Below are 107,691 nucleotides of genomic sequence, written 5' to 3' on the forward strand. Positions count from 1 at the left end.
GTCGAGGGCGACGACGCGGGTCTCCCCCTCCCCGTAGACCTTGTTCAGGCCGGTGGCGCGGGCGGCCGCCCGGCCGGTGCGGACGGCGGTTGCGGTCGACGAGGTCACGGGGGTGCTCCTTGCTGGTGGCGGGCTGTGGGTGACGCGCCGGGCGTCTGTACGGCGGGCTGCCAGGGGCGTCCGGCCGTAGCACCATGCTCCGCTGCGTGATCATGGTTTCTCGTCGCTCCGCCGGACGGTTGGCCTGACCGCCGCTGGTTGTACGGCCAGGTGACGTCCTCCTCCTGCGGTATGACGCCGACCCTGAGCCCGGGGCGATGGCCGGAACCGGTGCACTTCGTGGCCGAATCGCGGACTGTTCGTCAGATGGCAAGGAAACATGACAACTTCCCTGGCTGGGAACATGCGAAAGAGTGAGGCGGGCGACTAGGCTCAGGGGTGGCCCGCACCGGGGCGGAGCGTTTCTCCTCCGGCCGGTGACGCGGTCAGTCCACAGGACGCCCGGATGGTGGAACGCAGACACGGGCAGCTTAAAACTGCTTGGCCGCGAGGCCGTGCCGGTTCGAGTCCGGCTCCGGGCACCGCTCGACTCGCGGGGGCGCCGACGGCGTCCCCGCCGGGAGTCGTCCAGTGATCCTCCTCGCGGCGTATCCCGATATTTTTGCCAAGCCATTACCCTGGTGGCTGGGCGGTGCAGTGCCGCCACGGAGGGAATGAGCAATGAGAAGCAGCAACCCGGTCTTCTCGCGGGAGGGGTCCTTCACCCGCGAGCCCGGCTACGCGGGGTTCGGCAACAGCGCGCAGGCCGGGGCACCGTACGGCGGCAACCCGTACGCGGGGACCCCTTACGCCCAGCAGCCGCAGGGCCAGGGCCCGCTGACGGACGAGCAGCTCTACCAGATGTACAACGGGCCGTCCGCCGGCCCGGCCGCCACCGGGCGGATGACGCTCGACGACGTGGTCGCGCGCACCGCGATGACGCTGCTGACCCTGGTCGCCGCCGGCGCCGTCGCCTGGTTCGCGCTGCCCTTCGAGAACTTCGGGGTCGCGATCGGCGCCAGCCTGGTGGCCATGGTGGTCGGCCTGGTGGTCTCCTTCAAGCGCAGCGTCAGCCCGCCGCTGATCCTGCTCTACGCGGGCCTGGAGGGCTTCGCGCTCGGCGCGGTCACCCACGCCTTCAACACCATCTGGCCGGGCATCGCGATCCAGGCCGTGCTGGGCACGGCCGCCGTCTTCGCGGCGATGCTGTTCGCCTACAAGAGCGGCCGGATCCGGGTCACCCCGCGGTACACGCGGATCGGCATCGCGGTCGCGATGGGCTTCGTGCTGCTGCTGCTGGTCAACATGATCGCGATGGCGTTCGGTGCCGACATGGGTCTGCGCTCCGGCCCGCTGGGCATCGTGGTCGGCCTGATCGGCATCGGCCTCGGCGCGTTCTTCCTGTCGCTGGACTTCGCGGCGATCGAGGAGGCCATCGCCCAGGGTGCGCCGCAGAAGGAGGCCTGGCGGGCCGCCTTCGGGCTGACCCTCTCGCTGGTCTGGATCTACGTCGAGATGCTGCGCCTGATCGCGATCCTGCGGGGCGACGACTAAGGGTCCCTCCCGTCGCGAACCACTGCCGCCGGGCCCCCGGAGCTGCTGCTCCGGGGGCCCGGCGGCGTCGTGCCCGGGTCCTGACCCCTAGGCTCCTTGCCATGCATGACGTACAGCCCCTGGACGGACAGCCCCTGATCGACGCCGTGGACGCGCTGGCGGACCGCTTCCGCTCGCTGCCGCAGAGCAGGCTGCTGGGTGCCGTGCCCGGCCACGAGTCCCGGGCGGCGGCCGCGCTGGCGCTGGCCCGGCGGCTGGCCGCGCTGGCGCTTGCGGTCGAGGGCGGGGCGCCGCGGGACTTCCCGGACGCCGGGGCGTTCGCGGTGGGGGACCAGCTGGCCGTCGCCGGGCACGACCTGGCGGCCGCGCTCGCGGCGCTGCCGGCGGAGGCCGGGGTGTCGCTGCCGGAGGGCCCGCGGGCCGCCTCCGCGGTGCTGGCGGAGGCGTTGGCCGCGGTGCGCGGGACGACGGAGCTCTGCGCCTAGGAGCCGCCGGAACCGGCCTCGGGGGCGCGCTGCGCGCCCCCGAAGCCGGACAGGCCGAAGGCCGGCCGGGTCGGTAACCCCTTGACCCGGCCGGCCTTCGTCGCTGCTGCTGTCGTGCTGCTGTCGTCCTGCTGCGGTCAGATGCTGGCGACCACCCGGTCGGCGAGCACGTAGACGGCCTCGTCGTCGGTGGAGAAGGTCAGCGAGTACGAGCCGGAGAAGCGCGAGCCGCCGAGCAGTCGGACGTGCTCACCGGCGCGCACCGCGTCGATCAGCCGGTAGGCGGCCTCCCGGTCGCCCGGGGCCACGCAGAGCGTGGTGCCGTCGGCGAAGGCGTAGACGTCGAGGGTGCCCAGCGGGCCGGGTCGGACGTCGACGAGGGCGACGGCCTCCTCGGCGAGGGACGCCAGGCGGGTGTCGGTCCACTCGCGGGACGGCGCCTGGCTGGGGACGAAGTCGGGGTGCGAGGGGTGGCGGCGCGGGTCGGGCGCGGCGGCCGGGGCGTCCTCGACGACCGGGTCGGTGTCCAGCAGCCCGGCCTCCAGGCCGGTGGCCAGCAGGTCGGCCTCGCGGCGGGCGCGGGCCTCCCCGGTCACCTCGGTGGAGCCGGCGCCGGCCGGGTGGCCGGGGCGCAGCGGCGATCCGCCGTCGACGCCGGGCTCGGCGGGGCCGCCCTCGTTGATGAGGTCCTCCAGCGCGGAGCGCAGCGCCTCGCCGAACTCCGGGTCCATGGTGCCGGCGTTGTCGGCGGCGTCCTGCGGCCCGGTGGGGCGGGGGAAGAAGAGGGGCCATTCGTCGGTGCCGGCGAAGACCCCGGTGAACGGCGAGTCGAACAGTGGCGCGTCCTCGGCCGCGCGGGCCTCCTGCTCGGCCCAGAAGGCCCGGGCCTCGGTGATCTCCCGCTCGCGGTCGGCGGCGAGGGCCTCGGTGACGGCCCGGCGTATCGCGGCCTCGTCGACCGGTGCGGGCGCGGCCTCGGCCGCGGCCTGCGCGTCCAGCCGGCGGGAGAGCCCCCGGAGGTGGAACAGCACGGCGGTCGACACGGTGATCAGGATCAGCAGCAGGATGGTGTAGACGGCGCTCACGGAACGTACTCCTAGGGAGGAGCGGAACGGGGTTACGTCTCCACACTGCCGCATGGGGGGCTGTTACCGCAGTGGCGAATGTCTAATTTGTCCGAGACTTTCGCTCTTGTCCCCAAATTGTTAGGTAACACCGTTCTACGCAGTGGAGTTGATCCGCTCCGCAGTGTCGATTTCCGGACCGGAAACGAACGAAAAGAGGGCCGGATCGACCTCGCGGTGTGATCCGGCCCTCAATTACTCTACGTCACTCCAAATGGGTGGTCCAGACCCTTCACGGGGTCCTGCGGGGGTCAGCTGAGGCGCTCGATGACCATCGCCATGCCCTGGCCGCCGCCGACGCACATGGTCTCCAGACCGAACTGCTTGTCGTGCCACTGCAGGGAGTTGATCAGCGTGGTGGTGATCCGGGCGCCGGTCATGCCGAAGGGGTGGCCGACCGCGATGCCGCCGCCGTTGACGTTCAGCTTGTCCAGGTCGATGCCGAGGTCGCGGTAGGACGGGATCACCTGGGCGGCGAACGCCTCGTTGATCTCCACCAGGTCGATGTCGTCGATGGTCAGGCCGGCCCGCCGCAGCGCCTGCTTGGAGGCCTCGACCGGGCCGTAGCCCATGATCTCGGGGGAGAGCGCGCTGACGCCGGTGGACACCACCCGGGCGAGCGGGGTGATGCCCAGCTCGCGGGCCTTGGTGTCGGACATGACGACCAGCGCGGCCGCGCCGTCGTTCAGCGGGCAGCAGTTACCGGCGGTCACGGTGCCGTCGGGGCGGAACACCGGCTTCAGGCCGGAGACGGCCTCCAGCGTGACGCCGGCGCGCGGGCCGTCGTCCTTGCTCACCACGGTGCCGTCGGGCAGCGTGACCGGGGTGATCTCGCGGTCCCAGAAGCCCGAGGCGATGGCGGCCTCGGCGAGGTTCTGCGAGCGGACGCCGAACTCGTCCTGCTCGGCGCGGGTGATCCCCTTGAGCGCGGCCAGGTTCTCGGCGGTCTGGCCCATCGCGATGTAGGCGTCCGGCAGCAGCCCGTCCTCGCGCGGGTCGTGCCACTCGCCGCCACCCTCCTCGGCGCGCTTGGCGGTGCGGGCCTGGGCCTCGTCGAAGAGCGGGTTCATGGTGCCCGGCAGGCCGTCCGAGGTGCCGTTGACGCTGCGCGAGACGGTCTCCACGCCGGCCGAGACGAAGACGTCGCCCTCGCCCGCCTTGATCGCGTGCAGTGCCATCCGCGTGGTCTGCAGCGAGGAGGAGCAATAGCGGGTGATGGTCGCGCCCGGCAGGTAGTCCATGCCCATCTGGACGGCCACGATGCGGGCCAGGTTGTGGCCCTGCTCGCCGCCGGGCAGGCCGCAGCCCAGCATCAGGTCGTCGATCTGCCGCGGGTCGAGCTGCGGGACCTTGGCCAGCGCGGCCTGGATGACGTGGGCGGTCAGGTCGTCGGGGCGGACGTCCTTGAGCGAGCCCTTGAAAGCCCGGCCGATCGGCGAACGGGTGGCGCTGACGATGACGGCTTCGGGCATGGCGGGCTCCTCGCTGAGTGGCGGCGGACGGACGTCCGGGAGGAAAGTTACCGCCTGGTAGATCAGGCGTCACCCGTAGCGGCGTGTGAGCTGGCCGACGTGTTCCCGGCGCCCGCTGCGCCGCCCCCGGCGGTGTCCGCCAGGGGCTCCCCTGCGGCGCCCGCAGCGGGCTGGCCGACCCGCAGCCGGTGGCGCAGCAGGGCCCAGCGGCGCCCGGCGCCCTCCGCCTCGACGGCCGCCACCTCGGTGCCCGAACGCCCGGCCGCGGCCGCCGCGGCCACCGCCACCGGCAGCACCCGCCCGCCCGGCACGGGCGCCGTCGGGCGCTCCTCCTCCGGCCACAGGTCGAGCGCGGCGCAGACCGAGGGCAGCACGGCCATCGCCGCGGTCGCGTAGCCCTGGGCGGACGGGTGGTAGCGGTCGGCGGCGAACATCTCCGGCCGCGCCGCGAACTCCGGGCCCAGCAGCGAGCCCAGCGAGACCGTCCGCCCGCCCGCCTCCACCACCGAGATGGTCTGCGCGGCCGCCAGCTGGCGGCTCAGCCGGCGGGCCACCCAGCGCAGCGGCGGGCGCACCGGCTTGATCGTCCCGAGGTCCGGACAGGTGCCGACCACCACCTCGCAGCCGTTCGCCCGCAGCGCCGCCACCGCCTCGCCGAGGTGGCGGACGGCCAGCTGCGCCGGGCTGTGCCGGGTCACGTCGTTGGCGCCGATCATGATCACGGCGACGTCGGGGTGGTGCGGCAGCGCCTGTTCCAGTTGGCCGGAGAGGTCGGCGGACCGGCCGCCGGACCGCGCCACGTTGACCAGCCGGACCGGGCGTTCGGCCACCGAGGCCAGGCCCGCGGCCAGCAGCGCGCCCGGGGTCTCGCGGGAGCGCAGCACGCCAAGGCCGGCGCCGGTGGAGTCGCCGAGGACGGCGAGGACGAGCGGGGGCTGCGGCACGGCGGTGCTGTCGGCGAAGGCCTCGCCGTAGACGCCGTCGGCCTTGGGAGGGTCGCCCTCCAGGACGCCGATCGCCTGGACGGCGAGCTTGCTCTCGGTCAGCAGCACGCCCACCAGTCCGACGCCCAGCAGGCCGAGCCCGCCGCCGCCGTACGCCGCCGCGGTGGCGATCCGGCGGGCCACCCGGGCCCGCGAGTCCTGTGCCCCTGGCATCCGCTGCCCCCTTCGCGTCCTCGTGCCGCCCCCTCCGGGGCCGCGGCGGTGCCTGCACACCCCTCCTACCCGCCCGGGGGCCGGGGCTACCTGTCGTGCTCGGCCATTGGTGGGACCGGTCAGGCCGTGCCTCGGGGGCGGGGCCGCCGGGCCGGGCGCGGGGCGGCCGGGGCGGAAGGGCGGGCTGGGGCGGTCGCCACGCCCTAGGCTTTGCAGTACCGAATGCACTCGCATGCCCACTACCGGGAGGACCCCCGTGCGGTACCACAACTCCATCATCGACCTGGTCGGCAACACGCCGCTGGTCAAGCTGAACAAGGTCACCGAGGGCATCAGCGCGACCGTGCTGGCGAAGGTCGAGTACTTCAACCCCGGCGGCTCGGTGAAGGACCGCATCGCGATGCGCATGATCGAGGCCGCCGAGGCCTCGGGCGCCCTGAAGCCCGGCGGCACCATCGTCGAGCCGACCTCCGGCAACACCGGTGTCGGCCTGGCGATCGTGGCCCAGCAGAAGGGTTACAAGTGCATCTTCGTCTGTCCTGACAAGGTGTCCACCGACAAGATCAACACCTTGCGCGCCTACGGCGCCGAGGTCGTCGTGTGCCCCACCGCCGTGGCGCCGGAGCACCCGGACTCGTACTACAACGTCTCCGACCGGCTCGTCCGGGAGACCCCGAACGCCTGGAAGCCGGACCAGTACTCCAACCCGGACAACCCGGCCTCGCACTACCACTCCACCGGCCCGGAGCTGTGGGAGCAGACCGACGGGCGGATCACCCACTTCGTGGCGGGCGTCGGCACCGGCGGCACCATCTCCGGCACCGGCAACTACCTGAAGGAGGTCTCCGGCGGCAAGGTCAAGGTGATCGGCGCCGACCCGGAGGGCTCGGTCTACTCGGGCGGCACCGGCCGGCCGTACCTGGTCGAGGGCGTCGGCGAGGACTTCTGGCCGACCGCCTACGACCGCGGCGTCGCCGACGGGATCGTCGCCGTCTCCGACAAGGACTCCTTCCAGATGACCCGCCGCCTGGCCAAGGAGGAGGGCCTGCTGGTCGGCGGCTCCTGCGGCATGGCCGTGGTGGCCGCGCTGGAGGTCGCCAAGGACCTCGGGCCGGACGACGTCGTGGTGGTGCTGCTGCCGGACGGCGGCCGCGGCTACCTGTCGAAGATCTTCAACGACGACTGGATGGCCGACTACGGCTTCCTTCCCTCGGCCACCGACGAGGCGCACATCGGCGAGGTGCTGGGCCGCAAGGAGGCCATCGAGCAGGGCGGCATCCCGCAGTTCGTCCACATGCACCCGAACGAGACCGTCGCCGAGGCGGTCCGGGTGCTGCGCGAGTACGGCGTCTCGCAGATGCCGGTGGTCTCGCCCGGCGCCGGTCACCCGGACATCATGGCCGGCGAGGTGATCGGCTCGGTGGTGGAGAAGCTGCTGCTGGAGGGCGTCTTCGCCAAGGAGATCGAGCTGACCGACACGCTCGACAAGGTGATGTCCAAGCCGCTGCCCGTCGTCGGTTCGGGCGAGACGGTCACCAACCTGATGACCGTGCTGGAGAAGGACGACGCCGCGGTGGTGCTGGTGGAGGGCAAGCCGCAGGGCATCGTCACCCGCCAGGACCTTCTGGGCTTCCTGACCGGCCGCGCCGCGCACTGACCCGCGGTCAACCCGCGCCGCTCCCGGCCGGTTCGCCCACGGGCGAAGTGGTACACCGGCGTCACCTGCCCGCATCACGTGGTTAACAACGGTCCGGCATCGTTGTGGTCAACGGCGAGACGCCGAGCGAGGCGGCGGTGACCGTCCGGGAGCGGCTCCCCGGCGGACGCGGTCGGCTCGGGGCGCGTCGGACGGTCCTGACCCGGTCCGTCGTGCCCGCCCTCCGTCCGGTCCGCCGGGCGAGGGGCCCCTCCGCGGGAGGCGCCGTCGTCCCGCCCCTGCCCGGCTGCGGCCGGTCGACAGGGTGTGGCGACTCCCGCGGTGCACCAGCGCCGCACGGCGCGTCTCCGCGGCTCCCGGGTGGGGGAGCCCAGGCGGAGAACGGCAGGGCCGGCCCTTCTCCGAGGGGCCGGCCCTTCCCGTACGCTCGCACGCATGACCAGCACTGAAACGACCGGCCAGGACGCCCCGCGCTACGTCCGGCTCAAGATCGAGCTCATCGCGGAGATCACCGACGAGGGCGCGCTCAAGGCGGCCGCCCTGAAGCAGGTGACCGAGGACGAGTACCTCGACGACGACGAGCGCGCGCAGTCCGTCGACGCCATCGAGGTGGACCCGTCGGGCTCCCTCGCCCACTTCATCGACCCGGTGGCGCTGCTCGGCGACGTGCCCGGTGTCGAGCTGGCCTCGGCGACCTGGGAGTCGGCGCAGACCGAGTTCGACCCCGAGAGCGAGGAGTGGGACGAGTACGTGGTGGAGGAGTCCGCCGAGTAGCGGCTCGCTCCCTCACGCCCCGCAAAACGCCCGGTCTGCCCCGCAGGCCGGGCGTTTTGTCCCTGTTCGGAGGGAAGTTGGGTCATCTCATACGATCGCTTACCCTTCGGTGATGGAACCGTGAACGGGCGGATTGCGTTTCTGTATCCATAAATGCCCGGGATGATCAGCAGGGAGACGCGACGTGACGGCACGGGACGGCCAGGGACGCACAGGCGGAGGGAACTGGAGCCGGCGCGGTGTGCTCGCGGGCCTGATCGGGGCCCCCGTCCTGCTGTTGGCGGCCTGCAACGACACCAAGGACACCGGCGCGGCGGGGTCCGGCGGTTCCGGTGGCTCCGGCGACGCCAGCCCGGGCGGCACCCCGGGCGGAGGCAGCGCCAGCAGCGCCCCCAGGACCTCCGCCGCGGTGATCACGGTCACGCCCGCGGACGGTTCCACCACCGCCAGCTTCAGCGAGCCGGTCAAGGTCACCGTCGGCAACGGCACCCTGGGCACCGTCAAGGTCACCGACTCCACCGGCAAGGAGCTGGCCGGCCAGCTCGCCGCGGACGGCAGCTCCTGGACCTCGGCCGCCGCCCCCGCCAGCGGGACCAAGTACACCGTGGTCGCCACCGCCCAGGACAAGGACAAGCTGGAGGCGGACGCCAACGCCACCTTCACCACCGCCACCCCGGCCAACACCTTCGTCGGCTACTTCACGCCCGAGGACGGCTCGGTCGTCGGCGTCGGCATGCCCGTGTCGATCAACTTCAGCAAGCCCGTCACCGACCGCAAGGCCGTCCAGCAGGCGATCACCGTCACCGCCGAGCCCGGCGTCGAGATCGTCGGGCACTGGTTCTCCAGCACCCGCCTCGACTTCCGGCCCGAGGACTACTGGGCCAAGGGCACCAAGGTCACCCTCAAGCTCCGGCTCAAGGACGTCGAGGGCGCCAAGGGCGTCTACGGCACCCAGTCCAAGGACGTCCGCTTCACCGTCGGCCGGGCCCAGACCAGCGTCGCCGACCTCGGCGCCAAGACGCTCACCGTCACCACCGACGGCCAGGTCAGCGCGGTGTACAAGATCTCCGGCGGCGCCCCCGAGCACCGCACCTGGGGCGGCAAGATGGTCATATCCGAGCAGTTCCAGCAGACCCGGATGAACTCCCAGACCGTCAACCTGGGCAGCGAGTACGACATCGCGGACGTGCCGCACGCCCAGCGGCTCACCACCTCGGGCACCTTCATCCACGGCAACTACTGGTCCTCGCCGTCGATCTTCGGCGGCCAGAACACCAGCCACGGCTGCGTGGGCCTGCGGGACGCCCAGGGCGCGCAGGACAGCGGCACGGACGGCTACAAGTTCTACAAGAGCTCGATCGTCGGCGACGTCGTCGAGGTCGTGAACTCCGGCGACAAGACCGTCGCCCCCGACAACGGCCTGAACGGCTGGAACCTCGGCTGGGCCGAGTGGAAGGCCGGCAGCGCGGTCTAGCGGTCGATCGGCCGGTCGATCGGCAGACGTCCGGCCGGGCCGCGCGGCCCGGCCGGTGCCCCGGATCAGCGCTTGGCGTAGTCGGCGAAGCCCTGCCAGTCCACGACCACGCAGGCCTCGTCGCCCAGGATCCAGGCGTCGTGCCCGGGCTCGCAGATCATGAAGTCGCCGGGGCCGAAGTCCTCCTGCTGGCCGTCGTCCATGACGATCCGCATCCGGCCGGAGACCACGTACCCCAGGTGGGCCGCCTGGCAGCTGTCGGTGCCCGCGATCGGCTTCACGTGCTTGGACCACTGCCAGCCCGGCCGGAACACGGCCCGGCCCACCGGCCCGGCATCCAGGTTCACCAGACGGAGCTCCCCGGTGCCCTCCTCGAAGGGGCGGACCTCCTCGGGCGAGTCGAAGCTCTTGCGGACGAGACCGGACATGGCGCACTCCTCTCCACGGGAGCGGCCCGGCCACCCACGAGGTGGCCGGGCCGCCCGTGCTGGCCCTTCCAGTCTCCTCCCGGGCCGGGCGGCGGACACCTCGGGTGGCCGCCGCCCCGGGTGGCGTCAGTCCCGGACGCGGGCCACACCGATCGGGCAGGACGCCCCCGTGCCGCCGAGACCGCAGTAGCCGTTCGGGTTCTTGGCGTCGGACAGGTACTGCTGGTGGTACGGCTCGGCCGGGTAGAACGGACCGGCCGGGGCGATCTCGGTGGTGATCGGGCCGTAGCCGAGCGCGGTCAGGGACGGCTGGAAGGCGTCCCGGGTGGCCGCCGCGGCGGCGGCCTGGGCGGGCGAGTGGGTGTAGACGGCGGAGCGGTACTGGGTGCCGACGTCGTTGCCCTGGCGGTTGCCCTGGGTCGGGTCGTGCGCCTCCCAGAAGGTCTTCAGCAGCCGCTCGTAGGAGATCGCCGCGGGGTCGAACACCACCCGGACCGCCTCGGTGTGCCCGGTCAGCCCGCTGCACACCTCCTCGTACGTCGGGTTCGGGGTGTAGCCGCCCTGGTAACCGACCAGCGTCGTCCAGACGCCGGGCAGCCGCCAGAACGTCCGCTCGGCGCCCCAGAAGCAGCCCAGCCCGAAGTCGGCCACCTCCAGACCGTCCGGGTACGGGCCGGTGAGCGGGTGGCCGAGGACGGTGTGCGGCTCGCGCAGCGCGAAGGCCGGCGACTCCCGGCCGGGCAGCGCCTGGTCGGCGGGGACGAGCGAGGTCTTGTGGCGGTTGAACAGCACGGCCTGCTCCTGCGGGGTAGGGAGGGTTGCCCACCGTTCAACGCGCCGGCCCGCCGTCGGATTCCGCCGGCCCGCTCCGCCGTGCGCCGGCGCGGCGGCGGGCCGGCGGCGGGCGCGGACGGGCCCGGTGGGGCGGCCGCCCGACCGTTCCGGGGGGCGAACGCGCGTACGGCCACTAGGCTCGGACCCATGACCGAGCACCAGCTTCCCCAGGGCTTCGAGACCCTCGCCATCCACGCGGGTCAGGAAGCAGACCCCCAGACCGGGGCCGTCGTCACGCCGATCTACCAGGTGTCCACCTACAAGCAGGACGGGGTGGGCGGCCTGCGGGGCGGCTACGAGTACAGCCGCAGCGCCAACCCGACCCGCACCGCGCTGGAGGAGTGCCTCGCGGCGCTGGAGGGCGGCGCCCGCGGCCTCGCCTTCGCCTCCGGCCTGGCCGCCGAGGACACCCTGCTGCGGACCATCCTCAAGCCGGGCGACCACATCGTCATCCCCAACGACGCCTACGGCGGCACCTTCCGGCTGTTCGCCAAGGTGCTGACCCGCTGGGGCGTCGAGTTCTCCGTCGCCAACACCCAGGACCTGGCCACCGTCCGCGCCGCGCTGCGCCCCAACACCCGCGCGGTCTGGGTGGAGACCCCCTCCAACCCGCTGCTGGGCATCACCGACCTGACGGCGCTCGCCGAGATCGCGCACGGCGCCGGCGCGCTGCTCGTGGTCGACAACACCTTCGCCAGCCCGTACCTGCAGCAGCCGATAGCGCTCGGTGCGGACGCCGTCGTGCACTCCACCACCAAGTACATGGGCGGCCACTCGGACGTGGTCGGCGGTGCGCTGGTGCTGGCCGACGCCGGGCTGGGCGAGGAGGTCGCCTACCACCAGAACGCGATGGGTGCCGTCTCCGGCCCGTTCGACGCCTGGCTGGTGCTGCGCGGCATCAAGACCCTGGGCGTCCGGATGGACCGCCACAGCTCCAACGCGGAGAAGGTCGCCGAGCTGCTGGCGAGCCACCCCAAGGTCAGCCAGGTGCTCTACCCCGGCCTGGCCGAGCACCCCGGCCACGACATCGCCGCCAAGCAGATGAAGGCCTTCGGCGGCATGGTCTCCTTCCGGGTCCAGGGCGGCGAGGAGGCGGCGGTCGAGGTCTGCAACCGCGCGCAGCTGTTCACCCTCGGCGAGTCGCTCGGCGGCGTCGAGTCGCTGATCGAGCACCCGGGCCGGATGACCCACGCCTCGGTCGCCGGTTCGGCGCTGGAGGTGCCGGCCGACCTGGTGCGCGTCTCCGTCGGCATCGAGTCGATCGACGACCTGCTCGCCGACCTCAAGCAGGCGCTGGGCTGAGGCCTGGCTGGTCCGGCCCCCGGGGCGCCGCCCGGGGGCCGGGGCGTGTCCGGCCCGGGGGGCAGGGCGTGCCCGGGCCGGAGGTCAGGGGGTGCCCGGGCCGCCCTCCTGCTGGCCCTGCTGGTCCGCGGTGTACGACTCCATCGCGTGGTTGAAGCGGGCCAGCAGGACGCAGAACGCCTGCTGCTCCTCGGGCGGCCAGTCCGCCACCAGGCGGCGGGCCAACTCGGCCCGCCCGTCGCGGACTTCGGCCAGGCGGCCGGAGCCGACCGGGGTCAGCGCGAGACGCACGGCGCGGCGGTCGGCCGGGTCCTGGACCCGGCCGACCAGCCCGCCCGCGACCAGCGGGGCGACCTGCCGGGTCACCGTGGAGGAGTCCACGCCGAGGGCCTCGGCCAGCGCCTTGACGTTGGCCGGCCCGTGCCGCTCCAGGCGGTCGAGCAGCAGGTAGGCCGCGCGGTCCAGGGCGCCGACGCCGCCGGAGGTCCGGACCTGCTCCATGCGGCGGGCGAACACCGCCAGCTGGTACTGGAGCCGGGCGTGCACGGGGTCGGTGCGGTCGGTGGCCTGGGGCGAGGTCGTCGTCATCGCGGCTCACGATCGTCGTGCGGTGAGAGAGGCTCAGAAGCAGCAGCGTACGCGGGCCGGGCGGGCCCGGGAACAGGCCCGACAGCCCGGATTGCGTGCACCGCGGCCGGATCCGGGCCGAGCGGCGGGCCGGGCCCCGGGCCGGGCCTCGGAGCGCGCCCGTCGGACGCGCCCTAGGCTGGCGGCATGCACAACTGGCCGCTCACCCTCGACGACGTCCGCGGGGCCCAGAAGATGCTCGCCGGGGTCGCCCGGGTGACGCCGATGGAGGGCAGCCGGCACCTGTCCGGGCTGGTCGGCGCACCGGTCCACCTGAAGTGCGAGAACCTGCAGCGCACCGGCTCGTTCAAGCTGCGCGGGGCGTACGTGCGGATCGCGGGGCTCTCGCCGGTGCAGCGGGCCGGCGGGGTGGTGGCGGCGAGCGCGGGGAACCACGCGCAGGGGGTGGCGCTGGCGGCCGCGCTGCTGGGCGTGCGCTCGACCGTGTTCATGCCGGTCGCGGCGCCGCTGCCCAAGGTGTCGGCCACCCGTGAGTACGGTGCCGAGGTGCGGCTGCACGGCGCGACGGTGGACGAGGCGCTGCAGGCCGCGCAGCGGTACGCGGACGCGACCGGCGCGGTGTTCATCCACCCCTTCGACCACTGGGACGTGGTCACCGGGCAGGCGACCGTCGGGCTGGAGATCCTCGAGCAGTGCCCCGAGGTGCGCACCATCCTGGTCGGCGTGGGCGGCGGCGGGTTGCTGGCCGGGATCGCGGCGGCGGTCAAGCCGCTGCGGCCGGACGTCCGGGTGGTCGGGGTGCAGGCGGCCGGCGCGGCCGCGTACCCGCCCTCGCTGGCGGCCGGGCGGCCGGTGTCGCTGGAGCACTTCGCCACGATGGCCGACGGGATCATGGTCGGCCGGCCCGGTGACATCCCGTTCGAGGTGGTCAACACCCTGGCGGACGGCGTCCGGACGGTCTCCGAGGACGCGCTGTCGCGGGCCCTGCTGCTCGGCCTGGAGCGCCTGAAGCTGGTGGTCGAGCCGGCCGGGGCGGCCCCGATCGCGGCGCTGCTGGAGCGGCCGGACTCCTTCGAGGGCCCGGTGGTGGCGGTGTTGTCGGGCGGCAACATCGACCCGCAGCTGATGCAGCGGGTGCTGCGGCACGGCCTGGCGGCGGCCGGACGCTACCTGTCGCTGCGGGTGCGGCTGGCCGACAAGCCGGGCTCGCTGGCCGACCTGCTGGCCGTGCTGACCGGGCTGGACGCCAACGTGCTGGACGTCGCGCACGTGCGGATCGACCCGCGGCTGGGGCTGGCCGAGGTCGAGGTGGACCTGCACCTGGAGACCAAGGGGCCGGAGCACTGCGCGGCCGTGGTGGGCGAGTTGCGGGACGCGGGGTTCGTCGTCTCCGACTGAGGGGCCGGGCGGTCGGGCCGCTGCGGCCCGGCGGCCGGGCGGTGGGCCGTGCCCCGGCGCGCGCCGTCGCCGCCCGTTCCGACCGCGGTCGCCGTTCCGACCGCGATCGCCGTTCCGACTGCGCGGGGTGGATGTCAGTGGTCTCTGTCACGATGGCGGAGCTTTCTCCCTTGACGCGATATATCGCGTACTGCCAGACTCGCGATACATCGCGTTCTGTGCCCGATGGGCGAAAACCGAGTCGCCCGGGGACCCGAAAACGGGGCAGAGTGGGACAGATCGCCCATATTCGTCCGAGGAGATGAGGCAGGCCATGGCGCCAGCCATCCAAGCCGAGAACCTGGTGAAGACCTTCGGCGACGTACGAGCCCTGGACGGCGTCAGCCTCGACGTCCCCGAGGGCACGGTGCTCGGGCTGCTCGGCCCGAACGGCGCCGGGAAGACCACCACCGTCCGCGTCCTCACCACCCTGCTCCGGCCCGACTCCGGCCGCGCGGTGGTCGCCGGGGTCGACGTGCTCAAGCAGCCCAACAAGGTCCGGAGCCTGATCGGCCTCTCCGGCCAGTACGCGGCGGTCGACGAGTACCTGACCGGCTTCGAGAACCTCCAGATGGTCGGCGAGCTGTACCAGATGAGCGCTCGCGACGCGAAGGCCCGCGCCCTGGAACTGCTGGAGTGGTTCAACCTCGCCGAGGCCAAGGACCGCACCGCCAAGACCTACTCCGGCGGCATGCGCCGCCGCCTGGACCTCGCCGCCGCGCTGGTCGTCCGCCCGCCGGTGATGTTCCTCGACGAACCGACCACCGGGCTGGACCCGCGCAACCGGCTCGCGCTCTGGGAGGTCATCGAGACCCTCGTCGAGCAGGGCACCACCCTGCTGCTGACCACCCAGTACCTGGAGGAGGCCGACCGGCTCGCCCACGACATCGCCGTGGTCGACCACGGCCGGGTGATCGCCCGCGGCACCGCCGACCAGCTCAAGGCGCAGATCGGCGGGGAGCGCATCGAGGTCGTCGTGCACGAGGCGGGCCTGGTCGGCGACGCGGTCGCGGCCCTGTCCGGCTACGCGCTCGGCGATCCGGCGGTGGAGAAGAACACCCGGCGGATCACCGTGCCGGTCAGCGGCGGCGCCCGGGTGCTCGCCGACGTCATCCGCGAACTCGACGCGCGCGGCATCGAGATCGACGACATAGGCCTGCGCCGCCCGACCCTGGACGACGTCTTCCTCACCCTCACCGGACACGTCGCGGAGTCGGCGGACGAGGAGGGCGGCGACGTCAAGGGCCGCGGCCGGGGCGGCCGGGGCAAGGGCCGGGCGTCCGCCGACGAGGACGGCGCGGACGGCCCGGGGTCGGACGAGCGGGCCGTCACGGCCGGAAAGGAACGCTGAGGATGAGCACCGCCACCGAGCACGCCATCGGCGCGGCCGTCCCCCGGCAGCGCCGGGGCGTCGCCGCCACCATGCACGACTCCTGGGTGGTCGCCAAGCGCAACCTGCGCCGGATGACCCGCATCCCGGAGATCGTCGTCTTCGGGCTCATGCAGCCCGTCATGTTCGTGCTGCTGTTCTCGTACGTCATGGGCGGCGCGATCCAGATCCCCGGGACGAACGCGAGCTCCGACTCGTACATCCAGTTCCTGATGGCCGGCATCTTCGCCCAGACCGTCACCTTCGCCACCGCCGGCGCCTCCGCCGGCATCGCGGAGGACATGACCAAGGGTCTGGTGGACCGCTTCCGCTCGCTGCCGATGGCCCGCTCCGCGGTGCTGGTCGGCCGCACCATGGCGGACCTGGTGCAGACCGCGTTCACGCTCGTCGTGCTGGCGCTGGTCGCGCTGCTGGTCGGCTGGCGGATCCACAATGGGGTGCTCAGCGCGCTCGGCGCCTTCGGCCTGCTGCTCCTGCTCGGCTACGCGTTCTCGTGGATCGGCGCGCTGATCGGCCTGTCGGTGCGCAGCCCCGAGGCGGCCACCTCGGCCGGCCTGATCTGGCTGTTCCCGCTGACCTTCGTCTCCAACGCCTTCGTGCCGATCAGCTCCATGCCGGGCTGGCTGCAGGGCATCGCCTACTGGAACCCGTTCAGCGCCACCGTGCAGGCCTGCCGCGACCTGTTCGGCAACCAGGTCGGCCCGGTGGACTCCGCCTGGCCGATGCAGCACGCGAGCCTGGTCTCGGTGCTGTGGTCGCTGGTCATCACCGCGGTGTTCTCCTGGCTGTCGGTGCGCAAGTACCGCTCGGCCGTCGGCTGAACCCGTCCGCGCCGGGCGCGCCGGACGCGTCCGACACGCCGGAGGGCGGCCGCGGGGTCCCGGACCCCGCGGCCGCCCTCGTCGTGCGGCGGCCGGATCAGCCGGCGTGCGGCACGACCTTGACGATCTTCACCATGGCCGGCTTGCCGTTCGGCAGGTCGTAGGTGGCCTCGTCGCCGATCTTCTTGCCGTCGATCGCGCGGCCCAGCGGCGACTGCGGCGAGTAGACGTCCAGCGTGTCGGAGCCGGCCACCTCACGGGAGGCGAGCAGGAACTCCATGAGGTCGTCCTCGTCGCCGTCGAAGGCGACCGTGACGACCATGCCCGGGGCCACCACGCCCGAGTCGGCCGGGGCCTCGCCGACCTTCGCGCGCTCCAGCAGCTGGGTCAGCTGGCGGATGCGCAGCTCGTACTTGCCCTGCTCCTCCTTGGCCGCGTGGTAGCCGGCGTTCTCCTTGAGGTCGCCCTCCTCGCGCGCCGCCTCGATCTTCTGGGCGATCTCGATGCGCCAGGGCCCGGTCAGGTGATCCAGCTCGGCCTTGAGCTGGTCGTAGCCGGCCTGAGTGAGCCAGGTCACGTTCTCACTGGTCTGGGTCACGGGTGCTCCTCGTAGGTGCTGGGGCTGTGCTGAGGGTGTGAGTCGTCAGCAGGGTTGGTGGTGATAACGGTCGTAACTACAAAGCAACGCCCGCTCCCGTACCATCCGGTGCGGAAGGGGCGAAACCACGAGCCTAACAAGTCCTGCCGACAAGCGGGAGGGTCGTTGGCGCGCCATTGACGTCGGCGTTGCGCCACGGTGTACAGAACGGGGTGCGGGACTTCCTACGGATGCCCGCTCGCCCCGTCGAATATGCGCCGACGGTCCTACTTGGCCGGCGTGCAGCCCAGCAGCTCGGCCGTACTGCCGCGGGCGGTGGTGCGCAGCGTGACCACGGCGTCGTAGCTGGAACCGTCGGCCGGGACGGGGAAGTCCGCGACCCCGACCACCGCGCCGTCCCTGCCCTGCGAGCGGACGGTGCAGCTGCCGGCCGTCCCGTCGCTCTTGCGCACCGCCAGGTGCAGCTGCACCTCGGAGTCGGAGACCGCCTGGAAGGTCGGCACCGAGCCGTTGATCGCGGTCTCGCGCATCAGGTAGGAACCGCCCAGCCAGGCCACCAGGCCCAGGCCCAGCACGCCGCACACCGCGCCGACCGCCTTCAGCCGGCGGTCCGAGTCACGGTCGCCGCTCCGGCCGTAGCGCCCCTCGGGCAGCTGCGGGGTGGTGGTGCTCGCGTTCATCCGACCCGGTCCTCTCCTGGGGGAGGGGCCGCGCGGGTGGTGCGGGGGAATGCGACGCTCCTCCAGTCCGTCACTATAGGAGGGGCACGCCCGCGGCCGGTCCGGCGGGGGCGGGGCTCGGTCGCGCCGGGGTCGCTTCGCGGGCCGGTCCGGCGGCCGCGCGGCCCCGAGGTGAGCGGCCCGCACGGCGGGCGCTCGTACGGTGGGCGGGTCCGGACTTTCGCGGAACGCCCGACGATGTGGAAGGAACGCAAGGCGTTGACTGAGCAGTTGCGACTGATGGCGGTGCACGCCCACCCGGACGACGAGTCCAGCAAGGGCGCGGCCACCATGGCCAGGTACGTCGAACAGGGTGTGGACGTGCTCGTGGTCACCTGCACGGGGGGCGAGCGCGGGTCGGTCCTCAACCCCAAGCTGCAGGGGGACCCGTACATCGAGGAGAACATCCACGAGGTGCGGCGCAAGGAGATGGACGAGGCCAGGGCGATCCTGGGCGTCCGGCAGGACTGGCTGGGCTTCGTCGACTCCGGCCTGCCCGAGGGCGACCCGCTGCCCCCGCTGCCCGAGGGCTGCTTCGGCCTGCAGGACGTCGACGAGGCGGCCGAGCCGCTCGTCCGGCTGATCCGGGAGTTCAAGCCGCAGGTCATCACGACCTACGACGAGAACGGCGGTTACCCGCACCCCGACCACATCATGACCCACAAGATCACCATGCGGGCCTTCGACGCCGCCGGCGACCCGGACGCCTACCCGGAGGCCGGCGAGCCCTGGCAGCCGCTGAAGCTCTACTACAACCACGGCTTCCCGATGGGCCGCATCCGCGCGCTGCACCAGTACCTCACCGAGCACGGCCACGACTCGCCCTATGGCGAGTGGATCGCGGGCTGGGAGAAGAGCGGCCGCAAGGAGCGCGAGATCACCACCCGGGTGCGCTGCGACGACTGGTTCGAGACCCGCGACCGCGCCCTGATCGCCCACGCCACCCAGATCGACCCGGACGGGCCCTGGTTCCGCGTCCCGCTGGAGGTCCAGCGCGAGGTCTGGCCCACCGAGGACTACGAGCTCGCCCGTACCCTGATCGATGTGGACCTGCCGGAGGACGACCTGTTCGCCGGCCTGCGCACCCCCACGCTGGCGGCCGACGTCGCCGACGCGCGCGACTGAACCACCCCCCGATGGCCCGGCTCCCCGTGAGCCGGGCCACCATAGAGATATGAGCGCCCCCGTGAACCTCGTCCACCTCGCCGCCGACCTCGCCGTCGACGACGCCAAGGTCACCCCCGGTCTCCTCGGCTTCGTCGTCTTCGCCGCGCTCGGCGTGGCCACCTGGTTCCTGGCCAAGTCGATGAACCGGCAGTTCAAGAAGGTCGACTTCGTGGAGGAGCCGGAGGCCCCCAAGGAGTAGCGGGCCCCGCCCGCCCGGCGGGCGTGGACACCGCACCCGCCGGCCCGCGCCGGCCCCGCCCCCGTACCGGCCCGACCTGCCGCCTGCCCGGGGCCGGATGCGCGAGGATGGGGGCCATGCCGAACCGTCTCGCGGACGCGACCTCGCCGTACCTGCTGCAGCACGCCGACAACCCGGTCGACTGGTGGCCGTGGGGGGTGGAGGCCTTCGAGGAGGCGCGGCGCCGCGGCGTACCGGTACTGCTGTCGGTCGGGTACGCGGCCTGCCACTGGTGCCACGTGATGGCGCACGAGAGCTTCGAGGACGCCGGGCTCGCCGAGTACCTGAACGAGCGGTTCGTCGCCGTCAAGGTGGACCGGGAGGAGCGGCCCGACGTCGACGCCGTCTACATGGAGGCGGTGCAGGCCGCGACCGGGCAGGGCGGCTGGCCGATGACGGTCTTCCTCACCCCCGACAAGGAGCCGTTCTACTTCGGCACCTACTTCCCGCCGCAGCCCCGGCACGGCATGCCGTCCTTCCGTCAGGTGCTCGAAGGCGTCGACGCGGCCTGGCGCGACCGGCGCCAGGAGGTCGCCGAGGTCGCCGGCCGGATCCGGGCCGACCTCGCCGAGCGGGCCGCCGTCTACTCCGCCGGGGCCCACCACCCGCCCGCCGACGCGGACCTGCACCAGGCCCTGGTCGCACTCACCCGGGAGTTCGACGAGCGGCGCGGCGGCTTCGGCGGCGCGCCCAAGTTCCCGCCGGCCATGGTGATCGAGTTCCTGCTGCGCCACCACGCCCGCACCGGCTCCGAGGCGGCGCTGGAGATGGCCGTCCGCACCGGTGAGGCGATGGCCGGCGGCGGGATCCACGACCAGCTCGGCGGCGGCTTCGCCCGGTACTCGGTCGACGCCGGCTGGGTGGTGCCGCACTTCGAGAAGATGCTGTACGACAACGCCCTGCTGCTGCGCGCCTACCTGCACCTGTGGCGGGCCACCGGATCCGACCGGGCCCGCCGGGTCGCGCTCGCCACCGCAGACTTCCTGCTGCGCGAACTGCGCACCCCCGAAGGGGCGTTCGCCTCCGCCCTGGACGCCGACAGCCTCGACGAGGAGACCGGGAAGTCCGTCGAGGGCGCGTACTACGTCTGGGAGCCCGGCCAGTTGGTCGACCTGCTCGGACCCGCCGACGCGGCCACCGCCGCCCGGCTCTTCGCCGTCACCGCCGAGGGCACCTTCGAACACGGCACATCCGTCCTCCAACTCCTGTCCGAGCCCGAGGACTTCGCCGAGTACGAGGCCCTGCGGGCCCGCCTGTTCGAAGCCCGGGCCCAACGGCCCGCACCCGCCCGCGACGACAAGGTCGTCGCGGCCTGGAACGGCCTGGCGATCGCCGCCCTCGCCGAGACCGGCGCACTGCTCGACCGCCCCGACCTCGTCGAGGCCGCCGAACGCGCCGCCGACCTGCTGCTCGCCGTCCACCTCACCCCCGACGGCCGGCTGCTGCGCACCTCCCGGGACGGCCGGGCCGGCACCAACGCCGGCGTCCTCGAGGACTACGCCGACACCGCCGAGGGCTTCCTCGCGCTGTACGCCGTCACCGGCGAGGCCGAGTGGCTCGAACTGGCCGGCGCGCTCCTCGACACCGTCCTCAAGCACTTCACCGACGAGGCGTCCGGCGCGCTCTACGACACCGCCGACGACGCCGAGGAGCTCATCCGGCGCCCCCAGGACCCGACCGACAACGCCACCCCCTCCGGCTGGACGGCCGCCGCCGGCGCCCTGCTCGGCTACGCCGCCTACACCGGCTCCGACCGGCACCGGACCGCCGCCGAACGGGCCCTCGGCATCGTCGGAGCGCTCGCCGCGCGGGCGCCCCGCTTCATCGGCTGGGGCCTCGCCGTCGCCGAGGCGCTGCTCGACGGGCCGCGCGAGATCGCCGTGGTCGGCGCGGCCGGCGACCCGGCGACGGACGCGCTGCGCCGCGCCGCGCTCCTCGCCACCGCGCCGGGGGCCGTGGTCGCGGTGGGCGCGCCGGGCGACGGGGCGGAGGTCCCGCTGCTCGCGGACCGGCCGCTGGTCGGCGGGGCGCCGGCGGCGTACGTCTGCCGGCACTTCGCCTGCGAGGCGCCCACCACCGATCCGGCGGAGCTCGCGTCGCGGCTCGGCGTGGTCGTGGAGCCGTAGCGGCGGGTGCGCACCGGGTGCGGGCGGCGGACGGCGGGTGCGGGCCAAATCGTTTGAGGGCCAGGGCCCGGTGGGGCGAGAATGCGTCATGGCCTGGACCTTGAGCAGTTCCCTCGACGACTTCCGCGACCAGGCGGGCGGCTTCCTCGCCGCCTACCCGGCCCAGAACACCGTCCTGCTCACGGTCGTGCACCGGCTCGTCGAGCGCGGCCCGGACGTGTTCGGGCCGCAGCCGCCGGTCTTCGGCTGGTGGCGGCCCCGGACCGGCGGACCGGTCGAGGGCGCCTTCCTCCAGACGCCGCCGTTCGAGCCCCGGCTCGCCCTGATGCCGACGGCCGCGGCGGCGTCGCTCGCCGCCGAACTCGCCTCCGCAGGAGCGGCGGTCACCCAGTTCGGGGGCGTCAGCGGTTCGACGACTGCGGTCCGCGCCTTCGCCGCGGCGTGGACCGCCGCCACCGGCGCCGGGCACACCGTCCGCGGCGAGGAACGGCTGTACCGGCTCGTCGAGCCGAGCGGACCGCCCCGACCGCCCGCGGGCCGCTCCCGGCTCGCCGAACCGGCCGACCGCGAGCTGGCGATCCGCTGGTACGACGAGTTCCTGGCCGAGGCCGGCGTGTTGCTGCCCGACGTCCCCCAGGCGGTCGACGACCGGATCGCCGCCGGCGGACTGCACCTGTGGGAGGACGACGGCAGCCCGGTCGCCCTGGCCGGCAGCAGCCCGGTGATCGCCGGGATGTCCCGGATCGGGCCCGTCTACACCCCCGTCGACCGGCGCGGACGCGGCTACGCCAGCGCCGTCACCGCCGCCGCCTCCGCCCACGCCCTCGCCCTGGGCGCCGCCGAGGTGCTGCTGTACACCGACCTGGCCAATCCGACCAGCAACTCCATTTACCAGCAGATCGGTTACCGGGCGGTGGAGGACTGCCTGAGCGTGGACTTCGCGGGTCAGAACACCTAGCTGGGAACGCCCGTCACGCGCCGTCGGTCGGGTGCCCGTCGGCGAGCTTCGTGCCGAAGGGGTCGGCGGCGCCGGTCGCCCCGGGCGCGGGCAGGTGGTCGGAGTCCCGGTAGGCCCGTGCGCAGGTGAGCAGGTTGGCGCCGGCCGCCCGCATGTCGCCGGCGAGGCCGTCCAGCAGGGCCGTCCAGGCGGCGCCGCACCCCTGCAGCGCCGCTCCCGTCCGCCAGCCGGGCAGGCTCCCGGCCGCCCTCGCGCCGGGCTCCGCCAGCTTCGCCGTCTCCTCCGGCACCTTGTCGGCGACGGTCAGCGCGTTGTGCCCGGCCGCGGTCAACTCGCCCGGCCTGACGGTGAATCCCGGGTGTGGTGCCATCGCGTCCCCTTGCCGGCGGTGTCGGTCGCGGGCGCTATGGTAGCCGTGTGTACCCGAGCGGGCACGTAGTGTCGATAAAGGGGATGGGGGATGGACCTCGCGGGCCTGAGGGACGCCGGCCTGGCGGACCTCCACACCGCGGCGGACGCGTACGACGAGCTCTGCAGGGCGTACGCCCGGCACGTCGCCGACTGGAGGGGCGGCACCGCCGATCGGGTCCGCGGGTCCGGGTGGAGCGGCCCGGCGGCCACCGCCGCGGCGACCGTCCTGGACGGTGTCACCGGCAAGCTGGACGCGGCGATGACCGAACTCGGCTGCATCGGCCGGGAACTGCGCGCCTGCGCCGACTCCCTGGCCCTCGCCCAGGGCACGCTCCACCAGGCGCTCGCGGACGCCCGGGCCGAGGGCTTCGCGGTCGACGGCGCGGGCGCGGTGAGCCGGCCCGCGTCGGACAACCCCTTCCGGGCCGTCGGCTGGGAAGCCCGGCAGAAGGCCGCCGCCGAGGACATCGCCCGGCGGATCGGCTCGGCGCTGTCCGCGGCGACCAGGGCCGACGAGGGCCTGGCCGCGGAGCTCGACCGGTTCGCGCGCCAGGCGAACGACGCGTCCGGTCTGGACGGGCGGACGGCCGCCGCGGACGTCCTCCGGGAGGAGCGTGCCGACCCGCTCTGGAGGCGGAACATGCCAGCCGGGGGCGCGACGCCGACGGAGGTCCGCGCCTGGTGGCAGGGCCTCGGCCCGCAGGGGCGGCAGTGGTTCCTCGACCACCACCCGGAGGAGCTCGGCAACCTCGACGGCGTCCCCGCGCAGGTGCGGGACCAGGTGAACCGGGCGCGGCTGGAGGCCCTCCTGAGGGCCGCCCGGGACAGGGCGGCGGCGGGCCTGCCGCCGACCCCCGGCGACCGGGCGGCCCTCGCCCGTTACGGGCCCGTCGCCGACCGGCTCGGAACGGGCCGGGGCGAGCCGCCGCTCTATCTGCTCGGCCTCGGCGAAGCGGGCCGGGGGCGGGCGATCCTCTCCTACGGGAATCCGGACACCGCCACCGACATCGCCGTCTACGTGCCGGGGATCACCACCACCACCGAGAGCCTGGGCACGGCGGGAAACGTGCACGACGGCACCAACGAGGCGGAGAACGCGCTGAGCCTCTACCGCGCCGCCGGCGCCAGGGCCCCGGCGGGGCGCGCGGTCGCCTCGATCGTCTGGCTCGGCTACGACCCGCCGGGAGCCGACTTCGGGGCCGCCTCCACCAGGGCGGGCAAGGACGGCGCCCCGGCGTACGCGAGGTTCCTGAGCGGGCTGCGGGCGAGCAACGAGGGGGTCCGCCCGCCGCACGTGACCGCGGTCGGGCACAGCTACGGCTCGTACCTGGTGGGCCGGGCGGCCGGGCTGGCGGCCAAGCCGGGGTCGCCGGACTCGCCCCCCGACGACGTGGTCCTCCTCGGCAGTCCGGGCGTCGGCGCGGACCGGGCCTCCGACCTGGGGCTGCCCCCGGGCCGGGTCTGGGTCGGTGCGGCCGACAACGACGTGGTGACGCACACCCCGTCCAGGCTGAGCATCGATCCGGACGAACGCTGGTTCGGGCGGGATCCGGCCAGCAGGCACTTCGGCGCGAACCGCTTCACCGTCGACGACTGGAGCCGGGGGAACCCCGTCGACGCCCACACCAAGTACCTGACCGGCCGGGGCGGGCCCTCGCTGGGCAACGTCGCGGCCATCGTCACGGGCAGCGGCGACGTCCGTCTGACGGGCGGGCGCTGACGACCGGGTGCTGACGACCGGGCGGGCGGCGGAGCCGGGGCGGCGGACGCCTGGATGGCGGGCGCCTGGATGGCGGGCGCCCGGGCGCCCCGGGCGCGGCGGCGGCCGTACGGGCCGCACCGGTCGGCGCCGTCACGCCCAGTCCCACCGGATCCCGAGGATGCACGGCCGCAGCGCCGTCGCGACCAGGTGAACGCAGTGGTGTCCGTCGAGGGTGAGTTCCTCGGTCTCGTAGGGCGTTCCTCCGGGGGAGTGCAGGGCGAAGCGGTGGCAGCGGACGGGGAGGGCCGCGGGGTGGAAGGTGACCTGCAGGACGTACTGGCCGGCGCCGGAGTTGAAGCCGCGGACGTACTCGCAGCTGGGGTCGGGGGAGGGGGCGTCGTCGAAGCCGTAGCCGAGGAGGTGGGTGTCGCCGGCGCGCAGCCGGCGGTCGAGGAGGAGTTCGGCGACGAGCAGGTGGTGGGCGCGGTCGTGGCGGATTCGGCCGGGGCGGCAGTTCTCCTCGGCGCGGACGCCGACGCCGGTGATGTCGCAGCCCGGGTCGCCCTGGTAGAGGGCGAGGTAGCGGTCGGTGCCGTCGCGGTGGGCGCGCAGGGCGTGTTGGGAGTCGCGGCGGGTGATCTGGCGGTCGGGGCCGAGGCGGACGCGTTCGATGTGGGTGATGGTGTGCAGGCCGGTGTCGCGGGGGCCGGCGATGGTGGCGAGCAGGTCGTCGACGGCGGTGGCGGGGGAGATGAGGTCGCGGTAGGGGCGGACGGGCGGTCCGGCCGGGGTGGTGTCGGCGGCGCGGCGGGGGCCGAGCAGCCGGGTGAGGGAGCGGTCGGGGAGGTCGAGGACCTCTTCGAGGGCGGCGACGGCGCGGAGCGATTCGGGGCGTTCGGGGCGGCGCCGGCCCTGTTGCCAGTAGCTGAGGCTGGTGAGGCCGACGTGGACGCCGCGCAGGGCGAGGTGGCGGCGGATGCGGTGGAGGGCGAGGCCGCGGGTGGCGATGGCGGTGCGCAGGGCGAGGTGGAAGGGGCCGGTGCGCAGGGCGGCTGCGAGGTCGGCCTGGTCGGTGCGGTGGATGACGGCCTCCTGGTGTGGGGGTGGGCAGACCGTGTTTGACCGTGAATATTCACATCCGGTCGGGGGTTTGTCACCGGTTCCGGCTCGTCGCGCGGGGGTTTCCGGGGTGGCGTTCACACCGGGGACCGCCCGTTCACACCCGAACTCGGGTGGCCTCGGAGGCCGTTGACCGGATCCGGCCACGGCGCGATGCTCATGGCGCGATCCGGACCGCGCCCCCACACAGCACTTCGCTTCGCTCGTGCAAGGAGGCACCTCCCCCATGCCAGTTCCACGCATACGGCTGCGCCGTGCGGTCTCACTGCTCGCCCTCGGCGTGCTGGGCCCGGCGCTGACCGTCGCGGCGACCACCCCCACGGCCGCCGCGACCCCCACCGCCGACCGGGCCGCGGCCCGGGTCCGGCAGGCCGCCGCACCCGGCAGCACGGCCGATCTGGCCGGCACCTACAAGAAGCTCAACATCATCATGCAGCAACAGCAGCAGACCAACTGGTGCTGGGCGGCGAGCGGGAACACCATCGCCACCTGGTTCGGCTACTCCTACAGCCAGAACCAGTTCTGCAACGCCGCGTTCGGCCGCTCGGCCAACTCCGGCTGCCCCAACAGCCAGGCCACCCTGGGCGACGTGCAGAACGGCCTGAGCCGGATCGGCGTCAACCCGGGTTCGTACGTCACCGGGTACCTGCGCTACGGCACGGTGCAGGCCGAGGTGGACGCCGACCGGCCGATCGAGACGCGCATCCAGTGGAGCTCCGGCGGCGGTCACATGCACGTCGTCTACGGCTACGACACCGGCAACAACTGGGTGTACTGGGGCGACCCGTGGCCGTCCAACTACCGCTACAACTGGGCGGACTACTGGTACTACGTGAACAACGACACGTTCTCGTGGACCCACTCCCTGTACCGGATCGGCGCGTGAGGGGCGACCATGACTGACCTCGGAAGGGCCCGTCGGGCCGCCGTCACCGCCCTGCTCGCCGCCGGTCTCGGGCTGGTGCTCGCGCCGGCCGCGCACGCGGGCTCCCCGGCCGGCGCCCCGGCGCCGCTGTCCGCGGCCGACCTGGCCGGGGCCCGCAGCGCGGTCCAGGACCGGGCGGTCCTGGACCGGGTGGGCCACTTCTTCGCCCGCAGGGGCGTCCCGCCGACCGGGCAGCTCACCCTCGGCGCGGCGGAGGAGGCCCGGGCGGCCGGCGCGGCCGCGCCGCGGCTGACCGGCGACACCGTGCCGGTCTACACCCTGGACGCGGCCTTCGTGGCGGGCGCCGCGGGCGTGCCGGTGGCGAAGGCCGAGTTCACCGCGAGCACGGTGGTCGCGGCGGACGGGCAGACGGCCTCGGTGTGGACGGTCCGGCAGGGCGGTGCCTGGAGGGTCGTCAACATCGCGTCCGGCGGTGACGAGGGCGACTACGCGGCGAAGGCGGCGAGCGGTGGCGGCGGCACCGCGTTCCGCGAGCCGCAGGTCAACGCCTGGTACGTGCTGCGCGACGGCCGGGTGCTGCCGCTGGACGACGAGGCGCGGCGCTCGGTGGGCGCGGGCGGGGTGTCGCTGGCCGCGTACCAGCAGCTGGTGCACCAGCGGTACGGGGACAAGCTGCCCGGCTCGGCGTACGACCGGGCGGGTGAGGGCGGCGGCTACCCGCTGGCGGCCGGTCCGGAACGGGCGGCGGGCGGCGGTTCGGCGCTGCCGGCGGTGACGGCGGCCGCGGCCCTGGGCGCCACCGCGCTCGCGGGTGCGGGCGCGGCCCTGCGGCGGCGGAGGGCGGGCGTCCGGGCTTAGCCCCTGGATGCGCCGCACGCGGGACGGGCGGGGTCCGGCCGACACGGCCGGGCCCCGTCGTCGTGTCCGGAGGGTGACGGCGGCCGGGTGACCGGCCGGGTGCGCTCCGTGATGTGTCCTGGAAGTGCAGCTTCCGCACGAGGAATTGACGCAACGTTGATCTGTCGTTCGCCGCCCGGGGGCGGTTCCGGGTGACGGACGGTAGATACGATGTGGCGGTCGGTCAGTGCGGGCCGACGTGTGCCGAGAGCGGGGAAGGGGTGGGGCGGCAGGAGCCGACCACGAGCCCGGCGCCGGGAAAGGGGAGCCGCAGTGGCCGACAGGGATGACAGGCAGTCGAGTGCCCAGGTGTGGGGCGCGGTGGTGGTGGTGGCGTCCGCGCTCGCCGTGGTCGCGGCCTACCTGATCAACGGGGCGGCGCTGGTCCTGGCGGTCGCCGGGGTCGAGGTGCTGCTGGTGATGGTGCACGTCGGTCGCAGGTGGCGTGCGATGCACCGGGAACCCGCCCCGCGCGGACACCGGTCCTCCGCCGCCAGCCCGGACGCCGCGCACTGCGAGCGCTGCCGCCGGGCCCGCGAGGCGCTGGACGCCCGGCAGGCGCGCGGCGGTGCCGCCCGGCCGGTGGTGGCTCCGCGCTCGCAGGCGCAGGCGGGCCCGGCCTCGTGGTCCGGCCCCGCGCCCGTCCCCGGCCCGGACGTCGAGCCGCACCCGGGGGCCGGTCCCGAGGCCGGCCTGGTCGACCGCCCGCCGTACCCGCGCCGCCCGCAGGGCCGGGCGCCGTACGAGCGCCCGTGGACGGCGGAACGGGCGGTCACCCGGTCCGTGGACCGGGCGGCCGCCCGCCGTGGTGCGCCGGGTTCAGCCGGCCGCGCTGTACGCCACCAGTGAGACCCCGACGTACTGCACGATGAACGCGCCCAGGGTGAAGGCGTGGAACACCTCGTGGAAGCCGAACCAGCGGGGTGAGGGGTTGGGCCGCTTGAGCCCGTACACCACGCCGCCGATGCTGTAGAGCACCCCGCCGACGATCATCAGCACCAGGACGGCGACTCCGCCGGCCCGCAGGAAGTCGGGCAGGAAGAAGGCGGCGGCCCAGCCGAGCGCGATGTACACGGGGGTGTACAGCCAGCGCGGCGCGCCGACCCAGAACACCCGGAACGCTATCCCGGCCAGTGCGCCGCCCCAGACCGCCCAGAGCAGCAGCTGCTGGGCGGCGCCCTTGAGCAGCAGCATCGTGAACGGCGTGTAGGTGCCCGCGATGATCAGGAAGATGTTCGCGTGGTCGAGCCGGCGTAGCACGGCGTCGCCGCGCGGCCCCCAGTCGAAGCGGTGGTAGACCGCGCTCACCCCGAACAGCAGCCAGGCGCTGACCGAGTAGACGGTGCAGGCGATCCGGGCCGGCGTGGATTCGGCCAGGCAGATCAGCACGATCCCGGCGGCCACGGTGGCGGGGAACATGCCGGCGTGCAGCCAGCCGCGCCACTTCGGCTTGTGCTCGGTGCTCTCACTCTCCGTGCTCCCGAGGAGCTCAGCAGTCATGCGCTGCATGCTACCCGCTACCTACGGGGCCGTAGGTTACTGGCTCGTAGTGAAGTGGCGATCGTCACTCTTGGACGTTTTGGAGCATTCGGAGAGGGGGTGGAGGCGCCCGGGGCGCGGCGCGGGTGGCTCGTTACTGGCTGGTAATCATACTTACTGTAGTAAAAGATGCGTCAATTTCGCCTTCGTGCCGTGATTCGGCCCCGAGGCCGGAGCTACGCTGCAAGCACCCTCAGACCCCCGCTACGCCATCTCCTCGCCGAGATGGCGTGAAACGGAGCGATCGTGTCGTACGAGATCTCTGCTCTCAGCGCCTCCGCGCCCACCCGTCACCAGCGCCTGCTGGCGTGGGTGAGCGAGATCGCCGAGCTCACCCAGCCGGACCGCGTCGAGTGGTGCGACGGCTCCGACGAGGAGTACCAGCGCCTCGCGGACCTGCTGGTGGCTCAGGGCACCTTCAAGAAGCTCAACGAGGAGAAGCGCCCCAACTCCTACTACGCCGCCTCGGACCCGACGGACGTGGCGCGCGTCGAGGACCGCACCTACATCTGCTCCGAGCAGGAGAAGGACGCCGGCCCGACCAACAACTGGAAGGCCCCCGCCGAGATGCGGGAGGTCTTCCAGGGCGAGAACGGCCTGTTCCGCGGTTCGATGAAGGGCCGCACGATGTACGTCGTGCCCTTCTCGATGGGCCCGGTCGGCTCCCCGCTGGCCGCCTACGGCGTCGAGATCACCGACTCCGCCTACGTCGCCGTGTCGATGCGCGTGATGACCCGCATGGGCAAGGCCGTGCTGGACCAGCTCGGCGAGGACGGCGACTTCGTCAAGGCCGTGCACACCGTCGGCGCCCCGCTGGCCGAGGGCCAGGCGGACGTGCCGTGGCCGTGCAACAGCACCAAGTACATCTCGCACTTCCCGGAGAGCCGCGAGATCTGGTCCTTCGGCTCGGGCTACGGCGGCAACGCCCTGCTCGGCAAGAAGTGCTACGCGCTGCGCATCGCCTCGACCATGGCCCGCGACGAGGGCTGGCTGGCCGAGCACATGCTGATCCTCAAGCTGACCCCGCCGTCGGGCGAGGTCAAGTACGTCGCGGCCGCCTTCCCGTCGGCCTGCGGCAAGACCAACCTGGCGATGCTCCAGCCGACCGTCCCGGGCTGGAAGGTCGAGACGATCGGCGACGACATCGCCTGGATGCGCTTCGGCGCCGACGGCCGGCTCTACGCCATCAACCCCGAGGCCGGCTTCTTCGGCGTCGCCCCCGGCACCGGCGTGGACACCAACGCCAACGCCATCGAAACCCTCTGGGGCAACACGGTCTTCACCAACGTCGCCCTCACCGACGACGGCGACGTGTGGTGGGAGGGCCTGACCGAGGAGCCCCCGGCGCACCTCACCGACTGGCGCGGCAACGACTGGACGCCGGAGTCCGGCACCCCGGCCGCCCACCCGAACGCCCGCTTCGCCGTCCCGGCCGCGCAGTGCCCGACCATCGCCCCCGAGTGGGAGGACCAGGCGGGCGTGCCGATCTCGGCGATCCTGTTCGGCGGCCGCCGCGCCACCGCCGTCCCGCTGGTGACGGAGTCCTTCGACTGGCAGCACGGCGTCTTCCTCGGCGCCAACATCGCCTCCGAGAAGACCGCCGCCGCCGAGGGCACCGTGGGCGAGCTGCGCCGCGACCCGTTCGCGATGCTGCCGTTCTGCGGCTACAACATGGGCGACTACTTCGCCCACTGGCTGAAGGTCGGCGCCCAGGCGGACGCCGCCAAGCTGCCGAAGATCTACTACGTCAACTGGTTCCGCAAGAACGCCGAGGGCTCGTTCGTCTGGCCCGGCTACGGCGAGAACAGCCGCGTGCTGAAGTGGATCGTCGAGCGCCTGGAGGGGACCGGCGACGGCGTCGAGACCCCGATCGGCGTGCTGCCGACCGTCGAGGGCTTCGACCTCGGCGGCCTGGACCTCTCGAAGGAGGACCTCGACCTGCTCTTCACCGTGGACGCCGACATCTGGCGCCAGGAGGCCGCACTCGTGCCGGCCCACCTGGAGCTGTTCGGCGAGCACACCCCGAAGGAGCTGTGGGACGAGTACCGGAGCCTGGTCGCGCGCCTCGGCTGAGCCTGAGCCTCAGCCGAGCGAGAGGCGGGGGCGCGGCACGAACCGCGCACCCGCCGAGCGACAGGACGGCCGGAGTTCCGCCGGACGGTCTTTCCCCGACCAAGGAGACCGTCCGGGCCGGAACTCCGGCCGTAGTGCTTTTCCGGGGCGCCCGAGGGGCGCCCCGCGGGCGGGGTCCTCTCGAGGGGCGTCCTTTCGAGGGGCGTCCTCCGAGGCGGGTCCCTCAGGGCTGGGTGTAGCCGCTCAGGAAGTCGCCGATCCTGGTCACCGCGTCGGTGATCTCCTCCGCCCGCGGCAGGGTGACCAGCCGGAAGTGGTCCGGTTCGGGCCAGTTGAAGCCGGTGCCCTGGACCAGCAGGATGCGCTGGGAGCGCAGCAGGTCCAGCACCATCTGCGCGTCGTCCTTGATCTTGTAGACCTTGGGGTCCAGCCGGGGGAACGCGTACAGCGCGCCCTTGGGCTTGACGCAGCTGACCCCCGGGATCTCGTTGAGCAGCCGGTAGGCCGCGTCCCGCGAGGCCAGCAGCCGCCCGCCGGGCAGCACCAGGTCGCGGATCGACTGCCGGCCGCCGAGCGCGGCGGCCACCGCGTGCTGGGCGGGCATGTTGGCGCACAGCCGCATCGAGGCGAGCACGGTCAGGCCCTCGACGTAGCTGCGGGCCCGCTGCCGGTCGCCGGAGAGCACCATCCAGCCGGAGCGGAAGCCCGCGACCCGGTACGCCTTGGACAGGCCGTTGAAGGTGACGCAGAAGAGGTCGGGCGCGAGGGTGGCCAGCGGGACGTGCTCGGCGTCGTCGTAGAGGATCTTGTCGTAGATCTCGTCGGCGTAGACCACCAGCTGGTGCCGGCGGGCGATCTCGGCGATGCCCTCCAGCACCTCGCGCGGGTAGACCGCGCCGGTCGGGTTGTTCGGGTTGATCACCACGATGGCCCGGGTCCGGTCGGTGACCTTGGCCTCGATGTCGGCGAGGTCCGGGTACCACTCGGACTGCTCGTCGCAGCGGTAGTGCACCGCGGTGCCGCCGGCCAGCGAGACCGACGCCGTCCAGAGCGGGTAGTCCGGGGCCGGGACGAGCACCTCGTCGCCGTCGTCCAGCAGCGCGGTCATGGCGAGCTGGATCAGCTCCGAGACGCCGTTGCCGAGGAAGACGTCCTCGACGCTCAGCCCGTGCAGGCCGCGCTCCTCGTAGTGCATGACCACCGCGCGGCGCGCGGAGAGCAGGCCCTTGGAGTCGCCGTACCCGTGCGCGGACGCGAGGTTGCGCAGGATGTCCTGGAGGATCTCCGGCGGTGCCTCGAAGCCGAAGGTGGCGGGGTTCCCGGTGTTGAGCTTGAGGATGCGGTGGCCCTGTTCCTCCAGCCGCATCGCCTCGTCGAGCACCGGGCCGCGGATGTCGTAGCAGACATTGGCGAGCTTGCTGGACTGGATGACCTGCATGCCTGCCTACTTTAGGGGCACCTGCGGCACCTCGGCGCGCGTCCGGGGACACGCGCCGAGCCCGCTCGAACGGCCCCCTTGGATCGGCAGGCCGGGGTGTCAGCCGACCTTCCAAACCAGGGGCGCGGTGTCCAGGATGTTCCCGTACGTGAGGAAGCTGGGCGGGGTCTCGTTCGGAACGAGATAGACGGCACACAGCTTCACGGACTGCCCGTCGGCGAGTGGGACCAGCGACCGGGTGTCGCACTGCGGGATCGCCTTCTGCAGGGTCGCGGCCGGCAGCGCGCCCGCCGAGTGGTCCCGGGGCTTCACCCAGACCCGCATCATGTAGGCGTCCTCGCCCAGCGGGGCGCCGGTGCGGTTGGTGAAGGTGACGGTGACGTAATAGGGGGTCTTGCCGTCGGTGCTCGCCGCGGGGAGGCGGAACGGGGCGATCTCGGCGGCGGTGCCCTTCACGACCGAGACGGCCGAGGCGTCCACCACCGAGCTCTTGCCGACGTAGCGGCCGGTGGCGCCGAGCGGCAGCGGGCGGTCGTAGCTCACCTGGGTGACGTTGCCGCCGCCGGCGGTCGCGGCCGGCTGCGGGCCGCCCCCGCCGGGCGGGGCGGAGGCCGCGGGTGAGGAGGCCGCCGGCGGGGGAGCGGCCGGGGCCGAGGAGGGGGCGGTGGCGGCGGGCGCGGTGGTCACGGCGACCGGCGCGGTCGGGTCGGCCACCGGGTCGGCGTTGTCCGGCCCGCAGGCCGACACCGCCAGGACGAGTGCCGCCGCCGGCAGGCCGGCCGCGAGCGCGCGGGTGGATCGGGTCTTCTTCACGGTCGTTCCCCCGTTGGATGATGTGGTCCGTGCGTCCCGCCCCGTCGCCGGGCGCCGCACGCCGTGCGGGCGCGATCGAGAGGGGGTGCGCCGGTGATGCTAGCCGCAGCCGGCGCGGTACTGGCCGGTTTTCTGGTGGCTCCGCTGGTGCGCGGCCTGGTCGCCCGGTTCGCCGTTCCCGAAGGTGAACCCTGGTGCGCTGCCTGTCCGTTGTGCGGGCGGGAGGTGCGCCTGCTGCCGCCGGGCGGGCGCTGCCCGGGCTGCCGGGGCCGGCTGGGCGCGGGCCCCTGGTCGGTGGAGCTGGTGGTGGCGGCCGTCGCCGTCGCGGTGGCGCGCGCGGCGGACGGGCCGTCGGCCGCGGTGCTGGGCTGGACGGCGGTGCTGGGCGTGGTGCTGGGGTTCGTCGACGCGCGGGTGCGCCGGCTGCCGTACCCGCTGACCCTGCCGCTGGCCGGCGGGGTGGCGGTGCTGCTGGCGGTGGCGGCGCTGACGGAGGGGCGCCCCGGGGTGCTGCTGCGCTGCCTGCTGGCGGCTTGCACGGTCGGTGCGCTGCTCGAACTGGCCGTCTGGCTGGGCGCCCTGGGCCCGGGTGACTCCCCGTTGGGGTTCGCCCTGGGCGGGTTGCTCGGCTGGTTCGGGTGGCGTGCGGCGGCCGGCGGACTGCTGGCCGCGGTGGTGCTGGCCGGGCTCTGGGCGAGCCTGCGGGCCGCGGTGGAGCTGGCGCGCCGCCGGCCGGTGCGCGGACTCGACGTTCCGGTGGGGCCGTTCCTGCTGCTCGGCGCGCTGCTGGCGGTGCTGGCCGGGTAGCGACGGACACGGCGGGGCCCGCCGTACCGCGTGGGTACGGCGGGCCCCGCCGCCGGCGCGCGGGCTCCACCCTCGAGGAGCGGCGCGCCGCGGGCCTGTCCCCGGTGCCCCGTCCACCGGGTGCCCCCCGGTCCGCCCCGGGCGGACGACGGGGTGGGGCGACAGGCCCCGGGAATTACGGCATCTTGTGGACGAACGGGCCGACCGCGTTGGAGAACGCGTTGCCGTTGTTGGCGTCCCAGTTGGTGGACCAGGTCATCGCGCCGCGGATGGTCGGCCACTTGGCCGGCGGGACGAAGCTTCCGCAGTTGTTGCCGGTGGCCAGGCAGTCCAGCGCGTTGTTCACCACGGTCGGCGAGACGTAGCCGCCGCCGGCCGCCCGGGTGGAGGCGGGGACGCCGATGCCGACCTGGTCGGGCCGCAGGCCGCCCTGGATGTGGGTGCAGACCTGCGAGGTGATGAAGTCGATGGTGCCCTGGTTGTAGACCTTGCCGTCGCAGCCGTTCATGCCGCCCGAGTTGTAGAACTGGGTGTTGACGACGGTGAGGATGTCCTTGGTGTTCAGCGCCAGCTGGAAGTAGGCGCCGGCGGTGCTGTACATCCCGATGGTCTCGGGCGCCATGGTCAGGACGAAGCCGGGGCCGACCTTGGCCTGCAGGGCGTGCAGCGCGTTGCCGAGCGGGCCGGCCTGGACGCCGTTCTCCAGGTCGACGTCGATGCCGTCGAAGCCGTAGTCCTTGATGATCGCGTAGGCGCTGTTGACGAAGTTGTTCCCGGCGGTGGCGTCGCCGACGGTGATCGCCCCGTTCTGGCCGCCGATGGAGAGGATCACCTTCTTGCCGGCCGCCTGCTTGGCCTTGACGTCGGCGCGGAACTGCGCGTCGGTGTAGCCGCCGAGGGCCTTGGACAGGCCCGGGTCCAGGGTGAAGCTGATCGCGCCGGTCTGGGTGGGCACGGCGTCGGCGAAGGAGACCGCGATGATGTCGTAGGCGCTCTGGACGTCGCTCAGGCGCTGCGGGGTCGAGTTGTTGTCGAAGTTCTGCCAGTAGCCGGTGACCGCGTGCGCGGGCAGGCCGGTGACCGGCGGGGTGGTGGCGGTCGCGGTGGCGGTGGGGGTCGGCGTCGCGGTCTGGGTGGGGGTCGCGGTGGCCGTCGGGGTCGGCGTGGCCGTCTTCGTCGGCGTGGCGGTGGCGGTGGCCGTCGGCGACGGGGTGGGGGTGGCGGTCGGGCTCGGCGTGGAGGTGCCGCCCGGGCCGGCCAGTGCGACGTCGTCGGCGAGGTAGGCGCTCTGGCCGTACCAGCCGTGCAGGTAGACGGTGACGCTGGTCGCGCTGGCGCCGGTGGTGAAGGTGGTGGACAGCTGGTTCCAGCTGTTCTGGTTCGACCAGGTCGACGGGTCGGTGCCGCCGGTGCCGCGGGCCCCGAGGTAGACGTACGGGCCCTGGACCCACGCGCTCAGCGTGTAGCTGGTGTTGGGCAGCACGCTGATGGTCTGGGTGCACTCGGCGGTGTCGCCGGCGCCCGGGGTGGCCTGCAGCGCGCCGGTGCCGGAGTGGACCGGGGAGGACACCGTGGTGGCGGCGCCGGCGCAGTTCCAGCCGCCGAGCCCGCCGTCGAAGCCGCCGTTGGTGACCAGGTTGCCGACCGCGGCGTTGGCGCCCCCGGCGAAGAGGGCCAGACCGCCGCCGGCCAGGGCGAGGGCGGTGGCGCCGGCCGCGACGGCCGGGAGGGTGCTGCGCCGGCGCTTGTGCGCGGGCTGGTTCAGCGAACGGGCCATGGGGTGACGCTCCTGGGGGAGGAGCGGCCGCCGCGGTGGGGGGCGCGGCGGCCGCGTGTGGGGGAGGGGAGGTCCGCGATGGGGCTCGGGTGGGACGGGATCCGTGGGGTTCGTTCCGTCCTGGGTCACAAGCTGGACTAGACCATTGCGGGTCGTCAAGCATCGGGCGGTCGGCTTACGGGTCCCTTAAGGATTCGGAGACCGTTCCGTGTCCGCCGACGAACCATCCCCGGCCGAGCCCGGCGCGCCCGCCGGAACAGACTCCGCACAGGACCGTGACCAGACCGCTACCTGCGGCTTTACCGTGCGCCTGCCTGCCGGAGTAGGCTGCGCCGGGGTGGTGACGCACCAGCTGAACGAGTACGGAGGGGTCCGGAAAACATGGGTCTGCGCGATGTCGCCGAACGGACGCCTGGGCTGCGCACCCTGCTGGGCGGGATGTACGGGCTCTACGGCCGCCGGGTCGAGGTCCACCTGGCCCGCACCCCGCACCACATCGGCGTGATCCTCGACGGCAACCGCCGCTGGGCGAAGGCGACCGGCGGCTCCACCGCCTACGGCCACCAGCGCGGCGCCGACAAGATCAGCGAGTTCCTCGGCTGGTGCGACGAGACGCACGTCAAGGTCGTCACCCTGTGGATGCTCTCCACCGACAACCTGGACCGGCCGGCCGACGAGCTCGTGCCGCTGCTCGGGATCATCGAGGACGCCGTCACCGGCCTGGCCTCCGCCCGCCGCTGGAAGGTCCACCCCGTCGGCGCGCTGGACCTGCTCCCGCAGCACACCGCCGACGTGCTCAAGCGCGCCGCCGACGAGACCGCCGACATCGACGGCATCACCGTCAACGTCGCCGTCGGCTACGGCGGCCGGCACGAGATCGCCGACGCCGTCCGCTCGCTGCTCCAGGAGCACGCCGGGCGCGGCACCTCGATCGAGGAGCTGGCGGAGATCCTCGACGTCGAGCACATCGCCGAGCACCTCTACACCCGCAACCAGCCCGACCCCGACCTGATCATCCGCACCTCGGGCGAGCAGCGCCTGTCCGGCTTCCTGCTCTGGCAGAGCGCGCACAGCGAGTTCTACTTCTGCGAGGCGTACTGGCCGGCCTTCCGCAAGGTCGACTTCCTGCGGGCGCTGCGCGCCTACGAGCAGCGGAACCGCCGCCTCGGCCTGTAGCGGCCCGACCAGGGGATCCGGCCTCCGGGGCCCGCGGCCGGGCTCCCCGGGGCGGGTCGGCGCGAAGTGACCGCCGTAGGGCTGGCCTACCCGCGCGCGGCGCGAGGCCAAACGTTCACCGGCAATGATCCGTCAGTTCGCCGGGGACGCGAATGCACCGCCCCTCGCCTGGGAATACTCCACTCAGTCCGGTCCCGAGGCCACCGGGGCAGCGGGGGCCGGCATGCCGCGGATGACGCAGGGTCATCCGCTCTGGAGGCCTAGTGGTCAGTTCCAAGAGCCGCCGGACACCAGACCGGCGCACGTACGTTCTCGACACCAGCGTGCTCCTCGCGGACCCGCTCGCCATGACCCGCTTCGACGAGCACGAGGTCGTCCTGCCGGTGGTCGTCGTCACCGAGCTGGAGGCCAAGCGGCACCATCCGGAGCTGGGCTACTTCGCCCGCCAGGCGCTGCGGCTGCTCGACGACTACCGCATCCGCCACGGCCGGCTCGACGAGCCGATCCCGGTCGGAGAGCTCGGCGGCACCATCAGGGTCGAGCTCAACCACTCCGACCTGTCGATACTGCCGGCCGGCTACCGGTCCGGCGGGGGCGAGGCGGACACCCGGATCCTCGCGGTCGCCCGCAACCTGCAGGCCGAGGGGTACGACGTCACCGTCGTCTCCAAGGACCTGCCGCTGCGGATCAAGGCCAGCTCGGTGGGCCTGCTCGCCGAGGAGTACCGGGCCGAGCTCGCGATCACCTCCGGCTGGACGGGCATGTCCGAGCTGCACGTCCAGGCCGATCAGGTGGACGCGCTGTTCGCGGCCGGCCACGACGCCGCGGTGGACGTCGAGGGGGCCGCCGAACTCCCGGTCCACACCGGGCTGGTGCTCACCTCGGAACGCGGCCGGGCGCTCGGCCGGGTGACGGGCGACGGCAGGGTCCGGCTGGTGCGCGGCGAGCGGGAGGCGTTCGGGCTGCGCGGGCGCAGCGCCGAGCAGCGGGTGGCCTTGGACCTGCTGCTCGACCCGGACGTCGGGATCGTCTCGATGGGCGGCCGGGCGGGCACCGGCAAGTCCGCCCTGGCGCTGTGCGCCGGTCTGGAGGCGGTGCTGGAGCGGGGGCAGCACCGCAAGGTGATGGTCTTCCGGCCGTTGTACGCGGTCGGCGGGCAGGAGCTCGGCTACCTGCCGGGTTCCGAGACGGAGAAGATGAGCCCCTGGGCGCAGGCGGTCTTCGACACCCTCTCCGCCGTCACCACCCCGGACGTGATCGAGGAGGTCATCTCCCGGGGGATGCTGGAGGTGCTGCCGCTGACCCACATCCGGGGGCGCTCGCTGCACGACGCCTTCGTGATCGTGGACGAGGCCCAGTCGCTGGAGCGCAACGTCCTGCTGACGGTGCTGTCCCGGATCGGCCAGGGGTCGCGGGTGGTGCTCACCCACGACGTGGCGCAGCGGGACAACCTCCGGGTCGGCCGCTACGACGGCGTGGTGGCGGTGGTGGAGAAGCTGAAGGGGCATCCACTCTTCGCGCACATCACGCTCACGCGCTCGGAGCGTTCGCCGATCGCGGCGCTGGTCACGGAGATGCTGGAGGACATCAGCCCGTGATTCCGCCCTGATCGGGGCATAGTAGGACAATAAGGTCAACTCATGGCGTGGGGCCCGCTCCTGACGGAGCGGGCCCCCGCCCCTTTCATCACATCGAGTGCTTTCTGTCCGGAGAACTCCCGTGCGGTGAATGTGACATGCGCCACGCGGGCGGGAATTGCGTCGACAGTGCCGGGTACGGCATGGTGAGGGTTCTGTCAGGCCCCGCGTACGGTGCGGCAGGGCTTCCGGACCCCGGAAGTCAGGCCCCGGATGGTCCACCAACTCCGGTCGGTGGACAGACAATTGAACACCGATGAGCCGTACGCCGCCCGATTCCAACGCCCGGTCGCCTCACCTCGGCCGGACGCCGGGCCAGCACCTCCCGTGACCAGAGCACCTGCGGAGGTCAGTGCCAAGGGGCATGTTGCGCCCGCACGGTCACGCGTGGGCGATGCTGGAAGGAATCCATGTGACTCGGATCTCGGTCCGGGGAGTCGCTGTGGCCTCCGCCACCGCCGTCACCGCAGTCGGTGCCGTCGTGGGTGTGGCCTCGGGCAGCGAGGGCAAGACGACGCAGACGGTCGACGTCGCCGGCGCGACCCTGCTTGCCGAAGTCCCCTCTGGCGCCCAGGCGCAGACCATCAGTGACAACATCGGCCAGCAGGCCTCCGCCCAGCAGGCCTCGGCCGACGCTGCGGCCAAGGCCGCCGCCGAGCAGAAGGCCGCCGAGGAGGCCGCGCGCCAGAAGGCCGCCGCGGACGCCCAGGCGAAGGCGGACGCCCAGGCCAAGGCCGACGCGGAGAAGGCGGCCAAGGCCGCCGACGACAAGCGCAAGGCCGACGAGGCCGCCGCGAACCGCTCCAAGGCCCGGTCGGCGATGGCCGCCGTCGACAGCAGCACCCCGCCCGTCTCGGTGAGCCCCGGCTCCGTCCAGGACACCGCGCGGCAGATCGTCGGCGACGACACCCAGTTCCAGTGCTTCAGCCAGATCGTGAAGCGCGAGAGCGGCTGGGACTACACCGCGACCAACAAGAGCTCCGGTGCGTACGGTCTGGTCCAGGCGCTGCCCGGCACCAAGATGGCCTCCGCCGGTGCCGACTGGCGCACCAACCCCGCCACCCAGATCAAGTGGGGTCTGAGCTACATGAACAGCCGCTACGGCAGCCCCTGCGGCGCCTGGTCGTTCTGGCAGGCCCACAACTGGTACTAGGAGCACCGCCGCCACGGCGTGCACTCCCGACGGCCCCCGGCCGTCCGTCCTTCGGGGCGGGCGGCCGGGGGTCGTCGCGTCGTGCGGCCGTCGGAGCCGCCGGGCCCTCGGGGCGGAGTCGGGCCGCGCCGCCCGGGCTGCGCTGACCAGTGCGCCCACGGGCGGTGCGGGCCCGGGTGCGGACGCGGGGCGCGGGAAGGGGTCCTGGTTGCTTCCCGCACCGGCCGGTCCGCCGACGGTTGGCTCGCGGGGGCGACTCCGTGTTCCCCGGGGTCTCGCCCGACTCCTCCCCCGCGCTGCGCATCCGAAACCATCTGAAACCTGGTCTTTTGTCCAGGTTTGCCGGTGAGATTGTTCGGGCCGAACCCACCGGCGGCCGGACTCCCCGGGCCACCGCCGGGTAGCGTCATCCCTGACGGCCGTGGCGGGACCCACGGCGTTCCGCCGGCGGCGGCGGTTCGGCAGGGGAGCGGCGGTAACGGGGATGGCACGGGGCGGAAAGGCCTTCAAGGCCGTGGCCAAGGGCATGGCCGTGGTGGCGAGCGCGGCCGCCGTCATCGAACGGCGCCGGCGCGCCGCGATGGCGGCCGACCCGCACGAGCTCGCCGTCCCCGAACTGGCGGGCGCGCCCGAGCCCGTTCCGGCCCCCCGGATCGAACCCGCCCGGCCCGCGGACCTGCCGCCGGCCCCGGCCCAGGCCCCCGCGTCGGCCGGAGCCGCGCCCACCGTGGCCCCCGTCGCCCCCGTGCCGGTCGCGCACGCCGGGCTCGGGCGGGAGTACCACCCCGGCCGGCCCGCCACCCCCGCCGAGGCGGTGCCGTGGAGCCTTCGGGTGGCCGCCGAGTCGACCTGGCGGCTGCTGCTGCTCGGCGCCGCGCTCTACGCCGTCTTCTACATCGTCGACATGCTGCGGCTGGTCGCCTTCGCGGTGCTGGCCTCCCTGCTGATCTCCGCGCTGCTGGAGCCCTCGGTCTCCTGGCTGCGCCGGCGCGGGGTGCCGCGCTCGCTGGCGGCGGGCGGGGTGTTCCTCAGCGGCCTGGCCGGCATCGGCCTGGTCGGCTGGTTCGTGGTCTGGCAGGTGACGACCAACCTGTCCAAAGTGACCACCCAGGTCAAGGACGGCGTCAACCAGCTGCGCGACTGGATGATCACCGGGCCGCTGCACCTGACCCAGCAGCAGATCACCGACTTCGCGAACCAGATCACCAAGGCCATCACCACCAACACCGACCAGCTGACCTCGGCCTCGATCACCGGTGCCCAGATCGCCGTCGAGGTGCTGACGGCGGTGCTGATGACCTTCTTCACCACCTTCTTCTTCCTCTACGACGGCGGCCGGATCTGGAACTGGGCGCTGCGCGGCCTGCCCAGGCACTCCCGGTTCGCGATGGCGGGGGCCGGGCCCAAGGCCTGGGCGACGCTCACCGCGTACGTCCGCGGCACCGTCTGCGTGGCCTTCATCGACGCGGTCTGCATCGGCGTCGGGATCGACCTGCTCGGCGTGCCGCTGGCGATGCCGCTGGCCGTGATCATCTTCCTGGGCGCCTTCGTCCCGCTGGTCGGCGCCCTGGTCACCGGGACGGTGGCGGTGCTGATCGCCCTGGTCACCCAGGGGCCGTGGACGGCGCTGATGGTGCTGGTCGTGCTGGTCGCGGTGATGCAGATCGAGAGCCACATCCTCCAGCCGCTGATCCTCGGCCGCGCGGTGCGGGTGCACCCGCTGGGCGTGGTGCTCGGCGTCGCGGCGGGCGGCATCATCGGCGGCATCGGCGGAGCGGTGGTCGCCGTCCCGCTGATCGCCGTCACCAACACCGTGGTCACCCACCTGCGCCGCCGCAACGAGGCGGGGCAGGAGGTCTTCACCGCGCTGGAGGCCGCCCGGGAGGCGGCCGGCCGCAGCGCCGCGGCGAACGCGTCGGGCCCGTCGGGTCCGAACGCCTCCGGCGCGGACTCCGCGGCCGGGCACCCGCCCACCGTGCACCCGGAGGCGGCGCCGGTCACCAGCCCCTGAGGACCGGGACGAACGGCACCGCGAGGACGCCCAGCAGGGCGGCCTCGCCGACCAGGGCCACCCGCACCGCGCGGGCCCGGGTGTGGGCGGGGGTGAACGCGGTGAGGGCCCAGCCGAGGAGGGCCCCGCCCAGCGGGCCGGCCACGGGGGCGAGCAGGCCGAGGGCGACGACCGGGCCGTGGCCGAAGTCGGTCCAGATGAACGCGATCGGCAGCCACATCCCGATCGCGACCGCGACCAGGCCCCACGAGATCCAGGCGAAGGTCGGCCAGGCCGAGCCGGGCGGCAGTTCCCTCAGGTCGGACACGGTGTTGTTCTCCCCCCGGAGTCGATCTTCCGTTGCCTACACGCCGGTTCCGGCCGCCCCGGTTCCGGTCGGCCGGCTCCGGTCCGGGACCGCTCGGGCCGCGGCCGGGGGCGGTCCGGGGGCGGTCCGGACCGGGCCCGGGAACCGTCCGGGAACGCCGACGGGCCCCTTCCGGACGCGGTGTCCGGAAGGGGCCCGTCGGGCCGGGTGCACGATCCGTCAGGCGTCGACGGTGGCGAGGGCGGCCTCGGCGTCGAGGACGCCGGCCACGGCCTGCAGCACGGCGGCGATCTTCATCGAGGCCTGGACGACCTCGCGCTCCACGCCGGCCTTGCGCAGCACGGCCTCGTGCGAGTCGAGGCACTGGCCGCAGCCGTTGATGGCCGAGACCGCGAAGCACCAGAGCTCGAAGTCGACCTTCTCGACGCCCGGGGTGCCGATGATGTTCATCCGCAGACCGGCCCGCATCGTGCTGTACTCCTTGTCGGAGAGCAGGTGCAGGGTCCGGTAGTAGACGTTGTTCATCCCCATGATCGCGGCCGCGCCCTTGGCGGCGGTGTACGCCTCCGGGGAGAGGTTGGCCTTCGCCTCGGGCTCCAGCTCGCGCAGCAGGCCGGCGCTACGGGTGGCCATCGCGCAGGACAGCACGGTGCCCCAGAGCTGCTGGGCGGGGAGGTCGGAGTTGCCGATGACCGAGCCCAGGTTGAGCTTGAGGTCCTTGGCGTAGTCCGGGAGGGCGGCCTTGAGGTCGTCGAGGGCCATGGGTCAGCCCGCCAGCAGGGCCTGGGCGTCGAGGGTGTCCTCGCCCTTGGTCCAGTTGCACGGGCACAGCTCGTCGGTCTGCAGGGCGTCGAGCACCCGCAGGACCTCCTTGGGGTTACGGCCGACGGAGCCGGCGGTCACCATGACGAACTGGATCTCGTTGTTCGGGTCGACGATGAACACCGCGCGCTGGGCGGTGCCGTCGGCGGCCTCGACGCCGCAGGCGCGCATCAGGTCGTGCTTGACGTCGGCCAGCATCGGGAAGGGCAGGTCGCGCAGGTCCTTGTGGTCCTTGCGCCAGGCGTGGTGCACGAACTCGGAGTCGCCGGAGACGCCGAGGATCTGGGCGTCGCGGTCGGCGAACTCGTCGTTCAGCTTGCCGAACGCGGCGATCTCGGTCGGGCAGACGAAGGTGAAGTCCATCGGCCAGAAGAAGACGATCTTCCACTTGCCCTCGTAGGACTTGTGGTTGATCTCGGCGAAGGCGTTCGCGGCGTCCAGGTCGACGCAGGCGTTGAGTTCGAACTCGGGGAACTTGTCACCGATCGTGAGCACGTTCGCTTCTCCTGAAGTGAGATGAGGGGCGTTTGTCCGGATTCCGGACACGTCCTACGTTTCCACATCGTGGACTGATCGGGGAAATAGCTAGACTGGATGTGTCTGATCGGAGATGGCTATCAGTACCGAACCTCCCACGTCCAAGCCCCGCAGTCGCCGTCCCGCCGCCGCGAGACCCGAGCGGCCTGTGGCGAGCGCCACAACCCGCAGCCCCCGGACGCCGACCGTCGCCCAGCTCAGGGCCTTCGTCGCGGTCGCCGAGCACCGGCACTTCCGGGAGGCCGCGGCGGCCACCGGGACGAGCCAGCCGGCCCTGTCCGGCGCGGTCGCCGCGCTCGAGGAGGCGCTGGGCGCGCAGCTCGTCGAGCGTACGACGCGCAAGGTGATCGTCACCCCACTAGGGGAGCGGGTACACGCGCACGCACGCCGGGTGCTGGCCTCGCTGCAGGCCCTCACCGAGGAGGTCGAAGCCGCCCGCCGGCCCTTCACCGGCCCCCTGCACCTCGGCGTCATCCCGACCGTCGCGCCCTACCTGCTGCCCACGGTGCTGCGGCTGGTCCGCGACCGCTTCCCGGAGCTGGAGCTGCACGTCCACGAGGAGCGCACCCCCTCGCTGCTGGAGGGGCTGGCCGCCGGACGCCTCGACGTCCTGCTGCTCGCGCTCCCGGCCGGCGGCGCCTCGCCGACCCGGGACATCCCGCTGTTCGACGAGGACTTCGTGCTGGTCACCCCGCCCGGGCACCCGCTCGCCGGGCGGATCGACGTCCCGCGCGACGTCCTGCTCGACCTGGACGTGCTGCTGCTGGAGGAGGGGCACTGCCTGCGTGACCAGGCCCTCGACATCTGCCGGGAGGTCGGCGCCGACCCGTCCGGCTCCACCACCCGTGCGGCGGGGCTGTCCACCCTCGTCCAGCTGGTCGCCGGCGGGCTCGGCGTGACCCTGCTGCCCGCCACCGCGCTGGACGTCGAGGCGGGCCGCACCGACCGGCTGGCCGCCGTCCGCTTCGCCGCGCCGGCGCCCGGCCGCCGGATCGGCCTGGCCACCCGGCCGGGCTCGGCGCGCAGTGCCGAGTACGAGCGCTTCGGTGCCGCGCTGCGCGAGGTGCTGGCCGACCTCCCGGTCCGGATCGCCTCCTGACGCTGCGCCCGGCGCCGGGGCTGTCGGCGCGCGGCCGGCGCCCGGGCTGCTGACGCGGGGCCGGCGCCGGGGCTGTCGACGCGCGCCCGGCGCCGGGCGGGCCCTAGCGGATCGCGGCCGGGGCGCCCAGGCAGAGCCCGACGGTGGTGGCCACCAGAAGGTCGAGGGCGCGCAGGGTGTCCTGGTCGGGCTGCTCGCCGGGAGCGCGCAGGGCCAGGTAGCGGTCGGTCAGGCCGTCGAAGCCGGTGAGGAAGTGGACGGCGATCTCCCGGGCGGGCATCGCCAGGTCGAGGCCGTGCGCCTCGGCGAGTGCGGTGAGCATCTCCGCCGCGGTGCCCTCGATCCCGTGCTGGAGCGCCCGCATGATCTCCTGCAGGTCCGGGTCGCGCATCGCCAGTGCGGCGAACTCGCTCAGCAGCACGCAGCGCCCGTCCTCGCCGGTCGAGCTCTCCCAGAGTGCGTGGACCAGCGTCCCGACCTGCTCGCCGAAGGTGCCGTCGCCCGGGTAGGCGGCGCGGACGTGGCCGATGAACTCCGCGGTCAGCTGCTCGACCACGGCCCGGTAGAGGTCCTTCTTGGTGCCGAAGGTGTAGTGCACCGTGGCCTGGGCCACGCCCAGCTCGGCCGCGATCGCCCGGGTGCTGCCGGCGGCGACGCCCTCCCGGGTCATCAGGTCGAGGGCGGCCTGGACCAGTTGCGGGCGGCGTTCGGAGGCGGGGACGTGAGCCATCCAGCCAGGGTAGCGCCATGGTCGGTCAACCGCGTCGAATGATTCTGTCGATCGATCCTGTCGGTCAACTTGGTCACCCGACAAACTTGCGCGTACGGTGGGACGCGACCGTCCAGGCGCCCGCCTGCCCGACGACCTGACCGAGGGGTCACCCATGGCCACGTACCTGTACCGACTGGGCCGCCACTGCTTCCGGCGGAGACGGGCCGTGCTGGCCGTCTGGATCGCCGTGCTGATCGCGATCGGCGGGGCCGCGGGAGCGTTCGCCGGGAAGACCAGCGACGAGTTCAAGGTGCCGGGCACCGAGGCGCAGACCACCCTGGACCGGATCAAGGACACCTTCCCGGAGCAGGGCCACGGCTCCGCCCAGGTGGTCTTCGCCGCCCCCGCCCCCGGCGGCGCCACCGCACCCGGGGCCGGCCGGGCCGTCAGCGAGGCGGTCGGCCGGATCGCCGCCGTCCCGGGCGTCGCCGCCGTGCCCGACCCGTACGCCACCGGCGCCGTCTCGCCGGACGGCCGGGTCGTGATCGCCCTGGTCTCCTTCGACCACAAGCTCGCCGACGTCACCGACCAGCAGCGCGAGGCCGTCCGGGCCGCCGCCGAACCGGCCCGCTCGGCCGGGCTGGACGTCGCCTTCGGCGGCGACGCCTACAACCGGATGGCCCAGGTCGACGGCGGCGAGGCGGTCGGCCTGGCCGTCGCCGGAGTCGTCCTGGTGGTCACCCTCGGCTCGCTGGTCGCCGCCGGTCTGCCGCTGCTGACCGCGCTGGTCGGGGTCGGCGTCGCGATGGCCGGGATCATGGCGCTGTCCGGCTCCTTCGAGATCATCACCACCGCCCCGGTGCTGGCCCTGATGGTCGGCCTCGCCGTCGGCATCGACTACGCGCTGTTCATCCTCTCCCGCCACCGCCGCCACCTCGACGAAGAGCTGGAGCCCGAGGAGGCCGCCGCCCGGGCCACCGCCACCGCGGGCAGCGCGGTCGTCTTCGCCGGCCTGACCGTGGTCGTCGCGCTCGCCGGACTCGCCGTCGCCGGCGTCCCGTTCCTCACCGTGATGGGCCTGGCCGCCTCCGGCGCCGTCGTGGTGGCCGTCCTGGTCGCGGTCACCCTGCTGCCCGCGCTGCTCGGCTTCGCCGGCCGCGCCATCGACCGGCTCCCGGTGTGGCGGCGGGCGCTGCGCACCGGTGGCCGCACCACCCTGGGCGAGCGCTGGGCCCGCTTCGTGGTCCGTCGCCCGCTGGCCGTGCTGCTCGTCGGTCTGGCGGGCCTGGGCGCCCTCGCGGTGCCCGCCGCGAGCCTCAGCCTGGGACTGCCGGGCGGTGGCTCGATGGCGGCCGGCACCGACGCGCGCAAGGCCTACGACCTGGTCGGCGGCAGTTTCGGGCCGGGCTTCAACGCCCCGCTGGTGGTCGTGGTGGACGCCCACGGCACCCCGCAGCCGCAGCAGGCGGTCCAGGGCGTCGCGGCGAAGCTGCAGACCCTCCCGGGCGTCCAGACGCTGCTGCCCCCGTCCGCGGACGGCACCGGCCGCACCGCGCTGCTGACCGTCATCCCGCGGACCGGCCCGGACCACGCCGACACCAGGGCCCTGGTCAACGAGATCCGCGACCAGCGCGCTCCGCTGCGGGCCGCGACCGGCGCGGACATCGCCGTCACCGGCACGACCGCCGCCAACATCGACGTCTCCACCAAGCTCGGCCAGGCCCTGCCGCCGTTCCTCGCGGTGATCGTCGGGATCGCGGTGGTGCTGCTGGCCCTGGCGTTCCGCTCGGTGCTCGTCCCGCTGAAGGCGGTGGCCGGCTTCCTGCTCAGCGTCACGGCCTCGCTCGGCGCGGTCGTCGCGGTCTACCAGTGGGGCTGGCTGGACGGCCTGATCGACGTGCCGAAGGTCGGGCCGGTGGTGAGCTTCGTGCCGATCCTGCTGATCGGCGTGCTGTTCGGGCTGGCGATGGACTACGAGCTTTTCCTGGTCTCCGGGATGAAGGAGCAGTACGTCCACGGCAAGGCGCCGCGCGAGGCCGTGGTGGCCGGGGTGCGGGGCGGCGCCCGGGTGGTCACGGCCGCCGCGCTGATCATGGTGTCGGTGTTCGGCTCGTTCGTCTTCGGCCACGACCCGATCGTCCAGCCGATCGGCTTCGCCCTCGCGGTGGGCGTGCTGGTGGACGCGTTCGTGGTGCGGATGGCGCTGGTGCCGGCCGCGATGGCGCTGTTCGGCCGGGCCGCCTGGTGGTTCCCGAAGCGGCTGGAGCGGGTCGTGCCGCGGGTCGACATGGAGGGTGAGCAGCTGGTCGCGCAGCTGGAGCGGCGGCCCGCGGAGGAGCCGGTCCGGGTCTGAGCGGGCGCCCGGTCCGGGCTTGCGCGGCGCTGTCGGAGGCCGGGGGCCGGGTCCGAGTCGGCGCCGGGGCGCTCGGGCGGTCGCGGCCGCCCGGGCGCTCAGCCCTGCGGCAACCGCTGCTCGAACCAGACCACCTTGCCGGTGCCCAGCCGGGTGGCCCCCCAGCGGTCCGCGCACCTGGCCACGATCTGCAGCCCGCGGCCGCGCTCGTCGTCCGGCCCGGTCCGGCGCGGCCGCGGCAGCAGCGGGCTGTCGTCGCCGACCTCGCAGCGCAGCCGGGTGGTGCGCACCAGGCTCAGGGTCACCGGCCGGGTCGCGTGCTGGACGGCGTTGGTCACCAGCTCGCTGACCATCAGCTCGGTCGCCTCGCTGAGCGAGCCGAGCCCCCAGCGGCGCAGCGTGTGCGCGGCCAGCCGACGGGCCCGGCCGGGCGTCTCGTTGCGCGGCTGCAGGTACCAGTGGGCGACGTCCCCGGCCGGGATGCCGTCGAAGCAGGCGCCGAGCAGGGCGATGTCGTCGCCGCGGTCGCCCGGCGGGAGGATCCGCAGCGCCTCCTGGCAGAGCTGTTCGGGGGCCTGCCAGCGGGCGGCGGCGATCCGGGCGCGGAGCACCTCCAGGCCGTCGCTGATCGCCCGGGTGCGGGTCTCCACCAGGCCGTCGGTGAACAGCAGCAGGGCCGATCCGGGCGGTGCGGGCAGCTCGACGGAGTTGAAGTCCACGCCGCCGACCCCGATCGGCGCCCCGGAGTCCAGCTCCACCAACTCGGCCGTCCCGTCCGGTCGGACGAGCACCGGCGGGACATGCCCGGCGTTGGCCAGCACCACCCGGTTGGCGATCGGGTCGTACACCGCGTACACGCAGGTCGCCAGGTGCTGCTCGCGGCCGAGCCGCTGGGCCTGCTCGTCCAGGTGGTAGAGCACCTCGTGCGGCGGCAGGTCGAGGGCGGCCAAGGTCTGTGCGCTGGTGCGCAGTTGGCCCATGATGGCGGCCGAGGTGAGTGAGTGGCCCATCACGTCGCCGACGATCAGGGCGACCCGGTTGCCGGGCAGCGGCACGGCGTCGTACCAGTCGCCGCCGACCTGCGCGCCGCGCTCGCCCGGCAGGTAGCGCTGGGCGATCCGGACGCCGTGCGGCTGCGGCAGCCGCAACGGCAGCATGCTGCGCTGGAGTTCGTTGGCTATCTCCCACTCGCGGGCGTACCGCAGTGCGGTGTCCACGGCCAGCCCGGCCTGGGTCGCGAGGTGCGCGGCGGTCGCGGTGTCGGCGGCGTCGAAGCCCGGCCGGCCGGTGCGTTCAGGGGGCCGGCGGATCAGCACCAGCAGGCCGAGGACGGCCTTGCGGCCGCGCAGCGGCAGCGCCAGCACCGAGGTGCCGGGTGCCAGCCGGGCCGGCCCGCGGGTGCCGTACAGCTCGCGCAACAGCGTCGCGGTGCGCTCGGCGCCGGGGCTGCCGAGCACCGCGGGCTCGGCGGGACGCCTGCTGAGCAGGGTGTGCGCGAGCACTCCGCCGCGGGTCACCGGGGTGGCCGGGCCGGTGTCGGCGGTCGAGCGGAAGCCGTAGCGGGACCGGTTCCGCTCGTCGACGCCGCCGGGCCGCCCGCGCCGTCCGATCCGGGTGCCGGTGCTGTGGTGGATCCGCAGTTCGTCCGGGAAGCCCGGTTCGCGCTCGACGTTGGGCAGCGGGTCGCGCAGGTGGATCACGGCGGCGTCGGCCAGCGTGGGGACCAGCACCCGGCCGATGTTGCGCAGCGTCGCGGACAGGTCGAGCGCGCTGTTGATCCGGCGGGTCGCCGAGTCGAGGTAGCCGAGGCGGTCCGCCACGTCGTCGCGGGCCGGCCCGGCGGCGGCCGGTGGGAGGGCGCCGGGCGCGGCCGGCTCGGCGCCCCGCGGGTGCGGGAGGGCAGGCGACTGTCCGGCCTCTGGTTTGAGCTGGTCGCGCACGGCTGCCTGTCCTGGACTCGAGGGGTGCTGTGAGGTGTGGTGCTGGCTGGCTTTCCTGGTCCCGCGGTCGATCAGCCGACGCGTCGACAGCACAGGAACAGCTGTTCCTCCGGCGGCAGCGTGGTACTGGCCGGCGCGTACGGGTGCCCCGAGCACTCCTCGACGGAGAAGCCCGCCGCGACCAGAACCCGCTCCAGATCCTCCCTCAGATACCCACTGATCCGCAGCTCTCTGCCAAGGAACGGAAGCGGAACGTGATCCAGGTCGGCCTCGACCATGCCGAGCGCCAGCAGGCCGCCCGGCCGCAGGAGTTCGCGCAGCCGCCCGAGCACCGTCGGGATCTCGTCCTGGGGCAGCAGGATCAGCGAGAAGAACGCGGTGACGGCGGCGAACCCGCCCCGGCCCGAGGGCCCCAGCCCGGGGGCGCCCCAGACCCGCTCGGCGCGCTCGGTGGCCAGATCGAAGAGGTCGATGCGATGGAACACCGGCGGGTGCTCGCCGGGGTATCGGGCCTCCGCGGCCAGGGTGAGCATCACGTCCGAGAGGTCCACCCCGGTGACCCGCAGGCCGCCGGCGGTGAGCTGGCGGACCGTCGGCTCACCCGTCCCGCAGCCGACGTCCAGGACCGGGGCGCCCGGTTCGAGCTCGGCCAGCAGCCGCTGCCCGCAGGCCAACTGGCCGTCCTTCGCCGGGAAGGCGTCGCCGTACCCGGCTCCGATGGTGTCGAAGGCGACCGCCTGGAGGGCCCGCGCGGCCCGGCGCCGCCGCAGGTCGGGATCGTCGTCACCCGCGTCCTCGTCGACGGGGAACGCGTCGGATATCTGTCCGGTCGTCACGATTGAGAGGCACCCTTCCACCCGTGGCCTCCGGGCGGCTGCACGCGGCCGCACGGGTCCGGGCCGCCGTCCGCCCCGGCGCCCGCCCTGCCTCGCCGGCCCACACGGTGTCGGCAGACACTCGTGTGTGTACTGGCATCCGAGAATATGCGCGATCACCGTGCCATGGGGTCCCTTTCCGGCCAACTCGTCATGCTTGGGCCGGTGTGGACGGGCTTGCGGAAGCACGACGGTGCGGGCCAGGGTGGTGCGGACCGGCGCCGCACGCCGCATGGCGCGCCGTGGTGAGGCCGCTGACCTGCGATGCCGCCGATCCGCAGGCTGACAATCGGACGTTTATCGAACGTCAATCGCCCCGGTGCAGAGTGGAGTCCAGCGCCGGGGAAGCGTTGAGGGCGCTCCCGCAGCCGGGGGGCTGCGGGAGCGCCGACGCGCGGATCGGGGGAGGAACTCCGCTGGGGGGCGGAGGCCTACGGCGCGGGGGGAGGGGAAGGGAGGGGCTCGGTGTGCTGTCGTTCGATGAGGGCCGCCACGGGGGAGGCCTCAGGCACACCGAGCCGCGTGAAGATCGCGTGCGCCTCCTGCAGACACGCCAGCCCGCGCGCGGGCTGCGCGAGCGCCAGCAGCGCCTCGCCGAGCGCGGCGTTCGCCAGGCCCTGGCAGTAGGCGGAATCCATCTCCCGGCCGATCGCGAGTGACTCCTCGGCCGCCTCGGCCGCCTCCGCGTGCTGACGTGCGGAGAGGAGGGCGGAGGAGAGCCGGGCCAGCGTGTACCCCTCCCAGAGGACGTTCTGCTGGGACCGGTACAGCTGGTGGGCCTCGCGCAGGTGCGGTACGGCGTCACCGGCGGTGAGCACCACCCCGAGCTGGTAGAGGGTGTGGGCGAGGCAGGGGCCGTTCTCGGACTTCCGGGCTGCGGCGACGCCGTCGGTCGCGGACTGGATCGCCGTCTCCGTCATGCCCAGCCGGTTCTGCACCCGGGCGATGTTGCTGATCAGTCTGGCCTCGCCGATCGCCGTGCCGACGATCCGGCTGATGGCGAGGGCCTGTTCGAGGAACGGCAGGGCCTCGGCCGTGCGGTTGCCGACGCTGAGGATCCACCCGAGCGTGTTGGCCGTGGCCAGGCGGAGGACGGTCGCGTCGTCCGGGGCCTGGAAGCCGAGGCTCCGGAGGAGGGACTGCTCGGCGCCGTGGAAGTCGCTGGTCACCGACTGCAGCGTGCCGAGCGCGAAGTGCACCCGGGCGAGCGCGGCCGCGTCGTCGCGCAGCTCCGAGTCGCCGCCCGTGATCTCCAGGATCCGCCGGACCCGGGGGCCGTGCGTCGGGTCGGGGCCGAGTCCGTAGAGGAGGATCAGCAGGTCGATCGCCGACCGCTGCAGGGCGACGGGCCCGTTGGCGGCGGCTTCGATGGCGCTGAGCAGCAGGGCGCCCTCCGTACGGAGCCAGTCCTGTGCGGACGCGCCGGTCGGGAGGCTGAGCCCCGGTGAGACGAGGGTGGTGAGCAGTTCCGGCAGCGGGTCGTCCGGCTCGATGGCCTGGGCGGCGTTGTGGACGGTCGGGATCAGCAGGTCGAGGAGCCGGAGGACGGCCTGCTCCTGGTCCCCGGAGTCCCCGATCCGCTCGTTCTGCCGCTGGGCGTAGAGCCGGAGGAGGTCGTGGTACCGGTAGCGGCCGGGCGTGAAGCACTCCAGCATGTTGGCTTCGACCAGTGCTTCGGTGAGGTCCTCGGCGGTGTCCTCGTCCACGCCGAGCAACGCCGCGGCTGCCGCGAGGGGTATGTCGGGCGCGTCGATCAGGGAGAGCAGCCGAAAGGCCCGGGCCTCGGGAACGGAGAGCTGTCCGTACCCGAGCCCGATCGTGGTCTCCACGGCGAGGTTGCCGAGTTGCAGTTCGTCCAGGCGCCTGCGCTGGTCGGCTAACCGCCGAGCCAGGTCGGAAACGCTCCACCGGGGGCGACTGGCCAACCGTGCTGCGGCGATCCGGACCGCGAGCGGAAGGAACCCGCAGGCGGTGACGACCGCCATGGCCGCCTCCGGTTCGGCGGCCACCCGTTGTTCCCCGACGATGGCGGAGAACAGCGACAGCGCCTCTTCAGGAGTCAGCTCCTCGACGTCGAACAGCTGCGCCCCGGGGATCCCGGCCAGCCGGGACCTGCTGGTGGCGAGCACCGCACAGCCGGAGACCCCTGGGATGAGGGGCCGGATCTGCTCGGCGTCCCGCGCGTTGTCCAGCAGGATGAGCATGCGTCGGCCGGCGAGCTGCGACCGGTAGAGGGCGGCTCGTTGTTCGAGTGAGTCGGGGTTCTCGGTGACCCCGAGGGCGTGGAGGAAGTCACCCAGGACGACGACGGGGTCGGCCGGGGAGGCGCCGGCTCCGCGCAGGTCGACGTACAGCTGCCCGTCCGGGAAGTCGGACCTGACGCGGTGGGCGACGTGGACGGCGAGCGTGGTCTTCCCGACTCCGCCGATTCCTGCCAGGGAGGTCACCAGCACCGCCTGGCCGGTGGCGTTCATCAGGACGGTGGAGAGGTCGGACACCAGATCGGTCCGCCCGCTGAAGTCCGAGACATCGGCGGGGAGTTGCGCCGGTGCCGGTGGTCCGGCCGGGCTCTCCTCGCGGGCCGCCCCGTCGGCCGTCGAGACCGGGAGTGCCAGCGCGGGATCGGCGGCGAGGATGCGCGCGTGCATGGCCGACAGGCCGGCGCCGGGTTCCACGCCCAGCTCGTCGATGAGCAGCTTCCGCGTGTCGGTGTAGACGCCCAGGGCCTCGGCCTGCCGCCCGCAGCGGTACAGCGCCAGCATGAGCAGTTCACGGAGTCGCTCGCGCAGGGGGTGTTCGGCGGTCAGGCCGTTGAGCTCGCCGACGATCTCGGCGTGCAGCCCGATGTCGAGGGCGGCGGCGCACAGGTCCTCGGACGCGGCGACCTGACGTTCGGCCAGTCGCAGCCGCTGGCTCTCGGCGTAGGGTCCCGGGATGCCCGTGAGCGGGCGGCCGCTGAACAGGCCGAGGGCCTGGACCAGCAGGCGGTGGGCCTCGGACTTGTTGCCGGCGGCCCGGGCGGACGTCGCCTCGGCGGAGAGCCGTTCGAAGACCGTCAGATCGACTGCTTCGCCGGGGATCCGCAGGGCGTATCCGTCCGCGACCGAGACCAGGAGCTCGGCGGGCGCCCGTACTTCGCGGCGCGGCTCGATGACGGCCCGCAGCCGGGAGACGTAGGTGCGGAGCGCGGCCACGGCCTGTGCCGGCGGGCGGTCGCCCCAGAGCGCGTCGACGAGGTCCTGCGTGGTGACCGGGCGCCCGGCGTGGAGGAGGAGCGTGCTCAGAACGGCTTGTTGTTGCGGGGAGCCGAGGGAGACGGGCTTGTCGTCGAGCCAGGCCTGGACCGGGCCGAGGACCTGGAAGCGCAGCGCAGGTGCCGGCGGCGTCTCCCGAAACTCCATGAAGTCCCCCGATGGCCTGTGGTGTTGATTCCGCGAAGGGCGCTCGGCGGTCCGCCGCGATGGTTCAGCCTAGGCGGACGCCCGACTCTGCCGGATGGCACTGCAAGCCGCACGATGTTTATCGGACATTTAATCAACCCTACGATACTGTCCGCGCGCCCGCGCCAAGCAGGTCGGGCTGAACACATTTGATGACCGAAAGGCGGCCGCCCAATGGCCAACAACCAGAGCGAGACCTCGGAGCCGTCGACGCCCGACAACGCGGCGCGGACCTCGGCCCCGGAGGCTGCTGTGGAGGCGGGCAAGGCTGTCGAGGGCGCGGTGACCGCCTCCTCGAACCCGACCGGATACACCGAGCCCACTCCCGAGCAGAAGGCGGCCCTCGAGGGCGAACTGTTCGGCGACGAGGCCGAGCACGTGGTGGAGCCCGCCGAGCCGACGACGGGCGAGCCGGGCAAGAAGTACGAGCCGGAGAGCATCATCTCCAGCCACCCGTAAGCACCCGCAGAACCGTCTGCCCCGGTATCCTCGGCCAGCCGCAATCCGACTGGGACGGCGCCCCCGCTTTGCTTGCCGCGAAGGTGGGGGCGCCGGTCGTTATGCCGGGGAATGGGGGATTGGGCGCTGCGGTACGGTCGATTCCGGCACCTGGCGCCCGGCCGGTGACCAGCGCCTCCCGTGTCGTGCCGGGGGGTGGGCGGGGCGTTCCGGAATTTCGGATTCACCGGGGATTGCCAGGTCCGAAATGCTTGGTTTGAGCGGATTCCGGAGCAATTCCAGCGAATCGTGATCTCAGGCGCAGGCGCGGAGCCGAGCGCTGTCGGAGAGGTCCGGCGCGCGGCCCGGCGGCCGTCTCGCGGGCTCGGGGTCGGGGTCGTCGGTGGCGGGTGGGCTCGTGGGGGCGGGGGAGAGGTGGCCCGGTTCGGCGGTCCACTCGCAGCCGCCGGTCTCGGGGCGCAGGTAGTGCTCTCCGCCGAGGGTGTCCATGTAGATGCCGGTGCGTCCGGTCCTCCGGTCGAGGACGAGTTCACCCACGTGCGGCCGGTAGGCCGCGGCGTCGCGTTGACGGGTGCTCACCGCACTGCTCCCTTGCTCTGGTGCGGGTGCGGCGCCGGGTGGGGCCGCCCCCTGGTCGCTGTCCGTGCGTGTGTGGTGCTGCTCGGCGACTACCCAGCATCTCTAGAGAAGCTAATATCTCTAGAGATGTCAACGGTCGTATCTCCTTACCGGCGGCCGTGGGCGCGCCTAGGATTTGTCCGAGGGAGAGGGAGCGGCGATGACCGGCAGCAGTGGCGACAAGCAGCCCAAGTACCAGCGGATCGCCGACTCGCTGAAGGCGGCCATCGGCACCGGCCGCTACCGGGCCGGGGACCGGCTCCCGGGGGAGAACGACCTCATGGACGAGTACGGCGTCGCCCGGATGACGGCCCGCCAGGCACTGGGCGTGCTGCAGAGCGAGGGCATCGCCGAGGCGCGCCGGGGTGCCGGGGTCTTCGTGCGGGACTTCCGGCCGCTGCGGCGGCGCGGGATCCAGCGGCTGGCGCAGGGGCAGTGGGGGTCGGGCCGGTCGATATGGTCGGCCGACATCGACAACCGGTCGCTGGTGGTCGACCAGGTGTCGGTCACCGAACTGGGCGCGCCCGAGCACGTGGCGGGGGTGCTGGGGGTGGACCCCGGCGCGCCGATGTGCGTGCGGCACCGCCGCTTCGTCCTGGACGGCAAGCCGGTGCTGCTGTCCACCTCCTACCTGCCGGCCGGGCTGGTCGCCGGCACGGCCATCACCCGCGAGGACACCGGCCCGGGCGGCACCTACGCGCGCCTGGCCGAGATAGGCGCCAAGCCCGTCCACTTCCGGGAGGAGGTCCGCTCCCGGATGCCCAGCGGCGAGGAGGGCGCCCGGCTGGAGCTCTCCGCCGGGACCCCGGTCATCCTGATCTGCCGGACCGCCTTCGCCGACGAGGGCCAGGTCGTCGAGCTCAACGAGATGATCCTCGACGCGGCCTCCTACGTCCTGGAGTACGACTTCGACGCCTGAGCGGCCCCGGCCCGGCCCAACTCGCCGGCCCGCACGCGTCCGACGCCCCGGCCCGCACCGCACCGGCCCGCACCGGCTCGCCCCCCGGAACGCCGCCGCCCCGGGCGCGTGGTGCGGCCGGGGCGGCGGTGGGGCGGGGCGGGGGCTACTCCTTGGAGCGGACCCGCAGGTTGGTGATCAGCGGCCCCTCGGTGGTCTCCCGGAAGAAGTCGTTGCCCTTGTCGTCGACGACGATGAAGGCCGGGAAGTCCTCGACCTCGATGCGCCAGACGGCCTCCATGCCGAGCTCGGCGTACTCCAGGACCTCGACCTTCTTGATGCAGTCCTGGGCGAGGCGGGCGGCCGGGCCGCCGATGGAGCCGAGGTAGAAGCCGCCGTGCTGGGCGCAGGCGTCGGTGACCTGCTTGCTGCGGTTGCCCTTGGCGAGCATCACCATGGAGCCGCCGGCGGCCTGGAACTGGTCGACGTAGGAGTCCATCCGGCCGGCCGTGGTGGGGCCGAAGGAGCCGGAGGCGTAGCCCTCGGGGGTCTTGGCCGGGCCCGCGTAGTAGACCGGGTGGTCCTGGAGGTACTTCGGCATGCCCTCGCCGGCGTCCAGGCGCTCCTTGATCTTGGCGTGCGCGATGTCGCGGGCGACGACCAGGGTGCCGGTGAGCGAGAGCCGGGTCTTGACCGGGTACTTGGACAGCTCGCCGCGGATCGCCGACATCGGCTGGTCGAGGTCGATGCGCACGACGTCGTCGTCGAGGTGCTCGTCGGTGGTGTCCGGCAGGTACTTGGCCGGGTCGGTCTCCAGCTGCTCCAGGAAGACGCCCTCGGCGGTGATCTTGCCGAGTGCCTGGCGGTCGGCGGAGCAGGAGACGGCCATGGCCACCGGCAGCGAGGCGCCGTGGCGCGGCAGGCGGACGACGCGCACGTCGTGGCAGAAGTACTTGCCGCCGAACTGGGCGCCGATGCCGATCTTCTGGGTCAGCTCGGTGACCTTGGCCTCCAGTTCCAGGTCGCGGAAGCCGTGCCCGGTCCTGGCGTCGCCCTCGGTCGGCAGGTTGTCCAGGTAGTGCGCGGAGGCGTACTTGGCGGTCTTGAGCGCGAACTCGGCGCTGGTGCCGCCGATCACGATGGCCAGGTGGTACGGCGGGCAGGCCGCGGTGCCGAGGGAGCGGATCTTCTGCTCCAGGAACGAGAGCATGCTCGCCTCGTTCAGGATGGCCTTGGTCTCCTGGTAGAGGTACGACTTGTTGGCGGAGCCGCCGCCCTTGGCCATGAAGAGGAACTTGTACGCGTCGCCGTCGGTGGCGTACAGCTCGATCTGGGCCGGCAGGTTGTTGCCGGTGTTCTTCTCGTCCCACATGGTCACCGGGGCCATCTGGGAGTAGCGCAGGTTGAGCTTGGTGTACGCGTCGAAGACGCCCCGCGCGATGGCGGACTCGTCGCCGCCCTCGGTGAGCACGTTCTGGCCGCGCTTGCCCATGACGATGGCGGTGCCGGTGTCCTGGCACATCGGGAGGATGCCGCCGGCCGAGATGTTGACGTTCTTCAGCAGGTCGAGCGCGACGAAGCGGTCGTTGGGGCTGGCCTCCGGGTCGTCCAGGATGCGGCGCAGCTGGGCGAGGTGGGCGGGGCGCAGGTAGTGCGAGATGTCGTGCATCGCCTCGGCGGTGAGCAGCCGCAGCGCCTCGGGCTCGACCTGGAGGAAGGTGCGACCGCCGGCCTCGAAGGTGGAGACACCCTCGGAGGTGAGCTTGCGGTACGGGGTCGGGTCAGCGCCCAGGGGGAGCAGGTCGCTGTACTCGAAGTCTGGCGTGGGAGCCATGGGGGCGGTCCTTAGGTTTCCAGTGATCCGGCTGCGTCGGCGAAGCACCATCCAGGGTAGGACCCGGCCTTGCGTCGCATGCGGACAGGGCAGCCTGCGTGACGGGGCTCACTCGGTCAGGAGTGCGAGCGACTAGGCTTGCGCCGTGGACAACTCGCCGCCGCAGGACGATCCGGGGCAGCCGCCGGTGCCGGCGCCCGTGCCGATGACCAAGCCCGAGACCCGACCGGAGCCGCAGCCGGACCGCGCGCCGGCCCCGCGGCCCCAGCCGCAGGCCCAACCCCAGCCGCAATCCCAGCCCCAGGCGCTGCACGCGCCCGTCGCGCAGGCGGACCTGCGGGTGTCCGACGCCGACCGCGAGCGGATCGCGGAGCTCCTGCGGGACGCCTACGCGGAGGGCCGGCTGGACGCGGAGGAGCACGCGGAGCGGATCGGGGCCGCGTACGCCGCCAAGACCTTCGGCGACCTGGTGCCGCTCACCCGGGACCTCCCCGGCCACCGGCCGCTGTCCTTCGAGAAGCCCCCGCTGGAGGCCCCGGCACCGCGCCCGGTGGCCCCCGCGCTGCCGCCCGCGCGCCAGGAGTCGCCGTCGATGGTGGCGGTCTTCGGCGGAGCCTCCCGCAAGGGCCGCTGGCGGGTGGGTTCGCACCTGAGGGCCTTCGCGGCCTTCGGCGGCGTGGAGATCGACCTGACGGACGCGGTGTTCGAGTCGCCCGAGGTGGAGATCGAGGTGACCGCGCTGTTCGGCGGGGTCGAGATCCGGGTCCCGGAGAACGTGAGCCTGCACGGCAGCGGTGTCGGCATCTTCGGCGGGTTCGACGTCCGGGAGCAGACGGCGGCGGATCCGTACGCGCCGGTGGTGCGGGTCAAGGGCGTTGCGATCTTCGGTGGTTGCGAGGCCAAGCCGCGGCGCGGCAAGAAGCTCAAGGAGTGGGTGCGCAAGCAACTCGGCACGGAATAGCCGGGGTTGTCCCACTCGGCGCCCGACCGGAAATCAACTCCCGGTCGGGCGCTCGGCGTTGCTCCGGGTGCGCTGTGTAGTCGATTGCGTGCAGTGTGCATGAATCGCGTCCGGCGGGGTAGTTCCTTCCGCACATCGCTTCTTGTACGGCTGCACACCGGAGGCGGCCCAGCGGCCGGTTCGGGGGTTGGACAGCGGGGGCTCGCAGCCGGGCAGGGGAGCGAGCTTCCCCGTGTCCGAGAGTCTCGTCAGGAGTACGGCCGTGCTGCATCCGATCGAGTCCCGCACCACCTCGCCCGTCGCCGCCGCGCAGCTGCTGGAGCGACCTCCGGTGGCCAGGCGGCAGCCGCAGCCCCCGGGCGGGCCGGGTTCCCAGGGCCTTGCCGCGGGGTCCCCCGGCGGGCCCGGCCCGGCCGGCGGTCCGGGGTCGGGCGAGGACAACCCGTGGCACACCGGGGCGGCCTGCCGGCGGGACGAGGCCGGGCTGTTCTTCGCGCCCTCGAAGGAGCCGACGGCGGCGCGGCTGTCGCGCGAGGAGCAGGCGAAGCAGGTGTGCGCCCGCTGTCCGGTGCTGCTGGAGTGCCGTGAGCACGCGCTCGCCCAGCCGGAGCCGTACGGCGTCTGGGGCGGGCTGACGGCGGCCGAGCGGCGGGTGGTGCTGGCCCGGCGGCGGCGCCGGGACGCCGAACTGCGGGAGGCCTCGCGGGTGGCGGCGGGGCAGCGGCGGATAGCCGGCTGACGGCGCGGGCCGGGCCCCGGGGCGGGCATCGCGGCCGGACGCGCCGCGGCCCCGGCGGAGGGGGATTCCGCCGGGGCCGCGGTCGCGGTCGTCCGGGTCTCAGTTGGCGCGGTCGAAGTCGATCGCGCTGTAGGCCCGCAGCTTCGACAGCTTGTGGACGGAGTTGATCTCGCGGATCGTGCCGCTCTTGGAGCGCATCACCAGCGAGCTGGTGGTGGCGGTCTCCGAGCGGTAGTGCACGCCGCGCAGCAGCTCGCCGTCGGTGATGCCGGTGGCGACGAAGAACACGTTCTCGCCGCTGACCAGGTCGTTGGTGGTGAGCACCCGGTCCAGGTCGTGGCCGGCGTCGAGGGCCTTCTGCCGCTCGGCGTCGTCCTTGGGCCACAGCCGGCCCTGGATCACGCCGCCCATGCACTTCATGGCGCAGGCCGCGATGATGCCCTCGGGGGTGCCGCCGATGCCCATCAGCAGGTCGACGCCGGTGCCCTCGCGGGCGGCCATGATGGCGCCGGCGACGTCGCCGTCGGAGATGAACTTGATCCGGGCGCCCGCCTCGCGGATCTCCCGGACCAGGCCGTCGTGGCGGGGGCGGTCGAGGACGACGACCGTGACGTCCTCGACGGCGCTGCCCTTGGCCTTGGCGACCCGGCGGATGTTGACGGCCGGCGGGGCGGTGATGTCGACGAACTCGGCGGCCTCGGGGCCGGCCACCAGCTTGTCCATGTAGAACACGGCGCTGGGGTCGAACATGGTGCCGCGGTCGGCGACGGCCAGGACGGCGACGGCGTTGTTCATGCCCTTGGCGGTCAGCGTCGTGCCGTCGACCGGGTCGACCGCGACGTCGCACTCGGCGCCGGTGCCGTCGCCGACCCGCTCGCCGTTGTAGAGCATCGGGGCTTCGTCCTTCTCGCCCTCGCCGATGACGACGACGCCGTTCATCGAGACGGTCGAGACCAGGGTGCGCATCGCCTTGACTGCGGCGCCGTCGGCGCCGTTCTTGTCGCCACGGCCGACCCACCGGCCGGCGGCCATCGCGGCCGCCTCGGTGACCCGGACGAGTTCGAGCGCGAGGTTCCGGTCGGGAGCCTCCGGCGCGACCTCAAGGGCGCTGGGAAGGTGGTGCGGGTACTGCGTGGTCATCGTCGTTACCTCTCTGTACGCGACGGCCAGTGAGCGCCCGACTACTGCCTGGTCGAACGCCGTGGTGAGGGTCCTGCGATCGTATCTGCCCACGAGATGACTGTCTGTGGCGCGGGTCGCCCCCCGGGTGCGGAGGGTGGCGGTTCGTCCCGCTTCACCCGTTCGTGGGCACCCCGGGTGGCCGGGGCGGTGTGTGGATGAGTCACCATGTGGGGGTGGCTGGAGAGAGCAAGGGCATGAGGGGCCGGCAGACCGTGCGGGACATGGTCCTGTCGATGCTGGCCGTCGGCGTCGTGGTCTGGGTGGGGTACCTGTTCCTGCCGCACGACGCGGACGGCGACCCGGTGCACGTGGTCGAGTACAAGGTGGCGGCGGCCTCCGCGAAGCGCGGTGCGCCCTACCGACTGCTCTCGCCCGAGGGCCTCCCCGACCAGTGGCGGGCCACCTCGGTCGGCTACCAGCCGGCCGCGAACGGCAAGGGCCAGGGCAATGCCTGGCACCTGGGCTTCGTCACGCCGTCCGGCCAGTACGCGGCGGTCGAGCAGAGCGACGTCCCGCGCGACGCGCTGGTCGGCGAGAAGGCCGCGGGCGCCAAGCCGGACGGCACCTCGGAGGTGGCCGGGCGGACCTGGGAGCGCCTGCAGGGCGAGAAGTCCCGCGCGCTGGTCGTGCAGTCCGACGGCGCGACCACGGTGCTCACCGGCACCGCCTCCTACGAGGAGCTGGCCGAGCTGGCGCAGGCGCTCAAGTAGCCGCGGGGCCCCGCGGCCGGCCCGGAGGGGCCGGGTGCGCCCCGGGGCGCCCTCGCAGGCCCCCGTGCGACCCCCGGCGCCCCCGTGCGCACACGGAAGGGCCCGCACCGGACGAACCGGTGCGGGCCCTCGTGCGTGCGGCGGATCAGACCGTGGTGACGACCTGGTCGTACGCGAGGCGCGGCGAACGGGCGAACCAGGCGTCGTCGCCCGGCTTGCCGATGTTGACCACGGCCAGCACCGAGTGCTCGCCGTCGCCGAAGAACTCCTTGTTGATGCCCTCGGCGTCGAAGCCGGTCATCGGGCCCGCGGCCAGGCCGGCGGCGCGCACGCCGATGATGAAGTAGGCGGCCTGCAGGGCGCCGTTCAGGGTGGCGGACTGCTCGCGGACGCTGCGCTCCGAGAAGAACACGTCCTTGGCCTGCGGGAAGTGCGGGAGCTGGGTCGGCAGCTCCTCGTGGAACTCGTTGTCCACGGCCAGGATGGCGACCAGCGGGGCGGCGGCGGTCTTGGCCTTGTTGCCGTCCGCGAGGTGCTGGACGAGGCGCTCGCGGCCCTCGGCCGAGCGGACCAGGACCACGCGCAGCGGCTGCTGGTTGAAGGCGGTCGGGCCGAACTTGACCAGGTCGTAGATGGCCTGGACCTGCTCCTCGGAGACCGGCTCGTCGGTGAAGGTGTTCGCGGTGCGGGCCTCGCGGAACAGCAGGTCCTGAGCGGCGGCGTCGAGTACCAGGGCTTCGGTGGTCATGCTTGTCTGCACCTCATGCGGGAGGGGTTCGTCGGAGTGTCCGGCCGGAGCCGGTCACATCATCCCAACATGGGTGAACGTTCAACGATTCCCCGGGGCGGTGTGAGCCGCGTCACTCCCCGGCCGCGGGCCCGCCCTCCTCGGCGGCCAGCGCGGCGTCCAGCCTGGCCCGGGCGCCGTCCAGCCAGCGCTGGCAGACCTTCGCCAGCTGCTCGCCGCGCTCCCACAGGGCCAGCGACTCCTCCAGCGACGTCCCGCCGTTCTCCAGCTGCCGGACGACGTCCAGCAGCGCGTCCCGGGCGTGCTCGTAGCCCAGCGCGTCGTCCGGGGTCGGCGCCGCCGCGGCCTGCTGCTCCTGCTGATCTGCCATGCGTGCCAGCGTAGGGGCTGGCGCCGACAGAACGGCCGCCACCGGACGAACCGGAGGCCGCGGGCCGGGCCGACCGGCTCAGTCCTCGTCGGCGGGCGCCTCCACGCGAACCCCGAAGGAGCCGGCCGCCACCCGGGCGTGCAGCCCCTCGCCGGCCGCGACCTGCCCCGGGTCGGTCACCACCGTGCCGTCCGCCCGCTGCAGCACCGCGTAGCCGCGCTCCAGGGTGGCCGCCGGGGAGAGCGCCACCACCCGGGCGAGGGTGTGCCCGAGGTCGCTCTGCGCGTGGTCCAGCCGGTGGCGCAGGGTGCGCCGAGCCCGTTCCAGCAGTGCCTCGACCTCCTGGCCGCGCCCGTCCAGCATCCGCTGCGGGGCGGCCAGCGCCGGGCGGCTGCGCAGGCCGTCCAGCCCGTGCTGCTCGCGGTCGACCCGGCCGAGGACGTGTCGGCGGGCCCGGTCCCGCAGCTGGCGGACCTTGGCCAGTTCCTCGCCGACGTCCGGAACCACCCGTTTGGCGGCATCGGTCGGGGTCGAGGCCCGCAGGTCGGCGACGAAGTCCAGCAGCGGCTGGTCCGGCTCGTGCCCGATCGCGCTGACCACCGGCGTCCGGGCGGCCGCGACCAGCCGCACCAGCCCCTCGTCCGAGAACGGCAGCAGGTCCTCGACGCTGCCGCCGCCGCGCGCCACGATGATCACGTCCACGTCGGGGTGCTCGTCCAGCTCCCGGACGGCCGCGCTCACCCGCTCCACCGCGCTGACCCCCTGCACCGGGACGTTGCGCACCTCGAAGCGGACCGCCGGCCAGCGCCGCCGGGCGTTCTCCAGCACGTCCCGCTCGGCCGCGGAGCCGCGCCCGGTCACCAGGCCGACGCACTGCGGCAGGAACGGCAGCGGCCGCTTGCGCCCGGCCTCGAACAGGCCCTCCCCGGCGAGCCTGCGCTTCAGCTGCTCCAGCCGGGCCAGCAGCTCGCCCAGCCCCACCGGCCGGATCTCCGAGGCCCGCAGGGACAGCTGCCCGCGTGCCGCGTACCACTCCGGCTTGGCGTGCACGACGACCCGCGCGCCCTCCTGCACGACCTCCGCGACCTGGTCGAACACCGAACGGAAGCAGGTCACGGTGAGCGAGACGTCCGCCTGCGGGTCGCGCAGGGTCAGGAACACCACGCCCGCCCCTGGCCGGCGGCTCAGCTGGGTGATCTGCCCCTCCACCCACACCGCCCCGAGCCGGTCGATCCAGCCGCCGATCAGCGCGGAGACCTTGCCGACCGGGAGCGGGGCTTCGGGGGAGCTGGTGTTGGCCATGCGTACGAGGCTAGCGGTCCCGTCGGACAGGCCCAGGGCCCGACGGCCGGTGCCGGGGCGGCCGGGCGGGGCGGGCTCAGCGGTGGTCGCCGACCGGCCCGCCCGACCCGGTGGAGCCCTGCACGCCCAGCACCACCAGCCCGGCCGCCAGCCAGATCAGGGCGGCGAGCTGCGCGGTCGCCGAGGCCTCGTAGACCACCGCGCAGATCACCGCGATCCCCAGCCCGGGGGCGACCAGGTGCCGCAGCCGGTCGCGCGAGCCGTGCCGCACCGTGTACCAGCCGATCACCGAGGCGTGCAGCAGCGCGAATGCGGTCAGCGCGCCCACGTTGACCACCGACGTCAGCTGGTCCAGCCCGTCGTCCCGGTTCGCCGCCCAGACCGCCGCGACCATGGTGATCACCGCGGCCGTCAGCAGCGCCCGGCGCGGGACGCCGCTGGCGGGGTCGACCGGGCCGAGGGCGCGCGGCAGCCGGCCGTCCCGGGCCATCGCGTAGACCAGCCGCCCGGCGGCCGCCTGCCCGGCCAGGGCCGCGAAGGCCGCGCCGACGGCCTTGCCGGCCGCCACCAGGACGTGCAGCCAGTGCCCGACGCCGCTCTCCACCGTGTCGTAGAAGGCCGAGCCCTGTGCCGCCGGGTCGGCGGCCAGCTGCTGCGGGGTCGTCGGCTCCAGGAGCGCCGCCAGGTAGGTCTGCGCGGCGAACAGCACTCCGGCCAGGACCAGGCACCAGAGCACCGCCCTGGCGACGGCCGCCGAGGCGCCGACCGCCTCCTCGACGAAGGTCGCGATCGCGTCGAAGCCCAGGTAGGACAGCACTGCGACGGACACCGCGGAGAGCACGGCGGCGAGCGAGAAGCCGCCGACGGCCGTGAACGGGGTGTCCCAGCCCCGCCGGGGGCCGTCCTGGACCAGCGCCACCACGGCCGCGGCGACGAACACGGCCAGCACCGCCAGCTCCATCGCGAGCACCGCGAAGCCGACCACCGCCGCCGTCCGCACCCCGACCAGGTTGAGCGCGGTGGTCACCAGCACCGCGAGCGCCGTCCAGACCCACCGGGAGACCCCGGGCACCAGCGAGTGCAGGGCGATGCCGGAGAACAGGTAGGCGACCGCCGGGATCAGCAGGTAGTCGAGCATCGCCATCCAGCCGGCGATGAACCCCGGCCCCTCGCCCAGCCCGGCCCGCGCGTAGGCGAACACCGAGCCGGTCTGCGGCACCGCGCGCACCATCTGGGCGTACGAGAAGGCGGTCAGGCCCATCGCCACCGTCGCCACCAGGTAGACCGCGGCGACGGCCCCGTGGCTCCTGGCGTCGAGCACGCCGAACACGCCGACCGGGGCCATCGGGGCGATGAACAGCAGGCCGTAGACCACCAGGTCGCGGACGCCGAGGCTGCGCCGCAGGGCGCCCGGCGGCGCCTGATCACTCGTGGAGCTCATAGACACCACATTTGAGCACCGACGACCGGGTCCGTCCGGAAGGCGCCTCACGTCGGCGCGGCTCGCCGCCGCCCGTACGATGGACCCATGTCCAACACCGCGCAGCGCCGTGTCCTGCTCGCCGCCCCCCGGGGCTACTGCGCGGGTGTCGACCGCGCCGTGATCGCCGTTGAGAAGGCCCTGGAGCAGTACGGGGCACCCATCTACGTCCGCAAGCAGATCGTCCACAACAAGTACGTGGTGCAGACCCTGGAGAAGAAGGGCGCCGTCTTCGTCGACGAGACGGAGGAGGTGCCCGAGGGCTCGATCGTCGTCTTCTCCGCGCACGGCGTCGCCCCGTCCGTCCACGACGAGGCGAAGGCCGGCAAGCTCGCCACCATCGACGCCACCTGCCCGCTGGTCACCAAGGTGCACAAGGAGGCCGTGCGCTTCGCCGACGAGGGCTTCGACATCCTGCTGGTCGGCCACGAGGGCCACGAGGAGGTCGTCGGGACGATGGGCGAGGCGCCGGACCGCATCCACCTGGTGGACGGCGCCGAGGACGTCGCCAACGTCCGGGTCCGGGACGAGTCCAAGGTCGTCTGGCTGTCCCAGACCACGCTGTCCGTGGACGAGACCATGGCCACCGTCGGCGAGCTGAAGAAGCGCTTCCCGGCGCTGGTCAGCCCGCCCAGCGACGACATCTGCTACGCCACCCAGAACCGCCAGGTCGCGGTGAAGCAGATGGCGCCCGACACCGACCTGCTGATCGTGGTCGGCTCCAGGAACTCCTCCAACTCCGTCCGCCTCGTCGAGGTCGGCCTGGAGTACGGCGCCCGCGCCGCCCACCTGGTGGACTTCGCCGAGGAGATCCAGGAGGCCTGGCTGGAGGGCGTCACCACGGTCGGTCTGACCAGCGGCGCCTCGGTGCCGGAGATCCTCGTCGAGGGCGTCCTGGAGTGGCTGGCCGCGCGCGGTTACGACACCGTCGAGACGGTCAAGACCGCCGAGGAGCACCTCACCTTCTCGCTGCCCAAGGAGCTGCGCCGCGACCTGCGGTCCGAGGCCGCCGGCAAGCTGTAGTCCGCCTCCGCACGGAGCCCGGCACCCCGAGGGGGGCCGGGCTCCGTCGCGTCCCGGACCCGTCCCTTCGCTGTGCGCGGCCGAACCCGCTCTCGTAACTTTGTGCACAGGCTGTGGACAAGCGGGTCCGCCGCCACGGGTGGAGGGTGGTCGTGATGACGGCGGTATTCGGCGTGGACATCGGCGGTTCGGGCATCAAGGGCGCCCCGGTCGACCTCGGCCGCGGCGCACTGGCCCAGGAGCGGCACAAGGTGCTCACCCCGCAGCCGTCCGCACCCGAGGCCGTGGTCGCCGCCGTCCGCGAGGTGGTCCGCCACTTCGACCACCAGGGCCCGGTCGGGCTGACCTTCCCCGGCGTGGTGGTCGGCGGCCGGACCAGGACCGCCGCCAACGTGGACAAGGGCTGGATCGGCCTGGACGCCGAGGGCCTCTTCCGCGAGGCGCTGGACCTGCCGGCGACGGTGCTCAACGACGCCGACGCGGCCGGTATCGCCGAGACGGCCCACGGCGCCGGCCACGACCAGTCGGGCGTGGTGCTGGTCCTCACCTTCGGCACCGGCATCGGCAGCGCGCTCTTCGTGGACGGCGCGCTGGTGCCCAACACCGAGCTGGGCCACCTGGAACTGCGCGGCAAGGACGCCGAGCGCCGGGCCTCCTCGGCCGCCAAGGAGCGGCACGGACTGAACTGGGAGCAGTGGGCCGGGCGCGTCGACGAGTACCTGGACCTGGTCGAGATGCTGTTCTCGCCGCAGCTGGTCGTGATCGGCGGCGGGGTGAGCCGCAAGCACGAGAAGTTCCTGCCGCTGCTGCGCCACCGGGAGGCCCGGGTGGTGCCCGCCGAGCTGCGCAACGACGCCGGCATCGTCGGCGCCGCCATGGCGGCGGCCCGGGCGGCGGGCTGAGCCCGGCCCGCGGCAGCCGCGGGCCGGGCTCAGCGGGAGCGGTGGATCCGGCGCTGGGCCACGAACCGGGCGAGCACGATCAGCGCGGCCAGCCCGGTGCCGGAGAACAGCCAGCCGGCCCGCAGCGCCAGCCCGGTCGCCAGCGCCACCACCTGGGCGGTGACCCCGGAGGAGCCGACCGGCCCGAACGCCAGCAGCGCCAGGGCGAACGCGATCGGCCCGCTGATCGGCGCGGCCAGCAGGTCGGCGTAGCGCACCCGGACGGCCAGCTGGAAGCAGACCACCAGGTAGCCCAGGCCGAACAGCCAGCCGAGCCCGTCGAACAGCAGCCGGTCCAGGCCGGCCACCGCGAGCGTGGCCAGCACCGCGACCACGCCGGTGCCGACGGCCGTCAGCCGGGTCGGCCGTCCCGTCCGGCGGCGGCCGTACAGCCGGGGCGCGGAGCGCCCGCGCAGGGGCAGGCGCAACCGCGGCCCGGGCGCGGCCGGGCGGCCCGCGGCGGGCGCGCCGGCCACGGGGCGCAGCCGGGAGGCGGGGGCGCCGGGGGGTCCGGAGGTCTCGGGAGCCCGGCCTGGACCGGGGACGGCGGCCCCGGCCGCGCCGTTCGGCGGTCGGCGTCTGGGCCCTGGCGGCTGGGTACGGATGCTCTGCTCCACCCGCCCAACGTACGGTCCGATCATCGCCACACTGTGTAATGGACCGTTCAGGTCTTGTCCCGTGTCCCCGGACCGGGTACTGATGTGACCGTCGATCAGGGCCCCGATCCGTCCGGCCCCGCCCGCGCACCGTGACCACCGGACCCGAGCCCCTCCCGGCGGCGACCGGGGGGTGAGGAGCTGCCCGTAGACTTGGGGGTCGGCCCGTACGGTGCCGACCCAACTCCTCCAAGCCCACGGGACTGCGCTTCATGTCGCTCACGATCGGAATCGTCGGCCTGCCGAACGTCGGCAAGTCGACCCTGTTCAACGCCCTGACCAAGAACGACGTGCTGGCGGCCAACTACCCGTTCGCCACCATCGAGCCGAACGTCGGCGTCGTCGGCGTCCCGGACGCGCGCCTGGCCAAGCTCGCCGAGATCTTCGGCTCCCAGCGCGTCCTCCCGGCGACCGTCGACTTCGTCGACATCGCCGGCATCGTGCGCGGCGCCAGCGAGGGCGAGGGCCTGGGCAACAAGTTCCTCGCCAACATCCGCGAGTCCGACGCGATCTGCCAGGTCGTGCGCGCCTTCACCGACCCGGACGTGGTGCACGTGGACGGCAAGGTGTCGCCCAAGGACGACATCGAGACCATCCACACCGAGCTGATCCTGGCCGACCTCCAGACGATCGAGAAGGTCCTGCCGCGGCTCCAGAAGGAGGCGCGCCTCAAGAAGGACACCGCCCCCGTGCTGGCCGCCGCCGAGGCCGCGCAGGCCGTCCTGGAGACCGGCAAGACCCTCTTCGAGGCCGGCTTCGACACCGCCCCGATCCGCGAGCTGCACCTGCTGACCGCCAAGCCCTTCCTCTACGTCTTCAACGTGGACGAGGAGGAGCTGGCCGACGAGGACTTCAAGAACGCCCAGCGCGCGCTGGTCGCCCCGGCCGAGGCCATCTTCCTGAACGCCAAGATCGAGTCCGAGCTGATCGAGCTGGACGACGCCGAGGCGCTGGAGCTGCTCCAGTCGATGGGTCAGGAGGAGCCCGGCCTGGCCACCCTCGCCCGGGTCGGCTTCGACACCCTCGGCCTGCAGACCTACCTCACCGCCGGTCCCAAGGAGACCCGCGCGTGGACCATCAAGAAGGGCGCCACGGCCCCCGAGGCGGCCGGTGTCATCCACACCGACTTCCAGAAGGGCTTCATCAAGGCCGAGGTCATCTCCTTCGCCGACCTCGTCGAGACCGGCTCCGTCGCCGAGGCCCGTTCCAAGGGCAAAGCCCGCATCGAGGGCAAGGAGTACGTCATGCAGGACGGCGACGTGGTGGAGTTCCGCTTCAACGTCTGAGCGGCCGGCACGGCGGCACGTCGCTGCCGCCGCAGGCAGCACGTGGGAAGGGGTCGGACTCCGTGGAGTCCGGCCCCTTCGGCGTCACCCGCGCCGGACGGGTGCCGGACGTTCCGGTGCGGGACCGGCGGTGATCAGGTCTCGTAGACGGTGGACCGGTGTCCCACGTGGACGACCCAGACCACCAGCTCTCCGTTGTCGATCGTGTAGACGACGCGGTAGTCGCCGACGCGCAGGCGGCGTCGGTCGGGCCGGGACACGAGTGCGGTCGTGTTGAAGCCGAGCGGGTCGGTCTCCAGCTCGGTCAGCTTGGCCAGGATGCGCAGCGCCGTGTCGCGGGGGATCTTCCGGAGCTCGGCCTGCGCCTCGGGGCGGAAGACGGTCCGGTACTCACTCACCGCGTGCCAGCGTCTCCCTCATGATGTCCTCGATCGGGATACCGGGCGCCGGGGTGGCCATGCGCTCGTCGATGATCCGATTGATCTCGCGCTCTTCCCACTCCTGGTACCTGCGCAGCACCTCGATGGAGACGACGGCCGCGACCTGCTTGCCCCGGCGGGTGATGACCGTGGGCACGTCGTCGCGGTCCGCGCGCTCCACGACCTCCGCCAGGTGGGCGCGCACGTCCCGGATGGACTCTATGGGCAGCGGCTGTGTCATGCGCCCAAGAGTACCGAGTGTCCCATGTGTACACAACGGGAATGCGTTCCGCTCCGGATCGGCCGGGACGGCGGGGCTGGGGCCTTCGGTCGTTCGGGATCCGGTGAAGGGCGGTCCGGCGGGCGGGGGTTCCTCTACGCTGAAGCGGACAACCGGGCTGTGGGGGAGAGGTGTTGGGCGTGGAGGTCGCGCTCGCGGTCGAGCCGGCGGGGGACGGGCGGGAGGGCGAGCAGGCCGAGGCCGCGGGCTCGCTGCGCCGGTGGCTGCTGGCGGAGCCCGAACTGCGGGGCAGTGAGGTGCGGGCCGGGGCGGCCGATCCGGCGGAGGGCCGGATGGGGGAGGTGCTGGAGGTCGTCAACGTGGTGCTGGCCAACGGCATCGCGCTGGCCGGCCTGGTCACCGCCGTGGCGACCTGGCGGGACGCGCGCCGGGGGAGGCCGCGGGTGCGGATCGAGTGCGGCGGCGCCACCGTGGTGGTCGAGGGCGGCTCCGCCGAGGAGGTCCGCCGGATCCTGGAGCAGCTGGAGCGGCCCGCTCCGCCCGGGCTCCCGGCCCAGCCGGCACGGCCGGGCGCTGCGGCGCCGGTCCCGGCGACCGGAGACGCCGAGTAGCCGTGGCCGCACTGGCGGACCCGGGCCGGTCGGCGGCCGTGCTCATCGGGGTCCACGACTACCTCCACCTGGACGGGCTGCCGGCCGTGGCGGCGAACCTGGAGGCGTTGCACAGGGTGCTCACCGACCCGGCGGTGTGGGGGCTGCCCGCCGGGGCGTGCACGGTGATCGCCCAGCCGGGCAGCGCGCGGCAGGTGCTGGACACCGTCCGGGAGAAGGCGCGCGAGGCCACCGACACCCTGCTGGTCTACTACGCCGGCCACGGTCTGACGGACGACTACACGGACGAGCTGCACCTGACCCTGCCGGACACCGTCCGCGACTCCGAGTACACCGCGCTGCGGTACGAGTCCCTGCGGCGCGCGGTGCTCGACCCGCAGGCCCGGGCCCGGCGCACGGTGGTGGTGCTGGACTGCTGCTACAGCGGGCGGGCGCTGGCCGGCGCGATGAGCGCGGGTGAGCACATCGCCGACCAGGCCGTGATCAACGGCAGCGTGGTGCTCACCGCGACCTCGGCGACCAGGGCCGCCCTCGCGCCTCCCGGGGAGCGTTACACGGCCTTCAGCGGGGAGCTCATCGGGCTGCTGGAGGCGGGGCTGCCCGGCGGGCCGGACCTGCTCGACATGGAGACCCTCTTCCGGCAGCTGGCGCAGCGGCTCTCGGAGAAGTCCCGGCCGATACCGCAGAAGCGCAGCCGGGACGACGGCAGCCGGATCGCGATCGCCCGCAACCGGGCCGCCGCGGTGCGGCCGGCGCCGAGCGGCGCGCCGGGGCACGGCGAACGGCGCGCGGGCGAGGAGCGGCGCCGGACGGCGGAGGCGGACGCCCGGGAGAAGCTGCGTCAGGCGGCCCGGCTGGTGGCGGTGCTGGCGGCCAAGCCGGATCCGGACTTCGCGCTGTTCTGGCTCGCGGTGCCGGTGGCGCGCGAGCTCTTCGGGGAGGGCTCGCTGGAGCCCGTCGGTGTGGTGGAGCCGGGGACGTGGTACCTGGCCGTCGACGGGCAGGGCGGCGCCCTGCGGGTGCAGCTGGCGGACGGCACGACGGGGTTCCTGCTCGACGTCGACGGGATCCAGAACGGCAACGCCGACCCGCCGGAGGCCGCGGAGCCGGAGGACGCGGAACCGGAGGACGGGGAGCCGGAGTTCGCGCCGTACTGGCTGGCGGTGCCCGCGACCCGTCCGCTGCTTGCGCTGGACGGGTCGTGGAATCCGGTGGGCGAGGTTCGGCCGGGCACCTGGTACCTCGGTGTCGAGGAGCGGGGGGCCGCCCTGGTCGTCCAGCTCCCGGACGGAACGCAGGGACTGTTGCTCGACCTGAGCGGGATCCAGCGGGACGGCACCGACCACGCGGAGGCCGGGGAGGTCGACTTCGTGCCGTTCTGGTTCGTGCTGCCGCTGGAACACCACCCGTTGATGGCGGAGGACGGTTCGGACCGCAGGGTGGGGGTGCTGGAGGCGGGGCGGTGCTACCTGGCCCTGCAGCATCGGGGCCAGGGCCTGCTCGTCCAGGCGTCGGCCACCGCCCGGGGGCTGCTCCGTACGACGCACGGTGCCCGGCGGGGGACCAAGGGCCGCGCCGGGGACGTGCGCCGGCTGTCCAAGCTGATCGATGCCGCTTCGGCGACCGGTCCGAGCCCGGACTTCCAGCCGTTCTGGTTCGCGGTTCCGGAGGTGCGTCCGCTGTTCGGGGCGACGGCCCGGGAGCCGGTCGGAGTCCTGCTGCCGGGAATCTGGTACCTGGCCGTCGAGCAGCGAGGCACCGCCCTGGTCGCCCAGCTGCGCAGCGGCCGCAAGGGCCTGCTGCTCGACGCGGTGGGCATCCAGCGCGGGTGACCGCGCCGGACGGGTGGCCGCGCCGGACGCACCGGTCAGCGGCGGACGGTGACGGTCACGGTGCCGTCCGGGCCGGCGGTGACGGTGACGTCCCGGAGGGTGTCGGCGTGGGCGTCGGGGCGGTGGGCGAGGGCGCGCGGGCCGATGCCGACGACGCGCGCGCCGGCCGCGCGGGCGGCCTCGATGCCGGCGCCGGAGTCCTCGAAGGCGAGGCAGTCGGCGGGGTCGTGGCCGAGGGCGGCGGCGCCCTTGAGGAAGCCTTCCGGGTCGGGCTTGCTGCCGCCGACGGACTCGGCGGTGATCAGGACGGGCGGCAGCGGCAGGCCGGCGGCGGCCATCCGGACGGTGGCGAGTGGCTCGTCGGCGGAGGTGACCAGGGCGTGCGGCAGGTCGGCGAGGGCGGTCAGGAAGGCGGGCGCCCCGGGCACGGGGACGACGCCGTCGGTGTCGGCGCGCTCCTCGGCGAGCATCCGACGGTTCTCGGCGAGGTTGACCTCGACGGGGCGGTCGGGGAGGAGGGCGGCCATGGTCGCGTGGCCCTGGCGGCCGTGGGCGACGGCCAGGACGGCGGCGGGGTCGAGGCCCTGCCGTTCGGCCCAGCGGCCCCAGCACCGCTCCACGACGGCGTCGGAGTTGACCAGGGTGCCGTCCATGTCGAGGAGGAGGGCGTGGGCGGTCAGCTGGATCGGGGCGGCGGGCATGGGGAGGCTCCTCGCGGGCGCGGCGGACGGACGACGCAGGGCTGAGTCGTTTGTTCCTCGATGATACAAAAGATCATCCGAGCAAGTGGGCGTTGACCGCCCGGGCCTCCTCGGCGAGCTCCGGCAGCTCCACCACCTCGACCCCCGCCGCCTCCAGCAGCGCGGCCCCCTGGCAGTCGGTGACGAAGAGGTCCGGCTCGCGCCACGCCACCACCACCCGCGGCACGCCCGCCGCGATGAGCAGCCGGGCACACGGCACCGGCCGCGAGGCCCGTCGGCCGCACGGTTCCAGCGAGCTGTACACGGTCGCGCCGCGCAGCCGCGGGTCGTCGGCCGGGAGCTTGCCGAGGGCCGCCTCCTCGGCGTGGGCGTGCGCGTCGACCTCCCGGCTGTAGCCCTCCGCCAGCACCTCGCCGTCGGCGCCGACGATCACCGCGCCGACCGAGAAGGCGGTCTCGGACGGCGGGCAGCTGCGGGAGAGTTCGACGGCCCGGCGCAGGTGGTCGAGGTCGGTGGTCACGCGGCGGACTCCTTCGGGGCGTACCTGAGCAGGACGACGTCGCCCACCGTACGCGCCTCCAGCAGGCGCATCCGCCGGGCCGGTCCGCCGGGGAAGGCGGCCGGGCGGACGAACCGCGGCGCCCCGGCCTGGCCGACCAGCAGCGGGGCGACGGCCAGCTGCAGTTCGTCGGCAAGCCCCTGCGCGAGGAACTGGGTGTGCACCCCGCCGCCGCCCTCGACCATCAGCCGGCGCACCCCCCGCGCGCCCAGGTCGTCCAGCACCGTGCCGAGGTCCACCGACCCGCCGAGCGCCACCACGTCGGCCAGGCCGTCCAGGCGGGGGCGCAGCACCGCCGCGCCGGCGTCGGTGGTGTAGGCGAGCTTGGCGCCCCCGGTGTGCCAGAAGCGCAGGCCGGCGTCGAGGGCGCCGCTCGCGCTGAGCGTGACCTTCAACGGGTACGCGGGGCGGCCGGCCGCGAGCCGGGCGGCCCGGCGGTCGGGGTCGTTGACCAGCAGGCGCGGGTTGTCGGTGCGCAGCGTGTTGCCGCCGACCAGGACGGCGTCGGCGGCCGCGCGCTCCGCGTCGACCCGGTCGAAGTCGGCCCGGTTGGAGAGCAGCAGGCGTTCGGGGGAGGCGTCGTCGAGGTGTCCGTCGAGCGACACGGCGGCGCTCAGCAGGACGAAGGGGCGCTGGCCGGGCATGGCGGGTGACCGTTCTGTCGGGTGGGCCTCCACGGTACGGCCGGCGTGGGGGCCGGGGCGGTCGAGTGTTCGATGAATGAGACGAATCTTCTCGGAATGTGGATGACCGGCTAGCGTTCGGAGTGTCGCGGAACCGACCACGTCCCAGGGGGGACCCCATGACCGGACAGCAGCCCGTCGTCTACACCCACGGCCACCAGGAGGCCGTGCTGCGCTCGCACCGCTCCCGGACGGCGGCCGACTCCGCCGCCTACCTGCTGCCCGAACTGCGCCCGGGGCAGGTCCTGTTGGACATCGGTTGCGGCCCCGGCACGATCACCGCCGACCTGGCCGAACTGGTCGGCCCGACCGGGCGGGTGGTGGCCGTCGACACCTCCGCCGAGGTGCTGGCGCAGGCCGCCGGGTACGTGGCCGAACGCGGCCTGGTCAACGTCGTCTTCGAGGTCGCCGACGTGCACCGGCTGCCCTTCCGGGACGGCGGGTTCGACGTCGTGCACGCCCACCAGGTGCTGCAGCACGTGGCCGACCCGGTCACCGCGCTGCGGGAGATGCGCCGGGTGTCGGCGCCGGGCGGCGTGGTCGCGGCCCGGGACGTCGACTACGCCTCGATGACCTGGTTCCCCGAGGCGCCGGCGCTGGACCGCTGGCTGGAGCTGTACGAGCGGATCGCCCGGGCCAACGGCGGCGAGCCGGACGCCGGGCGGCGGCTGCTGTCCTGGGCCCGGGCGGCGGGCTTCGCCGAGGTCGCGGCGGGCGCGAGCACCTGGACGTACGCGACGCCCGGGCAGCGGGCCTGGTGGGGCGGGATGTGGGCGGACCGGGTGACGGGCACCGCGATCGGCCGGGCGGCGGTGGAACGGGGGCTGGCGGACCGGGCCGAGCTGGAGTCGATCGCGGCCGGCTGGCGGGAGTGGACCGCCGAGGACGACGGCTGGTTCTCGATGCTGCACGGCGAGATCCTGGCGCGCGGCTGACGACGCGGCTGACTGCGTGGCCGACGGCGCGGCCGGCCGGGCGGGTGCTCTCGCGGCCGGCGGCGTGGCGGCCGTCGGCCGCCCGGTGCGCGACGGACCGGGGAAAACGTTCGCGCGGACGTTCGGAAAGATCGGATAAAGTCGCGCGTCCGCTCGACCCGGACTCCTTCGGGCCGCTCCGGCCCGCTGCCGGGGGCGGGCCGACGAGTCGCACTGTCGAGCTGATGCCCGTACCGGCGGGCCGGGGGAGTCCACGTGTCCAAGCCTGAGTCCGAGCCGCCCGTGTCGGGGCCGGAGCCCGCCGCGGCGGACCTGCGCAAGCCGGCCGACGCGGCACCCGCCCAGCCCGCCCCGCCCGTGCCCACCGCTGCCCCGGAGCCGTCCGCCCCGGAGCCGTCCGCGTCCGCCGACGCGTCCGCCGACCCGTGGGCCGCGCCCGCCGGGCCCCCCGCGCCCGCCGCGCCGTGGCCGGCCCCCCAGCCCGCGCCCGCGCCGCCCACCCGTGGCGGCTGGGCCGCGGTGCCCCCGGCCGCGCAGTCCGGCTTCCAGCCCGGCTTCGCCTACCCCCAGGCCGCCCCCGCCACCAACGGCTTCGCGGCCGCCTCCCTGGTCACCGGCCTGGTCCTGGTGGCGCCGCTGGCCCTGCTGTTCGGCATCATCGGGCTGGTCCAGATCAACCGCCGCGGCGAGCGCGGCTTCGGGATGGCGCTGACCGGCCTGGTGCTCGGCGGGGTCGGGACGGCGCTGATGTCCCTGGCCGTCGTCGGGCTGTCCGTCGACGGCCCGGACGACCGGTCGGGCCGGCCCCCGAAGGCCCCGGCCGGCTCGGTCGCCTGGGCCGCACTCAAGTCCGGGGACTGCTACAACACCCCCGAGAACGGCAGCCGGAGGGATCCCTCGGGCGGCGACGAGACGCTGTTCTGGGTGCGCCGGGTGCCGTGCTCCGCCCCGCACCACGGCGAGGTGGCCGGGACGGCCATGATCCCCTCCCCCCACGGGCCGTCCTACCCGGGCGAGAGCCGGGTCCGCGAGGTGGCCGCCGAGCTGTGCCGCAAGGTGCTCGACGACTACGCGCTCGACCAGTGGGCCGTCCCGGACGGCATGGACGACGTCTACCTCTACCCGACCCAGGGCAACTGGAAGTCCGGCGAGCGCTACGTGACCTGCGCCTTCGAGGACCGCGGAGGGGACCACCTGGGGACGGTCCGCACCGACCGGAGCAAGCTGACCCCCGCCCAGCTGGCCTACCTGGACGCCGTCCGCGGCTTCAACGACGTCTACGGGAAGCAGCCGAAGAAGTCCGTCGCCGACGCGCCGTCCGAGTACCGGGACTGGGCCCGGCTGATGGCCCTGGCCTCGCACGCCGAGGCTACGGCGCTGGGCAAGGACTCGACCGGGTGGCCGGCCGAGGTCAAGCCGACGGTCGACCGGCTGGCCGCCGCCCAGCGGGCGGCCGCCGGCTCGTGGGACGCCGCGGCCGCCGGCGCCGACCTGGAGGGCGACGTCCGCCGGGCCAGGGCGCTGGTGACCAAGACGGTGCCGCTCAGCGTGGAGATCCGGCGCGGGCTCGGCCTGTCCACCGGCGAGCAGGTGCCCGACCTCCAGGTCTGAGCCGCCGCCCGCCCGCGGCGGATTCGGTTACCCGCCGTTAACACCGCCCGTACCCGCCGGTAGCGCGCCGTGCGTAGCCTCGCGGCGGCGGATCCCCGGCCCGACCCCCACGCCGGCCGGGGATACGCTCCCGCCATGGACGCCTTTCGGGTGATGCGCCAGGACGACAACGGCAACCGTTACCTCGTCGCCGGGGGGCTGGAACGGGCCGAGGCGGAACGGCTGGCGGCCGAGTTCGAGGCCCGCGGCCACAAGCAGCTGTACTGGGTCGAGGACGAGGCCGCGGGTGCGCCCGGGGGCGACCGGGGCCCGGGCCGGCCGGGGGCGGACGCGCCCACGCCGTAGGGTCGGGGCCATGGACCAGGCCAGCGGGACCCCCACCGGAACCAGGATCGTCGTCGGCGGCGCGCTCATCCACCGCGGGCGGGTGCTCGCCGCCCGGCGCAGCGCGCCCGCGTCGGTGGCCGGGCGCTGGGAGTTCCCGGGCGGGAAGGCCGAGCCGGGCGAGACCGAGGCGCAGGCGCTGGAGCGGGAGCTCCTGGAGGAGCTGGGCGTCCGGGCCCGGGCGCTGCGGCGGTTGCCGGGCGCCTGGACCGTCCGGCCGGGCCTGGAGCTGCGGTTCTGGGCGGCCGAGCTGCTCGCCGGTGACCCGCGTCCGCTGGAGGACCACGACGAGCTGCGCTGGCTCGGGCCCGCCGAGCTGGAGGGCGTCGACTGGATCGACCACGACCGGGACGTCCTGCCGCACGTCGCCCGGTTGCTGGCCGGCTGACCCGACGGACCGACCGGTGCGCCCGCCCGCGTGTCGGGGTGCGACGCGCTGGGCACGGGGTAGGTCAATCGGACAAGACGACCCGCCGTCCGGGATAGCCTGGGTCCTGCTGGGTATGTCACGTTTCGGGACCATTCGTCACCATCGGTGAGCCGCCCCAGCCGGCGACGCCGATCCCGACCAGAGCCGGAGGCCCCGTCGGTGTCGAGTACCGGGAACGGCGGCGCGGGAGCACGGCGGCCGGGCGCCGCAGGGAGCGCCGCCGCCCGCGCCCGGCTGCGCCGGGGCACCCCGCCCGGCACCCCGCAGCCCCCGGTCGGCCGCCGTCGGCGGGAGACCGGCGAGGGCCCCGACGTCCCGGGCCCCGAGCAGCCGGGCCCCGCCCTGGCCGTGCCCGACCCGGGCGCCCAGCCCGGCCTGCGCAGCCGCCCCGGCCGGCCCTTCCCCGGCGGCCCCTCGGACGCCCCGCGCGGCACCGGCGCACCGACCGAGGGCAGCCTGCTGGACATGCTGAAGGTCGCCATCGCGATCCTGGACACCGCCGGGCGGGTGGTCCTCTGGAGCCCGGCCGCCGAGGAACTCCTCGGCTGGCCGAACGAGCTGCTGGTCGGCCGCCGGATCGAGGAACTGATCCCCGACCAGGAGCAGGTCTCCCGGATCCGTTCCGCGGTCCAGGACACCCTGCGCAACGGCCGCTGGGCGGGCAACGCCGAACTGCGCGACCGGGACGGCGCACCCGTCGCCGTCGAGGCCCGGATCTCCCTCCTGGTGGACGGCGACGGCACCCCGTTCCTGCAGGTCAGCCTGGCCGAGGCGGCCGCCGTCCGGGCCGTCGAGCGGGACCTCGCCGTCCGCGACGCCCTGTTCGAGCAGTCCCCGCTGGGCATCGCCATCCTGGACACCGACCTGCGCTACACCGCCGTCAACCAGACCCTCGCCGAGATGAACGGCGTCGCCACCGACGACCACGTCGGCCGGACCACCGGCGAGACCCTCCCCGAACGGGCCGCCGACGAGATCACCGCCATCCAGCGCCAGGTGCTGGCCACCGGCGAGCCCGTCATCGACGTCACCCTCGCCTCCCCGGTCACCGCCCGCTCGGGCTACCGCTCGATCTCCTACAGCCGGATGACCGACCGTGCCGGCCGGGTGCTCGGCATCTCCGGCACCGTAATGGACGTGACCGAGCGCTACCGGGCCGTCGCCAAGGTCGAGCACGCCCGGCGCCGGCTCTCGCTGCTCAACGAGTTCGGCTCCCGGGTCGGCGACCTGCTCGACGCCTCCCGGATCGCCCAGGAACTCGCCAGCTCCGTCGTCCCCCGCCTCACCGACCACTCCGCGGTGATCCTGCTGCAGGCCGTCGCGCACGGTGACGACCTGCCCCGGCACGGCCACGACCGGCGCACCTCGCTGCTCCAGCTCGGCACCGCCTCCGTCCAGGACGGCCCCGAGGTCGAGGTCATGCTCCGCCGCGGCGCCCGGATCACCTTCGCCGAGGACTCCGCCTGCGGGCGGGTGCTGCGCACCGGCGTCCCCGAGCTGCTCTCCGGAGCCGACCAGCTCGACGACGTCACCTACCCGGGCGATCCGAAGATGCAGGCCGCGCACGACCTGGGCGTGCACTCGATGCTGGTCGTGCCGCTGCGCGCCCGCGGCATCGTGATCGGCCTGCTGCTGGTCAGCCGGGCCGGCTACCGCGAGGGCTTCGACCGGGACGACCTGGCCTTCACCGTCGAGCTGGCCGACCGGGCCGGCAGCTCGCTCGACAACGCCCGCCTCTACGCCCGCGAGCGCACCGCCGCGCTCACCCTCCAGCGCACCCTGCTCCCGCAGCAGGTCCCGCAGCCCACCGGCGTCGAGGTCGCCTACCGGTACGTGCCCGGCAGCAGCGGCACCGAGGTCGGCGGCGACTGGTTCGACGTCATCCCGCTGCCCGGCGACCGCACCGCCCTGGTGGTCGGCGACGTGATGGGCCACGGCCTGCGGGCCGCGGCCACCATGGGCCGGCTGCGCACCGCCGTCCGGGTGCTGGCCGCCCTCGACCTGCCGCCGGACGTCCTGCTGCGGCACGTCCACGAGCTGGCCGACGACCTGGCCCAGGGGCCGGACGAGGCCCTGCTCGCCACCTGCGTCTACGCCGTGTTCGATCCGGGGACGGCCAGGCTCACCGTCGCCAAGGCCGGACACATCCCGCCCGTCCTGGTGGTGCCGGGCGAGGAGGGCGAGGAACCGACCCGGACCGGCGGCCCGCTGCCCGGCGGCACCGGACGGATCCTCGACCTGCCCTCCGGCGCCCCGCTCGGCGTCGGCGGCGTCCCGTTCGAGTCCGTCGAGCTGAAGATCCCCGAGGGCAGCCTGCTCGCCCTCTGCACCGACGGCCTCGTCGAGTCCCGGGACAAGGACCTCGACGTCGGCCTCGGCCGGCTGGTCACCGTGCTCCAGGCCCCGCACGCCTCCATCCAGGCCGCCTGCGAGGCGGTGCTGGACACCATGGAACAGGGCCGCGAGCCCGACGACGTGGCGCTGCTGCTCGCCCGGCTCGGCCACGGACAGGCCGGCACCCCGACCGCGGGCTGGACCCTGCCCGCCGAGCCCACCGCCGTCTCCCGGGCCCGCCGGCTGGTGCGCTCCACCCTCGCGGAGTGGGGCGTCGAGCAGCTCACCGACGTCGCCGAGCTGCTGGTCAGCGAGCTGGTCACGAACGCCGTCCGGTACGCCAGCGCCCCCATCGGGGTGCGCCTGACCCTCGGCGAGACGCTGCTGGTCGAGATCTCCGACCCGCTGCCCGACCCGCCCCGGGAGCGCCACGCGGCCGAGGCCGACGAGGGCGGCCGGGGCCTGGAGCTGGTCCGCCGGCTGGCCCTGCGCTGGGGCGCCCGGGCCGAGGGGATCGGCAAGGTCGTCTGGTTCGAGCAGGCGCTGCCGGGTAATGAGCCCGACGGGTCGTGAGCGGGGCGCGGCGAGCGGACCACCGAGGGTGTGCGCGCCGGGCCGGAGACGAGGAGAACAGTGCGGCACGTGCCAGTAGGCGGCCGGGGGGAGCGCGCGCTCCGGAAGGGGGCGCGGGCGTGGCATTGTGGTTGCGCGGGCGGTAGGACAAAAACCTTCGCCCGATCTGATGTTGTGATGTTGAGGGCGTGTGAACGTACCCCTCGATGATGAATACTCGGTCTTCTCGACATCCGGACGGTCGCGGGTTGGAGGGGTCGGTCCGTTGAACAGCACCCCGGCGCGGAACGCGCCGAGCAGCAGCGGTCATGCCGCCGTGCCCGGGCAGGTCGGCGCACCACAGCTGCCCGTGCGCGCCGCCCAGGCGGGCGGCGACGGCGCGAGCCGCATCCGCACCGGCCGCCCGGCGGTCGACGGCCACCCGTGGGGTGCCGGCGACCCGGGCTCGATCTACGACTACATCCGGGTCGCCACCTTCGCGATCGGCCCCGACGGGCGGATCAGCCAGTGGAGCGAGCGCGCCGCCGAGTTCTTCGGCGTCCCCGCCCCCGACGCCGTCGGCGCCGACCCGATCACCACCTTCGTCCCCCGCGAACTCTGGCAGCGCGGCCGCGCCCGGCTGGAGCGCACCCTGGCCGGCGAGGAGTGGGTCGGCACCACCCCCTACCGGGACGCCGCCGGCGGCGAGGGCCTCGCCGAGCTCTACCTGATGCCCGACAGCGCCCTGCCCACCGCCGGGGCCACCTGCCTCGCCGTCGACCTCGGCCGGCTGCGCCGCATCGAGACCGACCTCGCCGCCTCCGAGGCCGTCTTCGGCCAGACGCCCACCGGCTTCATCCTGTTCGACGACCGGCTGCGCCTGCAGCGGGTCAACGACGCCTTCGCCTCCGGCATGGGCCTGGCCCCCACCGACCTCGAGGGCCTCACCCCGCACGACCTCTTCCCGCCCTCCGAGGCCGACCGGCTCACCGCCGCCCTGCGCAAGGTCCTCGCCACCGGCGAACCCGTCTTCGACCTGCGCTTCCACGGCGCCGTCCCCACCCGCGAGGGCAACCGGCTCTGGGCCGTCTCGCTGTACCGGCTCAACGGCACCGCCGGACAGCCCATCGGCGTCGCCGGGCAGGTCTCCGACGTCACCAGCCGGCACGTCGCCGAGCGCGAGGCCGACGGCGTGCGCCGCAACCTCGCCCTGCTCAACGAGGCCAGCGCGCACATCGGCTCCACCCTCGACCTGGAGACCACCGCCAAGGAACTGCTCGACGTCGTCGTCCCGCCGTTCTGCGACCTCGCCACCGTCGACCTCTACACCGCGCTGCTCTCCGGCGAGACCGTCCCCAGCGCCGGCCGCCTGGGCGACACCGTGCTCACCGACGGCAGCGGCGAACTGCGCCGGGTCGCCGTCTCCAGCGTCGTCGGCGGAGCCTCCTCCGTCCTCGGCTCGGTCACCGGCCTGCCCATCGCCGAAGCCGGCGGGACCCTCTGTTACCCGCGCCGCTCCCCGCACGCCAGGGCGCTGCGCACCGGCCGCAGCGTCATCCCCGAGCCCGGCCCCGACCCACTGCTGCGCTCCACGCTGATCGTCCCGCTGGTCGCCCGCGACCAGGTGCTCGGACTCGTCCAGCTGTCCCGCGCCATCGGCAGCGAGCCCTTCGACGCCCGCGACGTCGCCATCGCCGAGGAACTCGTCGCCCGAGCCGCCGTCTGCATCGACAACGCCCGGCTCTACCGCCGCGAGCACGAGCGCGCCCTGATCCTCCAGCGCAGCCTGCTGCCCCCGGGCAACCCGGCCGCCAGCGGCCTGGAGATCGCCTGCCGCTACCTGCCCAGCAACAACAACACCGAGGTCGGCGGCGACTGGTTCGACGTCATCCCGCTGCCCGGCAACCGCACCGCCCTCGTCATCGGCGACGTCATGGGCCGCGGCCTGCGCGCGGCCGTCGCCATGGGGCAGCTGCGCACCGCCGTCCGCACCCTCGCCATGCTCGACCTCGACCCCGCCGAGGTGCTCGGCGCCCTCGACGAGATCGCCCGCGGCCTCGGCGACGACTCCGCGCCCGCCAGCCCGCCCACCCAGTACGGCCGGCTCACCTCCACGGCCGACGAGGAGGCCCGCGAGGTCTACCTGGCCACCTGCGTCTACGCGGTCTACGACGCCGTCACCCGGCGCTGCGTCTTCGCCAACGCCGGCCACCTGCCGCCCGTCCTGCTCAGCCCCGGCGAACCCGCCCGGATGCTCGACGTACCGCCCGGCCTGCCGCTCGGCGTCGGCGGCGAGCCCTTCGAGGAGGTCGAGCTGACCCTCCCCGACGGCGCCGTCCTCGGCCTCTACACCGACGGCCTGGTGGAGAGCCGCAAGCACCAGCTGGACGAGGGCCTGCGCGCCTTCCGCACCGCGCTCTCCGCCGAGGGCCGGAGCCTGGAGAACCTCTGCGACCACGTCCTCGGCGAGCTCAACCCGCACCACGGCGAGGACGACATCGCCCTGCTGATGGCCAAGGTGCACGCCTTCCCCGAGGACGCCGTCGGCAACTGGTTCCTGCCGCCCGAGCCGACCTCCGTCGCCAAGGCCCGAGAACTGGCCTGCAGCTGGCTGCTCGCCCGCGGCCTGGACGAGCTCGTCGACACCACCGAACTGCTGGTCAGCGAACTCGTCACCAACGCGCTCAAGCACGGCCGGGGCGAGATCCGGCTGCGACTGCTGCGCGAGCGCAGCATGGTCTGCGAGGTCTGGGACGACGGCTACGCCCAGCCCCGGCAGCGGCGCGCCCAGGAGACCGACGAGGGCGGGCGCGGCCTGCAGCTGGTCAGCCTGCTGGCCGAGCGCTGGGGCAGCCGGCGCACGCCCAAGGGCAAGATCGTCTGGTTCGAGCTGGGGCTGTAGCCGGATCGGCCGTCCGGGTGCAGTCGCCCGGCGGCCGCCGTGTCGGCCCCGGGCGGGGCGCCCGGTCGGCGTTCCATGGCCGCCATGCGCGTCCGCCAGCTCACCGCCGCAGCCGCCGCGCTGCTGCTCGCCGCCGTCCTCGGCGGCTGCTCCGAGGACCAGGCCCCGGCCCGCACCCCGGCCCCCGCCCCCGCACCCACCTCGGCCGACCCGACCACCAGCACCGGGGACGTCCGGCCCGCCGACCGCACCGACGTGCGGGACGGCGGCACGCTGCGCTGGGCCGTCGACGGCGTCCCGGCCACCCTCGACGTCTACCAGGACGCCGCGACCGCCGACTCGGCGCTGATCGCCCACGCCCTCTACCCCTCGCTGTTCCGGCCCGACGAGCACGGCCGGCTCGTCCCCGACCCGGACTACCTGGAGGGCGCCGAGTCCACCCCGCCCGGGCGGCTGCCCCAGGTCGTCACCTACCGGCTCAACCGGCACGCCGTCTGGAGCGACGGCACCCCGCTCTCCGCCGCCGACCTCACCGCGCAGCGGGCCGCCCTCTCCGGCCTCGACCCCGCCTACCGGGGCGCCCACCCGGCCGGGTACGACGCCATCGACTCGATCACCGCGGGCGCCGACCCGCACGAGGTCAGGGTCACCTTCCGGCGGCCCTGCGCCGAGTGGCGCGCCCTGTTCGGGCCGCTCTACCCGGCCGCCGAGACCGCCACCGCGGACGCCTTCAACCGGCCGCTGACGGGCGGGCCCCACCCGACCGCCGGTCCGTACGCGGTGTCCCGCTACGACGCCGCCGGCGGGACGGTCACCGTCGTCCGCAACCCGCTGTGGTGGGGCGACCGGCCGAAGAGCGACCGGATCGACTTCCTCGCCACACCGCCCGAGCGGCGCCTCGACGCCCTCGACCAGGACCGGCTGGACATCGCCCCGCTCACCGCGGCGGTCGACCGGGCGGCGCCCGCGCCCGCCACCGCCCCGGCCGGGCTCACCCCCGTACCCGTCCCCGGCGCGGTGCCGCCCGCCCCCGTGCCGCCCGCCGCCGCACCGGAGGCGGCGGCGCGGGCCCTGCGGCGGGCCGAGGCGCTGCCCGGCGTCACCGTCCACCGGGCCGCTGCCGCCTCGCTCACCCAGCTCACCCTCAACGCAGCCCGCGCCCCGCTCACCGACCCGGCCCTGCGCCGCGCCCTCGTCCGCGCCGTCGACCGTCGGCGGATCGCCGAGGCGGCACTCGGCCCGCTCGGCCTGCCCGCCGCCCCGCTCGGCAGCCACCTGCTCGCCGGCGACCAGGACGGCTACCGCGACAACAGCGCGGCCGCCGGCCCCGACGCCGCCGCCCGGCTGCTCGACCGGGCCGGCTGGAAGCGCCCCGGCGCCGGCCGCACCCGGGCCAAGGACGGCCGGGAGCTCGCCCTCACCCTGCTCGTCCCGGCCGGCTCCGCGACCGCCGGGCGCACCGCCGAGGCGCTCACCGCCGACCTCGCCGAGTCCGGCGTGGCGGTGCGGGCGGTCACCGCGCCCGCCGACACCTTCGTCCGGGACCACCTCGCCGCCGGGGACTACGACCTCGCCCTGTTCTCCTGGCCGGCCGGCGCCAGCCCCGCGGGCGAGCAGCGGCCCGCCTACGCCAAGCCCCGGCCCGACGCCGACGGCGCCCTCGACCCCGGCGGCAACTACGGCCGCAGCGGCACCGAGGAGATCGACCGGCTCTTCGACCGCGCCGCCGCCGAACTCGACCCCGCCGCCCGCCTCGACCTCCTCCAGGAGGCGGACGTCCGGATCTGGCAGCTCGGGCACTCGGTGCCCCTCTACCAGCGGCCCGAGCTGGTCGGCGTCCGCGCGGACCTCGCCGGCGCCGGCGCCTGGGGCTTCGCCTGGCCGCGCTTCCAGGACATCGGCCGGAACGCCTAGGACGGGGCCCCGGACGTGATCCAGCTGTGATCTTGATCCCGCCCGACCTGGTCGTTTCTGCTCACCTGGGCGGTTCCCCGTACGATAGGAGGAAGCCGAGGCATGTCCATATGCCCGGCGGGTGGACCGGTAGTAGCAGGCGGAACGGGCGGCGGCGATCAACAGGGATCGCAGGTCGGCGTCTCGCGGCCGGGCGCCGCAACCCACGATTCCGGGAGAATCAGCTAGGCATGCCCACGCGCAACGACATCCGCAACGTCGCCATCGTCGCCCACGTCGACCACGGCAAGACCACCCTGGTCGACGCCATGCTGAAGCAGGCCGGCGCCTTCGCCGCCCACCAGCAGCTGGACGACCGGATGATGGACTCGAACGACCTGGAGCGCGAGAAGGGCATCACCATTCTCGCGAAGAACACCGCCGTCAAGTACCACCCCAAGGACGGTGGCGCGCCGATCACCATCAACATCATCGACACCCCGGGCCACGCCGACTTCGGTGGCGAGGTCGAGCGCGGTCTGTCGATGGTGGACGCGGTCGTCCTGCTGGTCGACGCCTCCGAGGGTCCGCTGCCGCAGACCCGCTTCGTGCTCCGCAAGGCGCTCACCGCGCGCCTGCCCGTCATCCTCTGCATCAACAAGACGGACCGCCCGGACTCCCGGATCGACGAGGTCATCAACGAGACCTACGACCTGTTCCTGGACCTGGACGCGGACGAGGACCAGATCGAGTTCCCGATCGTCTACGCCTGCGCCCGTGACGGCGTCGCCTCGCTGACCAAGCCGGAGAACGGCACCGTCCCGGCCGACAGCACCAGCCTGGAGCCGTTCTTCTCCACCCTGCTGGAGCACGTCCCCGCGCCGACGTACGAGGAGGACGCGCCGCTGCAGGCCCACGTCACCAACCTCGACGCCGACAACTTCCTCGGCCGCATCGCGCTGCTGCGCGTGGAGCAGGGCGAGCTGCGCAAGGGCCAGACCGTGGCCTGGATCAAGCGCGACGGCTCGATCCAGAACGTCCGCATCTCCGAGCTGCTGATGACCGAGGCGCTCACCCGCAAGCCGGCCGAGGTGGCGGGCCCGGGTGACATCTGCGCCGTCGCCGGCATCTCCGAGATCATGATCGGCGAGACCCTCGCCGACACCGAGAACCCGATCGCCCTGCCGCTGATCACGGTGGACGAGCCGGCCATCTCGATGACCATCGGCACCAACACCTCGCCGCTGGTCGGCCGCGGCGGCAGCGGCAAGGGCGCGGACGCCAAGTCCGGCGCCAAGGTGGACCGCAAGGTCACCGCCCGCCAGGTGAAGGATCGCCTGGACCGCGAGCTGATCGGTAACGTGTCGCTGCGCGTGCTGGACACCGAGCGCCCGGACGCCTGGGAGGTGCAGGGCCGCGGTGAGCTGGCGCTGGCCATCCTGATCGAGACCATGCGCCGCGAGGGCTTCGAGCTGACCGTCGGCAAGCCGCAGGTGGTCACCAAGGAGGTCAACGGCAAGACCCACGAGCCGGTCGAGCGACTGACCGTGGACGTGCCGGAGGAGCACATGGGCGCGGTCACGCAGCTCATGGGCGTCCGCAAGGGCCGGATGGACAACATGTCCAACCACGGCTCGGGCTGGGTCCGGATGGAGTTCGTGGTGCCGTCCCGCGGCCTGATCGGCTTCCGCACCGAGTTCCTGACCAGCACCCGAGGCACCGGCATCGCGCACTCGATCCACGAGGGCCACGAGCCGTGGTTCGGCCAGCTGTCCACCCGCAACAACGGCTCGCTGGTCGCCGACCGCGCCGGTGTGGTGACCGCCTTCGCGATGACCAACCTGCAGGAGCGCGGCGTGCTCTTCTGCGAGCCGGGCACCGAGGTGTACGAGGGCATGATCGTCGGTGAGAACTCGCGCTCCGACGACATGGACGTGAACATCACCAAGGAGAAGAAGCTCACCAACATGCGGTCGTCGAACGCCGACGTCGCGGAGTCGATCGTCCCGCCGCGCAAGCTCTCGCTGGAGCAGTCGCTGGAGTTCTGCCGCGAGGACGAGTGCATCGAGGTGACCCCGGAGACGGTTCGCATCCGTAAGGTCGTGCTGGACCAGAAGGACCGCGGGCGCACCGCTTCGCGCGCCAAGAAGGCGTGATCAGGTCGTCCTGAACGGCCTTTGGCCGAAAGTTCGCCCCCCTTTCCGATGGAGAGGGGGGCGAACTTTTTCAACTACCGCAAGTTGTCGACGCGCGTATAAACGGAATATCGCTTACCACAGCCGGGTGTCCGCTGAGCGAACACGACACTCCGTCATGCATGACGACTGTCCGTTTGGTACCTGTCTGGCTATGTCTCTTATGTCCGGTTTTCGAAACTTACCGACCGTTCATGTGACCTAATTGAGATCGGCATTGGTCACTTTCGTGTCCGTGCGTGACGGATAGTGGAGCCAGTCAGGCTCGGGTCAAGGGTTAACGCGCAGGGGTGCGCGCCGAAACCACGAGCGCGGACGGCACAGCGGATCCGGTATCAACCTTCCGCGGTGCTCTCCTCGTTGGATAGTCGATTTCAGGAGGCATCCCCCATGCGCGGTGCAACCACGACCAAGTGGGTTGTCGCGGCTACCGCGATCGCCCTTGCGGCGACCGCTTGCAGCACGAGCTCGAAGAGCAGCGACAAGGCCGCGTCCGGCGGCGGCAGCATCGCCGTCCAGCTCGGTGAGCCGCAGAAGGGTCTGATCCCGCAGAACACCGCCGAGTCCGAGGGCAACCAGGTCCTCTACGCGCTGTTCACCGGTCTGGTCGACTACGACAAGAAGACCAACGCCCCGCGCCTGCAGGTGGCCGAGTCGATCGAGACCACGGACTCCAAGGTCTGGACGATCAAGCTCAAGGACGGCTACACCTTCCACAACGGTGAGAAGGTCACCTCCAAGTCCTTCGTGAAGGCCTGGAACTGGGGCGCCAACCAGGACAACGCCGCCGAGGGCATGCCGTTCTTCGACAAGATCGAGGGCTCCGAGCAGCTGGCCCCGGGCAAGGACAAGAAGCCCACCGCCACCGAGCTGTCGGGCCTGAAGGTCGTCGACGACAAGACCTTCACCGTCACCCTGAAGAACCCGTTCTCCCAGTTCAAGACCATGCTGGGCTACAGCGCGTTCTACCCGCTGCCCGACGCGTTCTTCGCCGACCCGAAGGCCTTCGGCGAGAACCCGATCGGTGACGGCCCGTTCCAGATGGACGGCGCCTGGGAGCACAACAAGCAGATCAAGATCAAGCGATTCGACAACTACGGCGGCACCAAGGCCAAGCTGCAGAACGTCACGTTCAAGATCTACGACAACCTGGACACCGCGTACAACGACCTGCGCGCCGACAACATCCAGGCCACCAACAAGCTCCCGATCTCCGCCATGTCCTCCGTGGCCAGCGAGTTCGGTGACCGCTACATCAACAAGCCGGAGTCGGGCGTCGGTTACATCGGCTTCCCGATCGCCTACAACCCGGCCTACGCCAAGCCCGAGATCCGCAAGGCGATCTCGATGGCGATCGACCGGGACCAGATCACCAAGACGATCTTCGCCGGCACCCGCGTCCCGGCCTCGGACTTCATCAGCCCGCTGATCAACGGCTACCGCAAGGACGCCTGCGGCGACGCCTGCAAGTACGACCCGGCGAAGGCCAAGGACCTCTTCACCCAGGCCGGCGGTCTGCCGAACAACACCCTGGAGCTCGGCTACAACGCCGACGGCGGCCACAAGGAGTGGATCGAGGCCGTCGGCAACCAGCTGAAGAAGAACCTCGGCGTCGAGGTCACCTTCAAGCCGTTCGAGAAGTTCGGCAAGATCCTGGACGCGCTGCAGGCCAAGCAGTACCAGGGCGCCTTCCGCATGGCGTGGCAGATGGACTACCCGTCGATCGAGAACTACCTCCGTCCGATCTTCTCGAAGGTCGCGATCGAGAGCGGCTCGAACTACGGCGGCTACGTCAACGAGGACTTCGAGAACCTGCTGAACCAGGCCGACCAGGCGAAGACCGAGGACGAGGGCATCAAGCTCTACCAGCAGGCCGACGACATCCTCATCAAGGAGATGCCGTACATCCCGGTCTACAGCTACCAGGCCTCGGCGGCGTACACGAAGAAGATCAAGAACTTCGACACCGACGCCCAGTCGCGTTACAACCTGGCCGAAGTCGAGCTGGCCGGCTGATCCGGTAGTCAGACGAATGGGGGCGGGTGGACCGGACCACAGTCCGGCTCTGCCCGCCTCCCTTCCTTGTCCGAAAGTATGGAGGTCTGATGGGCCGCTATGTGATCCGCCGACTGATACAGGCAATCCCTGTCCTGCTCGGCGCGACGCTGCTGATCTACGCGCTCGTCCACTACCTGCCCGGTGACCCGGTGCAGGCCCTGGCGGGCGAGAAGCGTGCCGACCCGATCGTGGCGGAGATGATCCGTCAGAAGTACCACCTGAACGACCCGTTCCTCGTTCAGTACTGGAACTACATCTCGGGCGTCTTCCAGGGCAACCTGGGTGAGAGCCTGACCGGTCGCTCGGTGAGCGAAATGATCGGCGACGCGTTCCCCTACACCATGAACCTCGCCCTGGTGGCATTCATCATCGAGGCGGTCGTCGGTGTGGCGGCGGGCGTCATGGCGGCCCTTCGCAAGGGCAAGTTCCTCGACCAGCTGGTCCTCATCAGCACGCTGCTGGTCATCTCCGTCCCGGTCTTCGTCACGGGCTTCATCCTCCAGCTGGTGCTCGGCGTCCAGCTGAAGAACTCGTACGGCATCGACTTCTTCTCGGTCTCGTTCAACGAGGACGACGGCCTGCGGGCCTACCTGCTGCCGGCCTTCGTGCTCGCCTCGCTCTCGCTGGCGTACGTCGCCCGTCTGACCCGCACCAGCCTGATGGAGACCATGCGCGCGGACTACGTCCGCACCGCGGTCGCCAAGGGCCTGAAGCGCCGTCGGGTGATCGGCCGTCACGCCCTGCGCAACGCGCTGATCCCGATCGTCACGTTCCTCGGCGCCGACCTCGGTGGCCTGATGGGCGGCGCGGTGATCACCGAGAAGATCTTCAACATCCACGGCATCGGCGGTCTGCTCGCCCAGGCCGTGTACCAGAAGCAGGGCACGATCATCGTCGGCGTCGTCACGCTGCTGGTGATGATCTACCTCGTGACCACCCTGCTCGTGGACATGCTGTACGCCGTGCTCGACCCGAGGATTCGCTATGAGTGAGACCATCACCAAGGACGCCTCGGCGCCGGCCGGGGACAACAGCCCGAAGGCCGCGCCGGCGAAGGCGAAGCCGGAGCGCGTCGCCAGCCTCTGGTCGGACGCCGTCCGCGACCTGCGCCGCAACCCGCTGTTCATCATCGGCGGCGTGCTGGTGCTGGCGCTGATCGTCATCTCGATCGTGCCGCAGTGGTTCACCGACGGCAGCCCGTTCTCCAACGGCGCGTGCGACCTGTCGCACTCGCTGGAGCGTCCGAGCGCCGAGCACTGGTTCGGTTACGACGTCCAGGGTTGCGACAACTACACCCGCACCATCTGGGGTGCCCGCAACTCGATCATCGTCGGCATCCTGACCACCACCACGGTCACCCTGGTCGGCTCGCTGCTGGGCCTGCTGGCCGGTTGGAAGGGCGGGGTGATCGACTCGATCCTGTCCCGCTTCACCGAGATCTTCTTCTCGATCCCGACCCTGCTCGGCGGCATGCTGATCATGTCGATGCTCGGCAAGGGCAACGCCTACACCGTCTCGCTGGTGATGGCCGTCCTCGGCTGGCCGCAGATCTTCCGCATCATGCGCGCCTCGGTGCTGGCCAACAAGAACAACGACTACGTGATGGCCGCCCGCGCCCTGGGCGCCGGCGCCGGCCGGATCACCTTCCGGCACATCCTGCCGAACGCCATCGCGCCGGTCATCGTCGTCGCCGCGATCAGCCTGGGCGTCTACATCGGTGCCGAGGCCGCGCTGTCCTACCTGGGCATCGGCGTCCAGTCCCCGGAGATCTCCTGGGGCCTGATGATCAGCGACGCCCAGGTGCGCTTCCTGGCGGCCCCGCACGTGCTGCTCTTCCCCGCTGCGGTCCTGAGCGTCACCGTGCTGGCCTTCATCATGCTCGGCGACGCGGTCCGCGACGCCCTCGACCCGAAGCTCCGCTGAGAGAAGAGGTGACGACCCGATGACCACCGTGATCGAGAAGAACCAGAAGAGCGGCCGGCTCGAAATCGGCACCCCGCTGCTGGAGGTCAAGGACCTCCACGTGGAGTTCCACACCCGGGACGGCGTCGCCAAGGCCGTGAACGGCGTCAACTACTCCGTGGCCGCCGGCGAGACCCTCGCGGTGCTCGGCGAGTCCGGCTCCGGCAAGTCGGTGACCGCCCAGACCATCATGGGCATCCTGGACATGCCGCCCGGCAAGATCAGCCAGGGCCAGATCCTCTACCGCGGCCAGGACATGCTGGCCATGAAGGAGGAGGAGCGCCGGCTCATCCGCGGCCAGAAGATCGCGATGATCTTCCAGGACGCGCTGTCCTCGCTCAACCCCGTCATGACCGTCGGCGCCCAGCTGGGCGAGATGTTCCGGGTGCACCGCGGCGCCTCCAAGAAGGAGGCCCGGGAGAAGGCCGTCGAGCTGATGGAGCGGGTGCGCATCCCCGCCGCCAGGCAGCGCGTCGGCGACTACCCGCACCAGTTCTCCGGCGGCATGCGCCAGCGCATCATGATCGCCATGGCGCTCTCCATGGAGCCCGACCTGATCATCGCGGACGAGCCCACCACCGCCCTGGACGTCACCGTCCAGGCCCAGGTGATGGACCTGCTCGCCGAGCTGCAGGCCGAGTACAACATGGGCCTGATCCTGATCACCCACGACCTCGGCGTGGTCGCCGACGTCGCGGACAAGATCGCCGTGATGTACGCGGGCCGGATCGTCGAGACCGCCCCGGTGCGCGAGCTGTACGCCAACCCGGCGCACCCGTACACCAAGGGCCTGCTCCGCTCGATCCCGCGCCTGGACCAGAAGGGCCAGGAGCTCTACGCGATCAAGGGCCTGCCCCCGAACCTGCTGAAGGTCCCGGCCGGCTGCGCGTTCAACCCCCGCTGTGACGTCGCCACCGACCTGTGCCGCACGGAGATCCCGGCGCTGCACCAGGTGACCGACAAGGACGGCAAGGAGCTCACCGGCCGCCGCAGCGCGTGCCACCTCTGGAAGGAGACCCTCCATGGCTGAGCCCATCCTGGAGGTCAAGGACCTGGTCAAGCACTACCCGCTGACCCAGGGCATCCTCTTCAAGAAGCAGGTCGGCGCGGTCAAGGCGGTCGACGGCATCTCCTTCGACCTGATGCGGGGCGAGACGCTCGGCATCGTCGGCGAGTCCGGCTGTGGCAAGTCCACGCTGGCCAAGGTGCTGATGAACCTGGAGCGGGCCACCTCCGGCCAGGTGCTCTTCAAGGGCGAGGACATCTCCAAGCTCAGCGGTGCCGGCCTCAAGGCCGTCCGCCGCAACATCCAGATGGTGTTCCAGGACCCGTACACCTCGCTGAACCCGCGCATGACGGTCGGCGACATCATCGGGGAGCCCTTCGAGATCCACCCCGAGGTGGCGCCCAAGGGCGACCGCCGCAAGGCCGTCCAGGACCTCCTGGACGTCGTGGGTCTGAACCCGGAGTACATCAACCGGTACCCGCACCAGTTCTCCGGCGGCCAGCGCCAGCGCATCGGCATCGCCCGCGGCCTCGCGCTCAAGCCCGAGATCATCATCTGCGACGAGCCGGTCTCCGCCCTGGACGTCTCCGTCCAGGCGCAGGTGATCAACCTGCTCGAGCAGCTGCAGAGCGACTTCGAGCTCTCCTACATGTTCATCGCGCACGACCTCTCGATCGTCCGGCACATCTCCGACCGCGTCGGCGTGATGTACCTCGGCAAGATGGTCGAGATCGGCAGCGACGAGGAGATCTACGAGAACGCCACCCACCCGTACACCCAGGCGCTGCTGTCCGCCGTGCCGGTGCCGGACCCGACCGCGCGCGAGTCGCGCGACCGGATCATCCTGAGCGGCGACATCCCCTCGCCGGCCAACCCGCCGTCGGGCTGCCGCTTCCGCACCCGCTGCTGGAAGGCCGAGGAGCGCTGCTCCACCGAGGTCCCGCTGCTCGCGGTGCCCTCGGTCCTGGAGGGCCCGGCCGCGCACCAGTCGGCCTGTCACTTCGCCGAGGTCCGGGAGACGGCCGCCGCCTGATCCCCGCTCCTCACGAGGCACCCGGAAGGGCCCGCGGCCACGCGCCGCGGGCCCTTCCGTCGTTCCGTCAACTCGGCGGGCGGGGTCCTGCACCCGTCCGGGGGTACCCGACTCGCGCCGTCGCCGGGGCGCGCTTCTCATGGGGTGTGATGCGACACACACCATGAGGAGGGACCTCCATGCCCGTAGCCGCCCGCGCTCGTTGGGTCCTCGCCGCTGCGACATCCGTGGTCCTGGTGGCCACCGGGTGCAGCAGCGGCGGCGGAGGCAGCAGCTCGTCGGACACCAGCAAGACCTTCAGCTACCAGAGCAGCGAGCCGCAGAACCCGTTGCAGCCCGCCAACGCGAACGAGGTCGGCGGTGGTCGCATCATCCAGAACCTCTTCAAGGGGCTCGTGGACTACGACCCGAGCAACGCGAAGATCCGCATGCAGGTGGCGAAGTCGATCGACACCAGCGACTCGCAGACCTTCACGGTGACCCTGAACGACGGCTGGAAGTTCCACGACGGCACCCCGGTGCACGCCAAGAACTTCGTCGACGCCTGGAACTGGGCGGCGACCGCCAGCAACAACCAGATCAACAGCTCCTGGTTCTCGGACATCGAGGGCTACAAGGACGTCCACCCGGCCAGCGGCCAGCCGACCACCACCAAGATGTCCGGCCTGACCGTCACCGGTGACCTGGGCTTCACCATCAAGCTGGTCAACAAGGTCTCGTACTTCGAGTACAAGCTCGGCTACATCGCCTTCTCGCCGCTGCCGGACGGCTTCTTCAACGACCCGGCCGGGTACGGCCAGAAGCCGGTGGGCAACGGCCCGTACCAGTTCGTCAGCTGGTCGCACAACCAGCAGGTGGTCACCAAGACCTTCCCGGACTACCAGGGCGTGGACAAGCCGAAGAACGGCGGCGTCGTCTTCAAGATGTACAACACGTCCGAGGCCGCCTACGCGGACCTGCAGTCCAACAACCTCGACGTGATGGACCAGGTGCCGCCGTCCGCGCTGGCCACCTACAAGAGCGACCTCGGGGACCGGGCGATCGACTCCCCGCAGGGCGCCATCCAGAACATCGGCTTCCCGCTCTACCAGGCCGACTGGGCCCCGCCGGAGAAGGCCAAGGTGCGCCAGGGCCTGTCGATGGCGATCGACCGCAACACCATCACCAAGACGGTGCTGCAGGGGTCGCGCGCGCCCGCCTCCGCCTGGGTGGCCGACGGCGTCGAGGGCTACAAGGCCGGCACCTGCGGCGACTTCTGCAACTTCGACCCGGCCAAGGCCAAGCAGCTGATCACCGAGGGCGGCGGTGTCCCCGGCAACAAGCTGACCATCACGTACAACGCGGACGGCGGCCACAAGGAGTGGGTCGACGCGGTCTGCAACTCGATCCGGCAGAACACCGGCGTCGAGTGCACCGGGGACCCGAAGCCCGACTTCAAGACGGCCCGGGCGGCGATCACCGGGCACCAGGTCACCGGCGCCTTCCGGACCGGCTGGGTGCAGGACTACCCGCTGAACGCCAACTTCCTGTCCGACGTCTACCGCACCGGCGCCGCGTCCAACGACTTCGGCTACAGCGACCCGCAGTTCGACGCGGACGCCACCAAGGCGGACGAGGCCCCCAACATCTCCGACACGGTGACCGGCTACCAGCAGGCCGAGGGGGTGCTGCCGAGCGGGATGCCCGCCATCCCGCTCTGGTACTACCGCACCAACTCGGGCTACTCCACCAACGTGCAGAACGTCATGTTCGACTCCTTCGGCAACCCGGCCTGGACCCAGGTCGAGGTCAAGGGCTGACCAGGCCCCCCGCGCCGGCCCCGCCCTCCCCGCACGGAGGGCGGGGCCCGGCCCTCCCGGCCGACCGTCCCGGCCGGTCGCGCACCTAGGAAGGAGGCTCGGATGGGCAGTTACGTACTGCGGCGGGTGCTGCAGATGATCCCGGTGTTCTTCGGCGCCACGCTGTTGATCTTCCTGATGGTCTACACGCTGCCGGGCGATCCGGTCTCGGCCCTGTTCGGCCAGAAGGCCGCCGACCCCGCGGTGGTGGCCAGCATCAAACACAAGTACTACCTCGACCAGCCGGTCTGGAAGCAGTACCTGCACTACATGGGCAACCTCTTCCAGGGCGACTTCGGCACCAGCTTCACCGGCCGCCCCGTCACCGACATCATGGCGGACGCCTTCCCGGTGACCATCCGGCTCGCCCTGCTGGCCTTCGGCTTCGAGGTGATCTTCGGCCTGCTCCTCGGCGTCGTCTCCGGCCTGCGGCGCGGGAGCATCCGGGACACCGCGGTGCTGGTCCTCACCCTGCTGGTGATCTCGATCCCGGTCTTCGTGCTGGCCTACATCGCCCAGACGATCTTCGCGACCAACCTGGGCTGGGTCACCCCGACCGTGCAGGACTCCACCGACATCTCCCAGCTGATCCTGCCCGCGATCGTGCTCGGCTCGCTCTCGCTCGCGTTCGTGGCGCGGCTCACCCGCACGTCCATCGGCGAGAACCTGCGGGCCGACTACATGCGCACGGCGGTCGCCAAGGGCCTGCCCCGGCGGACCATCATCACCCGCCACCTGCTGCGCAACTCGCTGATCCCGGTGGTCACCTTCCTCGGCACGGACCTCGGCGCGCTGATGGGCGGCGCCATCGTCACCGAGGGGATCTTCAACGTGCAGGGCATCGGCAACGTCCTGTACCGGGCGATCAACCAGAAGGAAGGCCCGACGGTGGTCGGCATCGTCACCGTCCTGGTGATCGTCTACCTCGTCGCCAGCCTGCTCGTCGACCTGCTCTACGCGGTCCTGGACCCGAGGATCCGCTATGCCTGACATCCACGACGAGGACTCGTACGAGCCGCACCCCAAGCCCGGGGTCTCGCACCTCGACTTCGCCGGCGAGCAGGGCATGGCGGTCGAGCAGGAGACCCTGATCGAGGCCGACCCGGCCAAACGGGAGGAGGCCCGCAGCCTCTGGGGCGACGCCTGGCGCGACCTGCGGCGGCGGCCGGTCTTCCTGATCTCGACCGTCCTGATCCTGCTGCTGATCATCATGTCGATCTTCCCGTGGGCGTTCACCGACGCCGACCCGCGCAAGGCCGACCTGGTGCACGACTACCTCAAGCGCCCGGACTGGACCGACTTCTTCGGGGCCGGCTGGTTCGGCTACGACGCCCAGGGCCGCTCGATCTACGCCCGGGTGGTGTACGGCGCCCGCGCCTCGATCACGGTCGGCATCTTCGTGACCGCCGGCGTCACCCTGCTCGGCGGGCTGACCGGCATGGTCGCCGGCTACTTCGGCGGCGCCGTGGACGCGGTGCTCTCCCGGATCATCGACATCTTCTTCGGCATCCCGCTGCTGCTCGGCGCCCTGGTCCTGCTGAACGGCTTCTCCAGCCGCACGGTGTGGGCCGTGGTCTTCGCCCTGGTCGTCCTCGGCTGGACCCAGATCGCCCGCGTGATGCGGGGCGCCGTGCTGACCGTCAAACAGGCCGACTACGTGGTGGCCGGGCGGGCGCTCGGCGCGGGCACCGGGCGGCTGATGCTCCGGCACATCCTGCCGAACGCCGTGGCGCCGGTCATCGTGGTCGCCACCATCGCGCTCGGCGGGTACATCGCGACCGAGGCCACGCTGAGCTTCCTCGGCATCGGCCTGCAGGACCCGACCATCTCCTGGGGCATCGACATCTCCTCCGCCCAGAAGGTGATCCGCACCGCGCCGTACGTGATGTTCTTCCCGGCCGCGGCGCTCTCCGTCACCGTGCTGGCCTTCATCATGATGGGCGACGCGGTGCGCGACGCCCTCGACCCGAAGCTTCGCTGAGCGAGGGGAACGCATCGTGACTACAGCTGTGGACGCCACCAGGCCCGCGCGCGAGGCGCCGTACGAGGGGCCGCTGCTCGACGTGCGGGACCTGCACGTCGAGTTCGTCACCCGGGACGGCGTCGCCAGGGCGGTGAACGGGGTCAACTACAGCGTCCGGGCCGGGGAGACGCTGGCGGTGCTGGGGGAGTCCGGCTCGGGCAAGTCGGTGACCGCGCAGGCGATCATGGGGATCCTGGACATGCCGCCGGCCCGCATCCCGCGCGGTGAGATCCGCTTCCGCGGCCAGGACATGTTGAAGATGGGCAAGGAGGAGCGGCGGAAGATCCGCGGGCAGAAGATCGCGATGATCTTCCAGGACGCGCTCTCCTCGCTCAACCCGGTGCTGACGGTGGGCTTCCAACTCGGCGAGATGTTCCGCGCCCACCACGGGACGTCCCGCAAGGACGCCAAGGACAAGGCCGTCGAGCTGATGGACCGGGTGCGCATCCCCGCCGCCAAGCAGCGCGTCAACGACTACCCGCACCAGTTCTCCGGCGGCATGCGCCAGCGCATCATGATCGCCATGGCGCTGGCCCTGGAACCGGACCTGATCATCGCGGACGAGCCCACCACCGCCCTGGACGTCACCGTCCAGGCCCAGGTGATGGACCTGCTCGCGGAGCTGCAGGCCGAGTTCCACATGGGGCTGATCCTGATCACCCACGACCTCGGCGTGGTCGCCGACGTCGCGGACAAGATCGCCGTGATGTACGCGGGCCGGATCGTCGAGACCGCCCCGGTGCACGAGCTCTACGCCCGGCCCGCCCACCCGTACACCCGCGGCCTGCTGGACTCCATCCCCCGGCTGGACCAGAAGGGCCAGGAGCTCTACGCGATCAAGGGCCTGCCGCCCAACCTGCTGCGGATCCCCAAGGGCTGCGCGTTCAACCCGCGCTGCCCGCGGGCGCAGGACCGCTGCCGGGCCGAGGTGCCGGAGCTGTTCCCCGTCACCGACGACGACGGCGCCCCGGTGACCGGGCGGGGCAGTGCCTGCTTCTTCTGGAAGGAGACCCTCCATGAGCAGCGCTAACGGAGCCAGCGCACTGGGTGCGGTGCCCGCGGAGGCCGCCTTCGCCCAGGCCGTGCCGCGCGGGGAGCCGATCCTGGAGGTGCGGGAGCTGGTCAAGCACTTCCCGCTGACCAAGGGGATCGTCTTCAAGAAGCAGGTCGGCGCGGTGAAGGCGGTCGACGGGGTCAGCTTCGACCTGATGCAGGGCGAGACGCTGGGCATCGTCGGCGAGTCCGGCTGCGGGAAGTCCACGCTGGCCAAGGTGCTGATGAACCTGGAGCCGGCCACCGGCGGGTCCGTGAAGTACAAGGGCGAGGAGATCTCCCGGCTGTCCGGGGCCGGGCTGAAGGCCGTGCGCCGGAACATCCAGATGGTGTTCCAGGACCCGTACACCTCGCTGAACCCGCGGATGACGGTCGGCGACATCATCGGGGAGCCCTTCGAGATCCACCCCGAGGTGGCGCCCAAGGGCGACCGCCGCAAGGCCGTCCAGGACCTGCTGGACGTGGTCGGGCTGAACCCGGAGTACATCAACCGGTACCCGCACCAGTTCTCCGGCGGCCAGCGCCAGCGCATCGGCATCGCCCGGGGGCTGGCGCTCAAGCCGGAGGTGATCATCTGTGACGAGCCGGTCTCGGCGTTGGACGTCTCCGTCCAGGCGCAGGTGATCAACCTGCTGGAGCAGCTGCAGGGCGACTTCAACCTGTCGTACATGTTCATCGCCCACGACCTCTCGATCGTCCGGCACATCTCCGACCGGGTCGGGGTGATGTACCTCGGCAGGATGGTCGAGATCGGCAGCGACGCGGAGATCTACGACCACGCCACCCACCCGTACACCCAGGCCCTGCTGTCGGCCGTCCCGGTGCCCGACCCGACGGCCAGGGAGTCCCGGGACCGGATCGTGCTCACCGGGGACGTCCCCTCGCCGGCCAACCCGCCCTCGGGCTGCCGCTTCCGCACCCGGTGCTGGAAGGCGCAGGACCGCTGTGCGACCGAGACGCCGCTGCTGACCTCGCCGTCGTGGCTGGAGGGGGCGGCGCGGCACGACTCGGCGTGTCACTTCGCGGCGGAGCGCGAGAACGGGCAGGGCGCGGCGGAGCGCGAGAACGGGCAGGGCGCGGCGGAGCGCGAGAACGGGCAGGGCGCTGCGGAGCGCGGCGAGGGGCCGGGCGGGCAGGGCCCGCAGGACGAGCCGGGCCCGCAGGGCGGGGAGGACGGGCCGGGGAGCGGTCCGCCCGGGTAACGATTCGGTTGACGCCGCCGGCGCGGCGAGGCATCCAGGGCGCGTCCTCGATCGAGGGCGCGCCCTCGCGTTGTGCTGCGGAAATACCGCCGGAAAGATCATTACTCCTCGTAAAAGCGCGAATACCGGCATCCGGTGTTCGCTATTCGGCGCTCGGAGCGGGCGATTCCGTTTTCGATATGCGGGAATTTGGCGAGCATTGTCCGGCCTGGCCTGAGCATGTAATTGAAAAGAGACGTGACGTGGATTCCGCAAGGGGGGTCGGTTGATCGATAGTTGCTCTGCGCGTATCAGCGGTCACCTCGCCAACTGTGTGGATCGGCCCTGATGTCGACCTCCGCCATGCCCGGCACACCGAGTGGCGGGGCGCCGTTCGTTCGTAAGCCCCTAAATCGAGGAGCAGTTGAATGAGGCTCACCAAGACGATGCGTCTGACCGCGCTCGCGGCGTGTGCGGCATTGGCGATCTCCGCGTGCAGCACCGGCAGCGACAAGAAGTCCTCGGAGCAGGCGAGCGGCGGCACGGGGAAGACCGGCGGCTCGATCAGCATCGAGTCGGGTGAGCCGCAGAACGGCCTGATCCCGCAGAACACCGCGGAGTCCGAGGGCGCGCAGGTGGAGTTCGCGCTCTTCGCCGGCCTCGTCGAGTACGACCCCAAGACCACCGCGCCCAAGCTGCGCGTCGCCGAGTCGATCGAGACCCAGGACGCCACCGTCTGGACCATCAAGCTCAAGGACGGCTACACCTTCCACAACGGTGAGAAGGTCACCGCGCAGTCCTTCGTGGACGCCTGGAACTGGGGCGCCAACCAGGACAACGCCGCGCAGGGCCTGCCGTTCTACGACAAGATCCTCGGCTCCGAGGACCTCGCCCCGGGCAAGGACAAGAAGCCGACCGCGACCGAGCTCAAGGGCCTGAAGGTGGTCGACGACAAGACCTTCACCGTCACCCTCAAGGCGCCGTTCTCGCAGTTCAAGACCATGCTCGGGTACAACGCCTTCTACCCGCTGCCGAAGGCGTTCTTCGCGGACCCGAAGGCGTTCGGCGACAAGCCGATCGGAAACGGTCCGTTCCAGATGGACGGCGCCTGGGAGCACAACAAGCAGATCAAGATCAAGCGGTACGACAACTTCCCGTCCTTCGACCGAAAGGCGAAGCTGGATTCGGTCACGTTCAAGATTTACGACAAGCTGGAAACCGCGTACAACGACCTCCGCGCGGACAACATCCAGATCACCAACAAGCTGCCGATCTCGGCGCTCGCGACGGTCTCCCAGGAGTTCGGCGACCGGTACATCTACCGGCCGGAATCCGGTGTCGGCTACCTCGGATTCCCGATCTCGACCAACCCGGCGTTCAAGAGCGCGGACCTGCGCAAGGCGATCTCGATGGCGATCGACCGCGACGCGATCTGCAAGACGATCTTCTCCGGCACCCGCGTGCCGGCCTCGGACTTCATCAGCCCGATCATCCCCGGCTACCGCCAGGGCGCCCTCGGCGACGCCGCCAAGTACAACCCGGCGAAGGCCAAGGAGCTCTACACCCAGTCCGGCGGCCTGCCCGGCAACAAGCTCGAGATCGGGTACAACGCGGACGGCGGCCACAAGGAGTGGATCGAGGCCGTCGGCAACCAGCTGAAGAACAACCTCGGCATCGAGGTCACCTTCAAGCCGTTCGAGAAGTTCGGCAAGATCCTCGACGCCCTGGGCAAGAAGGAGTACTCGGGCGCCTTCCGGATGGCCTGGCAGATGGACTACCCGTCCATCGAGAACTACCTGCGCCCGATCTTCTCCAAGGTCGCCATCGAGAACGGCTCCAACTACGGCGGCTACGTCAACGAGGACTTCGAGGCCCTGCTCGCCAAGGCCGACGGCGCGAAGACCGACGACGAGGGCATCAAGCTCTACCAGCAGGCCGACGACATCCTGATCAAGGACCTCCCGTACATCCCGGTCTACACCTACATGCTCTCCTCGGCCTACACGAAGGCCGTGAAGAACGTGATCGTGGACGCGCAGAACCGGATCGACCTGGCCAGCGTCGAGCTCGCCTGATCCGACGTCACCCTCCCGCCCCCGGCGGGCGGGAGGAGCCCACGACCGGCACCACCGATGGGCGGTGAGGGAAACCCCCGCACCGCCCGTCAGTGGCGTGCCCCCAACCGTGAGGAGGCCGCATGGGCCGCTATGTGGTCCGCCGGGTCATCCAGGCCCTACCCGTGATCCTCGGCGCGACGTTCCTGATCTACGCACTGGTCTTCCTGCTGCCTGGCGACCCCATCCAAGCGCTGGCCGGTGAGAAGCGCGCGGACCCCACCGTGGTGGCGATCCTGCGCGACCGGTACCACCTGGACGACCCGTTCTTCGTCCAGTACTGGCACTACCTGATCGGGCTGTTCAAGGGCGACTTCGGTGAGGACTACCGCGGCAACGCGGTGGTCGACGTGATGACGCGGGCCTTCCCGTACACGATCAACCTGGCGCTGACCGCGCTGGGCGTGGAGATGGTCATCGGCATCGTGGCCGGCGTGGTCGCCGCGCTGCGGCGCGGGCGCTTCATCGACAACCTGGTGCTGATCTCGACCCTGATGGTCATCTCCATCCCGACCTTCGTGATCGGCTTCGTGCTCCAGCTGCTGCTCGGGGTGAAGCTCAACCGCGACTACGGCATCGACTTCTTCCCGGTCTCCTTCAACGAGGACGCCGGGTTCCGCTCGTACCTGGTGCCGGCCTACGTGCTGGCGTCCACCTCGCTCGCGTACATCGCCAGGCTCACCCGGACCAGCCTGATCGAGGTGATGCGGGCCGACTACGTCCGCACCGCGGTGGCCAAGGGCCTGAGTCCGGTGCGGGTGGTGGTGCGGCACGGGCTCCGGAACGCGCTGATCCCGATCATCACCTTCCTCGGCATGGACCTGGGCGGACTGATGGGCGGGGCGGTGATCACCGAGGGCATCTTCAACATCCCCGGGATCGGCCACCAGCTGTTCCAGTCCGTCTACCTGCGCGAACGGACCATCGTGGTGGGCGTGGTGAGCGCCCTGGTGATGGTCTACCTGTTCACCAACCTGGTGGTCGACCTGCTCTACGCCGTTCTTGACCCGAGGATCCGCTATGAGTGAGCCGACGAAGCACGAGGACGTGAAGGTGTCGATCCCCGCGCAGGCCGGCGGGGACGTCGCGGCCCCGGCCGCCCCGGCCGCGGCCGGCAAGGAGCGGGTGGCCAGTCTCTGGACCGACGCCTGGTACGACCTACGGCGCAACCCGCTGTTCATCATCGGCGGCCTGCTGGTGCTGTTCATGGTGGCGCTGGCCGTCGCCCCGCAGCTGTTCACCGACCAGGACCCGAACTCGGCCGGCTTCTGCGAGCTCTCCTCCTCGTTGAAGCGCCCCAGCGCCGACCACTGGTTCGGCTTCGACGTCCAGGGCTGCGACATCTACACCCGGACGGTCTGGGGCGCCCGCAACTCGATCATCGTCGGCCTCCTGACCACCTCGCTGGTGGTCCTGGTCGGCGGGACCCTCGGTCTGCTGGCGGGCTGGCTGGCCGGCTTCTGGGACAGCCTGCTCTCCCGGGTCACCGAGATCTTCTTCGCGATCCCGCTGCTGCTCGGCGGCATGCTCATCATGTCGACCTGGCAGAAGGGCAACGCCTGGACGGTCTCGGCGGTGATGGCGGTGCTCGGCTGGCCGCAGATCTACCGGCTGATGCGCTCGGCGGTGATCTCCAACAAGCACAACGACTACGTCGTCGCGGCCCGCGCGCTGGGGGCCGGCACCCGGCGGATCGTCACCCGGCACATCCTGCCGAACGCGGTGGCCCCGGTGATCGTGGTCTCCACCATCAACCTCGGCGTCTACATCGGCGCCGAGGCGGCGCTGTCCTACCTGGGCATCGGCATCCAGTCCCCGGCGATCTCCTGGGGCCTGATGATCAGCGACGCCCAGTCCCGCTTCCTGAACGCCCCGCACGTGCTGCTCTTCCCGGCGGCCGTGCTGAGCATCACCGTGCTGGCGTTCATCATGCTCGGCGACGCGGTCCGCGACGCCCTCGACCCCAAACTGCGCTGAGGAGGGCCGCGAACCATGGCTGACCTGACGAAGCCGTCCGGGAGCAGGGACGGCGGGCCGCGGATGGACGCGGTCCAGGTGATCGGCGGCGGACGGGAGCACCTGGTGCCCGGCACGCCGCTGCTGGAGGTCGACGACCTGCACATCGAGTTCCACACCCGGGACGGCGTCGCCAAGGCCGTCAACGGGGTGAGCTACTCGGTGTCGGCCGGCGAGACCCTGGCGGTGCTGGGGGAGTCCGGCTCGGGCAAGTCGGTGACCGCGCAGGCGATCATGGGCATCCTCGACATGCCGCCGGGGCGGATCACGGCGGGCCGGATCCTCTTCCGCGGTCAGGACCTGCTGACCATGGGCGCCAAGGCCCGGCGGGCGGTGCGCGGCCGGAAGATCGCGATGATCTTCCAGGACGCGCTCTCCTCGCTCAACCCGGTGCTCAGCGTGGGCTACCAGCTCGGCGAGATGTTCCGGGTGCACCAGGGGGCCACCCGCAAGGAGGCCCGGGAGAAGGCCGTCGAGCTGATGGAGCGGGTGCGCATCCCCGCCGCCAGGCAGCGCGTCGGCGACTTCCCGCACCAGTTCTCCGGCGGCATGCGCCAGCGCATCATGATCGCCATGGCGCTCTCCATGGAGCCCGACCTGATCATCGCGGACGAGCCCACCACCGCCCTGGACGTCACCGTCCAGGCCCAGGTGATGGACCTGCTCGCCGAGCTGCAGAACGAGTTCCACATGGGGCTGATCCTGATCACCCACGACCTCGGCGTGGTCGCCGACGTCGCGGACAAGATCGCCGTGATGTACGCGGGGAGGATCGTCGAGACCGCCCCGGTGCACGAGCTCTACGCCCGGCCCGCGCACCCGTACACCCGCGGCCTGCTCACCTCGATCCCGCGGCTGGACCAGAAGGGCCAGGACCTCTACGCGATCAAGGGCCTGCCGCCGAGCCTGCTGCGGATCCCGCAGGGCTGCGCGTTCAACCCGCGCTGCGACCGGGCGCGGGACCGCTGCCTGACCGAACTCCCGGCGCTGGTCCCGGTGCTGGACGCCGACGGGGCCGACCTGCCGGGCCGCCGCAGCGCCTGCCACTTCTGGAAGGAGACCCTCCATGGCTGAGCCGATCCTGGAGGTCCGGGACCTGGTCAAGCACTACCCGCTGACCCAGGGCATCCTCTTCAAGCGGCAGGTCGGCGCGGTGAAGGCGGTCGACGGGGTCAGCTTCGACCTGGTGAAGGGTGAGACGCTCGGCATCGTCGGCGAGTCCGGCTGCGGGAAGTCCACGCTGGCCAAGGTGCTGATGAACCTGGAGCGGGCCACGGCCGGCCGGGTGCTCTTCAAGGGCGAGGACATCACCCGGCTGTCCGGGGCCGGGCTGAAGGCGGTGCGCCGGAACATCCAGATGGTGTTCCAGGACCCGTACACCTCGCTGAACCCGCGGATGACGGTCGGCGACATCATCGGGGAGCCCTTCGAGATCCACCCCGAGGTGGCACCGAAGGGGGACCGCCGCAAGGCCGTCCAGGACCTGCTGGACGTGGTCGGGCTGAACCCGGAGTACATCAACCGGTACCCGCACCAGTTCTCCGGCGGCCAGCGCCAGCGCATCGGCATCGCCCGCGGCCTCGCGCTCAAACCGGAGCTGATCATCTGCGACGAGCCGGTCTCCGCCCTGGACGTCTCCGTCCAGGCACAGGTGATCAACCTGCTGGAGCAGCTGCAGGGCGACTTCGGGCTCTCCTACATGTTCATCGCGCACGACCTCTCGATCGTCCGGCACATCTCCGACCGGGTCGGGGTGATGTACCTCGGCACGATGGTCGAGATCGGTACGGAGGAGGAGATCTACTCCTACCCGACGCACCCCTACACCCAGGCCCTGCTGTCGGCCGTCCCGGTGCCCGACCCGACCGGGCGGGAACAGCGCGAGCGCATCCTGCTCAGCGGCGACCTGCCCTCGCCGGCCAACCCGCCGTCGGGCTGCCGCTTCCGCACCCGCTGCTGGAAGGCGGAGGAGCGCTGCTCCACCGAGGTCCCGCTGCTCGCGGTGCCCGCGCTGCTGGAGGGCCCGGCCGCGCACCAGGCGGCCTGCCACTTCGCCGAGGTCCGGGACGTGATCGGGACGGGCTGACGCCGGCCCGCGCGAGCGGCCGGGCTCCGGGTGCGAACGGCACCCGGGGCCCGGCCGGTCCGGCGGTGTGCGCGTCGGCCGCCCCGGCCGGGCTCAGCGCTCGAAGCCGACGTTCTCCCAGACGATGTCGGACAGCCCCTGCGCGCCGATGTTGGCGAGGTTGGCGCGGGCGCCGTACAGCTGCGGGCGCTGGTAGAGCGGGAGCACGCCGGCCACCTTCCACAGTTCGCCGTCGGCCTGGTTGATCGCCTCGGACGCGGTGGCGGCGTCCGGTGCCGCGGCGGCCCGGTCGAGGGCGGCGTCCACCGCCTGGCTGCCGGCGCCGACGTGGTTGGTGCCGCCGTTCTGGACGAAGTTGGCGCGGTTGCCGCTGGCGGGGAAGGGCGTGCCGAGCAGCGAGTAGGCGGTGATGTCGAAGTCGTCGCGGTTGACGTACCGGTCGAAGAACTCGTTGGCGGCGGCGGTCACCGTGGTGACCTTGACGCCGACGTCCTTGAGCATCCTGGTGGTGGTGGCGGCCTCGTTCTGGGCCTGGGTGACGCCGGCCGGGATGACCATCCGCAGGTTCAGCTCGCGGCCGTCCTTCTTCCGCACGTCGCCGTCGAGCTTCCAGCCGGCCGCGTCCAGCTTGCGGGCGGCCTCGGCGGGGTCGTAGCGGCTGAGGCCGAGGGAGTTGTCCCGGTACGCGTTCTGGTTGGCGACCAGCAGGTGGTTGTTGAGCGGGACGGCGGGCCAGTCCAGACCGTTGAGGTCGGCGCGGATGACGGCGTCCCGGTTGATCGCCTGGAAGACGGCCTGGCGGACGGTCGCGTCGCTGAGCGCCGGGGTACGGGCGTTCAGCGTGAACTGGCGGAAGTCCGGCCCGCCGGCCCGGCGCACCGCGGCGCCCTTGGTGTTCCTGATCGTCTGGTAACCGGCCACGTCGGGGCCGTTGTTGAAGAGGTCGATCTCGCCCTTGGCGAAGGCGGCGGCCATGGCGTTGGGCAGCATCGCGTGGAACACGATCCGGTCCAGCACCGGCTTGTCGCCCCACCAGCCCGGGTCGGCGACCAGGGTGACGGTCTGCGCGGCGCGGTCCAGCTGCTCCACCTTGAACGGGCCGGCGGTGACCGGGATCGCGTCCAGGTAGGCGGAGTTGAACTGGTCCGGGGTGGCGACCCGGCTCGCCGGCAGCAGCGGCGCGTTGGCGGCGCCGTTGAACATCGACTGCCACTCGGAGAACGGGCGGTCGAAGGTCATCACGGCCTGGAAGTCGTCCTTGCCGCGCTCGACCGAGGAGACCAGCTCGAAGCCGGTGCTGCTGGACGACTTGTAGGCCGGGTCCTTCCCGTTCAGGGCGCGCCAGTTGGCCTCGATGTCGCGCCACGTGATCGGGGTGCCGTCGGACCAGTGGGCCTTCGGGTTGAGCGTCCAGACGACCACCTGCCGGCCGTCCCGCTGCTCCGCGTGGGCGTCCTGCAGGTAGGCCGGGTTGACGGTCTGGGTGCCGGCCGCGTCGGAGCGGAAGAAGGTCGGCAGCAGGGGCTTGGTGACGCTGATCGTCGAGGACTCGCTGCCGTCGGCGTGGATCGGCGACCACTGCCGGGAGAACTGCGCGATCGCCAGGTTGAGGGTGCCGCCCTGACGCAGCTGGGCGCGGTCACGCGGGTTGACGTCGATCGAGGTCAGCTTGGGGGTGCCGGCGGCCGGCAGCCCGTCGGCGGAGCCGCCGCCCTGGCCGGACGCACACGAACAGAGCGCCAGCGAGAGGGAGAGGGCGGTGAGACCGGCGAGTACGGCCGTCCGGTGGTGGAGGCGGCGGCTCATCGGCGTGCTCCCGAGGTGGCTGTGGCGGAAGGTGTGGCGTCACATCTTGCTGACCGGGAGGTGGAGTTGTCGAGGGGCGGGGCGGCCGCCCCCCGCGCGGGGGGGGGCGGCCCGCCCCCGGACGGGGGGCCCCCCGCGGCAGGCGGCGGGGTAATTGAAG

General features: G+C 72.7%; 91 protein-coding genes, 1 tRNA gene and 2 pseudogenes. 59 read left to right on the forward strand and 35 right to left on the reverse strand.

Going from position 1 to position 107,691, the window contains the following annotated elements; translation table 11 throughout:
* Window positions 1-108, reverse strand: a pseudogene (locus ACIA8Q_RS12855) (ABC transporter ATP-binding protein); the annotation flags it as partial.
* Between the two features lie 391 nt (window positions 109-499).
* Here ACIA8Q_RS12855 and ACIA8Q_RS12860 point away from each other — a divergent pair.
* The 3 genes from ACIA8Q_RS12860 (at window position 500) to ACIA8Q_RS12870 (ending at window position 2,078) form a co-directional block, all read left to right on the forward strand.
* Window positions 500-581, forward strand: a tRNA-Leu gene (locus ACIA8Q_RS12860).
* Between the two features lie 139 nt (window positions 582-720).
* Window positions 721-1,593, forward strand: coding sequence for a Bax inhibitor-1/YccA family protein (locus ACIA8Q_RS12865; RefSeq protein WP_360210964.1), 873 nt, complete (start codon window positions 721-723; stop codon window positions 1,591-1,593).
* Between the two features lie 101 nt (window positions 1,594-1,694).
* Window positions 1,695-2,078, forward strand: a complete 384-nt coding sequence (locus ACIA8Q_RS12870; RefSeq protein WP_360210962.1) for a hypothetical protein — start codon at window positions 1,695-1,697, stop codon at window positions 2,076-2,078.
* Window positions 2,079-2,215: 137 nt separating this feature from the next.
* Here ACIA8Q_RS12870 and ACIA8Q_RS12875 read toward each other — a convergent pair whose 3' ends face one another.
* The 3 genes from ACIA8Q_RS12875 to ACIA8Q_RS12885 all read right to left on the reverse strand — a co-directional run bounded on the left by ACIA8Q_RS12875 (window position 2,216) and on the right by ACIA8Q_RS12885 (window position 5,831).
* A complete protein-coding gene (locus tag ACIA8Q_RS12875; RefSeq protein WP_360210960.1) occupies window positions 2,216-3,163 on the reverse strand; it encodes a hypothetical protein in 948 nt (315 codons plus the stop codon).
* 290 nt (window positions 3,164-3,453) lie between these two features.
* Window positions 3,454-4,674: an acetyl-CoA C-acetyltransferase gene (locus tag ACIA8Q_RS12880; protein WP_360210958.1), complete on the reverse strand. Its 1,221-nt coding sequence runs from the start codon at window positions 4,672-4,674 to the stop codon at window positions 3,454-3,456.
* Window positions 4,675-4,736: 62 nt separating this feature from the next.
* Window positions 4,737-5,831, reverse strand: coding sequence for an SGNH/GDSL hydrolase family protein (locus ACIA8Q_RS12885; RefSeq protein WP_360210956.1), 1,095 nt, complete (start codon window positions 5,829-5,831; stop codon window positions 4,737-4,739).
* A gap of 232 nt (window positions 5,832-6,063) precedes the next feature.
* Between ACIA8Q_RS12885 and ACIA8Q_RS12890 the strand changes: the two genes are divergently transcribed.
* The 3 genes from ACIA8Q_RS12890 (at window position 6,064) to ACIA8Q_RS12900 (ending at window position 9,736) form a co-directional block, all read left to right on the forward strand.
* Window positions 6,064-7,488, forward strand: a complete 1,425-nt coding sequence (locus ACIA8Q_RS12890; RefSeq protein WP_396317176.1) for a cystathionine beta-synthase — start codon at window positions 6,064-6,066, stop codon at window positions 7,486-7,488.
* A 435-nt stretch (window positions 7,489-7,923) separates the two neighbouring features.
* Window positions 7,924-8,262 carry a hypothetical protein gene (locus tag ACIA8Q_RS12895; RefSeq protein ID WP_360210952.1) on the forward strand — a complete coding sequence of 113 codons (339 nt, stop codon included), beginning with the start codon at window positions 7,924-7,926 and terminating at the stop codon, window positions 8,260-8,262.
* Between the two features lie 184 nt (window positions 8,263-8,446).
* Window positions 8,447-9,736, forward strand: a complete 1,290-nt coding sequence (locus tag ACIA8Q_RS12900) for an Ig-like domain-containing protein (RefSeq protein ID WP_360210950.1) — start codon at window positions 8,447-8,449, stop codon at window positions 9,734-9,736.
* Between the two features lie 65 nt (window positions 9,737-9,801).
* Here ACIA8Q_RS12900 and ACIA8Q_RS12905 read toward each other — a convergent pair whose 3' ends face one another.
* Both ACIA8Q_RS12905 and msrA read right to left on the reverse strand, forming a co-directional pair.
* Window positions 9,802-10,164 (reverse strand): cupin domain-containing protein, encoded by a 363-nt coding sequence (locus ACIA8Q_RS12905; RefSeq protein ID WP_360210948.1) that lies wholly within the window; start codon window positions 10,162-10,164, stop codon window positions 9,802-9,804.
* Between the two features lie 126 nt (window positions 10,165-10,290).
* Window positions 10,291-10,956, reverse strand: coding sequence for a peptide-methionine (S)-S-oxide reductase MsrA (gene msrA, locus ACIA8Q_RS12910; RefSeq protein ID WP_360210946.1), 666 nt, complete (start codon window positions 10,954-10,956; stop codon window positions 10,291-10,293).
* 189 nt (window positions 10,957-11,145) lie between these two features.
* Here msrA and ACIA8Q_RS12915 point away from each other — a divergent pair, with 189 nt between their 5' ends.
* Complete coding sequence (locus ACIA8Q_RS12915) at window positions 11,146-12,300, forward strand: cystathionine gamma-synthase (protein ID WP_360210944.1); 1,155 nt, start codon at window positions 11,146-11,148, stop codon at window positions 12,298-12,300.
* Between the two features lie 84 nt (window positions 12,301-12,384).
* Here ACIA8Q_RS12915 and ACIA8Q_RS12920 read toward each other — a convergent pair whose 3' ends face one another.
* Window positions 12,385-12,888: a MarR family transcriptional regulator gene (locus ACIA8Q_RS12920; RefSeq protein ID WP_360210942.1), complete on the reverse strand. Its 504-nt coding sequence runs from the start codon at window positions 12,886-12,888 to the stop codon at window positions 12,385-12,387.
* A 186-nt stretch (window positions 12,889-13,074) separates the two neighbouring features.
* Here ACIA8Q_RS12920 and ilvA point away from each other — a divergent pair, with 186 nt between their 5' ends.
* From ilvA to ACIA8Q_RS12935, 3 genes are all read left to right on the forward strand, one after another.
* Window positions 13,075-14,286 (forward strand): threonine ammonia-lyase, encoded by a 1,212-nt coding sequence (ilvA, locus tag ACIA8Q_RS12925; protein ID WP_360210940.1) that lies wholly within the window; start codon window positions 13,075-13,077, stop codon window positions 14,284-14,286.
* A gap of 313 nt (window positions 14,287-14,599) precedes the next feature.
* On the forward strand, window positions 14,600-15,676 hold the full coding sequence (locus ACIA8Q_RS12930) for an ATP-binding cassette domain-containing protein (RefSeq protein ID WP_360210938.1): 1,077 nt from the start codon (window positions 14,600-14,602) through the stop codon (window positions 15,674-15,676).
* A gap of 2 nt (window positions 15,677-15,678) precedes the next feature.
* Window positions 15,679-16,536, forward strand: coding sequence for an ABC transporter permease (locus tag ACIA8Q_RS12935; RefSeq protein WP_360210936.1), 858 nt, complete (start codon window positions 15,679-15,681; stop codon window positions 16,534-16,536).
* Between the two features lie 97 nt (window positions 16,537-16,633).
* Here the strand turns inward: ACIA8Q_RS12935 and greA are convergent, their stop codons facing one another.
* Window positions 16,634-17,134: a transcription elongation factor GreA gene (gene greA / locus ACIA8Q_RS12940; protein WP_360210934.1), complete on the reverse strand. Its 501-nt coding sequence runs from the start codon at window positions 17,132-17,134 to the stop codon at window positions 16,634-16,636.
* 266 nt (window positions 17,135-17,400) lie between these two features.
* Entirely contained in the window at window positions 17,401-17,814 is a 414-nt protein-coding gene (locus ACIA8Q_RS12945; RefSeq protein WP_360210932.1) for a DUF4307 domain-containing protein, read from the reverse strand.
* A gap of 258 nt (window positions 17,815-18,072) precedes the next feature.
* Between ACIA8Q_RS12945 and mca the strand changes: the two genes are divergently transcribed.
* From mca to ACIA8Q_RS12965, 4 genes are all read left to right on the forward strand, one after another.
* The gene (gene mca, locus ACIA8Q_RS12950) at window positions 18,073-18,978 is read left to right on the forward strand and encodes a mycothiol conjugate amidase Mca (RefSeq protein WP_360210930.1); all 906 of its coding nucleotides are present in this window, start codon (window positions 18,073-18,075) and stop codon (window positions 18,976-18,978) included.
* A gap of 49 nt (window positions 18,979-19,027) precedes the next feature.
* Window positions 19,028-19,219, forward strand: a complete 192-nt coding sequence (locus tag ACIA8Q_RS12955) for a hypothetical protein (protein WP_360210928.1) — start codon at window positions 19,028-19,030, stop codon at window positions 19,217-19,219.
* A 116-nt stretch (window positions 19,220-19,335) separates the two neighbouring features.
* Window positions 19,336-21,384 carry a thioredoxin domain-containing protein gene (locus ACIA8Q_RS12960; RefSeq protein WP_387904508.1) on the forward strand — a complete coding sequence of 683 codons (2,049 nt, stop codon included), beginning with the start codon at window positions 19,336-19,338 and terminating at the stop codon, window positions 21,382-21,384.
* A gap of 88 nt (window positions 21,385-21,472) precedes the next feature.
* Window positions 21,473-22,342, forward strand: a complete 870-nt coding sequence (locus tag ACIA8Q_RS12965) for a GNAT family N-acetyltransferase (protein ID WP_396317177.1) — start codon at window positions 21,473-21,475, stop codon at window positions 22,340-22,342.
* Between the two features lie 13 nt (window positions 22,343-22,355).
* Here ACIA8Q_RS12965 and ACIA8Q_RS12970 read toward each other — a convergent pair whose 3' ends face one another.
* Window positions 22,356-22,712 carry a hypothetical protein gene (locus ACIA8Q_RS12970; protein WP_396317178.1) on the reverse strand — a complete coding sequence of 119 codons (357 nt, stop codon included), beginning with the start codon at window positions 22,710-22,712 and terminating at the stop codon, window positions 22,356-22,358.
* Window positions 22,713-22,802: 90 nt separating this feature from the next.
* On the opposite strand from ACIA8Q_RS12970, the gene ACIA8Q_RS12975 reads away from it, so the two are divergent.
* Window positions 22,803-24,473, forward strand: coding sequence for an alpha/beta hydrolase (locus ACIA8Q_RS12975; protein WP_396317179.1), 1,671 nt, complete (start codon window positions 22,803-22,805; stop codon window positions 24,471-24,473).
* Between the two features lie 132 nt (window positions 24,474-24,605).
* Here ACIA8Q_RS12975 and ACIA8Q_RS12980 read toward each other — a convergent pair whose 3' ends face one another.
* Window positions 24,606-25,538 carry a hypothetical protein gene (locus ACIA8Q_RS12980; protein WP_360210974.1) on the reverse strand — a complete coding sequence of 311 codons (933 nt, stop codon included), beginning with the start codon at window positions 25,536-25,538 and terminating at the stop codon, window positions 24,606-24,608.
* 262 nt (window positions 25,539-25,800) lie between these two features.
* On the opposite strand from ACIA8Q_RS12980, the gene ACIA8Q_RS12985 reads away from it, so the two are divergent.
* From ACIA8Q_RS12985 to ACIA8Q_RS12995, 3 genes are all read left to right on the forward strand, one after another.
* Window positions 25,801-26,460, forward strand: coding sequence for a papain-like cysteine protease family protein (locus tag ACIA8Q_RS12985; RefSeq protein WP_396317180.1), 660 nt, complete (start codon window positions 25,801-25,803; stop codon window positions 26,458-26,460).
* A 9-nt stretch (window positions 26,461-26,469) separates the two neighbouring features.
* Window positions 26,470-27,318 (forward strand): hypothetical protein, encoded by an 849-nt coding sequence (locus tag ACIA8Q_RS12990; RefSeq protein ID WP_387904495.1) that lies wholly within the window; start codon window positions 26,470-26,472, stop codon window positions 27,316-27,318.
* A 312-nt stretch (window positions 27,319-27,630) separates the two neighbouring features.
* Entirely contained in the window at window positions 27,631-28,206 is a 576-nt protein-coding gene (locus tag ACIA8Q_RS12995; protein ID WP_360210916.1) for a hypothetical protein, read from the forward strand.
* On the opposite strand, the gene ACIA8Q_RS13000 is transcribed toward ACIA8Q_RS12995, so the two are convergent.
* Entirely contained in the window at window positions 28,177-28,866 is a 690-nt protein-coding gene (locus ACIA8Q_RS13000; protein WP_387904493.1) for a hemolysin III family protein, read from the reverse strand. The genes ACIA8Q_RS12995 and ACIA8Q_RS13000 overlap by 30 nt on opposite strands.
* Window positions 28,867-29,142: 276 nt before the next feature.
* On the opposite strand from ACIA8Q_RS13000, the gene ACIA8Q_RS13005 reads away from it, so the two are divergent.
* Window positions 29,143-30,969, forward strand: a complete 1,827-nt coding sequence (locus ACIA8Q_RS13005; RefSeq protein WP_396317181.1) for a phosphoenolpyruvate carboxykinase (GTP) — start codon at window positions 29,143-29,145, stop codon at window positions 30,967-30,969.
* 223 nt (window positions 30,970-31,192) lie between these two features.
* On the opposite strand, the gene ACIA8Q_RS13010 is transcribed toward ACIA8Q_RS13005, so the two are convergent.
* Both ACIA8Q_RS13010 and ACIA8Q_RS13015 read right to left on the reverse strand, forming a co-directional pair.
* Window positions 31,193-32,407: a pyridoxal phosphate-dependent aminotransferase gene (locus tag ACIA8Q_RS13010; protein WP_360210910.1), complete on the reverse strand. Its 1,215-nt coding sequence runs from the start codon at window positions 32,405-32,407 to the stop codon at window positions 31,193-31,195.
* A 99-nt stretch (window positions 32,408-32,506) separates the two neighbouring features.
* Complete coding sequence (locus ACIA8Q_RS13015; protein ID WP_360210908.1) at window positions 32,507-33,220, reverse strand: hypothetical protein; 714 nt, start codon at window positions 33,218-33,220, stop codon at window positions 32,507-32,509.
* Window positions 33,221-33,316: 96 nt separating this feature from the next.
* Between ACIA8Q_RS13015 and ACIA8Q_RS13020 the strand changes: the two genes are divergently transcribed.
* Window positions 33,317-34,027, forward strand: a complete 711-nt coding sequence (locus ACIA8Q_RS13020) for a prepilin peptidase (protein ID WP_396317182.1) — start codon at window positions 33,317-33,319, stop codon at window positions 34,025-34,027.
* 175 nt (window positions 34,028-34,202) lie between these two features.
* On the opposite strand, the gene ACIA8Q_RS13025 is transcribed toward ACIA8Q_RS13020, so the two are convergent.
* On the reverse strand, window positions 34,203-35,804 hold the full coding sequence (locus ACIA8Q_RS13025) for a chitinase (protein WP_396317183.1): 1,602 nt from the start codon (window positions 35,802-35,804) through the stop codon (window positions 34,203-34,205).
* Between the two features lie 381 nt (window positions 35,805-36,185).
* Between ACIA8Q_RS13025 and ACIA8Q_RS13030 the strand changes: the two genes are divergently transcribed.
* From ACIA8Q_RS13030 to ACIA8Q_RS13045, 4 genes are all read left to right on the forward strand, one after another.
* Window positions 36,186-36,980 (forward strand): isoprenyl transferase, encoded by a 795-nt coding sequence (locus ACIA8Q_RS13030; protein ID WP_360210902.1) that lies wholly within the window; start codon window positions 36,186-36,188, stop codon window positions 36,978-36,980.
* 263 nt (window positions 36,981-37,243) lie between these two features.
* A complete protein-coding gene (locus tag ACIA8Q_RS13035) occupies window positions 37,244-38,578 on the forward strand; it encodes a PhoH family protein (protein WP_360210900.1) in 1,335 nt (444 codons plus the stop codon).
* Between the two features lie 451 nt (window positions 38,579-39,029).
* Window positions 39,030-39,770: a transglycosylase SLT domain-containing protein gene (locus ACIA8Q_RS13040; protein WP_360210898.1), complete on the forward strand. Its 741-nt coding sequence runs from the start codon at window positions 39,030-39,032 to the stop codon at window positions 39,768-39,770.
* Between the two features lie 484 nt (window positions 39,771-40,254).
* On the forward strand, window positions 40,255-41,781 hold the full coding sequence (locus ACIA8Q_RS13045) for an AI-2E family transporter (RefSeq protein WP_396317184.1): 1,527 nt from the start codon (window positions 40,255-40,257) through the stop codon (window positions 41,779-41,781).
* Here ACIA8Q_RS13045 and ACIA8Q_RS13050 read toward each other — a convergent pair.
* The 3 genes from ACIA8Q_RS13050 to ACIA8Q_RS13060 all read right to left on the reverse strand — a co-directional run bounded on the left by ACIA8Q_RS13050 (window position 41,768) and on the right by ACIA8Q_RS13060 (window position 43,405).
* A complete protein-coding gene (locus tag ACIA8Q_RS13050; RefSeq protein WP_396317185.1) occupies window positions 41,768-42,088 on the reverse strand; it encodes a hypothetical protein in 321 nt (106 codons plus the stop codon). The genes ACIA8Q_RS13045 and ACIA8Q_RS13050 overlap by 14 nt on opposite strands.
* Window positions 42,089-42,307: 219 nt before the next feature.
* On the reverse strand, window positions 42,308-42,850 hold the full coding sequence (locus ACIA8Q_RS13055) for an alkyl hydroperoxide reductase (RefSeq protein ID WP_360210892.1): 543 nt from the start codon (window positions 42,848-42,850) through the stop codon (window positions 42,308-42,310).
* A 3-nt stretch (window positions 42,851-42,853) separates the two neighbouring features.
* Entirely contained in the window at window positions 42,854-43,405 is a 552-nt protein-coding gene (locus ACIA8Q_RS13060; RefSeq protein WP_030397082.1) for a peroxiredoxin, read from the reverse strand.
* Between the two features lie 190 nt (window positions 43,406-43,595).
* Here ACIA8Q_RS13060 and ACIA8Q_RS13065 point away from each other — a divergent pair, with 190 nt between their 5' ends.
* A complete protein-coding gene (locus tag ACIA8Q_RS13065; RefSeq protein WP_387904476.1) occupies window positions 43,596-44,546 on the forward strand; it encodes a LysR substrate-binding domain-containing protein in 951 nt (316 codons plus the stop codon).
* Window positions 44,547-44,649: 103 nt separating this feature from the next.
* Here ACIA8Q_RS13065 and ACIA8Q_RS13070 read toward each other — a convergent pair whose 3' ends face one another.
* Window positions 44,650-45,276, reverse strand: coding sequence for a TetR/AcrR family transcriptional regulator (locus ACIA8Q_RS13070; protein WP_360210888.1), 627 nt, complete (start codon window positions 45,274-45,276; stop codon window positions 44,650-44,652).
* Between the two features lie 154 nt (window positions 45,277-45,430).
* On the opposite strand from ACIA8Q_RS13070, the gene ACIA8Q_RS13075 reads away from it, so the two are divergent.
* The gene (locus ACIA8Q_RS13075; RefSeq protein WP_360210886.1) at window positions 45,431-47,611 is read left to right on the forward strand and encodes an MMPL family transporter; all 2,181 of its coding nucleotides are present in this window, start codon (window positions 45,431-45,433) and stop codon (window positions 47,609-47,611) included.
* Window positions 47,612-47,709: 98 nt separating this feature from the next.
* Here the strand turns inward: ACIA8Q_RS13075 and ACIA8Q_RS13080 are convergent, their stop codons facing one another.
* The 3 genes from ACIA8Q_RS13080 to ACIA8Q_RS13090 form a co-directional block, all read right to left on the reverse strand.
* Window positions 47,710-49,551, reverse strand: coding sequence for an ATP-binding SpoIIE family protein phosphatase (locus tag ACIA8Q_RS13080; protein WP_360210884.1), 1,842 nt, complete (start codon window positions 49,549-49,551; stop codon window positions 47,710-47,712).
* A 71-nt stretch (window positions 49,552-49,622) separates the two neighbouring features.
* Entirely contained in the window at window positions 49,623-50,321 is a 699-nt protein-coding gene (locus ACIA8Q_RS13085; protein ID WP_360210972.1) for a class I SAM-dependent methyltransferase, read from the reverse strand.
* 536 nt (window positions 50,322-50,857) lie between these two features.
* Window positions 50,858-53,827 carry an AfsR/SARP family transcriptional regulator gene (locus ACIA8Q_RS13090; protein WP_396317186.1) on the reverse strand — a complete coding sequence of 990 codons (2,970 nt, stop codon included), beginning with the start codon at window positions 53,825-53,827 and terminating at the stop codon, window positions 50,858-50,860.
* Between the two features lie 213 nt (window positions 53,828-54,040).
* Here ACIA8Q_RS13090 and ACIA8Q_RS13095 point away from each other — a divergent pair, with 213 nt between their 5' ends.
* Window positions 54,041-54,325: a hypothetical protein gene (locus ACIA8Q_RS13095; protein ID WP_360210880.1), complete on the forward strand. Its 285-nt coding sequence runs from the start codon at window positions 54,041-54,043 to the stop codon at window positions 54,323-54,325.
* Window positions 54,326-54,619: 294 nt separating this feature from the next.
* Here the strand turns inward: ACIA8Q_RS13095 and ACIA8Q_RS13100 are convergent, their stop codons facing one another.
* Entirely contained in the window at window positions 54,620-54,904 is a 285-nt protein-coding gene (locus tag ACIA8Q_RS13100; RefSeq protein ID WP_360210878.1) for a hypothetical protein, read from the reverse strand.
* Window positions 54,905-55,103: 199 nt separating this feature from the next.
* Between ACIA8Q_RS13100 and ACIA8Q_RS13105 the strand changes: the two genes are divergently transcribed.
* Window positions 55,104-55,862 carry a GntR family transcriptional regulator gene (locus ACIA8Q_RS13105; RefSeq protein ID WP_360210876.1) on the forward strand — a complete coding sequence of 253 codons (759 nt, stop codon included), beginning with the start codon at window positions 55,104-55,106 and terminating at the stop codon, window positions 55,860-55,862.
* Between the two features lie 145 nt (window positions 55,863-56,007).
* Here the strand turns inward: ACIA8Q_RS13105 and ACIA8Q_RS13110 are convergent, their stop codons facing one another.
* Entirely contained in the window at window positions 56,008-57,675 is a 1,668-nt protein-coding gene (locus ACIA8Q_RS13110; RefSeq protein WP_360210874.1) for a fumarate hydratase, read from the reverse strand.
* Between the two features lie 145 nt (window positions 57,676-57,820).
* Between ACIA8Q_RS13110 and ACIA8Q_RS13115 the strand changes: the two genes are divergently transcribed.
* Both ACIA8Q_RS13115 and ACIA8Q_RS13120 read left to right on the forward strand, forming a co-directional pair.
* Window positions 57,821-58,636: a DUF1707 domain-containing protein gene (locus ACIA8Q_RS13115; protein ID WP_360210872.1), complete on the forward strand. Its 816-nt coding sequence runs from the start codon at window positions 57,821-57,823 to the stop codon at window positions 58,634-58,636.
* Window positions 58,637-58,967: 331 nt separating this feature from the next.
* A complete protein-coding gene (locus tag ACIA8Q_RS13120) occupies window positions 58,968-59,375 on the forward strand; it encodes a WhiB family transcriptional regulator (RefSeq protein ID WP_387904535.1) in 408 nt (135 codons plus the stop codon).
* A 99-nt stretch (window positions 59,376-59,474) separates the two neighbouring features.
* On the opposite strand, the gene glpX is transcribed toward ACIA8Q_RS13120, so the two are convergent.
* Entirely contained in the window at window positions 59,475-60,515 is a 1,041-nt protein-coding gene (gene glpX, locus ACIA8Q_RS13125) for a class II fructose-bisphosphatase (protein ID WP_360210868.1), read from the reverse strand.
* Window positions 60,516-60,730: 215 nt separating this feature from the next.
* Here glpX and ACIA8Q_RS13130 point away from each other — a divergent pair, with 215 nt between their 5' ends.
* A complete protein-coding gene (locus tag ACIA8Q_RS13130; protein ID WP_360210866.1) occupies window positions 60,731-61,267 on the forward strand; it encodes a DUF4245 domain-containing protein in 537 nt (178 codons plus the stop codon).
* Between the two features lie 145 nt (window positions 61,268-61,412).
* On the opposite strand, the gene ACIA8Q_RS13135 is transcribed toward ACIA8Q_RS13130, so the two are convergent.
* The 4 genes from ACIA8Q_RS13135 to ACIA8Q_RS13150 all read right to left on the reverse strand — a co-directional run bounded on the left by ACIA8Q_RS13135 (window position 61,413) and on the right by ACIA8Q_RS13150 (window position 65,128).
* Entirely contained in the window at window positions 61,413-62,015 is a 603-nt protein-coding gene (locus ACIA8Q_RS13135) for a malonic semialdehyde reductase (protein ID WP_360210864.1), read from the reverse strand.
* Between the two features lie 112 nt (window positions 62,016-62,127).
* Window positions 62,128-62,385, reverse strand: coding sequence for an exodeoxyribonuclease VII small subunit (locus ACIA8Q_RS13140; protein WP_360210862.1), 258 nt, complete (start codon window positions 62,383-62,385; stop codon window positions 62,128-62,130).
* A 78-nt stretch (window positions 62,386-62,463) separates the two neighbouring features.
* Window positions 62,464-63,687, reverse strand: coding sequence for an exodeoxyribonuclease VII large subunit (xseA, locus tag ACIA8Q_RS13145; RefSeq protein WP_360210860.1), 1,224 nt, complete (start codon window positions 63,685-63,687; stop codon window positions 62,464-62,466).
* 76 nt (window positions 63,688-63,763) lie between these two features.
* Window positions 63,764-65,128 (reverse strand): APC family permease, encoded by a 1,365-nt coding sequence (locus ACIA8Q_RS13150; protein ID WP_396317187.1) that lies wholly within the window; start codon window positions 65,126-65,128, stop codon window positions 63,764-63,766.
* An 87-nt stretch (window positions 65,129-65,215) separates the two neighbouring features.
* On the opposite strand from ACIA8Q_RS13150, the gene ACIA8Q_RS13155 reads away from it, so the two are divergent.
* Both ACIA8Q_RS13155 and ppgK read left to right on the forward strand, forming a co-directional pair.
* Window positions 65,216-66,190, forward strand: a complete 975-nt coding sequence (locus tag ACIA8Q_RS13155) for a 4-hydroxy-3-methylbut-2-enyl diphosphate reductase (protein ID WP_360210856.1) — start codon at window positions 65,216-65,218, stop codon at window positions 66,188-66,190.
* A 155-nt stretch (window positions 66,191-66,345) separates the two neighbouring features.
* Window positions 66,346-67,092, forward strand: a complete 747-nt coding sequence (gene ppgK, locus ACIA8Q_RS13160; protein WP_360210854.1) for a polyphosphate--glucose phosphotransferase — start codon at window positions 66,346-66,348, stop codon at window positions 67,090-67,092.
* 29 nt (window positions 67,093-67,121) lie between these two features.
* Here the strand turns inward: ppgK and ACIA8Q_RS13165 are convergent, their stop codons facing one another.
* On the reverse strand, window positions 67,122-67,607 hold the full coding sequence (locus tag ACIA8Q_RS13165) for a DUF6542 domain-containing protein (protein WP_360210852.1): 486 nt from the start codon (window positions 67,605-67,607) through the stop codon (window positions 67,122-67,124).
* Window positions 67,608-67,999: 392 nt separating this feature from the next.
* Between ACIA8Q_RS13165 and ychF the strand changes: the two genes are divergently transcribed.
* Window positions 68,000-69,073 carry a redox-regulated ATPase YchF gene (gene ychF, locus ACIA8Q_RS13170; RefSeq protein ID WP_360210850.1) on the forward strand — a complete coding sequence of 358 codons (1,074 nt, stop codon included), beginning with the start codon at window positions 68,000-68,002 and terminating at the stop codon, window positions 69,071-69,073.
* 134 nt (window positions 69,074-69,207) lie between these two features.
* Here the strand turns inward: ychF and ACIA8Q_RS13175 are convergent, their stop codons facing one another.
* Entirely contained in the window at window positions 69,208-69,471 is a 264-nt protein-coding gene (locus ACIA8Q_RS13175) for a type II toxin-antitoxin system RelE/ParE family toxin (RefSeq protein WP_360210848.1), read from the reverse strand.
* A complete protein-coding gene (locus ACIA8Q_RS13180) occupies window positions 69,464-69,733 on the reverse strand; it encodes a type II toxin-antitoxin system Phd/YefM family antitoxin (protein ID WP_360210846.1) in 270 nt (89 codons plus the stop codon). Before ACIA8Q_RS13180 ends, ACIA8Q_RS13175 begins: the two co-directional genes overlap by 8 nt.
* A 179-nt stretch (window positions 69,734-69,912) precedes the next feature.
* On the opposite strand from ACIA8Q_RS13180, the gene ACIA8Q_RS13185 reads away from it, so the two are divergent.
* Together ACIA8Q_RS13185 and ACIA8Q_RS13190 are read left to right on the forward strand one after the other, a co-directional pair.
* Window positions 69,913-70,344, forward strand: coding sequence for a hypothetical protein (locus ACIA8Q_RS13185; RefSeq protein ID WP_396317188.1), 432 nt, complete (start codon window positions 69,913-69,915; stop codon window positions 70,342-70,344).
* Between the two features lie 2 nt (window positions 70,345-70,346).
* Window positions 70,347-72,176 carry a caspase domain-containing protein gene (locus ACIA8Q_RS13190; protein ID WP_396317189.1) on the forward strand — a complete coding sequence of 610 codons (1,830 nt, stop codon included), beginning with the start codon at window positions 70,347-70,349 and terminating at the stop codon, window positions 72,174-72,176.
* 35 nt (window positions 72,177-72,211) lie between these two features.
* Here the strand turns inward: ACIA8Q_RS13190 and ACIA8Q_RS13195 are convergent, their stop codons facing one another.
* Complete coding sequence (locus ACIA8Q_RS13195; protein WP_396317190.1) at window positions 72,212-72,877, reverse strand: HAD-IA family hydrolase; 666 nt, start codon at window positions 72,875-72,877, stop codon at window positions 72,212-72,214.
* Window positions 72,878-72,950: 73 nt separating this feature from the next.
* Window positions 72,951-74,080: pseudogene (locus tag ACIA8Q_RS13200) on the reverse strand (dihydrofolate reductase family protein).
* A gap of 158 nt (window positions 74,081-74,238) precedes the next feature.
* Between ACIA8Q_RS13200 and ACIA8Q_RS13205 the strand changes: the two are divergent.
* From ACIA8Q_RS13205 to ACIA8Q_RS13315, 23 genes are all read left to right on the forward strand, one after another.
* Window positions 74,239-75,054 carry a methyltransferase domain-containing protein gene (locus ACIA8Q_RS13205; RefSeq protein ID WP_396317191.1) on the forward strand — a complete coding sequence of 272 codons (816 nt, stop codon included), beginning with the start codon at window positions 74,239-74,241 and terminating at the stop codon, window positions 75,052-75,054.
* 255 nt (window positions 75,055-75,309) lie between these two features.
* Window positions 75,310-76,665, forward strand: coding sequence for a DUF4190 domain-containing protein (locus tag ACIA8Q_RS13210; RefSeq protein ID WP_396317192.1), 1,356 nt, complete (start codon window positions 75,310-75,312; stop codon window positions 76,663-76,665).
* Window positions 76,666-76,800: 135 nt separating this feature from the next.
* Window positions 76,801-77,010, forward strand: a complete 210-nt coding sequence (locus ACIA8Q_RS13215) for an SPOR domain-containing protein (RefSeq protein WP_396317193.1) — start codon at window positions 76,801-76,803, stop codon at window positions 77,008-77,010.
* 10 nt (window positions 77,011-77,020) lie between these two features.
* Window positions 77,021-77,437 (forward strand): NUDIX domain-containing protein, encoded by a 417-nt coding sequence (locus tag ACIA8Q_RS13220; RefSeq protein ID WP_387904450.1) that lies wholly within the window; start codon window positions 77,021-77,023, stop codon window positions 77,435-77,437.
* A 201-nt stretch (window positions 77,438-77,638) separates the two neighbouring features.
* Window positions 77,639-80,386 (forward strand): SpoIIE family protein phosphatase, encoded by a 2,748-nt coding sequence (locus tag ACIA8Q_RS13225; protein WP_360210830.1) that lies wholly within the window; start codon window positions 77,639-77,641, stop codon window positions 80,384-80,386.
* A gap of 388 nt (window positions 80,387-80,774) precedes the next feature.
* Window positions 80,775-83,267, forward strand: a complete 2,493-nt coding sequence (locus tag ACIA8Q_RS13230; RefSeq protein WP_396317221.1) for a SpoIIE family protein phosphatase — start codon at window positions 80,775-80,777, stop codon at window positions 83,265-83,267.
* 84 nt (window positions 83,268-83,351) lie between these two features.
* Complete coding sequence (locus ACIA8Q_RS13235) at window positions 83,352-85,181, forward strand: ABC transporter family substrate-binding protein (RefSeq protein ID WP_396317194.1); 1,830 nt, start codon at window positions 83,352-83,354, stop codon at window positions 85,179-85,181.
* Window positions 85,182-85,411: 230 nt separating this feature from the next.
* Window positions 85,412-87,316: a translational GTPase TypA gene (gene typA / locus ACIA8Q_RS13240; RefSeq protein WP_360210826.1), complete on the forward strand. Its 1,905-nt coding sequence runs from the start codon at window positions 85,412-85,414 to the stop codon at window positions 87,314-87,316.
* 429 nt (window positions 87,317-87,745) lie between these two features.
* Window positions 87,746-89,371 carry an ABC transporter substrate-binding protein gene (locus tag ACIA8Q_RS13245; protein WP_360210824.1) on the forward strand — a complete coding sequence of 542 codons (1,626 nt, stop codon included), beginning with the start codon at window positions 87,746-87,748 and terminating at the stop codon, window positions 89,369-89,371.
* 89 nt (window positions 89,372-89,460) lie between these two features.
* Window positions 89,461-90,405 (forward strand): ABC transporter permease, encoded by a 945-nt coding sequence (locus ACIA8Q_RS13250; RefSeq protein ID WP_360210822.1) that lies wholly within the window; start codon window positions 89,461-89,463, stop codon window positions 90,403-90,405.
* Window positions 90,398-91,336, forward strand: a complete 939-nt coding sequence (locus ACIA8Q_RS13255) for an ABC transporter permease (protein WP_360210820.1) — start codon at window positions 90,398-90,400, stop codon at window positions 91,334-91,336. The genes ACIA8Q_RS13250 and ACIA8Q_RS13255 overlap by 8 nt, the downstream gene beginning before the upstream one ends.
* Before the next feature lie 19 nt (window positions 91,337-91,355).
* Window positions 91,356-92,405, forward strand: a complete 1,050-nt coding sequence (locus ACIA8Q_RS13260; protein WP_360210818.1) for an ABC transporter ATP-binding protein — start codon at window positions 91,356-91,358, stop codon at window positions 92,403-92,405.
* The gene (locus ACIA8Q_RS13265; RefSeq protein ID WP_360210816.1) at window positions 92,398-93,414 is read left to right on the forward strand and encodes a dipeptide ABC transporter ATP-binding protein; all 1,017 of its coding nucleotides are present in this window, start codon (window positions 92,398-92,400) and stop codon (window positions 93,412-93,414) included. The genes ACIA8Q_RS13260 and ACIA8Q_RS13265 overlap by 8 nt, the downstream gene beginning before the upstream one ends.
* 179 nt (window positions 93,415-93,593) lie before the next feature.
* Window positions 93,594-95,213 carry an ABC transporter substrate-binding protein gene (locus ACIA8Q_RS13270; RefSeq protein ID WP_360210814.1) on the forward strand — a complete coding sequence of 540 codons (1,620 nt, stop codon included), beginning with the start codon at window positions 93,594-93,596 and terminating at the stop codon, window positions 95,211-95,213.
* Window positions 95,214-95,315: 102 nt separating this feature from the next.
* A complete protein-coding gene (locus tag ACIA8Q_RS13275) occupies window positions 95,316-96,242 on the forward strand; it encodes an ABC transporter permease (protein WP_360210812.1) in 927 nt (308 codons plus the stop codon).
* A 76-nt stretch (window positions 96,243-96,318) separates the two neighbouring features.
* A complete protein-coding gene (locus tag ACIA8Q_RS13280; protein ID WP_360210968.1) occupies window positions 96,319-97,233 on the forward strand; it encodes an ABC transporter permease in 915 nt (304 codons plus the stop codon).
* A gap of 16 nt (window positions 97,234-97,249) precedes the next feature.
* Window positions 97,250-98,305 (forward strand): ABC transporter ATP-binding protein, encoded by a 1,056-nt coding sequence (locus tag ACIA8Q_RS13285; RefSeq protein ID WP_360210810.1) that lies wholly within the window; start codon window positions 97,250-97,252, stop codon window positions 98,303-98,305.
* Complete coding sequence (locus ACIA8Q_RS13290) at window positions 98,292-99,530, forward strand: ABC transporter ATP-binding protein (RefSeq protein WP_396317195.1); 1,239 nt, start codon at window positions 98,292-98,294, stop codon at window positions 99,528-99,530. Before ACIA8Q_RS13285 ends, ACIA8Q_RS13290 begins: the two co-directional genes overlap by 14 nt.
* Before the next feature lie 407 nt (window positions 99,531-99,937).
* A complete protein-coding gene (locus ACIA8Q_RS13295; protein ID WP_360210806.1) occupies window positions 99,938-101,584 on the forward strand; it encodes an ABC transporter substrate-binding protein in 1,647 nt (548 codons plus the stop codon).
* 122 nt (window positions 101,585-101,706) lie between these two features.
* Window positions 101,707-102,651: an ABC transporter permease gene (locus ACIA8Q_RS13300; protein ID WP_360210804.1), complete on the forward strand. Its 945-nt coding sequence runs from the start codon at window positions 101,707-101,709 to the stop codon at window positions 102,649-102,651.
* Entirely contained in the window at window positions 102,644-103,600 is a 957-nt protein-coding gene (locus tag ACIA8Q_RS13305; protein ID WP_360210802.1) for an ABC transporter permease, read from the forward strand. The genes ACIA8Q_RS13300 and ACIA8Q_RS13305 overlap by 8 nt, the downstream gene beginning before the upstream one ends.
* Window positions 103,601-103,663: 63 nt before the next feature.
* Complete coding sequence (locus tag ACIA8Q_RS13310; protein ID WP_396317222.1) at window positions 103,664-104,713, forward strand: ABC transporter ATP-binding protein; 1,050 nt, start codon at window positions 103,664-103,666, stop codon at window positions 104,711-104,713.
* Window positions 104,706-105,725, forward strand: a complete 1,020-nt coding sequence (locus ACIA8Q_RS13315) for a dipeptide ABC transporter ATP-binding protein (RefSeq protein WP_360210800.1) — start codon at window positions 104,706-104,708, stop codon at window positions 105,723-105,725. The genes ACIA8Q_RS13310 and ACIA8Q_RS13315 overlap by 8 nt, the downstream gene beginning before the upstream one ends.
* Window positions 105,726-105,818: 93 nt before the next feature.
* On the opposite strand, the gene ACIA8Q_RS13320 is transcribed toward ACIA8Q_RS13315, so the two are convergent.
* Window positions 105,819-107,531 (reverse strand): ABC transporter family substrate-binding protein, encoded by a 1,713-nt coding sequence (locus ACIA8Q_RS13320; protein WP_360210798.1) that lies wholly within the window; start codon window positions 107,529-107,531, stop codon window positions 105,819-105,821.
* Between the last annotated feature and the right edge of the window lie 160 nt (window positions 107,532-107,691).

It is taken from the genome of Kitasatospora sp. NPDC051705 (genome assembly GCF_044453265.1).
Taxonomy (GTDB): Bacteria; Actinomycetota; Actinomycetes; order Streptomycetales; family Streptomycetaceae; genus Kitasatospora.

What these genes read in the sequence shown, in the direction of transcription:
- ACIA8Q_RS12880 (WP_360210958.1), bottom strand. Translation starts at nt 4,674, where the DNA reads ATGCCCGAAGCCGTCATCGTCAGCGCCACCCGTTCGCCGATCGGCCGG.
- ACIA8Q_RS13045 (WP_396317184.1), top strand. Translation starts at nt 40,255, where the DNA reads ATGGCACGGGGCGGAAAGGCCTTCAAGGCCGTGGCCAAGGGCATGGCC.
- ACIA8Q_RS12970 (WP_396317178.1), bottom strand. Translation starts at nt 22,712, where the DNA reads ATGGCACCACACCCGGGATTCACCGTCAGGCCGGGCGAGTTGACCGCG.
- ACIA8Q_RS13275 (WP_360210812.1), top strand. Translation starts at nt 95,316, where the DNA reads ATGGGCAGTTACGTACTGCGGCGGGTGCTGCAGATGATCCCGGTGTTC.
- ACIA8Q_RS12885 (WP_360210956.1), bottom strand. Translation starts at nt 5,831, where the DNA reads ATGCCAGGGGCACAGGACTCGCGGGCCCGGGTGGCCCGCCGGATCGCC.
- ACIA8Q_RS12905 (WP_360210948.1), bottom strand. Translation starts at nt 10,164, where the DNA reads ATGTCCGGTCTCGTCCGCAAGAGCTTCGACTCGCCCGAGGAGGTCCGC.
- ACIA8Q_RS13155 (WP_360210856.1), top strand. Translation starts at nt 65,216, where the DNA reads ATGTCCAACACCGCGCAGCGCCGTGTCCTGCTCGCCGCCCCCCGGGGC.
- ACIA8Q_RS13300 (WP_360210804.1), top strand. Translation starts at nt 101,707, where the DNA reads ATGGGCCGCTATGTGGTCCGCCGGGTCATCCAGGCCCTACCCGTGATC.
- ACIA8Q_RS13075 (WP_360210886.1), top strand. Translation starts at nt 45,431, where the DNA reads ATGGCCACGTACCTGTACCGACTGGGCCGCCACTGCTTCCGGCGGAGA.
- ACIA8Q_RS13095 (WP_360210880.1), top strand. Translation starts at nt 54,041, where the DNA reads ATGGCCAACAACCAGAGCGAGACCTCGGAGCCGTCGACGCCCGACAAC.
- ACIA8Q_RS13270 (WP_360210814.1), top strand. Translation starts at nt 93,594, where the DNA reads ATGCCCGTAGCCGCCCGCGCTCGTTGGGTCCTCGCCGCTGCGACATCC.
- ACIA8Q_RS13180 (WP_360210846.1), bottom strand. Translation starts at nt 69,733, where the DNA reads ATGACACAGCCGCTGCCCATAGAGTCCATCCGGGACGTGCGCGCCCAC.
- ACIA8Q_RS13280 (WP_360210968.1), top strand. Translation starts at nt 96,319, where the DNA reads ATGGCGGTCGAGCAGGAGACCCTGATCGAGGCCGACCCGGCCAAACGG.
- ACIA8Q_RS12920 (WP_360210942.1), bottom strand. Translation starts at nt 12,888, where the DNA reads ATGACGACGACCTCGCCCCAGGCCACCGACCGCACCGACCCCGTGCAC.
- ACIA8Q_RS13055 (WP_360210892.1), bottom strand. Translation starts at nt 42,850, where the DNA reads ATGGCCCTCGACGACCTCAAGGCCGCCCTCCCGGACTACGCCAAGGAC.
- ACIA8Q_RS13030 (WP_360210902.1), top strand. Translation starts at nt 36,186, where the DNA reads ATGGGTCTGCGCGATGTCGCCGAACGGACGCCTGGGCTGCGCACCCTG.
- ACIA8Q_RS12965 (WP_396317177.1), top strand. Translation starts at nt 21,473, where the DNA reads ATGGCCTGGACCTTGAGCAGTTCCCTCGACGACTTCCGCGACCAGGCG.
- ACIA8Q_RS13255 (WP_360210820.1), top strand. Translation starts at nt 90,398, where the DNA reads ATGAGTGAGACCATCACCAAGGACGCCTCGGCGCCGGCCGGGGACAAC.
- ACIA8Q_RS13310 (WP_396317222.1), top strand. Translation starts at nt 103,664, where the DNA reads ATGGACGCGGTCCAGGTGATCGGCGGCGGACGGGAGCACCTGGTGCCC.
- ACIA8Q_RS13025 (WP_396317183.1), bottom strand. Translation starts at nt 35,804, where the DNA reads ATGGCCCGTTCGCTGAACCAGCCCGCGCACAAGCGCCGGCGCAGCACC.
- ACIA8Q_RS12865 (WP_360210964.1), top strand. Translation starts at nt 721, where the DNA reads ATGAGAAGCAGCAACCCGGTCTTCTCGCGGGAGGGGTCCTTCACCCGC.
- ACIA8Q_RS12870 (WP_360210962.1), top strand. Translation starts at nt 1,695, where the DNA reads ATGCATGACGTACAGCCCCTGGACGGACAGCCCCTGATCGACGCCGTG.
- ACIA8Q_RS13315 (WP_360210800.1), top strand. Translation starts at nt 104,706, where the DNA reads ATGGCTGAGCCGATCCTGGAGGTCCGGGACCTGGTCAAGCACTACCCG.
- ACIA8Q_RS13260 (WP_360210818.1), top strand. Translation starts at nt 91,356, where the DNA reads ATGACCACCGTGATCGAGAAGAACCAGAAGAGCGGCCGGCTCGAAATC.
- ACIA8Q_RS12960 (WP_387904508.1), top strand. Translation starts at nt 19,336, where the DNA reads ATGCCGAACCGTCTCGCGGACGCGACCTCGCCGTACCTGCTGCAGCAC.
- ACIA8Q_RS13215 (WP_396317193.1), top strand. Translation starts at nt 76,801, where the DNA reads ATGGACGCCTTTCGGGTGATGCGCCAGGACGACAACGGCAACCGTTAC.
- ychF (WP_360210850.1), top strand. Translation starts at nt 68,000, where the DNA reads ATGTCGCTCACGATCGGAATCGTCGGCCTGCCGAACGTCGGCAAGTCG.
- xseA (WP_360210860.1), bottom strand. Translation starts at nt 63,687, where the DNA reads ATGGCCAACACCAGCTCCCCCGAAGCCCCGCTCCCGGTCGGCAAGGTC.
- ACIA8Q_RS13320 (WP_360210798.1), bottom strand. Translation starts at nt 107,531, where the DNA reads ATGAGCCGCCGCCTCCACCACCGGACGGCCGTACTCGCCGGTCTCACC.
- ACIA8Q_RS13245 (WP_360210824.1), top strand. Translation starts at nt 87,746, where the DNA reads ATGCGCGGTGCAACCACGACCAAGTGGGTTGTCGCGGCTACCGCGATC.
- ACIA8Q_RS12935 (WP_360210936.1), top strand. Translation starts at nt 15,679, where the DNA reads ATGAGCACCGCCACCGAGCACGCCATCGGCGCGGCCGTCCCCCGGCAG.
- ACIA8Q_RS12895 (WP_360210952.1), top strand. Translation starts at nt 7,924, where the DNA reads ATGACCAGCACTGAAACGACCGGCCAGGACGCCCCGCGCTACGTCCGG.
- ACIA8Q_RS13110 (WP_360210874.1), bottom strand. Translation starts at nt 57,675, where the DNA reads ATGGCTCCCACGCCAGACTTCGAGTACAGCGACCTGCTCCCCCTGGGC.
- ACIA8Q_RS12990 (WP_387904495.1), top strand. Translation starts at nt 26,470, where the DNA reads ATGACTGACCTCGGAAGGGCCCGTCGGGCCGCCGTCACCGCCCTGCTC.
- ACIA8Q_RS13195 (WP_396317190.1), bottom strand. Translation starts at nt 72,877, where the DNA reads ATGCCCGCCGCCCCGATCCAGCTGACCGCCCACGCCCTCCTCCTCGAC.
- ACIA8Q_RS13140 (WP_360210862.1), bottom strand. Translation starts at nt 62,385, where the DNA reads ATGGCAGATCAGCAGGAGCAGCAGGCCGCGGCGGCGCCGACCCCGGAC.
- ACIA8Q_RS13010 (WP_360210910.1), bottom strand. Translation starts at nt 32,407, where the DNA reads ATGCAGGTCATCCAGTCCAGCAAGCTCGCCAATGTCTGCTACGACATC.
- ACIA8Q_RS13135 (WP_360210864.1), bottom strand. Translation starts at nt 62,015, where the DNA reads ATGACCACCGAAGCCCTGGTACTCGACGCCGCCGCTCAGGACCTGCTG.
- ACIA8Q_RS13000 (WP_387904493.1), bottom strand. Translation starts at nt 28,866, where the DNA reads ATGCAGCGCATGACTGCTGAGCTCCTCGGGAGCACGGAGAGTGAGAGC.
- ACIA8Q_RS13250 (WP_360210822.1), top strand. Translation starts at nt 89,461, where the DNA reads ATGGGCCGCTATGTGATCCGCCGACTGATACAGGCAATCCCTGTCCTG.
- ACIA8Q_RS13070 (WP_360210888.1), bottom strand. Translation starts at nt 45,276, where the DNA reads ATGGCTCACGTCCCCGCCTCCGAACGCCGCCCGCAACTGGTCCAGGCC.
- ACIA8Q_RS13265 (WP_360210816.1), top strand. Translation starts at nt 92,398, where the DNA reads ATGGCTGAGCCCATCCTGGAGGTCAAGGACCTGGTCAAGCACTACCCG.
- ACIA8Q_RS13235 (WP_396317194.1), top strand. Translation starts at nt 83,352, where the DNA reads ATGCGCGTCCGCCAGCTCACCGCCGCAGCCGCCGCGCTGCTGCTCGCC.
- ACIA8Q_RS13290 (WP_396317195.1), top strand. Translation starts at nt 98,292, where the DNA reads ATGAGCAGCGCTAACGGAGCCAGCGCACTGGGTGCGGTGCCCGCGGAG.
- ACIA8Q_RS13020 (WP_396317182.1), top strand. Translation starts at nt 33,317, where the DNA reads ATGCTAGCCGCAGCCGGCGCGGTACTGGCCGGTTTTCTGGTGGCTCCG.
- ACIA8Q_RS13105 (WP_360210876.1), top strand. Translation starts at nt 55,104, where the DNA reads ATGACCGGCAGCAGTGGCGACAAGCAGCCCAAGTACCAGCGGATCGCC.
- ACIA8Q_RS13205 (WP_396317191.1), top strand. Translation starts at nt 74,239, where the DNA reads ATGACCGGACAGCAGCCCGTCGTCTACACCCACGGCCACCAGGAGGCC.
- typA (WP_360210826.1), top strand. Translation starts at nt 85,412, where the DNA reads ATGCCCACGCGCAACGACATCCGCAACGTCGCCATCGTCGCCCACGTC.
- ACIA8Q_RS12945 (WP_360210932.1), bottom strand. Translation starts at nt 17,814, where the DNA reads ATGAACGCGAGCACCACCACCCCGCAGCTGCCCGAGGGGCGCTACGGC.
- ACIA8Q_RS12955 (WP_360210928.1), top strand. Translation starts at nt 19,028, where the DNA reads ATGAGCGCCCCCGTGAACCTCGTCCACCTCGCCGCCGACCTCGCCGTC.
- ACIA8Q_RS12985 (WP_396317180.1), top strand. Translation starts at nt 25,801, where the DNA reads ATGCCAGTTCCACGCATACGGCTGCGCCGTGCGGTCTCACTGCTCGCC.
- ACIA8Q_RS12930 (WP_360210938.1), top strand. Translation starts at nt 14,600, where the DNA reads ATGGCGCCAGCCATCCAAGCCGAGAACCTGGTGAAGACCTTCGGCGAC.
- ACIA8Q_RS12890 (WP_396317176.1), top strand. Translation starts at nt 6,064, where the DNA reads ATGCCCACTACCGGGAGGACCCCCGTGCGGTACCACAACTCCATCATC.
- ACIA8Q_RS12915 (WP_360210944.1), top strand. Translation starts at nt 11,146, where the DNA reads ATGACCGAGCACCAGCTTCCCCAGGGCTTCGAGACCCTCGCCATCCAC.
- ACIA8Q_RS13150 (WP_396317187.1), bottom strand. Translation starts at nt 65,128, where the DNA reads ATGAGCTCCACGAGTGATCAGGCGCCGCCGGGCGCCCTGCGGCGCAGC.
- ACIA8Q_RS13220 (WP_387904450.1), top strand. Translation starts at nt 77,021, where the DNA reads ATGGACCAGGCCAGCGGGACCCCCACCGGAACCAGGATCGTCGTCGGC.
- ilvA (WP_360210940.1), top strand. Translation starts at nt 13,075, where the DNA reads ATGCACAACTGGCCGCTCACCCTCGACGACGTCCGCGGGGCCCAGAAG.
- ACIA8Q_RS12975 (WP_396317179.1), top strand. Translation starts at nt 22,803, where the DNA reads ATGGACCTCGCGGGCCTGAGGGACGCCGGCCTGGCGGACCTCCACACC.
- ppgK (WP_360210854.1), top strand. Translation starts at nt 66,346, where the DNA reads ATGACGGCGGTATTCGGCGTGGACATCGGCGGTTCGGGCATCAAGGGC.
- glpX (WP_360210868.1), bottom strand. Translation starts at nt 60,515, where the DNA reads ATGACCACGCAGTACCCGCACCACCTTCCCAGCGCCCTTGAGGTCGCG.
- ACIA8Q_RS13305 (WP_360210802.1), top strand. Translation starts at nt 102,644, where the DNA reads ATGAGTGAGCCGACGAAGCACGAGGACGTGAAGGTGTCGATCCCCGCG.
- ACIA8Q_RS13295 (WP_360210806.1), top strand. Translation starts at nt 99,938, where the DNA reads ATGAGGCTCACCAAGACGATGCGTCTGACCGCGCTCGCGGCGTGTGCG.
- ACIA8Q_RS13090 (WP_396317186.1), bottom strand. Translation starts at nt 53,827, where the DNA reads ATGGAGTTTCGGGAGACGCCGCCGGCACCTGCGCTGCGCTTCCAGGTC.